The sequence below is a fragment of the Ochrobactrum sp. Q0168 genome, from assembly GCF_016427605.1.
In the GTDB taxonomy this organism is placed as follows: domain Bacteria; phylum Pseudomonadota; class Alphaproteobacteria; order Rhizobiales; family Rhizobiaceae; genus Brucella.
On sequence record NZ_JAELXQ010000016.1, the window covers coordinates 1 to 87,796 of the forward strand.

The window sequence follows — 87,796 nt, forward strand, 5'->3', positions numbered from 1 at the left end:
GCGCGGATGCTGGCGGTACGATGGCTCTGTCAGGTTCGATCGTTACAAACGAACCATCTGCCCGCATCACGGGCGGGGCGGGCGGCGATGGCGGGGATACCGACACTAATTTCCCTGAGTTAGCAGATCCAGGTCGTGGCGGTAATGACATGTGGGGGGCAAATGGCGGTGCCGGTGGCGCGGGCGTCTATGGAGTCACTATGGTCCTCAATGGCGCTGGCGCGGCCATTATGGGGGGCGCCGGCGGCAACGCCGGAGTGGGCGACCAATGGTCCGCTTTCGACCTTGAGATACACAATGAGGCCAAAGGTGGAGCTGGTGGCGCAGGCGTGGTCGTGCTTAAGGATACTAATGGCGCGCTGCCGACTGTCAATAATGAGGGTTCTATCACGGGAGGCGCCGGGGGGCATGGAGGGGATGCGCTCACAACAGGTCCTGATACTACGTTTCAGAGCGTTGGCGGAGCTGGGGGCAACGGCATTGAAAGTAACGGAGCTACCATTGTCAGCGACAATGGGGGTACGATCAGCGGCGGTGCCGGCGGCGCGGGCGGTATTGCGCACGCGACAGACGCCACAAATGGAAATGGCGGCGATGGCGGCGATGGTATTAACGGCTCAAACCTAACGGTCGTTAATAGTGCCATCATTGAAGGGGGCGGTGGCGGTGTAAAGGGAGAGAATGGCTCTGGCACTGCGGTCGATGGAAAAAATGGTTATGGCGTACACTTTACGGGCGGCACCAACACGCTGGAAATCCGTAAAGGTTCGAAAATCTATGGAGGTGTGTTCGCAGACGCCGGAACGGACAATACGTTCATACTTGGGGGATCCGATGGAGATATCTTCGATGGGATTTTGTCGACCCAAACAGATGGCACAGGTGACTATCAGGGTTTCCAGACCTTCGAAAAGAAGGGAAGCAGCAACTGGACGTTGACAAAGGTCAGCGATGTGAGTTGGACGATCAATGAAGGAACTTTGACAATTGGCGATGGCGGCGGATTGGGCACCGCCGGCACCTCCGTCGATACTGGGCCAAGCACTTCAGAAAAAGGCATTTTAGCTTTTAAACAGAGCGCAGGTTCGACAGAGGTTGACACGACGATTACCGGCAAGGGAAAGGTAGTCCAGGACGGACAAAGTACGGTGACGCTGGTTGCGGCGAACACTTATGAGGGCGGGACCGATCTGAACGCCGGTGTGATTTCGGTAGGTCAGGACGACGCACTCGGCGCTGCAACAAGCGATCTGAACTTCAACGGCGGGACGCTGCGGATAACCGACACGGGGATGCAATCGACGGCGCGGACAATCCAATGGGGCGGTAACGGTGGTGGCTTTGACATCGACGACGCTGGTAACACCTTTACCATTGCACAAGATCTCGCCAGTGCCGGGACGCTGCTCAAAAAAGGTGCGGGAACACTTGTTTTGACAGATCTCAGCGCATTTGCCGGCGCGGTCGCGATTGACAACGGCAAATTGCAGATCGGTGACGGGGGCACAACAGGAAAACTCGGCACGGGCTCAAGTGTTACCATTGCAGATGGTGCATCGCTGGTTCTCGATAGAACGGGCAATGATCTTTTCATTGGCCAAACGATCAGCGGTCGGGGCCAGCTCGTGCAGCAGGGAGAGGGAAAGACCATCCTGGCCGCTGACAATCAATACACCGGTAATACCATCATTTCGGCAGGAGCGCTTCAGCTCGGCAATGGGGGGGCAGCGGGCAGTGTGGATCCTGATAGCGTTATCGATATTTCAACCAGCGCTGAACTGGTTATCGATCGCGGAACAGTTTATAGCTTCAACAACAAGACCACCGGTGACGGCAAGGTGGTTGTAGATGGTCCCGGCACTGTAAGCTTTACGAATACGGCGAGCGATTATTCGGGTGGTACGGAGCTTGTGAGAGGAAAGCTGATCATCGCTTCTGATAACCTTCTCGGAACCGGCGATCTGATATTAAATGGCGGCACGCTGTCGACAGAATCTCCTTTTGCAATGACGCGCGATATTAGCGTTTTGGGTGTGGACAGCGATTTCGAGATCGGCACGCCCAATGATTTAACGCTCACGGGAACGTTCACGGGGGATAATAATTCTGCTTTCACTAAAACTGGTGACGGTCGCCTGATCTTCGACTCCAGCGCCGATGCGTCGGGTTTTGCAGGCACTGCCAACGTGAACGAAGGCGTTCTGCTGGTCAACAGCAACAGATTCGGTGGCAAGGTTATCGTCAATAACGGTGGAACGCTGGCTGGCTCTGGCACGGTCGGCGATACGCATGTTGAGGCTGGCGGAACGCTGGCAGGAAAATTTAGCACAACGCTGACGATAAGCGGTGACCTGATTGTCGACACGGGCAGTACAATTGGCGTCGATATTGGCGGAACGACTTTCGATACGGGGATGTTCAACGTTACTGGTAACCTCACCCTTAACGGAAAACTCGACGTTACGACCAGTGGGAATGCCGCACCCGGAATCTATCGCATTTTTGATTACAACCCTATCAAAACCATGGACGATACCGGATTTCAACTGGGTACCATCGACGGTACCTTGGCCAATCCGGACGACTGGAAGCTTGAGGACACGAATCCCGGTCAGATCAACCTCGTCAATATGCAGGGCATGACGTTTGTTGTCTGGGATGGTTCACGTGTAATTGATGGTGACGGAGTCCATGGCGGTAACGGAACCTGGGACGTCGCGGAAACAAATTGGAAAGATTATCAAAGTCAAACCATCAATGGCAGTTGGGCTGATGGATCAGTCGCGGTCTTCAAGGCAGCCTCCGGAACTGTAATTATTGACGACCAAGCGGGTGACGTAAACGCGGCAGGGCTGGTGTTTGAGACCGACGGTTATCGCATCACCGGTGATCCTCTCAATTTGGTTCAAGGAACTAGTGGAACCACGCCGTTTATACAGGTCGGAGTCAATAACAGGGCTTATGAGCCTCCGACAGCCATGATCGCCACGGTTTTGCACGGACACGACGGTTTGAACAAGACGGGAGATGGCACTCTAGTTCTAACAAATAACAGTGATTATACCGGAAAAACAACTGTATCTGCCGGAATACTCCAACTTGGCGATAACACGCTAGACGGTATGGTCCAAACCGACATTGATCTCAAACGCGATAGTTATGGCAATGGCGCTCTCGTATTCAAACGCTCGAATGATGTCGATTTTGAGCATTCCATCAGCGGTGGAGGCGAGGTGTTCCAAAGTGGCAGTGGAACAACCACGTTCTTTAAAAGCAATAGTTTCTCTGGTGGTCTGACTGTCGAGGCAGGTAGGGCGAAGGCCGGTATTGCGGAAACAGCATTCGGCTCGGGCCGTGTGGCCGTTGAAAAAGGCGCCACACTCGATCTTGATTCATTCAACGAAACGGTTGGTGGTCTCGTCGGCAACAAAGATGGCAAGGGTGACGGCGAGATTCAGCTGGGTAGCGGAACCCTGACACTCAATCAGGACTTCTATACCGATTTTTCCGGTAAGATTTCTGGCACAGGCGGTCTCATAAAAAACGAGAACGGCACATTGACGCTCTCGGGTACAAACGATTATTCCGGAGTTACTGTCGTTTATGGCGGCACGCTGTTGCAAGGCGCGAAAGGTGCTTTCAGCAGGATGTCGGCTTATTCGGTAGCGAATGATGCGGCACTTGAGTTGGGTAGCTTCGCGACCGACATGGCTTCGTTGAGCAACGGTGGCACAGTTGATTTTGGTGGCAGTGGCGGGACCGCGCTGCATATTGCAGGAAACTATATCGGTAACGGCGGCACGCTTGTCATGAATACCGTGCTTGGTGATGATAATTCCAACACAGATACAATGAAAGTCGATGGTAGCACCTCGGGCACTACAACGGTCGTGGTCAAAAACAGAGGTGGCCTCGGTGCTCAAACTTTGAATGGTATCGAGCTGATTGATGTTGGGGGCAAATCCGATGGCGCATTCGATCTTAAGGGCGATTACACGACTAAAGATGGACAGGCAGCAATTCTGACTTCGTCGGCTTATGCCTATACCTTGCAAAAAGGCGACGCGCACAGTTCGAACACCAACGATTGGTATCTGGTCAGCCAATATACCGGAACCAATCCAGATGGACCGTCGCCGAATTGTAGTGATCCGAATGGGTGTTCCAATAATCCAAGTGGACCGTCGCGGTTCAGCCCAGCAGCTCCGGTTTATACATCCTATGCCGCGAGCATGCAGGCCTTGAACCAGTTGCCAACTTTACAGCAGCGTCGTGGCGATCAGTACATAGCCAAGAAGACGTCGGCTATTCATTCAGACGCTGGTGAGACCGATGGTCAGGCCATCTGGGCACGTATCGAAGGCGCCCATAACCGTCTGGAGCCGAATACGACCGCCGGGCGCGTGCAACAGGATGTCAACACTGTCATCATGCAGGCGGGTGTCGATGGGCAGTTCTATGAGGATGAGAATGGCCGCTTGATCGCTGGTATTACCGGCCAATATGGAAATGGCCGTGCCAAGACGTCCAGCGAATTCGATGATTCCCTCGGTGGCGGTCAACTGAACACGCAGGGCTGGGGCCTAGGTGGAACCATTACCTGGTACGGTAATGATGGTTTCTATGTCGATGGGCAGGCTCAGGCCAATTGGTACAAGACTGATCTCAGCTTTGGTGGCGGCAACAAAGGATTATCCAATGACAATAACGGCTTCGGCTATGCGCTCAGCGTGGAAAGCGGAAAGCGTTTCGATCTCGATGAGCATTGGTCGCTGACGCCGCAGGCACAACTGATGTTCTCGTCAGTCGACTTCGATACTTTCTCGGATAGCTATGGCGCTACTGTCAGCAACCGTGATGGCAACAGCCTTAATGGCCGTGTTGGGCTTGCTGCTAACTATGCCAACAGCTGGCAAGGAACGGATAGTCGCCTGGTCAATGCCAATGTCTACGGCATCGCCAACGTCTATCAGGAATTTCTTGATGGAACGAGTATCAACTATGGCGGAACCCGGATGAAGGCTGATCAGGATCGCACCTGGGCGGGTGTCGGTTTCGGCGGCACCTATGCATGGGCGGACAATAAATATTCCATCTATGGCGAGGGCACGCTGAACACGTCGCTCAATCACTTTGCGGACAGTTATGCCGTCAAAGGAAACGTTGGCTTCAGGGTGAACTGGTAAGTGGTGTAGATCAGGAAGGGCCTGTTACAGGGCTCTTCCTACTGCATTCCGATACCGATGTGCCAAGCATGATTTGGGCTTTCGGACATCGTGCGAATGCAAGCTGGCATTGCGGATGCTGTCTAGCGTCAGCTTATCTGTCCGGGTTTGAAGCAAATCTGCATCAGAGCATTCGCGGTGCAAACAGAAATGTCTTCACTGGCAGCAGTTGACTACGTTGGTTTTTGAATCAGGCATAATTGTGTAAAACTTTTACTTTGGAACAAAAAAGCGCTGACCTGACTGGTTCAGGTCAGCGCTTTTGTTTTGATGTCATCACTGCCAAAAAATCAGTCGCCATTACCGAGACGAGGCGCGACCTTCTCAATTTCGCTGATCAGTTCTAGCAGGTTGCGGCTGATATGGCCGTGCAAGGAGGCTGCCACTTCGGGGTATTCTTCCAGAATACGCCGGAAGATTGAGCGGCTGATGCGGATCACTTCTGTCTCCGCTTCGGCGACCGCGCCGGTGAGGCGCGATGTCTGGGCGATGAGAGCCATCTCACCAAGCATCGCACCGGGGCCAACGGGGCGGATTGATATCCGCCCCTCGTCCGTATCGTGAAACAGGGTGATATTGCCGGAAACGACGATATAGGCGCAGTCGGCGCTCTGGCCTTCACGAAAAAGTTCGCGGCCCGCCCGTAGCACAAGCCGCTCGGCACCGAAGGCAAGCAGGCGCAACTGTTCGGGCGTGAAAGACTCGAACAGGCCCACGGTACCGAGAATGCGAATATCGTCGTCTAGCGCCATGGATTGTCAATACACCTGCATCGGGCGCTGTCCATCACGGGACAAGCTTGTATCCCCCGCTTTCTGTGACGAGAAGCGTCGCATTGGACGGGTCTTTCTCGATTTTCTGGCGCAGGCGATAGACGTGGGTCTCGAGCGTATGGGTCGTCACGCCCGAATTATAGCCCCAGACCTCTTCCAGCAGCACATCGCGACCAATGACCTTGTCGCCGGCGCGATAGAGATATTTGATGATCGCCGCTTCCTTTTCGGTCAGGCGAATCTTGGCGCCCTTCTCGTCGATGAGCAGCTTCTGGCCCGGCTTGAACGTATAGGCGCCGACTGTGAAGGTCGCGTCTTCGCTTTGTTCATGCTGGCGCAGTTGCGCGCGGATGCGGGCAAGCAGGACGGCAAATTTGAACGGCTTGGTGACATAGTCATTCGCGCCGGATTCGAGACCGAGAATCGTGTCCGATTCTGTGTCGTGGCCGGTCAGCATGATGATCGGGGACTTGAAGCCGCCTTTGCGCAGAAGCTTGACAGCCTCGCGGCCGTCCATGTCCGGCAGACCCACATCCATGATCAGAAGATCGACGATGCCGTTGCGGGCAGTCTGAATGCCCTTGGTGGCATTGTCTTCCTGCAGGATCTGGAATTCTTCACACAGCTCAAGCTGCTCGACGAGGATGGAGCGGAGATCTTCGTCGTCATCCACGATCAGAATTGTACGGCCTGTCATGCCTGTCCTCGTTACTCTTTGATTTCAATATGGCTCTTCGTGTTTTATGACACTTAATGGCCAGAAGTTGAAGCGGCGAAACGCGAATCATGTTTTCACCGGCTTCGGGGGCGGATTGTAAACATGTTTGCCCGAAAAACTGAAAATGGAGACGGGGGCGTGACCAGATACCAAGGAAACCGTGGGGTCGGCATCATTAATGTGCGGGCCAAGCCGGGCCATAAGACTCGCGGGCTGCTTACTGCTGGCAATCTGGTGCTGGAATGCGCGCTTGGCAAGGGGGGCATCAGCGCTTTCAAGCGCGAGGGCGACGGCGCAACGCCTCTGACCGCCATGCGTCTGCTTTACGGGTATCGCCGTGGCGATAAGGGAAATCTGCCGCCAACCCAGCTGCCGCTGCGCAGAATCCGCCGTCTGGACGGCTGGTGCGACGCGCCGGGCGACCGCAATTATAACCGACCGGTGCCGCTGCCTTACAAGGCCAGTCACGAAGACATGTGGCGCAAGGATGATCTTTACGATGTCTGCATCGTGATGGACTGGAACATCCTGCCGCGCCGCCGCGGCTGCGGCAGCGCCATTTTCTTCCATCTTGCGAGGCTGGGCTATACGCCGACCGAAGGCTGTATTGCATTGAAGCGCGCCGACATGGCGCGCCTCTTGCCGCATCTATCGGACAGGACGGTGGTTCGCGTCCTGCGATAGTGTCGATCTTTCAGTGTGCGGCTGCGGGGACGACTTTCACTTCGTTGCCCTGCACATCGTAGAGTTTCCCGCCGAGGAAATAGTCGCCATCGTGCAGTTCGGCGATGTGGTGATGACGGATGATGCGCTCGGTCCCTTCCGAGAACACGGACATTTGATCGGAATTGCCTGCCTTGAATTCATTGAACATCAGATTCAGTACGATGGCCATCAGCGCAGCCGAGCTTATGCCAGAATGGAAGATGGTTTCAAACCAGGCCGGAAACTGATGATAGAACTGCGGCGCGGCAATCGGGATCATGCCGAAACCGATAGAGGTGGCGACGATGATCAGATTCACGTTGTTCTGATAATCGACCTTCGACAGTGTGCGGATACCGCTGGCTGCGACTGTGCCGAAAAGCACGATGCCCGCACCGCCCAGAACGGCTGGCGGAACACAGGCAATCACGCGTCCCATCACCGGCAACAGGCCAAGCGTGACGAGGATCAAACCGCCGGTTGCGACGACAAAACGGCTTTTCACGCCTGTTACCGCTACAAGTCCGACATTCTGCGCAAAAGCGCTCTGCGTGAACGAGCCGACCACAGGCGCGAGAATGCTTGATGCCATGTCGGCGCGTAACCCGTTGCCGAGCCTGCGGGAATCAACCTTGGTGCCGATAATCTCGCCCACGGCCAGAATATCCGCCGAGGTTTCCACCAAAGTCACCAGAATGACGATGAACATGGAAATAGTCGCGGCGATGCTGAAGACCGGCATGCCGAAATGGAAGATTTCCGGCAAAGCCATGATTGGGCCTTCGCTGACGCGCGAAAAATCCGTCATGCCAAGCGCCCAGGCGATCAGCGTGCCGCACACCATGGCAAGCAGGATGGACAGGCGCGAAATGGTGGCGCTGCCGATTTTGCTCAGGATAAGCACGAGCGCCAGCGTCAGCCCGGCCAGACCGATATTGGACATGCTGCCGAAATCGCGCGCATTGCTGTTGCCGCCCATCGCCCAGCGGGCCGCAACGGGCATCAGCGTCAGGCCGATGGTCGTGATGACGATGCCGGTCACGAGCGGCGGAAAGAAGCGCGTTATGCGTGAGAAAACCGGCGTTATCAGAAAGCCGATAAAGGCCGCCGCCATGACGGAACCCAGCACGACTTGCAGCCCCGCTTCGCCGCTGCCGCTGGACGTGACAATGGCCACCATTGTGGCAACACCGGCAAAGGAAACGCCCTGCACGAGCGGCAGCTGGCATCCGAAAAAGGGAATGCCGATGGTTTGCAGCACGGTGGCGACACCGCCGGCAAACAGCGAGGCGGTGATGAGCAGACCCACTTCGCTGGGGCTCAATCCCGCGGCCTGACCAATAATCAGGGGAACCGCGACAATGCCGCCATACATGGTCAGCACATGCTGAAAACCATAGGCAATGTTGGCGGCAACCGACAGTTTTTCATCTTCAGGGCGCGAAACTGCATCCGCCCCGGACAGGTGCGTATTCAATGCTAATCCCTCCCGGCAGACGGGTTTAGACCGGTCTGCCCTCTCCGTTCTCCCTGCGCAATCGTGTTGCGGCTGTCCGAGTTATGCCGCACACGAAAATACGCAATGTCTCCTCCAAGACAGTCGTCAGAGTATAACGGCAGCCGCCCATATGACTGTGCGTGTTTTGCTTGAAATTGTTTTCGTCGCGGGAAGGCTAATGTCGTGGTTGGATTTAGCAACCTGTCATTTTCATCGCTTCTTGCAGAACCGTGAAAACAGCGGGATCTGTCGATTGCGCCACGTTGAAGCGCAGATAGGCGCTTGCCGTGCGTGACGGGCTGAAGACATCGCCGGGCGCCAGAACGACACCCTTGTCCAGCGCGTGCCGTGCAATGATGCCGGAATCCATTCCATCCGGCAAGCGCGCCCATAAAAACATGCCGCCTTGCGGTTCGGCCCAGAGTTCCAGACCTGCGCTTTTCAGGCGTTTGGCAGTCAGCGTCATGGCATCTGCAAGCTTGGCGCGCAGACCTTCGATATGACGGCGATAGGTGCCATCGGTCAAAAGCGCGTGGACGATCTGCGCTGAAATCGAATTGCCGCCGAAGGTCGTGGCGAGCTTCAGATCGGTCAGGCCATCGATCCAGTCGCTGCGTCCGGCAATATAGCCGACACGCGCCGCAGCCGAGAGCGTCTTGGAGAAGCTGCCTATATGCAGCACACGCTCGAACCCGTCGAGTTCCGCCAGTAGCGGCGCGGGCGAGGGATGGAAGTCGCCGAAAATATTGTCCTCGACGAGAATGACGCCATGGGCTTCCGCGAGTTTCAGAAGACGATGCGCGGTTGCGGGCGACATGACGCCGCCGGTCGGGTTTTGCAGCCCTGCATTGGAAATATAGAGTTTTGGCGCGTGTTCGGCGGCTGCCTTGGCGAAGGCTTCAAGCTCCGGGCCGCTATGCGTATAGGGCACGCCGATCAGCTTGACGCGGTGGGTCAAAAGCACGGCCTGAAAGTTGAAATAGCACGGGTCGTCCACCAGCACGGTATCCCCCGGCTGGAGCAGAAAGCGGCAGATGAGATCGATGGCCTGCGTGCCGGAATCGGTCAGCACGATCTCGCCGCCGGAAATATCCATGCCCTGTTCCGCCAGCCGGTGCGCGAGGTGACTGCGCAACGGGCGGAAACCGAGCGGTTCGCCATAGGTGGCGAGATCGCTGCGCTCGTCGCGGGCAATGGCGCGAAGTGCGCGCCGGATGCCTTCAAGCGGCAGCCATTCATCCGGCAGCCAGCCGCATCCGGGCTTCAATGTCTTGCTTTCGGTTTCCAGCGATTGGCGCATGACCCAGAACGGATCGATCTGCCGGTCCTTATGCGGTGTGGTCGTGGCCAGCGAAAAGGGCTGGCGCGCCCGTTCCGAGACGTAGAAGCCAGCGCCACGCCTTGACTGGATAATGCCTTCCGCGACCAGCCGGTCATAGGCTTCGACGACGGTGGATTTGGAGACGTCCATGGTTTCGGCAAGACGGCGGATCGACGGCAGGCGGGCACCGGGCGCAAGGCTCATGGCCGCAATGCGACCACGGATAATTGACATGACTTTTTCGACGAGCGAGGTCTTTTCTGCAGCAGCGTTCTCTTCGCCGCGCGCGCTTTCGACGCCCGCATAGGCGGCTTCCACGGCTTCCAGGCTGCGCAAAAGGCCCGTCGATATCATCTGTACCCTCTTTCATATCAGTACAGTTTGCCAGAATTGTCCGGTAACTGTCTCTGATTATTTCGTCAAGTTCGCGGCATTGTCCGCAAAATTCATAGACGATTTTGCTGAAAGCTGAAAAGACACATGCGTGAGAATGTTGGGAACAAGGCCTATGTCAGCCAAACCGGGGGAAACAAAACCGCTGGTTGGATGAATGGATTTCTGGGCGTGCTGATTTTCTCGGGCTCGCTGCCTGCGACGCGTCTTGCGGTCATCGATATCGACCCGACCTTCCTGACCATGGCGCGCGCTTCTATTGCCGGGCTGTTGGGCATGGCCTTGCTGCTGGCATTTCGCGAACCGCTTCCGCGCAAGAGCGATGTTATTTCGCTGATCGTGGTGGCGCTGGGCGTCGTGGTCGGCTTTCCGCTGCTGACGGGCATTGCGCTGCAACATATGACCTCGGCGCACGCCATTGTCTTCATCGGCCTGCTGCCGCTTTCGACAGCGGTATTCGCGGTGCTGCGCGGCGGTGAGCGCCCGCGTCCGCTGTTCTGGCTGTTTTCGATTGTCGGCGGCGCTATAGTCGCGTCCTATGCTTATGGGCAGGGCAGCCAGTCCACGCTGCTCGGCGATGTGCTGATGCTGGGCGCGATCATCGTCTGCGGGCTTGGCTATGCGGAAGGTGCCAGCCTGTCGCGCAGACTTGGCGGGTGGCAGGTCATTTGCTGGGCGCTGGTGTTCTCGCTGCCGATCATGCTGCCGCTGACCATCCTCATGCGGCCTGAAACATGGGCAGGCATTGGTGCCATGGCTTGGGGCGGGCTGGTCTATGTGTCGATGTTTTCGATGCTGATCGGCTTTTTCTTCTGGTATCGCGGGCTGGCGCAAGGCGGCGCCGCGACGGTCGGCCAGCTTCAGCTTCTGCAACCGTTTTTCGGTCTGATGCTGGCGGCGGGCATTGCGGGCGAGCCTGTCAGCATGGGCATGGTCGCGACAGCGGGTATCGTCGTGCTGTGTGTCGCGGGCGCGAAACGCTTTGCTTAACCGGGCCTAGACAAAAGCCCAGACGGTCGTGCGCTTGATTTCGGAATCTTCCAGCGCACGCGTCACGGGCACGGTATAGACGGCGAGCTGCCGCAGCCGATCCTTCGGCAGATAGGCGCGGCCCGGATCGCCGACGATGATTTGAGCGCCGCGTTCCGCCAGTTTTGCGAACCACGGAATGAGCCGGTCCGCCAGCGGTTTCTCATAGAAGACATCGCCTGCCAGAACCACATCCCAGCCGTGATCGGCACCGATGAGATCTTCAAGGCTTGCCGTCACGGCAACGCCGTTGGCGGTGGCGTTGATATCGATTGCGGGAAGCGCGAAGGGGTCGATATCCGAAGCGATGACGCTTTTTGCGCCAGCCTTCATAGCGGCGATGGCGACGAGGCCAGAGCCGGACGCAAAATCCAGCGCAGTCTTGTCGCGCACGGCTTCGGGATGGTCGAGAATATAGCGCGCCACGCCCTGACCGCCCGCCCAGGCAAAGGCCCAGAAGGGCGGCGGCAGGCCGATTGTGGCCAGTTCTTCCTCTGTCTTGTGCCAGAGGTCGTGCGCTTCGTCGGCCAGATGCAGGCGGATTTCCGGCACATGCGGCGGTGCTTGCAGGCCGGTATTGGCCAGAATGAAGCTGCGCGTGCTGGTTTCCGCCGGATCGAGCATCGGTTGCTGGTCTCAGATGTCTTTGGCGTCGAGGCCGCCCATGCGGCAGACTTCGATCCATTCGTCTTCCGTCACCGGCTGCACGGACAGGCGCATGGAGGTGACAAGCGCCATGTTCTGGAGCTTGGGGTTGGCCTTGACATCTTTCAGCGTAACGGGCTTCGGCATATCGCGCACGGCCTTGATATCCACGCAGTCCCAGCGCGGGTCGTCGGTGGTGCTGTCGGGATGCGACAGGGCGCAGACCTCGACAATGCCGACCACTTCCAGCCCTTCATTGGAATGGTAGAAGAAGCCTTTGTCGCCGATTTTCATGGCGCGCATATTGTTGCGCGCCAGATAATTGCGCACGCCATCCCATTGCTCGCCCTTTTCGCCACGGGCCTTTTGCATCTCCCAGGACCATTTGAACGGTTCGGATTTGAACAGCCAGTAAGCCATTATGCGTTCCTCGGTAAGCGACTCAGGCGTTGGCCGGGTTCTTGATTGCCCAGTTCCACGGGCGCACGGTCACATCCTGAAACAGACCGGCCTTCGCATAGGGATCGTTGGCGGCGATTTTTTCAGCGGCTGCCTTGTCTTCGGCTTCGACAACCACGAGACTGCCATTCGGCTTGCCGTCTTCGCCGAGGAAGGGACCGGCAAACTTCAGCACATCACCAAGGCTCGTCAAATAGTCGAGATGCGTCGGGCGCGTGTCGAGGCGCACCTGCAGATGGTCGGGCTTGTCGTTGCAGAGAAGTGCAAAAAGCATCGTCTGGTCCTCTAGTCTTCGGTCTTGAGTGGTCGGTTGATGAGGTTGGTCACAGCCTCGTCGATGGTGATCTTTCCGCTGAGCAAAGCGCCGACCGCATCGATGATGGGCGCGGAAATGCCGTGCTTGTCGCAAAGCTCCGCAGCAATCGGCGCGGTGGCGACACCTTCGGCCAGGGGCCGGTTGGTCAGATCTTCGCCGCGTCCAAGCGCGAGGCCGTAGGAATAGTTGCGCGACTGCGCGGATGAGCATGTCAGCATCAGATCGCCAAGGCCGGAAAGCCCCATGATGGTTTCCGGCTTTGCGCCCATGGCTTGTCCGATGCGGCGCAGTTCGGCAAAACCGCGTGTCACAAGCGCTGCCTGCGCGCTCGCACCATAGCCGCGCCCGACAGCTGCACCCGCCGCAATCGCCAGAACGTTTTTCAGCGCGCCGCCAATCTCGACACCTTTGAGATCGGTGGTCGAATAACAGCGGAAAGCAGGACCAGAAAGAAGCGCTGCCAGCTGGTCGGCGGTATCGGCATCCTCGCAGGCAACCGTCACCGCCGTGGGCAGGCCGCGTGCAACATCCGTGGCAAAACTCGGGCCGGAAAGGGCGGCGATGCGGTGGTTCGGCAAAACTTCCGCCACCACTTCCGACATCAGCCGTCCGGTGCCGCGCTCGATACCCTTGGCGCAGAGAACGACGGGCGCGGACTGCGGGATGAGACTGCTCAGTTCGGAGAGGCCCGTGCGCATGGCCTGCGCCGGGATCACAGCCAGAACCGCATCAGCACCGGTAACAACATCGGAAGCGCTGGTGCTGGCGTGAATGCCGGCGGGCAGGTCGATGTCGCCCAGATAGCGCGGATTGCGCCGATCATTGTTGATCGCGGCGACAGTTTCCGCATCGCGGGCAAAAAGCCATGCTTCGTGGCCGCTGGTCGCAGCCATGGCGGCAAGCGCCGTGCCCCATGCGCCGCCACCAAGAACGGCAATCTTCGTGCGCGCGCTCATGCCTTGGCTCCACGCCGTCCCGTGCCGATCAGCGGCGCGGATTTTTCATCGAGCGGCCAGCGCGAGCGCGGCGCGATGGCAAGCGAATCCGGGGCCTGGGTCGCGGCATGTTCTGCCCCTGCCCAGGCGATCATCGCGGCATTGTCCGTGCACAGATTGAGCGGCGGCGCGATGAAGCTGAAGCCGTGTTTTGCGCAAAGTTGTTCGAGCGACGCCCGCAAGGTCTTGTTGGCGGCGACACCGCCCGCAACGACGAGCGAAGGCGTTGCACAGTCAGGAAATTCCGCCTTGAAGCGTTCGAGCGAGCGCCCGACCCGGTCGGCAAGCGTATCCGCCACGGCTGCCTGAAACGAGGCGCAGATATCCGCCACATCCTGATCGCTCAGCGGCACCAGTTCGCTTGCCGTCTGGCGAACCGCGGTCTTGAGGCCGGAGAAGGAAAAATCGAGCCGCGCTTCGCCTTTCAGCGGGCGGGGCAAGGGAAAGCGCTTTGGATCGCCCTGAAGCGCCATGCGCTCAACCGCCGGACCGCCGGGATAGGGCAGGCCGAGAAGCTTCGCCGTCTTGTCGAAGGCTTCGCCCAACGCATCGTCGATCGTGGTGCCGAGGCGCTCATAATCATTGAGCCCGCGCACCAGCACCATCTGCGTGTGACCGCCGGAAACCAGCAGCAGCAGATAGGGAAATTCGAGCTTGTCGGTCAGCCGCGCCGTCAGCGCGTGGCCTTCCAGATGGTTCACGGCGTAGAACGGTTTTTGCGCGGCCATGGCGAGCGCCTTGGCCGTCATCAGGCCGACGATCAGCCCGCCGATGAGGCCGGGACCAGCGGTGGCCGCCACGGCATCCACCTCATCGAGCTGCATATCCGCGTCCAGCAAGGCGCGTGCGACCAGCCGATCCAGCGCCTCGACATGGGCGCGCGCGGCAATTTCCGGCACAACGCCGCCATAAGGCTCGTGTTCGGCGATCTGGCTCAGAACCACATTGGACAGAATACGGCCTTCGCCCTTATCGTTGCGTTCAACGATAGCGGCGGCTGTTTCGTCGCAACTGGTTTCTATTCCAAGAATGCGCATTTGCGGTTAGACCCTGCCAGTCTCATAATTCTGATACGTCAAGCAACCCGGTACCATGGACGACGCGATATGCAAACACCATCCTTGAAGATTGGCACACGCGGTAGCAAGCTGGCTCTGGCTCAGGCTTACGAAACGCGTCGCCGCCTGATGGAGGCGCATGGATTGCCGGAAGAGGCGATTGAAATTCTGCCCATGTCCACGGCGGGCGACCGCATTCAGGACCGTCCGCTGTCGGAAGTCGGCGGCAAGGGGCTTTTTACCGAGGAAATCGAACAGGCGCTGAAGGATGGACGCATCGATCTCGCCGTTCATTCGACCAAGGATATGCCGACTGTCTTGCCTGAGGGCTTGCATCTTTCCGTCTTTCTTGAACGCGAGGATCCGCGCGATGCTTTCATTGGCCGCAAGGCCAAGCGTTTCATGGATTTGCCGCAGGGCGCTGTGGTCGGTTCGTCATCGCTGCGTCGTCAGGCGCTGATCCGGCGTCTGCGCCCGGACATTCAGGTGGTGATGTATCGCGGCAATGTCGATACCCGCCTGCGAAAACTTGAAGCGGGCGAAGTGGATGGAACCTTTCTGGCCTGCGCTGGCCTGAAGCGGCTCGGCCTTGACGCGGCGATTACCGAGCTGGCCGATCCGCTGACCTTCCCGCCCGCGCCGGGACAGGGCGCCATCGGCATTGAAAGTCGTATCGGCGATGCCCGCATCGATGCGCTGCTGGCGCCGCTGGCGCATCGCGACACGCAGGTAGCCCTTGCCTGCGAACGCGCTTTTCTAGGCGCGCTTGATGGCTCCTGTCGCACGCCGATTGCCGGTCTTGCCACGGTGGACGGCGACAAGGTGCATTTCCACGGCATGATCCTGACGCCCGATGGCACAAAGGCGCATGAAGTGACGCTTGACGGCACGGCGTCGGAAGCGGCGGCGCTTGGAACCGAGGCTGCAAGGCAGGTTCGCGCGGCGGCTGGCCCGCATTTCTTCACCGACTGGGATTGACCTTGAGCGGGCCGGGCGCAGCGACCGCGATCAAGCGGGTTCTGGTGACGAGGCCGGAACCGGCGGCCCTGCTGACCGCCGCGAAACTCACTGAGGCGGGGTTCGAGCCGGTGCTTCTGCCGCCCAGCCGCACTGTGCCGCTCGGCTTTTCGATTCCTGATATCCGGTTCGATGCCTTGACGGTGACAAGCGCCAATGCGTTCCGCCATGCGGGGCACGCTTTGCCGCAACGCGATATGCCGCTCTTCGCCGTTGGCGAGGGTACGGCACACGCCGCACGCGAGGCGGGCTTCACCGAGGTTATAGATGGCGGCGGCGATGCGGTGCGTCTTGCGGAAACCATGCGCAAGACCTTGCCGCAAGGCGCGCGCGTTCTTTATCTGGCGGGGCGTGTGCGCCAGCCGATCTTCGAAGAGCGCGTATCCGCAGCCGGTCTCGATATGATCGTGTGCGATGTCTATGATATCGAAACCGTCGACTATTCGCGTGAGGAACTTCAGCGCATATTGGGTACGCAACCGCTTGCGGCGGTGATGCTTTATTCCGGCGTGGCAGCGGAAGCGTTCGTTGCGGCGATGGACAGGATCGTCCCGCCTTTTAACGAAAAGACCCGCTTTTTGTGCATATCGGCGCGTGTGGCCGCAAAACTGCCATCGGACTGGCAGACACATGCGCTGGTGGCGGAACAGCCGGATGAGACAGGACTTTTCCGACTGTTTTCCAAACTTTGACTCTTTTAGGCGCAACCTTCCTGCGACAGAGGATTTTATCTGTTAGAGTCAGGCAGAACTACCAGCAGGCAATCGACGATTACGAGAGGACCCATGGCGAAATCCGGCACCCCGCGACATTCCAAACCGGCCCGCAATCCCGTGACGATCAATCTCGATCCGTCTGATGTAAAGCGTGTCGATGAACAAGCGGAAGCCAAGGCGATGCCGCCCGCCGAGCCGGTCGGGAATTTTGCTCAAGCGACAGCAGCCAAACCAGCTGAGGCGAAAGCCGCTGAAACAAAATCCGAGCCAAAGCCAGAAGCGAAGCCGGGTGCGAGTTCCGCAGGTGCATCCAAGCCGCCCTTTACCGCCGGTGTGAAACCGGAAACAGAAAAGCCGCGTGCAACCACCGGCGCATCGTCCACCGTGCCGCCCGTCGGCAATTCCAGTCAGAGTTCCAGCCCAAAATCCAGCGCCGGTGCGTCGCATCTTCTGGCAGGCATTGCCGGTGGCGTTATCGCGCTTGGCGGCATGTTCGCCCTGCAATGGGGCAATGTCATTCCGTCGCCGGGCGCGCGGGTGACCGCCGAGCAACTGGCACGGATGGAGCAGCAGATCGCCGAACTGCGCACCAATCCGACGCCTGCGCCGCTCGATGCTGCGAGCCGCACGCAATTTGCCGATTTGCAGAAGAATGTTCAGGCCGCAGAAATCAAGGCGGAAGCGGTCGCAGGCACGCTGACGCAATTACAGCAGCAGGTCGAAACACTGCCGCAGGCGAGCGCAGGCGCTGCTTCCGGTGATATCGAAGCGCTGACCGGGCGTCTCGACGCGCTGGAATCGAAATTATCGGCTGCCCAGAATCAGGCCGATCAAGCCGCCGCTGGTGTTTCCGGCAATAGCGGTACGATCTCTTCGCTGGAATCGAAGCTGACTTCCTTGCAGGCAAAGGTCGGCGAAGCCGCCCGTCAGCCGGATGCAACAGCGCTGATTGCTGCCAATGCGCTAAAAACGGCCATTGATCGGGGTGGTTCATTCAAGTCCGAGCTTGATACTTATGCGTCGCTCGCGCCGCAGGATAGCTCGGTCGATGGCCTCAAGGCCTTTGCCAATACAGGCGTGCCGACCGTGGCCGACCTTAATGCCTGGTTTGGCCCGGTTGCCAATCGCATTGTCGCGACCGAAAACAAGCTGCCCGCCGATGCGGGTGTTTGGGATCAGCTGGTCGCCAGCGCCAAGGGGCTGGTGAGCGTTCGCCCCGTCGCAGGCAATGTGGAAGGCGAGGGCGTCGGTCCGACGACGGCCCGCATGGAAGCAGCGCTTCACGCAGGCGATCTGGAACGCGCCATCGGCGAATGGGAAAAGCTCCCCGCCGATGCGAAAGACGTTTCGGGAGAATTTGCGGACCAGATGAAGGTGCGGCGCGATGCCGATGCGCTGATCCAGCGTCTGGTTGCCGACAGCCTCAAGCCAAAGGCGCCGACTGACGCGGGTGCTGCCGCACCGGCGGCTAACTAAGGGGGGCGGGCCGATGCTGCGTGTATTATTTTATCTGCTGATCGTTGTTGCCCTTGGTTTCGGCTTTGCCTGGCTGGCCGACCGTCCGGGCGAGCTGGATATCGTTTTCGCGGGCAACCATTATAATGTGCCGCTGATTACGGCGGTCGCCGGAATCGTGGCTATCGTGGCGGCGATCCTGCTTTTGTGGTGGCTGGTGAAGAGCATCATCCAGTCGCCCTACACGCTGCGCCGCCATTTCCGTGCACGCAAGCGCGACCGTGGATATCAGTCGCTTTCGACCGGCCTGATCGCTGCCGGAGCGGGCGATGCGGAAGCCGCGCGCCGCATGACCAAGCAGGCTGGCAAATTGCTGAATTCCGATCAGGAGCCGCTCATCAAGCTTCTGGAAGCGCAGACGGCGATGCTCGAAGGCCGCACCGACGATGCCCGCAAAGGCTTCGAGGCCATGCTGGAAGATCCGGAAACCAAGCTTCTGGGCCTGCGTGGGCTTTATATCGAAGCGCAGCGCGTCGGCGCGATTGAAGCCGCACGCCATTATGCTTCGGAAGCGGCCAAACAGGCTCCGCAACTGGAATGGGCTTCATCCGCGGTTATGGGCCAGTTCTGCGCTGATGGCGATTGGGACGGGGCGCTGAAGCTGGTCGAGGCGCGCAAGCAGGCGCTGGCGCACAGCAAGGATACGGTGAAGAAGGAACGCGCCGCGCTGCTGACGGCCAAGGCCATGGCGACGCTGAATGTGGACCATGCCCATGCCAAGACTATCGCGCTGGAGGCAAACAAGCTCGCGCCCGATCTGGTGCCTGCTGCGGTGGTCGCCGCGCAGGCGCTGTTTACCGATGGCGAAGTGCGCAAGGGTTCCAAGATTCTGGAGGCGGCGTGGAAGCGGTCCCCGCATCCAGATATCGCTTCCGCTTATGTCTATGCCCGCGCTGGCGACACCGCGCAGGACCGTTTGAAGCGCGCGCGGCATTTGGTGTCGCTGCGCTCCAACACCGCCGAAGGCAGTCTTGTCCTGGCGCGTGCGGCCTATGAGGCCGGAGATTTCAAGACAGCGCGCGATAATGCCGATCAGGTGCTGCGGGCGCGTCCGACGGAAAGCGTCTATCTGCTGCTGGCCGATATCGAGGAAGCGGAGACGGGCGATCAGGGCAAGGTGCGTCAGTGGCTCGCGAGGGCGCTCAAAGCGCCGCGTGATCCAGCCTGGACGGCCGACGGTTATGTTTCCGAGCGCTGGTCGCCAGTTTCACCAGTTACCGGCAGGCTGAACAGCTTTGAATGGAAAGTCCCGGTTGTTGAACTCGCGCCGGTTGTCGAGGCGGAAGAGCCGGAGATCAAGGGACCAGTGCCGGATATTAAACCGGCAGTGCCCGTGGTGGCGACGCCGCCCGTTCGCGAGGCACCCATGAAAGCCGCACCACAGCTCGATGTGGTGGAGGCCGAAGTGGTTGTGCCCGCCGCAGAGCCGGTGAAAGCCGCTGCGCCCCCACCCGTTCTGAAACGCGATGAAATTCCGCAACCGCCTCTTGATGCCTTGTCTGGTGATGATGCCAACGACGAGGACAAGCGCGGTCACTTTGTGGTCGACGACCCGGGGGTGGATCAAAACAATACACCGCGGAAGGCGCAAAGCGGCTTACGGTTATTTTAAGCGAGGTTCGGCTTGGTAAAGCGTTGCTGAAAAACAACGCATGCCGCTTCATCTGCTGCGAACCGTCTTTCATGACGGTTTGTCGCGTTGTCTGGCGTGTTTCCCCCGTTAGGTTCGCAGATAGGAAGGCAGCGTTTGCCTGAAGCGCTTCTGCATTGATACGTCTCGCGAGGGTGAATGTTCGATCGTCTGTTGGAATTTTTGAAAGATCTGCCCGGCAACGCTTCTCGCGATCGCAAGGGAGATATTTCCAACGACGATCCCAAGCTTGCCGCAGCTGCCCTTTTGTTCCACATCATGGATGTCGATGGCGAAACGCGGGAGAGCGAACGCAAAAAACTCGCTTCCATGCTGTCGCTGAAATACAATCTCAAGGGCGATGCGCTTAAGAAGCTGATCAAGGCCGCCGAAGTAGCCGATAGTGAGGCTATCGATTTCTCAAGCTTTACATCCGTACTCAAGCGGCAGCTCGACTATAATGCCCGGCTCGATTTCGTGGGGCTGATGTGGGAAATGGTCTATGCCGACGGGGATGTCAGCGAAGTGGAAGCGGACGTCACCTGGCGTATCGCCGAGCTTATCGGCATCCGCGAGGACGACCGCAACGCGCTTCAGGCGCGGGTTCAGATAGAAAAGGCGAGCCGCAGCTCGCCCTTCTGATCATCAAGTCCGCCCTTGCAGGTGGCGGGCCTTGCGTAATTGCGGGAACATCGCTGCCCAGATCATCGCTACGGCGATGGAGCCGATGCCGCCGATCACCACAGCCGGAACAGCGCCGAGCGCCGCAGCCATCAGGCCTGCGCGGAATTCGCCCAGTTCGTTCGATGCGCCGACGAAAACCATATTCACGGCATTGACGCGTCCGCGAACATGGTCCGGCGTCCATAGCTGCATGAGCGTTTCGCGGATATAGACGCTGATCATATCGGCAGCGCCGGCCAGCGCCAGTGCGACGACAGAAAGCCAGGTCAGCGTTGAAACACCGAAAATGACGTTGAACAGGCCGAACAACGCAACGAAGACGAACATCACCCGGCCTGCATGGTCGCGGATCGGATGACCGGCCAGCCAGATTGCAGTGAGAACCGCGCCGATGCCGGGCGCAGAACGCAGCAGGCCAAGCCCCCACGGACCGAGATCGAGAATATCGCGCGCATAGATCGGCAATAGTGCGACCGTGCCACCGAGCAGCACCGCGAAAAGATCGAGCGAGATTGCGCCCAGCACGATCTTTTCCTTCCAGATATAGCGAAAGCCTGCGAGCATGGTCGACAGCGACCGCTCTTCGGTCAGCGTATGCTGTCTGGGTTTCGGAATAGAGAAGATCAGAAGCGCTGCGGCGATCAGGAAGGCAGTCGCGACACAATAGGCTGCGACCGGCGAGATGCCGTAGAGCAAACCGCCCGCCACCGGCCCGACGATGGTTGCGACCTGCCAGGCGGACGAATTCCATGACACTGCATTGGCGAAATCTTCGGTCGGAACGAGGTTCACGACGAGCGATGCGGAGGACGGCCCAAGGAAAGCGCGCGCGATACCAAGCAGCAGCAGGCAGGCAAATACTGTTATCGGCTCGAAGAGGCCCGCCACCGTCAAAAGGAGCAGCAAGGCTGTAACGACCGCTTCCAGAACCAGCGACAGTCCCATGATCAGGCGTCTGCCGAAACGGTCGGCTGTCGCGCCCGTCACAAGGACAAGGAGCAATGCGGGCAGAAACTGCACAAGTCCAACCATGCCCAGATTGAAGGCGTCGCGGGTCTGGTCATAAATCTGCCAGCCGACCGAAACGCTGACGATCTGCACCGCAAAGGCGCTCAGAAAGCGTGCGACCCAATATTTCTTGAACGATGAGTGGCGGAATGCTGCGTAACGATCCGCAGAAGAAGCATCGGTTGAGGGGGACATTGCTTAAGACATCGAGAGGAAAGATGCTTGTTACTTACAACATCCCGCCCATGATCGGAATCACTTTTTGGTGGCAAATATTTCGCCGCTATTTGTACAGGCGAAAAGTCTTCAAATAAAAAAAGGCCGACGTGACGCCGGCCTAATCGATCCGGGAGGGCGGATCAATCTCTGCCGAGCAGGCCTTTCCAGATGATCGCGCCGAGTGCGGCACCGATCAGCGGAGCAACCCAGAACAGCCAGAGCTGGCTGAGCGCGGCCGTTTCGGCGAAGAGCGCAACGCCGGTGGAGCGAGCCGGGTTGACCGACGTATTGGTCACCGGGATCGAGATCAGGTGGATAAGAGTCAGGCCAAGGCCGATGGCGATCGGGGCGAAACCTGCCGGAGCGATCGACGATGTCGAACCCAGAATGATGATGATGAAGAACGCCGTCAGGACGATTTCGATCAGCAGGGCCGATGTCAGGCTATAGCCGCCCGGCGACAGTTCGCCATAACCATTGGAGGCAAAGCCGCCAGCCGTGAAACCGCTTTTCCCCGAAGCGATCAGATAGAGCACTGCCGCCGCAACAATCGCGCCCAGAACCTGTGCGATCCAGTAAGGGATCAGATCCTTTGCCGGAAGTCTTCCGCCGATCACGAGGCCGAGGGAAACAGCCGGATTGAAATGACCGCCGGAAATGCCGCCCACAGCAAAAGCCATAGTCAGGACCGTGAGGCCGAAAGCAAAGGCGACGCCAAGGAAGCCAATGCCAAGTTCAGGAAAAGCCGCAGCGAGCACCGCGCTACCGCAGCCGCCGAAAACCAGCCAGAAAGTACCGAAAAACTCAGCCGATAGTTTATTCAACATGGAAACCCCCAAGGTTGCTGTAGTGAAACTGGCCGAATGCGAATCAGATATCCAAAACTATATCCTTGTCATATTCTTCCGGCAATATTGTTGAAAGCAAAGAATGTTTGCTATGCTTTGCTTCCTGGAACTGTTTTAACAGTAATGGCGCAAATTTATCCCAATTCTATTCTGATATTTATTAAAATATGCCACAAGATATTGAATTTATTCAAATAATTCAGCTGGCTATCTGCTCAAGATCGAAGGGAGCTTTTTATCGGGATTGCTTGCTTCCCATTGAAGGGATTGTCATGACCGGACTGTCCCGCGTCATATTTGCAATGGAGTCTTGGCCTTGGCATGGTCTTCTGTCTTCGGGACATTGCGAAAGGCGCTGCATGCGCGTTATAAGCGAAGGCAGGCACGGGGCGGTCCCGCAACCGGAAACAGCCATTTCATAGGCTGTCGCAGAGCATGACAGGGAGTTGGCGGTTTGAAGAGGTATCCGAAGACCAGAGGATCGAAAGACCTATGGGGTAGCGCCGCAACCATGGCGCTGATTTCCGTTCTTTCCGGATGCACGGCGACCGCATGGACGGAAAAGGTCAAGATCGACTCCACGCCGATGCCGACCGAGTGCGCCGGATGGCAGAAGATCGAACTCAAGCAGCGCACGACCATGGTTCTGCTGCGTCAGGACCCGAAGCTTGTCGTCGATATCGATTCTCACAATCTCAAGGGACGCAATCTCGGCTGCTGGCAGTAGACGGCAGCTTCCGTGCTGGGCCTCAGGCCGGGCGCGCCAACCTTATATCGACTTTCTCGATTGTGCCGCGGAGGGCGGGCAACATCGTCTCGAAACGGATATTTCGACCGGGCTCGATGCTTTTACGTGCCGGCTCCAGCAGGCGTTCGCGTTTTTGTCCGTCGCTATAAGTGATGCTGACGATCAGCGTCGGGGGCAGCCGGGTCTCACGACTTTCGTTCCTGATACTGGCGCCCACATTCAACACATTGCCTTCGGCACGCTCGGCAATCTTGGTGGTGATGTCCGTCACCTTCAACGCGGAAACGAGCGGCAGAGACGGCGAGGGGGTGGCTGCAACATCCGATGACCTGCTGGTCATGATCGTATAGCCGCCCGCCATCCAGAAAGCGGTCGTGGCGCAAAAGGCCACCAGCACCCAATAGGCGACGCCCTGGCCGCGTGCGGTTTCAACAGAAATTGCCGACTGGTCCGGTTTGCGGAAAAGGCTGAAGCCCGACCGCCCGCGCGGTGTGCCGGGCATTTGCCGTTCCGGCAGCACGGTTTCGAATTCTGCATCCTCGACATCGACGGCAAGCGATAGACGCCATCCAGCAGACGTCGAAGCGCGCTCATGCGTGCGCGCATTGTCTGCGGCTGATGATTGCTTCGCCATCATGAAGTCATCTTCCTCTGCGTTTCCTCGGTCATTCCGGCCGCATAGCACTACAGTTGCAAATTCGTCAGGCCGTGGCGAAACGAGTAATTTTCGAGCCCCGGAGCGGAGCGTACTTTTGGGTACGTGAGCACCGGAGCACAGGAAATTGCTCGTTGCAGACCGGCATCACGAAGAATGCAACCGTAGTGTTAGGCTGCCGCAAAATGGTTAATGCTTCGCTCGCGAATTTTTTAACGGCTGAAACGGGTCGGATTTAACGCAAGATTAACCATAGAGGGTAAAGGTCGATCCGATATTGATGCGACGCGCGAACGCTCGCGCGCGCGAAGAACCGAAGAGAAGCTGACCGGTGATACGTTTCGAGAATGTCGGCCTGAGATATGGAATGGGACCTGAAATCCTGAAGGATGTCAGTTTCCACATACCGCCGCGTTCATTCCAGTTTCTGACCGGCCCTTCGGGCGCTGGCAAGACGTCGCTGATGCGCCTGCTCTTCATGGCGCTGAAGCCGACACGTGGCCTGATCAACGTGTTCGGCAAGGATGTGGCGCGGCTCGACCATAGGGAGGTGCCGCTGCTGCGCCGCCGTATCGGCATTGTGTTTCAGGATTTCCGCCTGCTCGACCACATGACCACTTACGAGAATGTGGCGCTTCCGCTGCGGGTGCGCGGCAAGGAAGAAGCCACCTACCGGCACGAGGTGGAAGAACTGTTGCATTGGGTCGGCCTTGGCGACCGCATGGGCGTTCTGCCGCCGGTTTTGTCCGGTGGTGAGAAGCAGCGCGCCGCGATTGCGCGTGCGCTGATCGACCAGCCCGAACTGCTGCTGGCCGACGAACCGACCGGCAATGTCGATCCGCCGCTGGCCAAGCGCCTGTTGCGCCTTTTCACGGAGCTTAACCGCTCGGGCACGGCTGTCATCATCGCCACGCATGATCTTTCCCTGATGGATCAGGTCAATGCGCGGCGCATGATTCTGGAACATGGGCGGCTCGACATCTATGAATAAGCCCGGCAATGGCCGTCCAGGCGGCTGGCAAAAAACTTTGGATGATCTGAAGGTTCGTTTCGAAGACCTGAAGGATATGGTTCTGGTGCGGGTCGGCAAGCGCCGGCAGCGCAAGGGGCCGAGCCCGATTGTGCCCGATGGAAGCGTTACCGGCACCGCTTTGGTGACGGTTATCGCGATCATGACCTTTCTCGCCTGCCTGACCATGGGGGGCGTGTCGCTGGTTCGCGCATCGGCTGCCGCCTGGCAGAGCCAGATTGCGCGGGAGGCGACCATTCAAATCCGCCCGGTCGAAGGGCAGGATATCGAAAAGGCCTTGCAGCAGGCGAGCGACATCGCGCGCGGCTTTGCGGGCGTGAAGGCGACCAATATCATCGACAAGGATGCCACTGCGCGTCTGCTGGAGCCGTGGCTTGGCACCGGACTCAACATTGACGAACTGCCCGTGCCGCGTCTTGTCGTTGTGACCATTGATGAAAGCGCGCCGCCCGATTTCGGCACCATGCGAACCGAACTGACCCGCGCCATTCCCGCAGCCAGTTTCGACGATCACCGCACCTGGGTGGATCGGCTGGTGTCGATGGCGCATACCACGGTTCTGGTTGGCACGGCGGTTTTGTCGCTGGTGATTGCGGCGACTGTTCTCACCGTCATTTTCGCCACGCGCGGCGCGATGTCCGGCAACGGCCATATCATCGAGGTCCTGCATTTCATCGGCGCGGAATCGAAATTCGTGGCGCGTGAATTCGAATGGCATTTCTTCCGCACGGCGCTGAAGGGCGCCCTGTTCGGAGGCGCCGCCGCCATGCTGGTTTTCCTGATCTTTTCCTGGTGGGCTTCACGCCATATGGCGACGCCGGAAGGCGATCAGGCGGCCGCCATGTTCGGCAGCTTCGCCATTGGTCGCAGCGGCTATCTGGGTGCCGCCGCCATCATCATTCTGGTCAGCGTCCTGACCATGCTGACCAGCCGCCTGACGGTGATCCGCCAGCTCGCAACCATGGATGGTCCGGGAGTGCGCTCCGAATGACGATCTTTTGGCCCAATACGCACCGCCGCACGCGAATTCCTGGTAGCTTTCCGAGTTATCGCCGCAATGCTGCGTATGATAGCCAAAGGAACGACGGACGAATCGCGCGCGCATGGAGCGGCGGATACCGGGCGAGTAACGATGCGGTGGCAGAGAAACGAACAGCGGAAGAGTTGCAAGCTGGCGCCGTGGTCTGGCGGCGCAGTCCCCCTATCGTTGCCCCTTCATCCTTGCTGCTTGCGCCAACCCGATTCCTGTGGTCTGTCATGATGCGCATGCTCAGACGTTTTCAACCCATTTCCTTCGTGCTTTTTGCGTTGCTTCTGGCCTTTCTCGTCGGCTTTGTCGCCTTCGGGGAGAAAGTGACGAGCATGACACCGCCTGTGATTGACGAACCCGCCGATGCGATCGTGGTCCTGACCGGCGGTCAATCCCGCATTCAGGCTGCGGTCGATCTGTTGCAGGAAAAGCGCGGCAAGCGTCTGCTGATCAGCGGCGTGCACCCCTCGACCAATGAAAAATCCATACAGCGCGCCACCCATGCCGATCCGAGCCTGTTCGACTGCTGTGTCGATCTTGACCGTTCCGCCCGCAATACCGTCGGCAATGCCGAAGAAAGCGAGCATTGGATTCGCACCAATGATTACCATCGGGTGATCGTCGTCACGAACAATTATCATATGCCGCGCAGCATTCTGGAAATGTCCTACCGGATGAAGGACGTAGAGTTCGTGCCCTATCCGGTGGTGAACGCCGAGGGTCGTGGACAAAGCTGGGTCGCCGAGGGTGATACGCTGCGCGTGCTGTTCGTGGAATATGTCAAATATCTGGGCGCGCTCGTGCGCGTCGGCGCGTCGGAAATTTTCGGCTTCGACATTTTGAACGGCGTGGCCGGTCAGAAAATCAATCGGTAACAAACAGTAAAATCCCGGCGGGCAGTCACGGTTTTCTGTATGGAAAACGGGACAGTTCCTGATATACGAGTGCCCGAGATTTCGGAAAGCTAGGGTCTGACAGTTTTTCGAGATTGTGTCTCTCTCACGGGACGTGCTCTAGCCGGGACATTCGCCGACACGATGCTTCTCTATCTGCGTTCAATTCTCTTCAATGCGGCGTTTTACATCTGCACGCTGGTGCAGATGATCGTCTATACGCCGTTCTATTTCCTGCTGCCGCGCAAGAAGGCATGGATCGTGCCCAAGCTCTGGGCGCGGGTCAATCTCAAGCTCCAGAAGATCATTGCCGGGACGGATTACATCATTGAAGGGCTCGAGAATATCCCTGAGGGCGCCTATATCTGCGCGCCCAAGCACCAGTCGGCCTGGGATACCTATGCCTTCCTGCCTTATCTGGACGATCCGGTTCTGATCCTGAAGCGCGAATTGATGCGCATTCCGCTGTTCGGCTGGTATGTCGCCAAGATGGAGATGATCCCGGTGGATCGCGGATCGCGCGTCAAGGCGCTGCATTCGATCACCAAGGGCGCGGAAAAGGCCATTGCCGAAGGGCGTCAGATCCTGATCTATCCCGAAGGCACCCGCCGCGCGCCTGGCGCGCCGCCGCAATATAAATATGGCATCGTGCATCTTTACGATGCGCTTAATCTGCCGGTTTTGCCGATTGCCCATAATGCCGGGCTCTACTGGCCGCGCCGCAAATTTCTGCGCTTTCCGGGCACCATTCGTTGCCGCGTTCTGCCGCCCATTCCGGCGGGGCTTGAAAAGGAAGAATTTCTGCGCCGCCTGATCGAAACCACCGAAACGGCCTGCGACGAGCTTCTGGTTGCGGCAAGCCGCGATCCCAACCCACCCCCGATGCCACCGACAGCTGTTGAACGATTGAAGGAACTGGGCGTTTTACCGCGCCCTTAGAGCGCGTTTCGATCTGATTGGATCAGATCGGCGCTCTAACTGTTTGTTGTAACGCGCATCTTGTCCGAAAACCGTTTCACACTTTTCGGGATGCGCTCTAAATCTTCGACATCCTTCCCTTTGAACATCAGCTAAATGACAATTGGTCGCGTTTTATTGAACTTTCGTTTTTCTTGCACGGAAACATGAAACCCGTTATCAGAGCGCGACACGAAAGGACCCATCATGAATATTGATGCCATTTCCATCGGAACCAATCCTCCCGAAGACGTCAACGTCATCATCGAAGTTCCGGTCGGCGGCCAGCCGATCAAGTACGAGATGGACAAGAAGTCCGGGGCTCTGATCGTTGACCGTTTTCTCTACACGCCGATGACCTATCCGGGCAATTACGGTTTCGTACCGCATACGCTCTCGGAAGACGGCGATCCGATTGACGTTCTCGTCTGCAACACCCGTCCGCTGGTGCCGGGTTCTGTGATCAATGTCCGCCCGATCGGCGTTCTGGTCATGGAAGACAATTCCGGCAAGGACGAAAAGATCATCGCCGTTCCGTCGCCGCACCTGACGCGCCGTTACGAGAAGATCCATGATTACACGGATATGCCGGAAATCACGCTGAAGCAGATCGCGCATTTCTTCGAGCATTACAAGGATCTGGAACCCGGCAAGTGGGTCAAGATCGGCGATTGGGGCGATGAAGACTACGCCCGCAAGTTCATCGTCGAAGCGATTGAACGCGCCAAGGGCAAGTAATCGCCCATTTCATGAATTGAGTTCAAAACAAAAGCGCCCGATGGATCATCGGGCGCTTTTGTATTTGATGTCTGCTTTGCCGATCAGAGGAAGAGCGGCAGCAGTGTCGTCCACATGAACTGGCGAATGAAGAAGATGATCAGGAGCAGGATGATCGGCGAAATGTCGATCCCCCCGAGATTGGGCAGGAGATTGCGGATCGGGCGCAGAACCGGCTCGGTTACCTTGTAGAGGAACTCTCCGACAGAGGCCACGAAGCGATTGCTGGAATTGACGACATTGAACGCATAGAGCCACGAATAAATGGCGCTGGCGATGATGATCCACGTATAGATGTCGAGCGCCAGATCAATGGTGCGGAACAATGCTATCATGAGTGTCTGTCTCCTTGACGATTGGCCGAGATGTAGCGATTGCTGCGTTTAAGGACAAGTGCCCGATGGAATGTCGGCTCAACTTTCGTGACTGAAATGCCGTTCTGCGGCGTTATTCAAGCCCATTTGGATGCGCTTTATTCTCTGATCGCCGCATTTATCGTTAGTGTTTGCTAATATTATGTGCGGTGTTGCTATGCTCCGTAATAAATGCCAAGTGAATTCGGCAATGCTGGCTGGATTTGGCTGAACGGATAAAACGGCAATGAATATTTCAGAAAATGGTCGCGATCCCTATAAGGACCGCAAAAGCATCGAGTTTTCTTTCCGCGCCAAACGGTTTGCTCATATCCAGAAGCTGATCGAAGCCGCACTTGCCGAAAAGCCTGAAGGCGAAAAGGTAGAGATTCTCGATCTTGGCGGATCGGAAAAATATTGGCTGATCGGCGAAGCCTTCATTGAAGCCAACCGCGACCGCCTGCATTTCACACTGATCAATCCTGAAAAGCAGGAAGAGAAGGACACGGAAACTTTCACCTTTCTGGTCGGTGACGCAACCGACCCGGCGCTTTTTGCCGGGCGGACTTTCGACGTCGTTCATTCCAATTCGGTGATCGAACATGTCGGCGACTGGGCTGCTATCACGCGATTTGCGGAAAATACGCGCAGGCTGTGCAGGCGCTACTATATGCAGACGCCGAATTACTGGTTTCCCTACGAACCGCATTTCCGCTTTATCGGTTTTCAGTGGCTGCCGGTGGCGGTGCGCATCTGGCTGATGACCAAGATGCGGCTGGGCTTTTTCGAGCGTCAGAAAAGTGCCGAGGAAGCCCGTTTTCACGTGGAATCGATCCGGCTTCTAACCACCGGGCAGGTGCGCGAGCTCTTCCCGGATGGGCGGATCGAGTTTGAAAAGATTGCCGGTTTGGCGAAATCCATTCTCGCGATCAGGGACTGATCGCTTCTCATCACCCTGCTCGGTCAATCGAAATCACGCGGCAGGTGTGATTTGGCGGCAATCAAATTGCCGACATGTTCCAGCGCATGATCGCGCACGCGCATGTCGCGCAGATGTTTCAGCGTATTGGCCACATAGTCGATATTTGCGCCCGATTCGCCACGCGCGGATGCAACAATCGCTGCCGCGTCCTCGGCCTTGAGCGCGCCCGCATATTGCACATGGCGGCGGTCGGCCACATAGACCAGTCCCTGAACATCGCGTCCGTCGTGGAGGCGCAGCCGCAGCCTCTTTTCGTGGTAGACATTGTTCGACATTTCGCGTTCGCGCAAATAGACCATCACCTCCTCGGTCATCTCGCCCGGCACGCGAAAGGCCATGCCAAGGCAGGAGCCGCCCGCGTCCAGGCCAAGCACCAGTCCGGGATGGTCGGGCGAGCCGCGATGAAAATGCGAATAGATGCAAAGGCTGCGGCGATAGCCGTGCAGACGGGCGCGAACGGTTTCCACATGCGCGAAGCCGGGACGCCACATCAGCGAGCCATAGCCGAAAACCCAGAAATCACTCGACCGCTTTTCATCGATACTGTGTGTCATGATGGTATAGTATTTGCCGTCTCGTGGTGGATTTCCATGGGTAATTAATGGATATCCCTCGTTTTTTCTGAACCGCCCCTTCACAAGACTCATTCCTGCCATAATATGGCCAAGAGTGAGGGAGAGCTAAACATTGTATCGAAAGATGCGTCGCTGGCGGCTTTGCCGCTTCTCAGACTCTAATCTCTGACCGACATAAGGTTTTTCGATGATGCATCCCGGAACGGAAGCTGGAACGAAACAACGGAAATCCAGAAAGCGGCAGATTGCGCTCGGCATTTTCCTGATCGTTTTGGCCGCTGCCTATACAGCCGGGTGGTTCTATGTGTCCGACCGTCTGCAAACGCGCGCGACGGCGGATATGGCCAAGCTTTCCGCCCAGGGCATTGGCGTGCGCTGCGAGGATTTGCGCACCAGCGGCTATCCTTTGCGGGTCAATGTGGTCTGCGACAGCATTTCCTGGCAGAAGCCGAGCGCCGGGATGGCTTTTCGCGCCGGGCGTTTCACCTCGGGTTCACCGGTCTATGCGCCGCGCTCGCTCAGCAACGATCTGACCGGACCTGCCTTTATTGAATTCCCCGGATTGCAACCGCTTGAAGTCAACTGGAGCAAGTTCAGTTCCAACACCCGCCTTGCCCGCCCGTTCCCGACCGAGATCGCGCTCGAAGCGCGCGACATCGTGGTCGGTCGCCGCACCGAAGCCACCACGACAGAGCCCCTGAGCAGTCTGGAGCAAATGGATTTCAGCATGAGCGCTGCCGAGGGCGCGCTGAAGCTGACGGGCCGCTTTGCGGGGCTGAAGCTTGCAGCACCGGTGATCGGTAACGCCAAGAGCCCTGAGATCGACGGTGTTGCCGATATCGAGATCGCCGATGCCGCCACACTTCTGGCGTCCAGCTCTTCCGATTTCAGTCAGCGCCTTCGCGGCCATAGCGGCACCATCAATCAGGCATTTCTCTCCATGCCCAATGGGGCAATGGTCTCGCTGACCGGCCCGTTTTCAATTGATGACGAAGGGCTGATCAATGCCGACGTGAAGCTCACGCTGGTCAATGCCCAGTCGCTGGCGCAGGCAGGTCAGACGGTTTTCCCCGAGCAGGGCAGCAATATCGCCACCATCCTCTTCGCGCTTTCAGCCATGCCGAAAGACGAAAACGGCAATCCCATGCTGGAGATTGCCGTTCGCAAGGGCAAGGCTAACGCCGGGTTCATTCCGCTTGGGCGTTTACCGGCGTTGTAGGGGAGTAGGGGGAATAAGGGAGTAGGGCAGTATGTTGGAGCGCATCCCGAAAAGTGTGAAACGGTTTTCGGATAAGATGCGCGTTAAAAATGGCTGCCCTATCCGTTGCCTTACTTCTTTTCGGCGGTGCGCGTCGCAGCTTGACGGCCAAAGTCGGGCGCATCCACTTCCTGACCCGCATCGATAATGCCACGGCGCACCGCACGCGTGCGCGTGAAGAGGTCGAACAAGGCCTCTCCGTCGCCCCAGCGGATCGAGCGTTGCAAGGACGCTAGATCTTCTGAGAACCGCCCCAGCATTTCAAGGATCGCGTCCTTGTTATGCAGGCAGACATCGCGCCACATGGTTGGGTCCGATGCAGCCAGACGCGTGAAATCGCGGAAACCGGATGCGGAATATTTGATGACTTCCGATTTCGTCACCTGCTCCAGATCGCTGGCCGTGCCGACGATGTTGTAGGCGATGATATGCGGCAGATGCGAGACGATGGCCAGCACCAGGTCATGGTGCTGAGGGTCCATGTGGTCAAGCCGCGAACCGCAGGCCGTCCAGAAGGCGGTGAGCTTTTCCAGCGCCACTTCATCGGTGTCGGGAAGCGGCGTGAGGATGCACCAGCGATTGTTGAACAGCTCGGCAAAGCCGGCGTCCGGGCCTGAATATTCCGTTCCGGCCAGCGGGTGGCCCGGAATGAAATGCACGTTGGCGGGCAGTTCCGGCTGCATCTGCGCAATCACGGAAGCTTTCGTGGAGCCGACATCGGTGACGATGGCGCCAGGCTTCAGGCTTCCCGCGATCTGCTTTGCGACGGTGCCGGACGAACCGACCGGCACCGAGACGATAACCAGATCGGCATCCCTGACCGCTTCGGCGCTGTCGGTCGTGTAGCTGTCGCCGAGGTTCAGTTCCTCGGCGCGCTTCAGGGTCTCGGCGCTGCGGGTTGCGATTGCGATGTGCTTGGCAAGGCCTTCGCGACGGATGACGCGCGCCAGCGACGAACCGATGAGGCCGATACCGATCAGCGCGATTTTATCAAAATGGATCGTAGACATTGATCTTACTTTAAAAACTCGGTGAGTGCGGCAACGACGCCGCGATTGGCTTCTTCCGGTCCGACAGTCATGCGCAGCGCGTTGGGGAAACCGTATCCGCCAACGCGGCGCAGAATATAACCGCGCTTGGAAAGCCACTCATCCGCCTTGTCCGCCGAATGGGCGGCGTCTTCAGGGAAATGGATCAGAAGGAAATTCGTCACCGAAGGTGTCACCCGCAGGCCGAGCTTTGTGAACTCATCCGTCAGCCAGGACAGCCACTTGTCGTTATAGGCGACCGACTTTTCGACATGGTTGCGGTCGCGAATAGCTGCCGCACCGGCGGCAATCGCTGCCGAGTTCATGTTGAACGGGCCGCGAATGCGGTTGACCGCGTCGATCACATGGGCTGGCGCATACATCCAGCCGATCCGCAGGCCCGGAAGGCCATGGATCTTCGAGAAGGTGCGGGTCATCACGACATTCTCGTTCGACGACACCAGTTCGAGACCAGCCTCATAATCGTTGCGGCGCACATATTCGGCATAGGCAGCGTCGAGGATAAGCAGGACGTGCTTCGGCAGGCCCGCATGCAGGCGGCGCACTTCTTCAAACGGCAGATAGGTGCCGGTCGGGTTGGCCGGATTGGCGATGAAGACAACCTTGGTGCGCGGTGTGATGCCCGCAAGAATGGCGTCCACATCGATGCGCGCATTGCTTTCCTTCACCGTTACCGGTGTTGCACCGGCGGCCAGCGTCTGGATCTTGTAAACGGCAAAGCCATGTTCGGTGATGATGGCTTCGTCACCCGGCGCAAGATAGGTCTGGCAGAGCAGGCCAAGCAACTCGTCCGAACCGTTGCCGCACATGATGTTGCCAATGTTCAAGCCTTGCGTTTCGGCAATCGCCTCACGCAGCGCCAGCGCTTGTCCGTCGGGGTAAAGTTCCAGCTTTTCGCCCGCGTATCGATAGGCCTCCACCGCATGGGGGCTTGGGCCGATGGGGGTCTCGTTGGAGGAGAGCTTATAGACCTTGGCAACGCCTTCCACATGTTCCTTGCCGGGCACATAGGCTGCGATGTTGAGCAGGCCGGCCTTGGGCTGGGGACGGGAAAGGTTTTGCTGATCGGTCATGATTTTGGCTCCGCCAAAAGAACAGTGTTGATGAACGGGACACTCAAGGGATTTGAGCCCCGATGCGACATAAACCGCCATGGGCGCGAAGTCGAGAAAAACCTTGTTTTCAAGGGAAAAGCGTCAGGTTTCCGCTTCTTTCTGCTTTGCTTTGCGCAGTCCTCCGACGGGGGTTCCGAGTACCGGTACGAAAACACGCCGCGACGAGCGCTGCGCAACCGGCAGGCCCTGATAGAGACGCTTCTGGGCTTCCACCACCAGAACGCCGGAGAAAAGCGGCCAAAGCCGCCGCCCAAGACCTTCCAGTGCCAGACAGGGGCGCATCATCCAACGACGCGTGGCGGGTGGAAAATGCAGCGCGTCGCTGACGGTGTTGACCGTGAAATTGGCTTCGCGCAACAAGGTGGAAAGCTGGTCGCGGCTATAAGGCCGGCCGCTGCCGAAAGGTGTGTGTTCGAAGCGGGCCCAGACGCCGCGTCGGTTCGGCACCACGATCACCAGCCGACCATTGGGGGCGAGCACGCGCCACATTTCCTTCAGCGTTTCCGGCGCGCTTTCGGCATATTCCAGTGCATGAACCATCAAAATGCGGTCGATGGAGGAGTCCGGCAGAGGCAATTCTTCGTCAAACACCAATGCCGTGGTGGATTTTTCCGCCGACGGCCAGGCGATAGCGCCCTGTCCGGCTGGCATGAACGCAAAAGTGCGTTCGGTATCGGCGCTGAACCGATCGAGATAGGGCAGGCTGTAGCCCATTCCGATGAGACGTTCGCCCGGAACACGTTCCCAAAGACCGGCAATCGCCATGCGTATGGCGCGCTCGGCCAGATGACCGAGTGTCGTGTCGTAAAAGGAGCGCAGTTCGATAATGTCCGGGTGCATGCGGGCACGCTATATCAAATCCTGTCGTCAGGAAATGGATATAAGCCTGCGCCTATTGACAGGCGGGGTGCATTTTCGTGAAAGCGTGCTATAGAGCGTGCCTTCCGTATCGAAGCAAAAGAAGATCAGGAGAGAACCGGCAATGCCAGAAGTCGGCGGCAAGACGATAGAAATTCTGTTCAGTCCGGAAGATATTGCCGGTCGCAATCTTGAACTGGCGAAGGCTATTGCCGAACGCAAGTTTCACAATCTGCTGACGATTTCTATTCTCAAGGGCTCGTTCATTTTCGCAGCCGACCTCATCCGCGCCATGCATGATGCAGGCGTTGAACCGGATGTCGAGTTCATCACCGTTTCCAGCTATGGCAAGGGCACGACCAGCACCGAAGTTCGCCTGCTGCGCGATATCGACAGCGAAGTTCGTGATCGCGACGTGCTGTTGATCGACGATATTCTGGAATCAGGCAAGACGCTCAAATTCGTCCGCGAACTGATGCTGGAACGCGGTGCGCGCAGCGTCAGCATCGCCGTCCTGCTCGACAAGAGCGTGCGGCGCAAGGTCGATCTGGAGGCGGATTTCGTCGCCTTCGAATGCCCCGACTATTTTGTCGTCGGCTACGGCATGGACGTGGCCCATTCGTTCCGGCAGCTGCCGTATGTCGGACACGTTAAAGATTAATTTGCTAAACAGCTTTTAGTCGAACTGTAACAGGCGCTGCAGATATTCTTTTTCCATCTGCGGCGTCAGGGCATTGCCGAGCCTGCGGCGGATCTCATCCAGAATTTCGCGCGCGCGCTGAATATCGATTTCACCGGGAATTTTGGTTCCGCTGCCGTCATCGGCTCCCATGCCCTGCTGGCGTCCGAGCGGATCTCGGCCACGCGCACCATTGGCGCCGTTCTGGCCTTGCCCGTCCTGACCCATCGCCTGCTGCATCTTTTGCATCATGTCGCGTCCGGCGCGGCGCAAGGCGTCAAGAGCGCTGCCCTGATTGTCGTTGGCTTCTGCGCCTTCATTGCGCCCCAGCGCTTCGGCGGCATTGCCCATGGATTTTCCGGCATCGCCGAAATCCTTGCCGGGTTCGATGCCCATGCCTTTCAGGTCTTCCGTGAGCTTCTGCAATTCCTGTTGCAGTTGCTGCTGCTGCTGTTGCAGCTTGCGCATGGCCTCTGCCGTCTTTTCATCCGTCGGGCCGCCCTGCTGCGAGCCGCCACCCTTGGAGCCGTCATCGCCGGGGAAAAGGCCTTCCATGTCTTCGGCTTCGCCTTGAATACCCGCACCCGGATTGCTGTCGAACTGGCGCTGCTGCTGCTGGTCGAGATTGAAGGTCTCATTCATCATCTGCTGCTGGCGGCGCATCAGGTCGCCAAGCTTGTTCATCTGCTGCTGCATCTGCCCTTGCTGGCCCTGCTGTCCCTGACCTTGCTGGCCGGGTTGCGCCTGTCCCATCTGCAAATTGTTCATCAGGTCCTGCAATTGCGAGAGAAGCTGTTCGGCCTGATCGCGGGAACCCTGACGGGCCAGATTTTCGATCTGGTCCATCATGCGCTGCAGGTCTTTTTCCGTCAGCATCCGCGCATTGGGGTCAGGCGCTGACTGGCGGGCATTCGGGTTTTGCTGCTGGCGCTGGGCGAATTCGCGCAGGAAGTCCTGCATCGCCTTGCGCAGATCGGCGGTGAGTTTCTCGATCTCTTCCTGCGAAGCACCGTTTTGCAGGGCATTTTTCAGGGCTTCCTGCGCCTGACGCAGACGCCTTTCGGCTGCCGATAGATTGCCGTCCTCGATACCGAGCGCTACCTGCCACATATAATCGGCGGCATCGCGAAGCGAATCATCGCTGCGCGCCAGACGAAGCTTTGTGCGGATGGTCACGAGGCCCAAATAATGCGCGGCGTTCTTGATGGTTTCTTCCGGGCGCAGCATCAGGGCCGACAGCATGTCCAGCACATGGTCGCGCTGGTTGGCATCAAGCGCCAGAATACGCCGCTGTTCGGCAATAGCGCGCGCCAGCGGATTGCTGAAAGGCCGCTCGGGAAGCGTTATCGTCTTGGTTTCGCTGCGGCCAACCTGACCTGCCGCGTCGGTGACGACGAGGGTCAGCGCTATCTTCTGGCCCGCCCATGGATGTTCGGTCAGGTCTTTTGACGTGGTGGCTTCCTTCACGCCGCGGCGTGGCAGCGCGAGCGGTAGTTCCGGCGCTTCGTAAAGCGGGGAAGCTTCTTCATCTTCATCGATTTCCAGCGGTACGATTTCGGCAAAAGCCTTGGCTGGCATATAGTCGTCATCGATCGCGTAGGTCAGTTGCAACGTGCCGTTCAGCGCGCGACCGGGCTCCTTGGTAAAGCGGATTGTCGGCGGCGTGTCCGGCGTCACCGCAAATTTCCAGCGCGCATCCGTGCCGGAAAGGGTCACAGTTTCGTCTTCGCGTAAATCGTAACGGAAATTGCGGCTGCCATCGACAGCGCTTTCTTCCGGCGTCTGTACCGGCCTCAGCCCTTGGGCTTGCGTTTGCTCTTCCTTGGGGGCAACGGGCTGAACTTCCCGCTGCTCGCCTTCTGCATTGGTTGCGGTGAGGCGCTCCGAGCTGCCGCCGATGACACGTACCGAAAGCACACTGCCCTCAGGGACATTGATCGCTTCGGCATTGCGGCTGTTGTCGGCGCTGGCCGTCAGGAAGACCGGCGCGCGGCCCGTATAGCGTGGCGGCGTCACCCAGGCATCGACGCGGGCAAGAGCAGTGCCATCGCCGGGGCGAATGTGAAAAGCGTCGGCAATGCGCCCGCTGCCAGCACTGGACGTATAGGCGAGCGCCGTGATGAACAGCAGCACCACACCGGCGCGCAGACCGTAAGGATCGCGTTCCGGCAGGCGCGGTCGCGGCAGGCCGGATTGCAGGTTCCTGAGCCGTTCGGCCATACGCTTCTGATGTTCGCGCCAGAGAGCCTGCGAAAAAGGATCGTGTGTGCCGGTGGCCATGTGGCCGGACTGCACGGCCAGCGGCTCATGCACAAGGCCATTCACCGCTTCGATCCGCGCCGTCACATCGTCTTGGGTTGGCTGGCAGAAGCGAGACGGAAGATAGAGCGCAACCAGCCCTGCCAGTGCGAAGATCGTCAGCACGGCGATATGCAGCCAGCGCGGCATCATGCTGAACAGGCCAAACCAGCTGATGCTTGCGAAAAGGGCTGCCAGCAGAATCAGCGGCAGGACCAGCGGCCACAAACGTTCGAAAGCAACGGACAGGAAGGTGCGCAGACGGAGACGCCGCAACACAGCGCCGTCGCCTGAAAACAGGCGCAAAAAGGCATCCCGCATCAATTGCGGCTTGTCCTTCTTGTCATGGCCTTGATCCGTCATCCGGGCTTTCTGCTCTGTCTGCCAGCGTGCAATAGAATGACAGGATAACATGCATCATGGCAAAGGCGAGGCTTTGCCATGATTAATATGGGCCCTGATTAATTGGGCCCGATGGCCTACAGCCAGTCCGGTATGGAATCGAGCGCAAGCAGCTCTTCGTAAGTGTGGCGTGGGCGAACGACATGGAAGCGGTCACCATCCACCAGAACTTCTGGCACGAGCAGGCGACTATTATAAGTGCTCGACAGAACCGCGCCGTAAGCGCCAGCGGTGCTGACTGCGATCAGATCACCGGGCGCTGGCTTTGTCGTTTCCCGGTCGAGGCCGAGATAGTCGCCCGTTTCGCAAACAGGCCCGACGAAATCGGCGCGGATGCGCGGTGCGTCATCCTTTGCCAGCCTGACCGGACGGATATCGTGGAATGCTTCATAAAGCGTCGGGCGGATGAGATCGTTCATCGCGGCATCGACGATGATGAAGTTCTTCGCATCGCCTTCCTTGACGAAAATCACTTCCGTCACCAGCAGACCGGCATTGCCGACGATCAGACGGCCCGGCTCGAAAACGGTCTTGAGGCCGAGCGGCTTGATGTGCTTGGCAACAATTTCCGCATAGGCCACGGGCAGCGGCGGCGGGTTGTTGTCGGTGCGGTAGGGAATGCCGAGACCGCCGCCAACATCGACATGGCGGATATTGTGGCCATCGGCGCGCAATTCCGTCACCAGCTGCGCCATCAGCGCAAAGGCATTGTCGAAGGGTTCAAGATCGATGATCTGGCTGCCGATATGCATATCGATGCCGACCACGTCGATGCCCGGAAGGCTGGCCGCACGGGCATAGGCCTCACGCGCCTTGACGCGCGGAATGCCGAACTTGTTTTCAGACTTGCCAGTCGAGATCTTGGCGTGGGTCTTGGCGTCAACATCCGGATTGATGCGCAGCGATACCGAGGCAACCTTGCCAGCGGCAACGGCGCGGGCCGAGAGAATTTCCAGCTCCGGTTCGGATTCGACGTTGAAGCAGTAGATACCGGCCTGTAGCGCGAAATCCATTTCGCGCGGCGTCTTGCCGACGCCGGAAAAAACGATCTTGCTGGCAGGAATGCCAGCGGCGAGCGCACGGCGGATTTCGCCTTCCGACACTGTATCGGCGCCAGCGCCGAGTTTGGCCAGCGTCTTCAACACGGCCTGATTGGAATTCGCCTTCAGCGCATAGGCGATCAGCGGTTCCATATCGGCGAAAGCTTCGCTGAACACGCGGAAATGGCGCTCGATCGTGGCGCGGGAATAGACGTAGAACGGCGTGCCTACCGCCTTGGCGATTTCAGGCAGGCTGACATTTTCGGCGTGCAGCATACCGTCGCGATATTCAAAATGATTCACGGAAGATAGTCCTTAAGAACTAGAGCAGCTTATCAAGAATGAAAGGCTTGTCTTCCTTGGGTTTCGGCTTGGTATGCCCTTGATCGTCGGTGATCAGCGACGACGGAGGCGGCTCAAGCGGGCCTTTGCGTCCACAGGCGGCAAGTGTGGCCGCGAGTGCGGCGATCATAAGCACGGTCGAAATAGCGGAGCGGCCTGTCATCAGCTTTGGTTCCTGAATCAAAATCTCTTTGCGCTAGCTGTAACGCAAAATTCTCAAGAGTGAAATCATCCGTTGACCGGATGATTTCACATGACTTTATCTTGAACGGCGATCAGTGTTTGAATCAAAAAGCGGCAGGCCGTGGCGAAAATGGTGATTTCGAGAACCGGAGCTTGAGCCGTACTTTTGGGTACGTGAGCCTAGGTAAGCGCAGAAATTGCCATTTGCAGACCGGCATGGCGACTTTTAGATCAGACACTCACGCCTTCACGATACGCTTTTTCCAGTACCGGATCTGGCGGCGCACTTCCTGCGGGGCCGTGCCTCCGAAGGACTGACGGCTCTTGACCGATTTCTCAACGGTGAGATAGCCGAAGATCGCATCGGTGATGCCGGGATGGATCGATTGCAGCTCTTCCAGCGAGAGCTTGGCAAGGTCGACCTTGCGGCTTTCGGCCAGTGCCACAGCGCGGCCCGTGACGTGATGCGCTTCGCGGAAGGGCAGGCCCAGTTCCCGCACCAGCCAGTCGGCCAGATCGGTTGCTGTGGAATAGCCTGAACCGGCAGCTTTCTTCATGGATGCGACATTGATGGTCAGGTCGCGCACCATGCCAGCCATGGCGGCGATGGCAAGTTCCAGATTTTCGGCAGCGTCGAAGACCTGTTCCTTGTCTTCCTGCATGTCCTTGGAATAGGCGAGCGGCAGGCCCTTCATGATGGTCAGAAGAGCAACCAACGAACCGTTGATCCGGCCGGTCTTGGCGCGCACCAGTTCGGCGGCATCCGGGTTTTTCTTCTGCGGCATGATGGACGAGCCGGTGGAGAAGGCGTCGGACAGGCGCACAAAGTTGAACTGTGGCGTCGACCAGATGACGATTTCTTCGGCAAGGCGCGACAGATGACCGGCGCAGATGGCGCTGAGCGACAGGAATTCCAGCGCATAGTCGCGGTCGGAAACGCTGTCGAGCGAATTGCGGGTCGGTTCGCGGAAGCCGAGCGTCTTCGCCGTCATGTGGCGGTCGATCGGGAAGCCGGTGCCTGCAAGGGCGGCAGCGCCCAGCGGCGATTCATCCATGCGCTCGATGGCGTCACGCACGCGGGACAGATCGCGCCCGAACATTTCCACATAGGCCATGCAATGATGACCAAAAGTGACAGGCTGTGCGGTCTGGAGATGGGTGAAGCCCGGCATGACGGTTGCCGCATGTTCTTCGGCGCGTTCCAGAAACGCTTCGATCAGGTTTTTCAGGGCGGCGGCGGTCTTTTGCAGTTCCTGCTTCACCCAGAGGCGGAAATCGACAGCCACCTGATCGTTGCGCGAGCGGGCGGTGTGCAGGCGTCCGGCGGAAGGGCCGATCAGATCGGCCAGCCGCGCCTCGATATTCATGTGAATGTCTTCGAGCTTGCGCGAGAAGGTGAACTTGCCGTCCTCAATCTCCTTGAGGATGGTTTTCAGGCCCAGCTCGATCTGTTTGTGATCGTCTGCCGTAATGATGCCCGTCTTTGCGAGCATGGCTGCATGGGCGAGCGAGCCTTGGATGTCTTGCGCGTAGAGCTTGCGGTCGAAGCCGATCGATGCATTGATCTCTTCCATGATCGCATCGGGTCCTGAGGCAAAACGGCCGCCCCACATCTGATTGCTTGATTTTTGTTCGCTCATGCTCATATGCCCCGAGTGACGATTTGGCCGGATATTAGAAAGAAGTGACGCGACATGGCAGAAGACAACGAAAAGGCGAAATCGGGAAATCGCAAGATCGTCCTTCTTGCAGCCCTTGCCGGTGTCATTGCCGGTATCGGGGCGGTATACGTGATGGAGCGCCCCTCTGGCAATGTGGTAGCCGCTAATGTTTCTGCCGAAAATGACGAAGCGTCCGCCCAATGCGCCTTAAAAGCGGATTCCGTGAAGGCGCTCGACGCGGCTGCAACCGGCGGCGTGGCCGCCATGCGCCCGGCGGAAAAGCCGATTTCCGTCGCGCATCTTGCCTTCACCGGCCCTGACGGCAAGCAGATGACGCTTGGCGATTACAAGGGCAAGTCGCTTCTCGTCAATCTCTGGGCGACATGGTGCGCGCCATGCCGCGAGGAAATGCCAGCGCTGGACAAATTGCAGGCCGAAAAGGGCGGTAAGGATTTCGATGTGGTGGCAATCAATATCGACACAGGCTCCGACGACAAGCCGAAGGGCTTTCTGAGCGAGATCGGCATCAAGAACCTCACGCTGCATCGCGATGCGACCATGGCGAGTTTCAATGAGCTGAAGCGGAAGAACCTTGCTTTCGGTCTGCCGGTCACGCTTCTGGTCGATAAGGATGGCTGCCAGATCGCCTCCATGAACGGCCCCGCCCCATGGGAAGGGCCTGACGCCATGAAACTGATCGAAGCAGCGCAAAAACTTTAACGCTCGACAAAGGGGCGAATTGGTGGCTTGCTCCTTTTTCAAAGGAGAGATCCCCATGAGCCTCGACGTCTGGCTTGCATTTACCGCCGCATCCATTGTGCTGCTGATCATTCCGGGGCCGACGGTTCTGCTCGTCGTATCCTATGCGCTGGGGCAGGGTTGGAAGACGGCTTTTCCGATGGCGGTGGGCGTGGCGCTTGGCGATTTCACGGCGATGACGCTCTCGATGCTGGGTGTCGGCGCTTTGCTTGCCGCTTCCGCAGCCGTGTTCACGGCGGTCAAATGGATCGGTGCTGCCTATCTCGTCTGGCTCGGCATCAAGCTGTTCCGGGCAGGCGGTACGATGAATGCGAAGGCGCGGCATGACAAGGTGCATCCGGCAAAGATGCTGGTTCATGCTTGGCTGGTGACGGCGCTCAACCCGAAAAGCATTACTTTCTTCGTGGCGTTTCTGCCGCAGTTCCTCAGCCCGCATCGGGATTTTCTGACCCAGATGCTGGTTTTTGAGAGCACTTTTCTGGTGCTCGCTTTCCTCAATGCTTTCGCTTATGCGCTGACGGCGGCACGGGCGCGGCGCTTCTTTGCCAGCGAGCGGGCCTTGCGGATTTTCAATCGCGCAGGCGGTACTCTGCTGATTGGGGCTGGTGTGGCGACCGCCACGATCCGCTCAAGCTGAAGTAAACCCACCCCGTTTCAGCCTCACAATGGCAAGATCGAGCGCTGACAGAAAGGCCGAACGGTCCTTGGGCGAGAACGGTGCCGGGCCGCCGGTGATCTCGCCTGCGGAGCGCAGCGAATCCATCAGATTGCGGGTCGCGAGCGTATTGCCGATGGTGCTTTGGGTGTGAACGCGTCCATTGGGCGCGATGACCGATGCGCCCTTCTCAAGCGAACGGCTGGCCAGCGGAATATCGGCGGTGATGACGATAGCGCCCGGTTGTGCATTCTCGGCGATCCAGTCGTCGGCGGCGTCGAGCCTGTCCGATACCACAACCCGCTCCACCCGTTCGGCATCGCGCGGGATTGCCACGAAACTATTGGCGACCAGCACGACAGGCAGGCCGTGCCGTTCGGCCACACGGTAGATTTCAGCCTTCACCGGACATGCATCGGCGTCGACAAGAACACGGATCGTATTGGTTTCAGTGGTCATCTGTTCTCCATAAAAGGAGTGCTGGCTTTTGGCAAATTGAACGCTGCAATCAGATTTATGCGATAGGCGTTTCGGGCGAAGCGGTATATGGCGGGCCAAAATAAGAGAGTTTGCCATGGCCGCCCGCTTCTTCCCCCTTATGTTCGTCCTGCTCTGGGCCACCGGCTTCATCGGGGCCGGGCTGTCCATGCCTTATGCAGAACCCTTTACCTTCATGGCGGTGCGGTTCTCCATCGCAGCGGTCATCATGACGCTTTGGGCGCTGGCGAGCAGGGCCACATGGCCGAAAGGGGCGACGCTGGTTCATGCGGCTATCGCCGGTTGTCTGATCCACGGCGCTTATCTCTCGGCACTGTTCTGGGCCGTGCATCACGGTCTGCCCGCTGGCATGTCGGGTCTGGTCGCGGGTCTGCAACCCATGCTCACCACGCTGATCGCCGCCATGCTTCTTGGCGAAAGGGCAAGCGGACGCCAATGGGCGGGACTGCTGATCGGTTTTCTTGGCGTTGCCATGGTCGTCTGGCCGAAATTTTCGGCAGGCAGCGGCGTCGATCCGAAAAGCCTTGCGGCGGCATTTTTTGCCGTGCTTGCCATCAGCACCGGCACGGTCTGGCAGAAGCGTTTCGGCACGACCGGCGATCTGAAAACCGGCACGGCTGTTCAGTATATTGCTGCTGCCGCGCTGACGGCGCTTTGTGCGTTCAGTTTCGAAACCCGGGTGATGATCTGGTCCCCACAGCTCATTTTCGCGCTGGTCTGGCTGACGCTGGCGATTTCCATCGGCGCTATTCTGGCGCTTCTGGTGATGATCCGCGAAGGCGCGATGTCGAAAGTCGCGTCGCTGTTCTATCTCGTGCCCGGGACGGCAGCGATCATGGCCTATCTGATTTTCGGCGAGACGCTCGGCCCGATTCAGATTGCTGGCATGGTCGTGACGACTTTGGGCGTTGCCCTGACGACGATGAAGCGCTGATTATTCGACGATCAAATCCGGCTGCTGTTCGCGTTTGCGGAAATTCATGATTGCCGCATTGATTTCAGCGCCGATGATGAAGATTGCCGACAGCATATAGAGAAAGACGATTGCCACCATGATCGAGGCTAGGCCCGCATAGGTGGAGACATAATTGGCAAAAGTCTCAAGATATTTTGCAAAGGCGGTCGCAGCGGCGAGCCAGGCGACAAGCGTGACGAGGATGCCGGGCAGGATATCCCCAAGACTGCGGCGTCCGGCTGGCAGCCAGATATGCACCATGAACAGCGCCAGAACCAGAACGGCTACGGCGATGCTGTAGCGCCAGAAGGCGATGGTGCCGGTGAAGGGCGCAATGTCGGGAAACCATTGCTCTGCAATGCGCACGGCGAGTGGGGCCAGAACCAGCAGGAAGCTGATCGCCATCAGGCTCAACGTGCCGACCAGAACGAAGCCGAGGCTTTGCAGGCGGCAAAAGATGATCGAGCGCTGGTCGGTGACGCGATAGGCGCGGTTGAGCGCGATGCGCAACGCCTCCACGCCGTTGGAGGCGAAATAGGCAGCGGCGATCACACTCAACGTCAGCAGTCCGCTGCGCTGCACGGTCAGAACATTGGTCACTTCATTGGCAATGGGGGCCGCGATATTCGATGGCCACATGTCGAAAATGACGTGCACGGCTGTTTCGGCAAATTCCTTGGTGCCGAGAAAGCTCGCCAGCGAGGTTGCGAAGATCAGGAAAGGAAACAGCGCCATCAGGCCCGACAGGGCGATGTGACTGGCAAATGCCCAGCCGTCGTCCGAACTGAAATGACCAAGCACATCATAGGTAATCTGACGGAGAAAACGCCTGACTTTTCGCATCCGCAGATTTTACCCTCTTCACCGCCCGCATTGCGTTTCAATGCCTTAAATCTAGCATCACCTGACAGATTGCAAGGGTAGCGCCGTTTTAAAGCCGTTGCGAATCAAGCACTGTGGAGGAAACGCGGCGGCAGGGACAGGACGAAATGGCTGAGGAACGCGCAAATCGCAGCATCATCATAACCGGCTGTTCTTCCGGCATCGGCGCTTATTGTGCGGAAGCCTTGCATCGTCGTGGATGGCGGGTTTTTGCCACCGCGCGCAAGGAACAGGATATCGCCGCCCTGCAGGCCAAAGGGATAACGGCCTATTATCTTGATTATGCCGAGCCGGATTCCATTGCCGCCCTTGCCGATGAAGTGCTGCGCAAAACAGACGGCAGGCTGGATGCGCTGTTCAACAATGGCGCCTATGCCCAGCCGGGCGCGGTCGAGGACTTGCCGGTGGAAGCGCTTCGGGCCCAGTTCGAGGCCAATTTCTTCGGCTGGCACGATCTGACACGGCGCGTGTTGCCCGTCATGCGCAAACAGGGGCACGGGCGGATCGTTCATTGCTCGTCGATCCTGGGGCTGGTGCCGATGAAATGGCGCGGCGCTTATGTCGCGTCCAAATTCGCCATTGAAGGGCTGATGCTGGCGCAGCGCATGGAACTTGAAGGTTCAGGCGTCGAAGTTTCGCTGATCGAGCCGGGGCCGATTGCATCGCAATTCACCTATAATGCCGCCCGGCATGCGCAGGCCAATATCGACATGGAAACCTCGGTGCATCGCGAGCTTTATCAGCGCCAGATGGCCAAGCTGACAAGCGGCGGCACCAAATCGAAGAACAAGCTTGGACCGGAAGCCGTCTATGATGTACTGCTTCACGCATTGGAGGCGCCGCGTCCACGTCCGCATTATGCGGTAACGAGGCCGGCGAAACTGGGAATTCTGGCGCGCCGCTTGATGCCGTCGCGCTGGCTTTACCGGATGCTGTCCGATCAGTCTTGAAGCATTTCCAGCAAAAGTGCGAAGCGGTTTTGCGTCGGATAATGCGTTAATGTTAAAGCCTCAAAGACTGCGGATGATGGGAAGGGAACAAGATGGACGTTGTGTTCAAAGGCGCGGCCATGGTGGCCATGCTCGCCGTTGCGATTGTGTTGATCATTGGCCTGCGCAATATGATGCGCGGCGGCGATGCCAATTTTTCCAACAAGATGATGCAGTTACGCGTATTCCTGCAATTTATTGCAATCGTTCTGATCGTGGGCGCAATCTATTTCGCGCGGTATTCAGGCGGACAGTAAGGCATGGTCAAGCTCAACAAGATTTACACGCGCACCGGCGATGACGGCACCACCGGCCTTGCCAGCGGGCCGCGTCGGCTGAAGTCCGATCTGCGCGTGGAAGCCTATGGCACGGTGGACGAAGCCAATGCCTGCATCGGCATGGCGCGGATTCATACCGGCGAATATGCGGAGATCGACGCGATGCTGTCGCGCATCCAGAACGATCTCTTCGATCTTGGCGCTGATCTTTCGACGCCCGATGACGGCAAGCCGCTGGCTTATGAACCGCTGCGCATCGTTGCGTCGCAGGTCGCCCGTGTCGAAGCGGATATTGATGCTCTCAATGCCCATCTTGAGCCATTGCGCTCGTTCATTTTGCCGGGCGGTTCGGCGGCATCGGCGGCGCTTCATCTGGCGCGCACGGTTTCGCGCCGCGCCGAGCGCCTGATGGTGGCGCTGGCAAAGATCGAGGGCGAGGTGGTGTCGCCTGAAGCGCTGCAATATATCAACCGCCTCTCGGATTTTCTCTTCGTCGCCTCCCGCGCCGTCAATGATAACGGCGCGAAAGACGTGCTCTGGGTGCCGGGCCAAAACAGGTAGTTTTTAATTTCGCACATCTTTTCCGAAAACCGCTTCACGCTTTTCGGGATGTGCTTAAACCCCGCGTTTGTTACCCCAGATCAGCACATGCAACTGGGGCAGCACATGCGCCTCGAAGCAGCGGTCTGCGATCACCTTATCCACCAGCCATTCCATGCGGCGCATGATGCCGTCGATGTCGATTAATGCGTCGTCTGCTTCAGGCGGTGGCGGGGTGCGATTGCCGGGCTGGAGATAGACCGGCAGTTGCGGATGAAGCGCCGAGACATGTTTCGCGAAGGCATAATCGGCATCGTCGAAGATCACGAATTTCAGCACCACGCGGGGCTTCGGTCCCGCAGTTTCCACACAGGCCGCAAGCGCATCGGGGTCGAATTCCATTCGGCTTGATGGCGGCTTCGGGCTGAGCACCAGCGTATCCAGAGCGGAAAACCAGTCCTTTGCGATGGAGCCTTGGGTTTCCAGTGCAAAACGATAGCCTGCCGCTTGGCCATGGGCGATGAGAGGTCCAAGCGGCTGTATGGCCGGATTGCCGCCGGAAAGTGACACTGTTAAGGGGTGATTTCCCGAAAGTGCCGTCACTTCCTGCCAGATGGCCTCGACACCCATCGGCTTCCATTCATGGCGAAAGCGGCTTTCGACCGCGTGCAGGCTGTCGCACCATGCGCAACGATAGTCGCAGCCGCCGGTGCGCACGAAGACAGTCGGCTCGCCGATCAGCACGCCTTCGCCTTGAATGGTCGGGCCGAAAATCTCGCTGATGCGGATTTCGGAGGCCTGTTTCATGGCTTCGCACTTGGGCGATATTCCGCCCATGTTTTTGGCGTTTCGCTCACCCGCACGGCGGATATTTCCGGCCAGCGCGCATGGCACCAGTCGAAGAAGTGCTTTGCCAGCGTTTCGGCTGTGGTGTGTCCATGTCCCAGCACATCATTGAGATGCCGATGATCGAATGTGTCGTCAATGTAATGTTTGAAGGGCGCCAGTTCGTGATAGTCGCGCACAAAGCCATGCTGATCGAGATCGGGGGCGGAAAGCTCCACTTCAACAATGTAGTTATGGCCGTGCAGCCGTGCGCATTGGTGATCGGCAGGGAGTCCGGTCAGCTGATGCGAGGCGGAAAAGTGAAACTCCTTGGTGATGCGAAACATCAGGCGTTCCTCCGCTCTACGGCTTCACGCCAGAAATCGGTGTCTTCATAGACGGTCGGGTCTTCGACGCCTGCGAGGTGAAACGCCTCACGGCGCTCCACGCAGGTGCCGCAGCGACCGCAATGGTGCTCGCCGCCCTTGTAGCAGGACCATGTCGCCTCGAAAGGCGTGGCGTGTTTTGCGCCATCGGTGACGATATCGGCCTTGGACGCATTCACATAAGGCGCGAGCAGCTTGATATCGGCATAGCCGTCCAGCGCATGGTACTGCATGGTCTGAAAGGCGTCGATGAAGCCGGGGCGGCAATCGGGATAGATGAAATGATCGCCGCCATGGACAGCCAGCGCGACCGCATCGGCCTTTTGCGCGGCGGCCACGCCAAAGGCAATCGCCAGCATGATGGCGTTGCGATTGGGCACGACAGTGATCTTCATCGTCTCTTCGGCATAGTGACCGTCCGGGACGTCGACATCGTCGGTCAGCGCCGAACCGGTCAGGCTGGCGCCGATGGTGCGGATATCGATGATCTGGTGCGGCACACCGAGTCGTTCGGCACAGGCTCTGGCCGAATCCAGCTCCTTTTTATGCCGCTGGCCATAATCGAAGGAGAGAAGGGCAGTGAGTTCATGTTCCGCTGCGATTCTATGCGCCAGCGAAACGGAGTCGAGTCCGCCGGAGCAGACGACAAGCGTTTTCATAGTCAGGGTTCCTTGTTTTGACCGGGTAGGCTGCGACCGGTTAGTGCGGGCGTGTCGTAAAGCAGGATGCCGCCTTTGTAAACGCCACGGATGAGGGATGCGGCGGCGGGGCGAGACATGCAACAATCTGCGAATGAAGTTCTGTCAGAATAAATGGATATTAATCGATATAGATTGCCGAGGCTGATTGACGTGCACGTCAAGCGTCTTTACGTTTCCCGCCGATTTCTAATGGGAGGTGCCGTGCCTGACGGCTTTGTCACGGCGCTTTCTTCGGAGCCGCTTCTGTGTCGGGTTCTCGTCGGAATTTGGCATGCGGGCGGTGTTTCATGGCGGCATAGTCGTGCCGTAGGATTCATTGAAGAGGTGGTCGCGGATGAAAGTCCTTGTCGCAGTAAAACGTGTCGTCGATTACAACGTAAAGATCCGTGTGAAGGGCGACGGATCTGGCGTTGAGCTTTCGAATGTGAAGATGTCGATGAACCCGTTCGACGAGATTGCGGTTGAAGAGGCGATCCGTTTGAAGGAAGCTGGCAAGGTAACGGAGATTGTAGCTGTTTCGGTCGGCCCGGCACAGGCGCAGGAAACACTGCGCACGGCGCTCGCCATGGGTGCGGACCGCGCCATTCTGGTCAAGACGGACGAGACAGTCGAGCCGCTCGGCGTCGCCAAGGTCTTGAAGGGCGTGGTCGATGCGGAAAAGCCGGACCTCGTCTTCCTTGGCAAGCAGGCGATTGACGACGATGCCAACCAAACCGGCCAGATGCTGTCGGCGCTTCTCAACTGGAGCCAGGCAACCTTTGCCTCGAAGGTGGAGCTTGCTGACGGTTCGGCCAAGGTGACACGCGAAGTGGATGGCGGTCTGCAGACCATCGATGTGAAGCTTCCGGCGATTGTCACGGTCGATCTTCGTTTGAACCAGCCGCGTTATGCATCGCTGCCGAATATCATGAAGGCCAAGAAGAAGCCGCTGGACGAGAAGTCGCCTGCCGATTTCGGCGCCGATATTGCGCCGCGCCTCAAGGTTCTGAAGACCGAAGAGCCGGGTGGCCGCAAGGCTGGCGTCAAGGTTGGTTCAGTCTCTGAACTGGTCGAGAAGCTCAAGGCTGACGGTATTCTCTAAGAAATCGGAAGGGACACGATAAATGGCTATTCTTCTTTTTGCCGAACATGACAATGCAACCCTTTCGGACCAGACGGCAAAGGCGTTGACGGCAGCTGCCCAGATCGGCGGCGATGTCGATATTCTGGTTGCAGGCAAGGGCGCAAAACCTGCAGCCGATGCTGCCGCCAAGCTGAAAGGCGTGCGCAAGGTTCTGCTTGCTGAAAGCGATGCGCTGGAAAACCGTCTGGCTGAGCCGACGGCAGCGCTCATCGTGGCACTCGCCGCCAATTACGACACGATCATCGCTCCGGCGACGACTTCGGCCAAGAACATCCTGCCGCGCGTTGCAGCCCTTCTCGATGTGATGCAGCTCTCTGAAATCATGGAAGTCGTCTCGGCAGACACGTTCAAGCGTCCGATCTATGCGGGCAATGCGATCCAGACGGTGCAGTCCACCGACGCCAAGAAGGTGATCACGGTGCGCACCGCCTCCTTCTCCGCAACGGGCGAGGGTGGTGCGGCTGCGGTTGAAAGCGCAACCGTGCCTGCCGATCCGGCGCTATCGAGCTTTGTCGGCAATGCGCTGTCGGCTTCGGATCGTCCGGAACTGACCTCGGCCAAGATCATCATCTCGGGCGGTCGCGCGCTTGGTTCGGCTGAGAAGTTCCAGGAAGTGATCCTGCCGGTTGCCGACAAGCTTGGTGCGGCGGTTGGCGCCAGCCGTGCGGCGGTCGATGCGGGCTATGCGCCGAACGACTGGCAGGTTGGTCAGACGGGCAAGGTGGTTGCACCGGAGCTTTACATCGCGGTTGGCATTTCTGGCGCAATCCAGCATCTGGCCGGCATGAAAGACAGCCGCGTCATCGTCGCCATCAACAAGGACGAAGAAGCGCCAATCTTCCAGGTTGCCGATTACGGGCTCGTCGGTGATCTCTTCACCGTGCTGCCGGAGCTGCAGAAGGCTCTCTGATTTTTTGCGAAGCAGCGGGCTGGTCTCGCCGCTTCGTCATTTTGCGACCCGTCCCCATCGGAGGCTTAGTCTCGCGTTCGGGGCGGGTTCTTTGTAATGAGCAAGAATTTTGGATTGCATTTTACGCGGACAGCCTATCATTTGCGTAAAGAGCCTTTTGCAATTCGAAGCGCGGTTTTCCGCTTGCTGCAGAAAAGATATGCTCGACAGGCCCCATTGGGGAGGATGAAGGAGTTACACGGTGGCGATCAAGACAGTTGGTATAGTCGGCGCGGGTCAGATGGGTGGCGGTATCGCGCATGTCTGCGCTCTGGCAGGTTTTAGTGTGCTTTTACACGACGCTGCGCCGGACCGGCTGGAAAAGGGCATTGCCACCATTAACGGCAATATGGCGCGTCAGGTTTCTTCCGGCAAATTGCAGGAAGAAGAGCGCGCCGCCGCCATGAAGCTGATCCGCGCTGCGAATTCCATGGAAGACCTCGCAGGTGTCGATCTAGCCATTGAAGCGGCGACCGAAGACGAAACCGTCAAGCGCAAGATTTTCGCGCAGCTCTGCCCGATCCTGAACCCGCAGGCCATTGTGGCGACCAACACCTCCTCAATCTCCATCACGCGGCTCGCTTCGACGACGGACCGTCCGGAGCGTTTCATCGGCATTCACTTCATGAACCCAGTGCCGGTGATGAAGCTGGTGGAGCTGGTGCGCGGCATCGCCACCGATGAAGACACGTTCCGCAAGTCGAAGGATTTTGTGCAGGCGCTGGGCAAGACGGTTACGGTCGCCGAGGATTTCCCGGCATTCATCGTCAACCGTATTCTGCTGCCGATGATCAACGAGGCGATCTACACGCTTTATGAAGGCGTGGGCAGCGTCGAAGCCATCGATACGGCCATGAAGCTCGGTGCGAACCATCCGATGGGGCCGTTGCAGCTTGCAGACTTCATCGGTCTCGACACCTGCCTTTCCATCATGCAGGTGCTGCACGATGGGCTAGCGGATTCCAAATATCGTCCGTGCCCGCTGCTGGTCAAATATGTCGAAGCAGGCTGGCTCGGACGCAAGACGGGCCGCGGCTTTTACGATTATCGCGGCGAGCATCCGGTGCCGACGCGCTGAGCGTCAAACAATCTCAAAGAAAGCCGGTTTCGACCGGCTTTTTCGTGTCCGCATGGCAACTGTGACAAGTTTCATGCAGCTGTGGAAAACCGGAATATCGTTACCATTAACTTACCGTTAACGATGCCCATTTAGCACTTATTCATCTTTGATCGTTAAAGTTTTCATTAAGATGTTCGGAAGTGAAGATTACTTCACACGCTCACCTTGAGCGCGGCGAACATCCTTTCGAACATGATTGATGAAGGTGAAAGCGATGAGCATTCTTGTTCAGCTGCGTGACAGCGTTAATGTCATTCGCGAGTTCGTCGCACCGAGCTATCGGCCCGAGCGCCATTACATGCGCGGGCCGGGCCCGGCTTGCGAAGCTCGCACCCGCCACTAAAGTGCAATTCGATCTGATTATATCAGGTCGGACTGCGCTATAAGCCTCTCCCAAGGCAGAGTGGAAAGAAGTAAAGCCAGAACGGTCGCCCGCTCTGGCTTTTTGCTTTTCTGGGTTGAGGCCTGGAAACAGCCGATTATTCCAGACCTTCAAAGAGCGCCGTCGAAAGATAGCGTTCTGCAAAGGAAGGGATGATGATGACAATGTTCTTGCCAGCATTTTCCGGGCGCTTGCCGACTTCGATCGCTGCAGTCAGCGCGGCACCCGACGAAATGCCGACCGGAATGCCTTCGATGCGAGCAATCAGCCGCGCATTGGCAAAGGAATCCTCGTTGGAGACCTGCACGATTTCATCGTAAACGCCGGTGTCGAGCGTCTTCGGAGCGAAGCCCGCGCCGATACCCTGGATCTTGTGCGGGCCGGGCGTGCCGCCGGACAGGACAGGCGAATCCTTCGGTTCGACGGCGATCACCTTGAAGGAAGGCTTGCGCGCCTTGATCACCTGACCGACGCCGGTAATCGTGCCGCCGGTGCCGATGCCGGAGATCAGAATATCGGCTTCGCCATTGGTGTCGTTCCAGATTTCTTCCGCCGTCGTTCGACGGTGAATTTCTGGATTGGCCGGATTTTCAAACTGCTGCGGAATAATGGCGTTCGGGTTGCCTTCGGCGATTTCCTCAGCCTTGGCGATCGCGCCCTTCATGCCCTTGGCGCCTTCGGTTAGCACCAGTTCGGCGCCAAGCAGCTTCAGAAGCTTGCGGCGTTCCACCGACATGGTTTCCGGCATGGTGAGCACAAGGCGATAGCCTTTGGCGGCGGCAGCAAAGGCCAGCGCGATGCCAGTATTGCCAGAGGTCGGCTCCACAAAAACCGTCTTGCCGGGCACAGCCTTGCCCTGTTCTTCAAGCGCCTCGATCAAAGCGAGACCGATGCGGTCCTTAACGCTCGCCAGCGGATTGAAGAATTCCAGCTTTACCAGAAGGTTCGCGACAACGCCGTTTTCCTTGGCAAATTTATCAATGCGCACAAGCGGCGTGTTGCCGATCGTTTCCAGAATGGAGCCGTAAATACGACCGCGTCCCGCAGTTTCGTTGCTCTTCGAGCCAAGGGGTTTGTTCATAGCGTAATCTCCCTTCATATTGCGCAAAGTTTAAGAGGAAACAGCGCAAAAGCATAGCTGGGCATATGCGCGCGATGGATCAAGAGTAGAATTTTATTCTATATAATCGAATTTTTTAAAAGTGAATTCCATCAAAATTGGGAGTGCGCGTATTAGCTTATCTGGAAGGAGATTGATCCGCATCAATGCATCGGCTTGGGTAAGGCGCGCATAATTTAGCTATCAGGCAACCAGGAGATCGAGAGATGTACAAGAATATTCTGATCGCGACCGATGGGTCGGAACTCGCTGAAAAGGGCGTGGATCAGGGCGTGGAACTGGCCAAGGAAACGGGTGCGAAAGTGACTTTCGTATCGGTGACCGAGCTTCTGCCGTCCTATGGCATCGTCGTTGCGGCGGAGTGGGCATCGAGCCCGGTTGCATTTCAGGAGTATCGCGAAGCAATTACCAAGGCTGCACAAGAGATACTGACGAAGGCCAAGGCCAAGGCGGAAGCCGCCGGCGTGACCGCTGAGGCGGTGCATGTCGAAAACCAGTCGCCCGCGCAAGGCATTGTGGAGGCTGCGAAATCTCATAGCAGCGATCTGATCGTCATTTCGTCCCATGGCCGTCGCGGCGTCAATAAGCTCCTGCTTGGCAGCCAGGCGGCGGAAGTCCTGTCGCTCAGCACTGTTCCGGTGCTGGTGATAAAGTAATTGGCGGCTATTTGTTGTCTCGGGGGTGTTTTTCACGGGTTCAGCGATTACCCGTGAGAGGCAAACAACGAAAGAAGATTGCCGATCACCTCTGTTAAGCTCCTTTTGTCCGCCTATCTGGTTGGGCAAGAGGAGTTTGGCTTTTCTGGAGGTCGTCATGACTGCGCCGCGTCCTTACAAAACCCACTTGGGCAACCACCTGCTTCATCCCGAAACGCAAATGCTGAATTATGGCTATGACCCGGAGCTTTCCGAAGGCGCGGTCAAGCCGCCAGTTTTTCTGACGTCAACCTTTGTTTTCAAGACTGCCGAGGACGGGCGCGATTTCTTCGATTTTGTGTCCGGTCGCAAGGAGCCGCCTGCCGGTGTTGGCGCGGGACTGGTTTATTCGCGCTTCAATCATCCCAACAGCGAGATCGTCGAAGACCGTCTCGCGGTCTATGAGGGTGCCGAGAGTTCAGCGCTGTTTTCGTCTGGCATGTCCGCCATTGCGACCACGCTTTTTGCCTTTGCGCGCCCCGGCGATGTCATCTTGCATTCGCAGCCGCTTTATGGCGGTACTGAAACGCTGCTGGCGAAGACGTTTTTGAATTTCGGCGTGGAAGCGGTGGCTTTTGCCGATGGCGTGCACGAGGCGGCAATCGAAAAGGCGGCGAAGGAAGCGCTCGCCAAGGGGCGCGTTTCGGTCATCCTGATCGAAACACCGGCCAACCCGACCAACAGTATCGTCGATATCGCCGCCGTCCGGCGCGTGGCTGAAAAAATTGAGCAGCAGCAAGGGCATCGTCCGATCATCGCCTGCGACAACACCTTGCTGGGGCCGGTCTTCCAGAAGCCGCTCGATCATGGTGCGGATTTGTCGGTTTATTCGCTGACTAAATATGTCGGCGGCCATTCCGATTTGATTGCGGGCGCGGTGCTTGGTTCCAAATCCATCGTCCGGCAGGTGAAGGCCTTGCGCGGCGCCATCGGCACGCAGCTCGATCCGCATTCCTGTTGGATGCTTGGCCGATCACTGGAAACGCTCGGTCTGCGTATGGAACGCGCCGATAGCAATGCGCGGGCGATTGCGGAATTTCTGCGCGATCATCCGAAGGTCGAAAAGCTGCATTATCTGCCCTTCGCGGATGAGAATTCCGATGTCGGCGCATTGTTCAAGCGGCAATGCACGGGCGCTGGCTCCACATTCTCATTCGATATCAAGGGCGGTCAGGCGGCGGCGTTCCGCTTCCTCAACGCGCTTCAGATTTTGAAGCTCGCGGTCAGTCTGGGCGGCACGGAATCGCTTGCGAGCCACCCGGCGGCAATGACCCATTCCGGCGTTCCACTTGAGATTCGCGAGCGTATCGGCGTGCTGGAATCGACCATTCGCCTGTCCATCGGCATCGAACATCCAGACGATCTGATTGCCGATCTCGCGCAGGCACTGGACGCGGCATAGGGCAATGCCTGCCGCTGAGGCTGGATCAGCCCGGCCTCAGCGGCGATTGTCGATCACGGACAGAAATAAGCGAGACCAGCGGTCACCTTATCGAGTCTCCGTCTCGTCCTTTTCCATTCTGGACAATGCAGACATCTTCTTTGCAGAAGCGGGGGCCACCATCGGATAATCAGCGGGCAGGTTCCATTTGCGTCTGTATTCATCGGGTGTCAGCCCGAAGCGGCTCATCAAGGCGCGCTTCAGCGTCTTGTAGGGACGACCATCTTCCAGGCAGATAATGTAGTCTTCGAAGATCGATTCTTTGGGGTCGACAGAAGGTGACGCTGGAACCTCTTCAGAGGAAAGACACGGTTTACCGTGTAATCCGTTGATGCACTCACAAATCTCTGTAATCATATTTGGAAGATCATCGGAATTAATTTCATTTTTATTTAAGAATGATTTAATAATATTATTAGCTAATTTTAAATGAAGAATCTTGTTTTCAATGATATTTATTTTAACTGATTTCTGCATAATATATCGCCAGATTGGAGGGAATTATGTTTTATGTGGAATTCTACGGAGAGGCTTGATTGGGATTGCTTCGTGCTTGATGAGTATCAGCTCATTTGACTTTACTGTAAAGTAAAAATTACCTAAACGTAATTTAGCAGTTAACGATTGAAATCCAGGCGAGCTTTCGACGGCGGATAAATGTCAGGCGCGCTCAGGTCTGCGAAGGGCTCGTTCGCTTACGAAAACTGGACGTGAGGCAATATCTGCCGATTAGACTGACGAACGAGCGCGAACAGCTCGATGATGTCGAGCGCCAGCAATACAAATTCGAGATTGTTATGAAGTGGTGCGGGTGGTCGGAATCGAACCGACACTCCTTTCGGAACCGGATTTTGAGTCCGGCGCGTCTACCAGTTCCACCACACCCGCACAGGTCTGCCGAAGCAGTTTGATATGGCCAAGAATGGACAGCGGGTTGGGATATACCGACTAAACGAAACAACGTCAATTGCCCACAAGCGCAGGTTCTGGCGTGAAATGACGATTGTTATGAATGGCCTATCCGAAGCAGCCAGAAACCCTCGGCCAGTGCACGGACAGCATGGCGCAGCCAGCTTTGAAAGAGGCGCTGTAAGTCAGACGTCGAAAAGCCGACAACTCCCCTGACGCTCGTGCCGGAAAGCACGGCGTTCCGAGCAGGCGATCACCACCCGCCATTCTGCTGCAAAACGCCGGGGCGTTTGCACGGGCAATCTGGCCGCAAGTTTCGACGCCAAAAACCTTGCCGGTTTGGTGGCCTATCTTTGGCGCAGTCCGTGTTCAACCACGTTCCACACCACGACGACCGCGATGAAGCCGAGCAGGATGTAATCCAGCGTGCTGATATAGTGGAAATATTCCATAGCGCATCTCCTTCCCATGGGAGGGCGCGCTGGCGGTTGTGAACCAGACGAAAGCCGGTCCTGATTGTTATGACCCGGAACGCTTCGCACCTCTTGCGAGGTGGGAAATGCACCGGTGCGGACCTCCTCTTCCGCCTGTCATGCGCTCTCCCGGGGATAATGATAACACGCCCGAAAAGCTTTCACAAACTGTTGATCTTGCCCGCTATTTCTATAGCGGGCAAAGCATCGTTTCAGCTGCGATCCGTGAAGCTGCGAATGCGATTGCGCACGATGCGTGCGAGATTGCGGGTCCGCTGATAAAGATGGATCTGCGATGCGGCCTGACGGGTGAGCTTGTCTGCCCCGGGGGTCAGTCCGACCACCAAGGTTTCGATGGTTTCGCGCTCGCGGAAAAGGCGCGTCATCACCGGATGGTCGGGTACGGCACAGGAATCCGTTCTGAGGATATTCGGATCGTTCAGGTGGCTTTTCGCGACTTCGATCATGAGCAGAACGCCGGGTGAAAAAGCCTGAAGGCTTTCGTCATAGGCGGTTTTCCAGGTCCATGCTTCGCCCGCGACGGTAAAGACGGTCAGGATGGCGATAACACGCCCGTCCAGCTCCAGCGTGTGGACACGCACACAATCGCGTTCGGCAAGATTATTGACCGCCTCGCGGGCGAAGGCGGCACGGAAGCGGTCGACCGCCATGGCTGTACCGCGCTTTCCTTTCCAGCCATTGGCTTCCAGCGACAGGAAATGCTCGAATGACTGCCGCACTTCGTCCGGCGTGCGATAGATACGGTGGGCGAGTTCGCCCTTTTCGGCAAGACGTCGCCACAGCCGCTGGTAGTCGCGGCGGTGTTGGCCACCGATGGCCTGCTGGATGTAGCTGTCGCCGTCGAGATCGCTCTTGAGGAAGGGACGTTCCTTTTGTTCGATGGCGACGACTGGCAGTTGGCGTCCCACCGCAACCGAGCGGATGAGCTTTGCCGCAGCCCCATTGGAGCGCATTTCGGGCAGAACCAGCACATCGGGCAGTTTGAGGTGGTCGCGCGCCAGAATATCGAACAGGTCTTCCACAACGCCGACCGGATCGTCATGGTCGATGAGCGGTGTGCCCTGCGGGCCGAATGGCGTTGACCATGCGCGGATGACCGGCGTGGATAGCGGAAGGCCGGGGCGCTCGATGGTGTAGGGCATCACAAAGCGCAGACGGCTGCGGATTTCGTTTTCGTCGCGCATGACCATGAAGCGCACTTCGCGGTCTTCCAGCCGCGGCATGGCGGGGGCCAGAAAACGGGCATTGAAGAAGACGTTCGGTTCGATGGTCCGGTTGCTTAAGTGATCCAGCTCGTCGCGCAGCTCGAAGCCAGCCGCAGCACCGTAGATCGCCAGCTTGCGCGGGATATCGCGGCTGTGCAGGCTTTCCTCCAGTTTCTTGGCGGCATCCATTACGGCGACCGTATCGGACAATTCCGAGACGATGCGGGCTGCGTTTCCGCCCGCGGATTCTTCAAGCAAAGGTTTTGCGGCCATTACAAAATACCCTCCGGGCTATTGTCTCGATCTCGGGGGATGAGAATGAACATAGCAATATGCATGGTGCGAAAGACGGCTGTGGAAAGCAGTGTTGCTTCCATCAGCATGGCGATGGCTGTCGAAATGGCCGCGCCGATCAGGCCGAAGCGTGGGATCAGCACCAGATTGAGAATGACATTGACGCCAAGCGTTACGGCATAGAGCAGGGCGCAGATATTCTGCTTGCCCGACATGTTGAGAAGGCTTTCCGCCGGTCCCACGCTGGCACGGGCGATGACGCCGATGATCAGAATGAACAGGAGCGGATAGCCTTCCGTGAAGGCCGGACCAAACAGCCGCAACAGCGGATAGCCGGTTATCAGGATGATGATGCCGAGAACGAGCGTGGGCCAGAAGGTCCAGCGGACGGAGGCCTGCGCAAAGCTTGCAAATTCCTCGCGGCTGCCGCTGTGCAACAGATCGGAATAACGCTGCGCGACGCTCGCCTTCACAGCGAAATAGACGAAATGGGCAAGCGCCATGATTTTCGTCGCGGCGAAATAGATTGCCACGTGCTCAGGATCCATCTCGCGACCGACCATCAGAACATCGACATTGATCAGCAGGAAGAAGAAGCCCTCGACGAGGAAGATCGGCAGGGCGACGGTCATCCATTCGCGTAGGCGCTGGTCGCGCCGGGCCGCCGGGATGTCTTTTTGCAGCGAGCGGTCGACCTTAAAAAACTGCCCGAGAGTGGTGATCCAGGTTGCGGCAATGGATACGCCAAGCGCTGTTGCAGCCGTCGATGGCAAGCCCGACACATGCGCCACGATCATGAACAAAAGCACGAGAAGCGGGCGCACGATATAGCTCGGCGTCAGCGCCATGGTGACCCAGGTGCGCGACCGGGCAATGCCGTCCAGCATATTGCCGAGCGTGATCATGGGCAGGCAGACGAAACCCAGTATGAATGGCACGAGGTAATAGCTGGCGATCTGATCCTTCAGCAGCCAGAGCGTGAGCGAGCCGATGAGTGCGATCATGGTTGCCGAGGTAAAGGCCAATGCGCGTCCGGCAAACAGAATGCCGCGCACCAGACCGAACATCTGGCGCTGAACATATTCCGGCACAAAGCGAATGATCGTCGTGTGCAGGCCGAAGCAGGCGAGATCGCCGATGATCACCATCGTCAGCCAGACAAGAACGAAAATGCCATATTCGAATTCGCCCATCCAGCGGGCGAGGATGACTTGCGACAGCAGCGCGATTGCCGCGCTGGCGACACGAACCGAAAAGGCGACGAGCGATGCGCGCTGCGCAGCCGCGTGCGAACCGCTATCGGTCAGCACGGAATCCAGCCGCTCCGTCACAGGACGAAGTCTGGCCGCGATGGTGCCGGGTAAAAACCGGCCCGCTGCTTCAGCTGCCGAAAACCACACGTCTTTGCCAACCCTGTTATGCGCCGCCCTTATGAATGAGCGTTTCGCCTGTTTGCGCCGGGATTTTCCCGGTCTTGTTGTCTGTTTCTTACACACCCTATCCGAAAAACGTTTCACGTTTTCGGGATGTGTCGGAATTCCGGTTATCGGTCTGATGAGAACCGATGGCAGGACCTTAGATGGGAGTTCTTTAAAAAGGGAAAAAAGAAAAATCTAGCGAAAGATTTCACGCGGAAATTGCAGGAATGGTGAGTATTTCCTGAATCCCGCGTGCTGATGCTTACTACATGATTAAAGCATCGACCGATAAGGTTGCAAAGAAAAACCCCGGCGTTTGGCGCGCCGGGGTTTTGTCCTTATTCGAAAGCACCGTGGCAGTGCTTGTATTTCTTGCCCGATCCGCACGGGCAGGCCTCGTTGCGGCTGACCTTGCCCCATGTGCGGGGATCAGCAGGGTCGCGGTCAGCTGCCGGTACGATGCGCTCATCGTGCTGGTGATCGGTCCATGCGGCATCGTCAAAATCGTTCTGCCCTGTCGTCTCGTCAATGTGACGGCCCTGCATGACAGGCAATTCCGGTTCTGGCGGGGCCTCGCGGACGATCTCAACGCGCATGAGCTGCGAGATGACCACTTCGCGCAGGTTCGCCAGCATGGCCTGGAACAGTTCGAAGGCTTCGGTCTTGTATTCGTTCAGCGGGTCGCGCTGGGCATAGCCGCGGAAACCGACAACCGAGCGCAGGTGGTCAAGATTGACCAGATGTTCGCGCCACAGATTGTCGAGCGACTGCATGATGACCGATTTTTCGACATAGGTCATGATCTGCGGTCCGAAGCGTTCGGCGCGGTCGGCTGCGGCCTTGTCGGCGGCTTCCTTGATGCGGTTCTCGAACTCTTCTTCGGCGATGCCTTCTTCCTTCGCCCATTCCTCGACCGGCAGGTCGAGATTGAGCTTGGTGACGACATCTTCCTTCAGACCGGCAATATCCCACTTTTCCGCATAGGCATCCTTGGGGATACGCAGCGCGACGATGTCCTCAATGACCTCATGGCGCATTTCTGCAACCGTTTCGGTCAGGTCCGGCTCGTCCATCATTTCCAGACGCTGTTCGAAGATCACCTTGCGTTGATCGTTCATCACGTCGTCGTATTTGAGCAGGTTCTTACGAATTTCGAAGTTGCGTGCCTCGACCTTCTTCTGAGCCTTTTCCAGCGCCTTGTTGATCCAGGGATGGACGATGGCTTCGTCTTCCTTGAGACCGAGCTTCTGCAGCATGCCGTCCATACGGTCGGAGCCGAAGATGCGCATCAGGTCGTCCTGCAGCGACAGGAAGAATTTTGAACGGCCCGGATCGCCCTGGCGGCCCGAACGGCCACGCAGCTGGTTGTCGATGCGGCGGCTTTCGTGGCGTTCGGTCGCCAGAACATAAAGCCCGCCTGCGGCAAGCGCCTTTTCTTTCAGCTGGGCGATATCGGCCTTGATCTCGGCGATCTTGGCTTCGCGCTCGGGACCTTCCGGAACGTCCGCCAGTTCCTGGCGAACGCGCATTTCCAGATTGCCGCCGAGCTGGATGTCGGTACCGCGACCCGCCATGTTGGTGGCGATGGTGACAGTGCCCGGCACGCCGGCCTGCGCGATAATGTAAGCTTCCTGCTCGTGATAGCGGGCGTTCAGGACCTGGAAGTCCTTGATGCCTTCCTTGCGCAGACGCTCGGCCAGAAGCTCCGACTTTTCGATCGAGGTCGTGCCAACGAGGATCGGCTGGCCCTTTTCGTGCGAGGCACGAATATCGCGCACGATGGCTTTGTATTTTTCCTCGACGGTGCGGTAAACTTCGTCGTCCTCGTCGATACGCTGCACAGGCAGGTTGGTCGGGATTTCGAGAACTTCGAGACCGTAAATATTGCCGAACTCTTCCGCTTCGGTCGCAGCCGTACCGGTCATGCCGGCGAGCTTGTTATACATGCGGAAATAGTTCTGGAAGGTGATCGAGGCCAGTGTCTGGTTTTCCGGCTGGATCGTCACATGTTCCTTGGCTTCCAGCGCCTGGTGCAGGCCTTCCGAATAGCGGCGGCCCGGCATCATGCGGCCGGTGAATTCGTCGATAATGACGATTTCGTCGTTGCGGACGATATAGTCCTTGTCGCGCTGGAACAGCTTGTGAGCGCGCAGCGCGTTGTTCAGATGATGAACCACGGCGACATTCTCGATGTCGTAGAGGCTTTCACCCTTCAGATGACCTGCGGCTTCCAGAAGCTTCTCGACCTTTTCGGTGCCGACTTCGGTGAAGATGGCGGTCTTCTGCTTCTCGTCGACTTCGTAATCTTCATCGGCCAGCGGCGGAATGAAAGTGTCGATGAGGTTATAAAACTCCGAGCGATCTTCCAGCGGGCCGGAAATGATCAGCGGCGTGCGCGCTTCGTCGATGAGGATCGAATCCACTTCGTCGACGATGGCGTAATTATGCGGGCGCTGCACCATCTGGGCGCGCTCATACTTCATGTTGTCGCGCAGATAATCGAAGCCGAGTTCGTTATTGGTGCCGTAGGTGATGTCGCAGGCATAGGCTTCGCGACGTTCATCGTCGTCCAGACCGTGCTTGATGACGCCGACCGTCAGACCAAGGAAATTGTAAAGACGACCCATCGTCTCCGCATCGCGGGTGGCGAGGTAGTCGTTGACCGTCACGACATGGACGCCCTTGCCCTCAAGCGCGTTGAGGTAGACGGGCAGCGTCGCCATCAGCGTCTTGCCTTCACCGGTGCGCATTTCTGCGATGCCGCGCTCATGCAGCACCATGCCGCCGATCAGCTGCACATCGAAGGGGCGCATGCCGAGCACGCGCTTGGCGGCTTCACGCGCGGTCGCAAAAGCGTCGGGCAGAATGGCGTCGAGCGTCTTTCCTTCAGCCAGTGCGGCGCGGAATTCGGCGGTCTTGGCCTGAAGCTGCTCGTTGGTGAGCGTTTCGTAATTCTTCTCAAGCGCGGTAATCTGTTGCGCACGCTGACGCAGGGTCTTTACCTGGCGGTCGTTGGATGAACCGAATATCTTGCGGGCGAGGCCGCCAAAGCTGACCATCACTGGTCCTTTCCTGTCCGTTCAGCCGGAAGCGCTTCCGGCAATGTCGAATGCTTTATTCACGCGTATTGAAACAAATGCAAGAAAAGTACACCGCTAAAGCAGCCCTTCAAGGCGCAATTTTGGCACATTTTCCCCCCGCTGCTCGCCGAGCGTCCAAACCCCGGCATATTTGCAGGGTATCGCTGGAAACACTCTGGACGCAAAGCCGAAGGACAGATAAGTGGGGCTTAGGGCGATGTCAACGTTGCTCAACAGGCCGGAAATCCCGCTCATCAGTGTCAGGGCGGCGGTGTCCGGGCCAAATTCCGCCGCATTCATCGGGCCGGTAAGCGGTCTCGAAGGAGAGAATCTCATATGAAAGCCATTCTCAAAGCCCCTTATCGCAAGGCTCTCGCTGTTCTTGCGGCATCCGTTGCCCTCGCAAGCCTCTCCGGCGCAGTTTCGTTTGCGCAGGACGCGGCGCCCAAGCCTGCGGATGCGGCACAGACTGCAGCCGCTCCGGCTGAAAAGGAAGATCCGGCAAAGGTTCTGGCAACCGTCAACGGCAAGGACATCACTGTCGGCGACGTCGATCAGGCCGCTGGCGATCTCGATCCCCAGTTTGCCCGTCTTCCGGCTGAACAGCGCCGTCTGGCAGCCCTGGCCGCGCTGATCGACATCAAGGCGATGTCGGCGGAAGCGGAAAAGCAAAAGCTCGACCAGACCGACGAATTCAAAGCCCGTCTGGCTTTCCTGCGTGAACGCGCGCTGCACAATGAATATTTCAAGGACGCCATCGTCGACAAGATCGGCGATGCCGATATCCGCGCACGCTACGACAAGGAAATTGCCGCCATGCCGCCTCAGGTCGAGGTGCGCGCGCGTCACATTCTCGTGAAGACGAAGGAAGAAGCCGAAGCCATCATCAAGAAGCTCGCCGGTGGTGCGAAGTTTGAAGATCTGGCCAAGGAAAGCTCCACCGACGGTTCCGCTGCCAATGGCGGCGACCTTGGCTACTTCACCGAAGGCCAGATGGTTCCGGAATTCGAAAAGGCGGCCTTTGCGCTCAAGCCTGGCGAATACACCAAGGAGCCGGTGCAGACCCAGTTCGGCTTCCACGTCATTCAGCTCGAAGACCGCCGCACCAAGCAGCCGCCTGCATTCGATCAGGTCAAGGAACAGATCCGTTCGATCATTCTGCGTGAGCGTTATGTTGAAACGGTCAAGAAGCTCCGCGACGCGATGAAGATCGAGTACAAAGATCCGGCCGTCGAAAAGGCGATGAAGGATGCTGCCGCCGCGCAGGATGCCGGTGATGCGGGCGACGCACCTGAAGGTGACCAGCCGCAGCAGTAAGTTTCCATCAATTGTTAAACGCCCCGGTCTTCCGGGGCGTTTTTCGTTATATCAGCTGTTTGTGCTTGATTTTGTCCCGCAAACATTTCCAATGCGCCAGAATCAAGACTATCGATGATCCATCGAACCGAACATCCTGAACCGACCCCTTTTGAGGCAACCATGTCTGCGTCCGTTTCTCCGCTCGCTCCAAAACATTATCCGTCCATGCCTGCCATTGACGGTGTGCGCATTGCTACTGCCGCTGCCGGTATCAAATATAAGGGGCGGACCGATGTGATGCTAATGGTGTTCGACCGTCCGGCGGAAGCTGCGGGCGTGTTCACCCGTTCGCTCTGCCCGTCTGCGCCGGTCGATTTCTGTCGCAAGAACCTCGTTCACGGCAAGGCGCGCGCCGTGGTGGTCAATTCGGGCAATGCCAATGCCTTTACCGGCGTCAAGGGCAAGGCTGCGACCGAGGCGACGGCAGAAGCCGCCGCAAAAGCCGTCGGCTGCGCCACGACCGATGTGTTCCTGGCTTCGACCGGTGTGATCGGCGAGCCGCTTGATGCGAGCAAATTCTCCCATCTGCTCGGCGATATGAACAAGGACGCGGTCGAGGATTTCTGGACGGAAGCCGCCAAGGCCATCATGACCACGGATACCTATCCGAAGGTCGCCACAGAAACGGTGCTGCTCGGCAAGGTTCCTGTCACGATCAACGGTATCGCCAAAGGCGCGGGCATGATCGCACCGGACATGGCGACGATGCTGTCCTTCATCGTCACCGATGCGCCGATCAAGGCCGGTGTGCTGCAAAGCCTGCTCTCGAAAGGCGCAAACAAGAGCTTCAACGCGGTGACTGTCGATAGCGACACCTCGACTTCCGACACGCTGATGCTGTTTGCAACCGGCGCTGCGGCCGGTCGTGGCGCGCCGAAGATCACTGATGTCTCCGACAAGCGCTTGAAGGAGTTCAAGAAGGCGTTGAAACGCGTTTTGAAGTCGCTGGCCTTGCAGGTCGTGCGCGACGGTGAAGGCGCACGCAAGATGATCGAAATCGAAGTGACGGGCGCCAAATCGTCCGTTTCGGCGAAGAAGATCGCGCTTTCGATTGCCAATTCGCCGCTGGTCAAGACAGCTGTGGCAGGCGAAGACGCCAATTGGGGCCGTGTCGTCATGGCTGTTGGCAAGGCTGGCGAACCAGCCGATCGCGACCGGCTCGCCATTTCTTTCGGCGATATCCGCGTTGCCTATCAAGGCGAGCGTGATCCGGCCTATTCGGAAGAAGCGACCTCCGCCTATATGAAGGGCGAGGATATCCGCATCCATGTCGATCTCGGCATCGGTCGCGGCGAAGCCACCGTCTGGACCTGCGATCTCACCAAGGAGTATGTGGCGATCAACGGCGACTATCGAAGCTAAGGCCCGAGATATTCGGGTTCCAGCGGCCTGCAAATAGCACTCTTTTGCGCTTCCGGTGCTCATGTACCTTAAAGTACACTCCGCTCCGGTTCCCAAAGAGCACTATTTTCGGCACGCTGCCCCGCCGAATCTCAACGGGCCTTTGCCGGACGACAGATGTTGAAACGCTTTCAGGAATTCCAATGACCAAACCAAGTCTTGCCATTGTCCGCCAGCTCGAAGCCGTAGGCTTCCGCGCCTGGCCTGCCACGTCGGTTCATTACGACGGAACTTGGGCAATCCGCATGACGGCAGCGCATTCCTCCAAGCGTTTGAACTCGATCAATCCGCTCGATCCGGGCGACACGCGGGATATTCCAACCCGCGTCGAGCTGGCGGCGCAGCGTTTTCGGGCCTATGGCCGCGTGCCTTGTTTCCGCCTTTCGCCGCTGGCGCCCGTCGAGCTTGAGGATTATCTCGAAGGGCTCGGCTGGAAACGCCGGGACGAAACCATCGTCATGACCTGCAATCTGACCGAGACCGACCTGTCCGGCGAGATCGACCAGATTCCGCTGAAGGATATCGGCCGTTTCGTCGATGCGTCGCTGTCCATCCACGAGCGCCCGGAAGAAATGCGCCCCGGCATGTCCGAAATTCTGGACGGCATCCGTCCGAACAAGGGCATGTTCGTGCTGGAGGCAGAAGGCCGTGCGGTGTCCGATGTGCTGTGCGTGCAGGATGGCGTCATGGCCGGCTTGTTCGATGTCGGCACCTTGCCCGAGGCGCGCCGCAAGGGCTACGGCCACAGTGTCGTCGGCTCGGCGCTCAAATGGGCTGCGAAGCTTGGCGCGAGAACGGCATGGTTGCAGATCGAAGCGGAAAATGCCCCCGGTCTTGCACTTTATGAGCGCTTCGGCTTTCAGGAAGCCTATCGTTACGCCTATCGGGAGAGCAACGAGAAATGAGCGAAGTGAAGAGCCGTCGCATTCTTTTCGTTGCGGCCTGCGCGCTGGTGGATGCCGATGGGCGGGTGCTGCTGGCGCAACGCCCGGAAGGCAAGCAGCTTGCTGGCCTGTGGGAGTTTCCCGGGGGCAAGGTCGAGCCGGGCGAAACGCCCGAAGAGACGCTGATCCGCGAATTGCAGGAAGAAATCGGCATCACGACAAAGGTGGCCTGCCTCGCGCCTTTGACTTTCGCCAGCCATACCTACGATGATTTTCATCTGCTGATGCCGCTCTATGTCTGCCGCCGTTTTGAAGGCATCGCGCGGGGCTTGGAAGGACAGGCGCTGAAATGGGTGCGCCCGAAGGATATGCGCGATTATCCGATGCCTCCCGCGGATGAACCCTTGATCCCGTTCCTGATCGATCTTCTATAGAGTTGGAGAATCGGCGCCGCTTATCCACAGCTGTGAAAAAGCTGACAATTTCTTACGATAAGGCTGGTCGGTTAATCTCTGATTCACTCCGTTGCGGCATTCTCGAATGGGAGCCGCTCCGGAGTCTGGTATCATGAGTTTCGACAACAATTATTTCAGTGCCGATCACAACGAATATGCACCCACCACTTTAACAAAAGCGGGGCGTGGTTTCCTGCGTCTGGTGCTGTTGTTTGGTTCTGCCGCTGTGGCGATGGCGCTGATTATTGTCCCGATCCTCAACGAACAGGCGGCCAAGGTTGCGGCCCAGTCCGTTCTGCCCGCTGGCGTCGACCGGACGATGACCGGCTCTATCAAGCGCGATGCAGGCAGCCAGCCCCACGGTGCTGTTCAGACCTATACTGTGCGCAAGAGCGTGCTGCAGCCCAACCCGAATTCTGTCTGCGTTATCGATGTGGACGGTAGCCATCGCGGCGATTGTTAATTACTCTTCTTCCGCTTTCTTCAAAGCGTCGGCCAGCGAGGCCTTGGCGGAGCCGGGTTTGAGCGGCTTTTGCTGCGATTCATGCGGGGCCCAGCCGGAGAGCCAGATGATCGAGAATGTGGCGCGGATGCGCCCGTCGGGATCGCTGAAGCGTTCCGCATAGATTTCCGCCGCCCGCAAGAACAGCCGTTTCGATACCGGACGGCGCGAACGGTCACGCACGATGTTCTGCATACCCATGGCGCGCAGATCGGCCATCAGGTTGAACAGCGAATCATAGCGTACCGTCACGTTTTCCACGTCTGTCACCGGCAGTGCAAAGCCCGCGCGCTGCAACAGGCCGCCGACATCGCGCACATCTGCAAACGGAAAAACGCGCGGCGATGCGCCGCCGGTCAATTCGATTTCCGCCTGCAGCAGGCTTTCACGCAATTCGCCGAGGGTTCCGCTGCCACTGAGCGCCGCCAGAAAAAGCCCGTCAGGCTTCAATGCGCGGGCAATCTGCACCATGGCGCCGGGCGTGTCATTGGTGGCGTGCAGCGCCATCAGCGAAACGATCAGGTCGGCGCTGCCCGGTTTGATCGGCAGCAGCTCTTCGTCACCGACGACGGCGGGGAAGGGACCTTTCAGGAAATCCGCATCGCGCTCAACGCGCAAAATGGTGTCTGCCTTGCCGGAGAAGGCGATGGCCTCCGCTGCGAGACCGTTATGGCCTGCAAGATCAATGGCTACCGGAAAGCGGCGCTCGACGGCATCCAGACGGTCGGCAAGGTCTTCGGCCACGCGACGCAATAGAAAATCGGCACCCGGTTCGGCGCGCCGGAAAGCGCGGCGGCGAAAGGCGAGCTGTAGGTCGCGGTCGAAGACCGCGCTTTCGGGGGCAGGCATGGAATCCGTCTTTTCTTTTGCTACGCGGCGTATAGTGTAAAGCATGTCGCGGAAAAGTGGGAACCGGTTTTCCGGCAACGACATGCGTAGAAACAAATAGATAAAGCGCGACGCGCTTTAGTCGCGGGAATAGATGCATTCGAACGGGGGCGAATGCAATGGCGGATGACGATACACCGCATCAAACCTTTTTGCGTAGGCTTTACAGCGGCGCGCAGGTAAGTGCGCGACATATGCTGCACGCGACCGCCAATCTGCTGTTTCCGGCAAGCTGTGCGGGCTGCAAGGCGCATGTCTCGCAGCCCGGCACATTATGCCCGGCCTGCTGGTCGGAGCTGCGCTTTATCGAGCGGCCTTACTGCCCGGTGCTGGGTGTGCCGTTTGGTCATGATTTTGGCGACGGCTTCCTGAGTGCGGAGGCCATTGCCGATCCGCCGCCGTTTCGTCGCGCGCGGTCGGCGGTGGTGCATCGCGGGGCAGCGCAACGCATGGCGGTGGCTTTGAAATTCCATGACCGGACCGATCTCGCGCCGTGGATGGCGCGCTGGATGCAGCGCGCGGGCCGCGAATTGCTGGAGGAATGCGAGGTTATCCTGCCGGTTCCGCTGCATCGCTGGCGCTTCTGGAGCCGTCGTTTCAACCAGTCCGCGGAGCTTGCGCGGGCGCTGGCAAAGCAGAGTGCCTTGCCCTTTGCGCCGCAAGCGCTCAATCGTATCCGGCGCACCGAGCAGCAGATCGGGCTTGGGTCGAAGGAGCGCAAGCGCAATGTGGACGGTGCTTTCCGTGTCCCGAAAGAGCAGGAAATTCACGTTCGCGGACGCCGTGTCCTGTTGATCGATGATGTCTATACGACAGGTGCGACGGTGAAGGCTGCAACACGCGCCTTGTTGCGCGGCGGGGCTAAAAGCGTCGATGTTCTGACATTCAGCCGTGTTCTGCCAGATTGAAACTTGCGGGCAAGAACAAGCCCGCACACAGCGTCGTGAAACCGGGAGGGTCTTCCAGAGCGAAGCGTTGCCGACTATATAGTGTGGCAACGAATGGAGTTTTTCATGGTTGACGTTACCATCTATACCCGCCCGGGCTGCCCCTATTGCGCTCGTGCTCTCGATCTTCTGACCCGCAAGGGCGTGGAATTCAACGAGATCAACGCAGGCGCTACGCCGGAACTGCGCGCCGAAATGCAGGAGCGGTCGGGCCGCAACACCTTCCCGCAGATTTTCGTCGGTTCGGTCCATGTCGGCGGCTGCGATGATCTCTTTGCGCTCGACGGTCAGGGCAAGCTCGATGGTCTGCTCAAGACCGGCGAACTTCACTAATTTAATCTTATAAACGGGGGAGAAACCGATGAGCACGTTCCGCGCTGCCGCACTGCAAATGCGTTCTGGCACCGATGTTGTCCGCAATATCGAGGCTTTGGAGAAACTTGTCGCGGAAGCGGCAGCGAAGGGCGCGACTTACGTGCAATCCCCCGAAATGACCGGCGCGATGATGCGTGATCGCGTGGCGTTCAAGGCAAGCCTGCGCGACGAAGCCAATGACCTTGTTTTCAAGGCCGCTTCGGCTCTGGCCGCAAAACACGGCATCTTCCTCCATATCGGTTCGACGGCCATTGATGCGGGCGACGGCCGGATTGCCAATCGCGCCGGGTTGTTTACGCCGTCGGGCGAGAAACTCGTGACCTATGACAAGATTCATATGTTCGATGTCGATCTCGACAATGGCGAAAGCTGGCGCGAATCGGCCACCTATGAACCGGGCAAGGAAACCGTCATTGCCGAGCTGCCTTTCGCCAATATTGGCATGGCGATCTGCTACGACATTCGTTTCCCGCAGCTTTTCCGTGCGCAGGCGCTGGCTGGCGCCAATGTGATCACCGGCCCCGCCGCCTTCACCAGGCAGACCGGCGAGGCGCACTGGCACATTTTGCAGCGTGCGCGGGCCATCGAAAATGGCGCATTCCTTATCTCGGCGGCGCAGGGCGGATTGCACGAGGACGGTCGTGAAACCTATGGGCATTCGATCATCGTGTCGCCCTGGGGCAAGGTGCTGGCGGAAGCTGCCCATGACGAACCGGCTGTGATCGTTGCCGATATCGACGTTGCCGAGAGCGCTGCGGCGCGCGGCAAGGTGCCGAATTTGAAGAACGCGCGCGAGTTTACCGTCAAAACGGTGACCGCTAAACAGAAAGAGGATGCATAACTCCATGATCCGCTTTTCGCTTCATTGCGATAACGGCCATGAATTCGAGGGCTGGTTCCGCGACAATGCCGATTTCGATCGGCAGTCGGAGATGAAATTCGTCTCCTGTCCGGTCTGTAATTCGCATCAGGTGCAGAAAGCCCTGATGGCGCCTGCAGTCTCCACGGGCAGGGCCAAGGAAAAGATCGCCATGGCGCTGGGCGAGGCCCAGAAGAAAGCTCTTGAGGAAATGCGCGATTTGAGCCGCAAGGTCCGCGAGAATGCGGATTATGTCGGCGACAAATTTGCTGAAGAGGCGCGCAAGATTCATTTCGGTGAAACGGAACAGCGCGGCATCTATGGCGAAGCATCGCGTGAGGATGTGCATTCACTGCTTGAAGATGGTGTCGATGTGATGCCGTTGCCGGTCTTTCCAGAAGATCAGAATTAGGTCACCTGTTCGTCATGACAGCACGGCAGGGGAGGCCGGGTGCATGAAATTGATGGAGTCCGCCTCCTTTCTGCTTCTGGCCACCGGCACCCTGCTGGGGCTTATTCTGCCTCTGGGAAAGATCGCTGCGCAGGCGGGCGTTCCACCGGCCATGTGGACCTTTCTGTTTTCCGCCAGTGCCGGCGTGATCCTGCTCGCCGTTCTGCTTTTGCGCGGAAAGAGCCTTGGTTTTTCCGGCGGGCGCGCACGCTATTATGTCTGCACCGCAATCATCTCCTATGCCTTGCCCAATCTTTTGATTCTGTCGGCGATCCCGCGTCTCGGCGCTGGTTTCACGGGAATCATGTACACGCTGTCGCCGGTCATCACCTTGGTGATTTCAATGGGTTTCGGCTTGCGCCGTCCGAATGCGCTGGGCATTGGCGGTATCGCTGTCGGCTTTATCGGCGCAATCCTTGTGGCGCTGACACGCGGTGAGGTCGGCAAGCCCGCCGATCCGCTCTGGATTGCGGCCGCCTTGCTCATTCCGGTGTTTCTCGCCTGCGGCAACGTCTATCGCACGCTCGACTGGCCGAAAAATTCCGATCCGACGGAGCTTGCGGCAGGCAGTCATCTGGCTTCCGCCATTATGCTCTTTGCGGGGATTTTACTGTTCACTGGCGGATTTCCGGTTGAGACATTTGCGCTTGCCCCATGGGCTGCGACTGCGCAGGCCATTGCATCGGCGGGAATGTTCGCGCTGTTCTTCCGGCTGCAGGCGGTCGGCGGGCCGGTTTATCTCAGCCAGATCGGCTATGTGGCCGCAGCGCTCGGTCTCATTTCCGGCACGCTGTTTCTGGGCGAGCATTATCCGTTGCTCACCTGGATCGGTGCTGTCGTCATCGCGATTGGTGTGGCGATGACAACCAGAGCACAAAAAGGATAGTTACTCTGGCCGCTCGGCCAGCACCATGTAGTTCACATCCGTATCGCGGGAGCGGCTCCAGCTGTCGGCAAGCGGATTATAGGTCACGCCCAGCTTGTCGATGAGGCGCAGTCCGCCTTTGGCAAGGGCGGATTCGAGTTCTTCTGGGCGCACCAGCTTTTCATATTGATGCGTGCCGCGCGGCAGCCAGCGCAGCACATATTCCGCACCGATGATCGCCAGACCATAGGCTTTCAGGGTGCGGTTGATGGTGGCGACGAACATCAGCCCACCCGGCTTCACCATTTCGCTGGTCGCGGATATGAACAGATCGACGTCTGAAACATGCTCGACCACTTCCATGTTCAAAACCACGTCGAACTTCTCGCCAGCCTCGGCCAGAGCTTCCGCCGTCGTGGCGCGATAATCCACGTCGACGCCGCTTTGTGCAGCGTGGATTTTCGCAACCTCGATATTGGTTGTCGAGGCATCCGCGCCGATCACGGTTGCACCGAGACGCGCCATCGGCTCGCAAAGAAGACCGCCGCCGCAACCGATATCGAGCAGGCGCAATCCTTCAAAAGGGCGCGGCGTATTCGGATCGCGATTGAATTTGGCGCAGATTTTTTCCTTGATATAGGCAAGGCGTGTAGGGTTGAACTTGTGCAGCGGGCGGAACTTGCCCTGCGGGTTCCACCATTCCGCGGCAATGCGCGAGAAATGCTCGATCTCGGAAGCGTCGATGGTGGTGCGGGCCGTCTCGGTCATTTCATTCTCCAGCTGCGGAAGCGTGCCGTTCTGCTCTCAAGGTAGCGCTTCAAAGTCAAGCTGCAAATCAAATTCCGGCATTCCAGCGCTGAACAGAATGTTCTTGCGAATCGCAGCCTTGCAGAACCGTGACATATTAGTTATGTGACCACGGGTTTGCCTGCCGCAACATTATGAGTTTTGGGCAGGTGAGAGTGTAATTTTCAAAATAGCGGGACGTATCCTTAAATGGCGCGCATCGTGATGAAATTCGGCGGCACTTCGGTGGCCGATCTGGAACGCATCTATAATGTGGCGCGCCACGTCAAACGCGAGGTCGAGGCGGGCAATCAGGTTGCTGTTGTCGTCTCGGCCATGTCCGGCAAGACCAATGAGCTGGTCAACTGGGTGCAGAACATGCCGAAGGTATGTGGCGCCAGTTCGCCTTTCTACGATGCGCGCGAATATGACACCATCGTCGCTTCCGGCGAGCAGGTGACGAGCGGCCTTCTGGCCATTGCGCTTCAGTCGATCGGTGTCGATGCGCGTTCGTGGCAGGGCTGGCAGATTCAGATTAAGACCGACAATGCGCACGGCGCGGCCCGTATTCAGGAGATTGACGGTTCGGAAATCATCCGTCGCATGGAAATGGGGCAGGTCGCTGTCGTGGCCGGCTTCCAGGGTATCGGCCCGGACAACCGCATTGCGACGCTCGGACGCGGCGGTTCGGATACCTCGGCTGTGGCTGTCGCCGCCGCGGTGAAGGCTGATCGCTGCGATATCTATACCGATGTAGACGGTGTCTACACGACCGATCCGCGCATCGAGCCGAAGGCGCGCCGCCTGCCAAAGATCTCCTTTGAAGAAATGCTGGAAATGGCTTCGCTCGGAGCGAAGGTTTTGCAGGTGCGCTCGGTCGAACTCGCCATGGTGCACAAGGTACGCACTTTTGTGCGCTCGAGCTTTACGGACCCCGATGCGCCGGGCATGGGTGATCCGATCAACCCGCCCGGAACGCTTATTTGCGACGAGGATGAAATCGTGGAACAGCAGACCGTCACAGGCATCGCCTTTGCGAAAGATGAGGCTCAGATTTCGTTGCGCCGCGTGGCCGACCGACCGGGCGTGTCGGCAGCCATTTTCGGCCCGCTTGCCGAGGAACATATCAATGTCGATATGATCGTCCAGAACGTGTCGGAAGACGGTTCCAAGACCGACATGACCTTCACGATCCCGACCGGCGATATCGACAAGGCGCTGCGCGTTCTGGATAACGTCAAGGGTGAAATCGGCTTCGACAACATCCAGTCGGAAACGGGTCTGGCTAAGATTTCCGTGATCGGCATCGGCATGCGCAGCCATGCGGGCGTTGCCGCCATCGCCTTCAAGGCGCTGGCCGAAAAGGGCATCAACATTCGCGCCATCACGACGTCGGAAATCAAGATCTCGATCCTGATCGATGGTCCTTACGCGGAACTGGCCGTGCGCACGCTGCACGCCGTCTACGGTCTCGATAAATCGTAATCAGCTGAACACTGATATTAAGCCGGCATAAAACCCGGCTTTTATTAAACCGTTTTGAAACAAGGCCGCGTCCGTAAACGGTTCGCGGCATTTTTTCGTTCCGGAACCTGGCATAATTTCTGCTTAAAGCACTAGACGGCAGTGTCAAAAATGCTCACAAAGGGGTTGGCGTAACGCGTCGCGGGCGGGTAATGGGAATCGGTCGGCGAAAGCGGGCCACCAGTCCGAACGGCTTTCGGTAGTACGGAGCAAGCAAAGCCGTTTTCTCTTTATTCGCCGCAGTTCGCACGGAAAGCCGCTTCACCTCGGTGCCGAAACTGCACAAGAGGAGTGTCCGACGATCATGCGCGATCAGACAACCGGTCCCCGCGTTCTGCTGAAGCGGCTGCGCGAATTGATGGCTGAGCCGCTTGAGCCGCAGCCGCGCCTTGACCGGATCGTCCGTGAAATCGCGCAAAATATGGTCGCGGAAGTCTGCTCCTTTTATGTGCTTCGCGCTGACGGCGTTCTCGAACTCTATGCCACTGAAGGCCTCAACCCGCAGGCGGTTCACCTCGCGCAATTGCGTCTGGGGCAGGGTCTTGTCGGCACTATTGCCGCGAGCGCGCGTCCGTTGAACCTCACCGATGCGCAAAGCCACCCGGCCTTCGCCTATCTGCCGGAAACGGGCGAAGAAGTGTATAATTCCTTCCTCGGCGTTCCGGTGCTGCGCGCTGGTCGCACCATGGGCGTTCTCGTCGTGCAGAACCGCACCAAACGCGCCTATCGTGAAGACGAAGTCGAAGCGCTGGAAACGACAGCCATGGTGCTTGCCGAAATCATTGCATCCGGCGACGGGTTGAAGCTCGTGCGTCCCGGTATCGATCTCGATATGGGCCGTCCGATGAGCGTGACCGGCGCTGCCTTCAATGACGGCATCGGTCTTGGTCATGTCGTGCTGCACGAGCCGCGCATCGTCGTGACCAATCTCTTCAATGAGGATAGCCAGGCCGAGCTTGCCCGTCTCGATCAGGCGTTGGGCTCCTTACGCATTTCCATCGATGACATGCTTTCGCGGCGCGATGTGGCCATTGAGGGCGAGCATCGCGAAGTGCTGGAAGCCTATCGGATGTTTGCGCATGATCGCGGCTGGGTGCGGCGTCTGGAAGAAGCGATCCATAATGGTCTGACCGCAGAAGCCGCGGTCGAGAAGGTGCAGAGCGACACGCGCGCGCGGATGATGCATCTGACCGATCCCTATATGCGCGAGCGCCTGTCGGATTTCGACGATCTCGCCAACCGTCTGCTGCGCCAGCTGATGGGCCGCGACATCAAGACGATGGCCGAATCGCTGGTCAAGGATGCGATCATCGTGGCGCGTTCCATGGGCGCAGCCGAATTGCTGGACTATCCGCGTGAGCGTTTGCGCGGCGTGGTGCTGGAAGACGGCGCCGCTACCAGCCATGTGGTGATCGTGGCGCGCGCCATGGGCATTCCCGTCGTGGGACAGGCCAAGGGCGCTGTTTCCATGGCTGAAAACAACGATGCCGCCATCGTCGATGGTGACGAAGGCATCGTGCATCTGCGCCCTCAGTCAGATGTCGAATCGGCCTATGCGGAAAAGGTTCGGTTCCGCGCCCGGCGTCAGGCGCATTATCGCGAATTGCGCGACAAGCCTGCCTTGACCAAGGACGGTGTGGATGTTTCGCTTCTAATGAATGCCGGCCTTCTGGTCGACCTACCGCAGCTTGCGGCATCAGGCGCGTCGGGCATCGGCCTGTTCCGCACCGAGCTGCAGTTCATGGTCGCTTCCACTTTCCCACGGGCCGAGCAGCAGGAGCGGCTTTATCGTTCAGTCATGGAAGCATCCGGCGACAAGCCGGTCACTTTCCGCACGCTCGACATTGGCGGTGACAAGGTGCTGCCTTACTTCAGCGCATCGGCGCAGGAAGAAAATCCGGCGCTTGGCTGGCGCGCCATCCGCCTCACGCTTGACCGCCCGGGCCTGCTGCGCACGCAGTTGCGCGCGCTTTTGAAAGCGGCGGGCGGGCGCGAATTGAAGCTCATGCTGCCGATGGTGACGGAAGTTGCCGAGGTGAAGGCCGCGCGCGAGATCATCGAACGCGAGGTTCGCCATCTGTCGCGGTTTGCACATGCGTTGCCGACACGGATGAAGCTTGGCGCGATGGTGGAAGTTCCAGCCCTGTTGTGGCAGCTGGACGAGCTGATGACGGCGGTTGATTTCGTCTCCGTCGGCTCCAACGATCTGTTCCAGTTCCTGATGGCGGTGGATCGCGGTAACTCGCTGATTTCCGGTCGTTTCGACCAGCTTTCTCCGGCCTTCCTGCGGACGCTGCGTCATATTGTCGATACCGGCAACCGGCACAACACGCCGGTCACGCTCTGCGGTGAAATGGCGGGACGTCCGCTGACGGCCATGACGCTGATCGGCCTTGGTTTCCGCTCCATCTCTATGTCGGCTGCGGCCATCGGCCCGGTTAAGGCGATGCTCGGCGCGCTGGATACAACGAAGCTGAATGCGCTTCTCAATGAAGAGCTGGACAAGCCGAATGTCGCGCATTCGCTGCGCGAACTGATGCTTCGATTTGCAGAAGACAACGATATTCCGTTATAGCAAGGCAAATTGCATAGAATGACCGGGTGTGGCGCGGGACGCGGCGCGCCCGGTTTCGCACATTTGCATTCGGACGATGACTTTTTAGGACATGATATGATCGCATTGCCGCAGGACCGGATGGACCAGCTCTTGAAGCGGTTCTCGATGATCGAAAGCCAGATGGCCGACAATCCGGATTCGGAAACCTATGTGAAGCTTGCTTCCGAATATTCTGAATTGCAGGAAGTCGTCGGCAAGATTCGCGAATTGAGCGATGCGCGCACTGAGGCGAAAGATCTGGCTGCGATGCGCGACGATGCATCGACGGATGCGGATATGCGCGCATTGGCTGTCGAGGAATTGCCGGAAGTCGAAAAGCGAGTCGAGACGCTGGAGCAGGAAGTACAGATTCTGCTTCTGCCCAAGGACGCGGCGGACGAGAAGAACGCCATTCTCGAAATTCGCGCCGGTACGGGTGGACTGGAAGCCGCGCTTTTCGCGGGCGATCTCTTCCGCATGTATGAGCGCTATGCCAGCGAAAAGGGCTGGCGTGTCGAACTGGTCTCGGCCAGCGAAGGCGATGCGGGCGGCTATAAGGAAATCATCGCGACGGTTTCCGGCAAGGGCGTGTTCTCGAAGATGAAGTTCGAATCGGGTGTGCATCGTGTGCAGCGCGTACCGGAAACCGAAGCTGGCGGGCGTATTCATACATCGGCTGCGACGGTTGCGGTGCTGCCAGAAGCCGAAGACATCGATATCGAGATCCGCAACGAGGATATCCGCATCGATACGATGCGTGCATCGGGCGCTGGCGGACAGCACGTCAACACGACCGACTCGGCGGTGCGCATCACCCATATCCCCACCGGCATCATGGTGGTTCAGGCGGAAAAATCCCAGCACCAGAACCGCGCCCGCGCCATGCAGATCCTGCGTGCCCGCCTTTATGACATGGAGCGTCAGAAGGCTGAAAGCGAACGCTCCGAGGCGCGCCGCAGCCAGGTCGGCTCCGGCGACCGTTCGGAACGCATCCGTACCTATAATTTCCCGCAGGGCCGCGTCACCGATCACCGGATCAACCTGACGCTCTACAAGCTCGACCGCGTGATGGAAGGCGATCTCGACGAACTGGTCGATGCGCTGATTTCTGATCACCAGACAGCGCTTCTGACCGAACTGGGCGCCTGAGCGTGAGCGGCGAGCGTCTTGACATTCTGGCAGCACAGGCGCGACGGCAGTTGCGCGATGCCGGGCTGGAAACGCCCGATCTCGATGCGCGCCTGCTCCTCGAATGGGCGACGGGCGCGACACGGCTGGATCTGATTTCCGCGCCGGACCGGCTGATCGACGCGGAGCGTGTCGAGACCTTGCGCGCGGCACTGGAACGCCGCGCGAAAGGCGAACCGGTGCATCGCATTATCGGTGTTCGAGAATTTTACGGCCTGCCATTCCGGCTTTCTCCAGAAACACTCGAACCGCGACCGGATACGGAAGCGCTGGTGGAGCTGGTCATTCCGCCGTTGGAAGCGCTGATCAAAAAGCATGGTATAGCCGAACTTCTCGATATGGGCACGGGCACCGGCGCGATTGTGATCTCGCTCCTGCACCGCTTCGAGGCATTGCATGGCATTGGTCTCGATGTATCGGAAGGCGCGCTGGCGACGGCGCGAATCAATGCTGCACTCAACGATGTGAGCCAGCGTTTCGCCGCCCTGCGGAGCGACTGGTTCGCCGCTATCAGCGGACGGTTTCATATGATCGTCTCAAACCCGCCCTATATTCCGCATGAAGATATTGCCGGTCTGTCGCGTGAAGTGCGCGAGCATGATCCTCTTGCGGCACTGGATGGCGGCCAGGATGGACTGGATTTTTACCGGGCCCTTGCAGAACAGGCAGTAGAGTACCTATATGATGGTGGTATGGTTGCCGTAGAAATCGGCGCCGGACAATTCCAGGATGTAAAAGCGCTGTTCGAGCAAGCGGGTTTTGAACTCGCAAACGATGCGCGTGATCTGGGCGGCTATAGAAGGGCCATGCTTTTTGCGCAAAAATCATAAACGAAATTTTGATACCCAACGGCGCGAAAAAACACTTGGAATTTGCCGCGAAGCCGTTTAGTTTCCGGCCACCGTATACAGCCAGAATGGTTTTGCCCGCTTTTTGAGGGCCGTGGCGGAAATGCTCCATGACGATTTGAGGTCATGCTCTCCTGGGGTTTCAGCCTTTGGAGATGGCTCGTACGGAAGTACACGACTTTCAGGCATGGTCCCGAAGAGCGATGCTTTTCGGAATGGGCCTTGCACGATGCAACCGTCAGGTTCCGGTCGTCCAATGGATATGCGGAGCCGAGAAGCATGTCGCGGAAAAGTGGGGACCGGTTTTCCGGGAACGACATGCATAAAAGCAACCCTTAATGTGCGTCACGCGAACAGTAAGAAATGCGATGCGCTTTAAGATTAGTCGATGTGTAGGAAGTTTTAGGGCGTGCTTCCTCCATGGCTCAATAGCAAGAAACAGGCGGCTTTTTTCGTCGCAACGTTTCTGCGCCCTTTAATCTGAAAAGAGATGAATATGAGGCCAGCACAGCAGAACAGGCGTATGCGCGGACGGGGGAATAACAACAATAATAATAACAATAACCGCAAGGGCCCCAATCCTCTGTCGCGTAATTATGAAAGCAACGGACCTGACGTAAAGATCCGTGGCAATGCGCAACATATTGCAGAAAAATATTCGACCCTCGCACGGGACGCGCAAGCTTCTGGCGACCGGGTTATGGCAGAAAACTATCTTCAGCACGCTGAACATTACAATCGCATCATCATGGCTGCCATGGCACAGAACCCGGTGCCATTCCAACGCGAAGAAACCTTCGACGATGACGGCGCTGATGACGACGATACCGGCTTTACGCCAGCAGTCGCCGTCGAACCGCGTCCGGTAAGCGGTTCCGGTCCGCAGCCGGTCATCGAAGGCACGCCTGCCGAAGTCATTTACGGCGAGGAAAGCGGCGAAAGCCGTCAGCCGCGTGAACGCGACAATCGTGATCGTCGCCTTGGCCGGGGACGACGCCCGCAGCGCGAACGCTTCAATGCCGAAGAGCGCCCTGAAGCACAGGCCGGTGAAGCAGGTGAACAGCCGGTCGTAGAAGCTCCAGTGGAAAAACAGGAACCAGCTCCGGTCGCCCGGGCTCCAAAGGCTGCACCAGTGGCCGCGGAAGCCGCACCCGTTGAGGCTCCAGTGGAAGCACCTGTCGAAGCGAAGGCCGATGAGGAAGCTACACCGCGTCGCGCTACCCGCCGTCCGGGTCGTCCGCGCCGTGTCGCGAAGGATGCGGGCAGCGATACGCCAGCAACGGAACCGGTCGATTCCGACGCATAAGCGTTTCCACATATGATTTAAAAATGGCGCGGTTTTCCGCGCCATTTTTATTTGGTCGCGCCTGCATTGCCCACCCTTGCCGAAAGGCGGTCATAGTCCCATATCCTGTCTTGGAAAGACATGAAGCCCGCCCTTGCGGGGGCTTCGTCACCCAACATCTTCCGGTGCCTCTAGAGGGCTGGAAGGGCAAAGGAGACATTATGAATATTGAAAAATACACGGAACGCGTTCGCGGTTTCATTCAGTCGGCGCAGACTTTCGCGCTTTCTTCCGGTAATCAGCAGTTCACCCCTGAGCACATCCTGAAAATCCTTGTCGATGACGACGAGGGGCTTGCTGCATCGTTGATCGAGCGGGCCGGTGGACGCATTGCCGATGTGCGCCTTGGTTTGCAGAGCGCATTGGAAAAACTGCCGAAAGTTTCGGGCGGTAACGACCAGCTCTATCTCTCGCAGCCGCTGGCCAAGGTTTTCACATTGGCTGAAGAGCTCGCCAGCAAGGCGGGCGACAGCTTTGTCACGGTCGAGCGGCTGCTGACGGCGCTGGCAATCGAGAAATCCGCCAAGACATCTGAAATTCTTGCCGCAGCCGGTGTCACACCGACAGCGTTGAACAAGGTGATCAACGATATGCGTAAGGGCCGCACTGCCGATTCCGCTTCTGCCGAAAGCAATTACGACGCGCTGAAGAAATATGCGCGCGATCTGACCGAGGATGCCCGCAACGGCAAGCTTGATCCGGTGATCGGTCGTGACGAGGAAATCCGCCGCACGATTCAGGTTCTGTCGCGCCGCACCAAGAACAATCCGGTGCTGATCGGTGAGCCGGGCGTGGGCAAGACGGCGATTGCCGAAGGTCTGGCGCTGCGTATCGTCAATGGCGACGTGCCCGAATCGCTGAAGGACAAGCAGCTGATGGCGCTCGACATGGGCGCGCTGATTGCCGGCGCGAAATATCGCGGCGAGTTCGAAGAACGCCTGAAGGCTATCCTGTCGGAAGTTCAGACGGCTGCCGGTCAGGTCATTCTCTTCATCGACGAGATGCATACGCTTGTCGGTGCAGGCAAGACCGATGGCGCGATGGATGCGTCCAACCTGCTCAAGCCTGCGCTGGCTCGCGGTGAGTTGCACTGCGTCGGCGCAACCACGCTGGAAGAATATCGCAAATATGTCGAGAAGGATGCGGCACTTGCACGTCGTTTCCAGCCGGTCTTCGTGGACGAGCCGACCGTCGAGGATACGATCTCAATCCTGCGCGGCTTGAAGGAAAAATACGAGCAGCATCACAAGGTGCGCGTATCGGACTCCGCGCTGGTCGCCGCCGCAACGCTGTCCAACCGCTATATCACCGACCGCTTTCTTCCAGACAAAGCCATCGACCTTGTGGATGAGGCTGCGTCGCGCCTGCGCATGCAGGTCGATTCGAAGCCGGAAGAACTGGATGAGATCGACCGCCGCGTCATGCAGCTGAAGATCGAGCGCGAAGCCTTGAAGGTGGAAACCGATGCTGCTTCCAAGGATCGTCTGGTGCGTCTTGAAAAAGAGCTGACCGATCTGGAAGAAGAATCAGCTGAACTGACCGCCAAGTGGCAGTCGGAAAAGCAGAAGCTTGGTCTGGCTGCCGATCTCAAGCGCCAGTTGGAGGAAGCGCGCAACGCTCTGGCCACGGCACAGCGCAACGGTGAATTCCAGAAGGCTGGTGAGCTTGCTTACGGCAAGATCCCACAGCTTGAAAAGGAACTCGCCCAGTCCGAAAGCCAGGAGAACAGGGGTTCTCTGCTGGAAGAAACTGTGACGCCGGAACATGTCGGGCAGGTTGTTTCCCGTTGGACAGGGATTCCGGTTGACCGGATGCTCGAAGGCGAGCGCGAAAAGCTGTTGCGGATGGAAGACGAGCTTGCAAAGCGCGTCATCGGTCAGGGCGAAGCCGTTCAGGCGGTTTCCAAGGCGGTGCGCCGTGCGCGTGCTGGTCTTCAGGACCCGAACCGGCCTATCGGTTCGTTCATCTTCCTGGGCCCAACGGGCGTCGGCAAGACCGAACTGACCAAGGCGCTGGCCTCGTTCCTGTTCCAGGACGACACCGCGATGGTGCGCATCGATATGTCGGAATTCATGGAGAAGCATTCTGTGAGCCGCCTGATCGGTGCACCTCCCGGCTATGTCGGTTACGAGGAAGGTGGGGCGCTGACGGAAGCCGTTCGCCGGAGGCCCTATCAGGTGATCCTGTTCGATGAGATCGAAAAGGCGCATCCCGATGTGTTCAACGTGCTGTTGCAGGTTCTGGACGATGGGCGTCTGACCGATGGTCAGGGTCGCACGGTCGATTTCCGCAACACGGTCATCATCATGACGTCCAATCTCGGCGCCGAATATCTCGTCAATCTGGGCGAGAAAGACGATGTCGAAAGCGTTCGTGACGAGGTCATGGGTGTGGTCCGTGCGGCATTCCGGCCGGAATTCCTGAACCGTGTCGATGAAATCATCTTGTTCCACCGGCTGCGCCGCGAGGATATGGGTGCGATTGTCGATATCCAGTTGCAGCGTCTTCAGGCCTTGCTCACTGATCGCAAGATCGCCTTGGAGCTGGAAGAAGATGCCCGCGAATGGCTTGCCAATAAGGGATATGATCCAGCTTACGGCGCACGTCCTTTGAAGCGCGTGATCCAGAAGGAAGTTCAGGACCCGCTCGCCGAGCGTATTCTGCTGGGCGATATTCTGGACGGCTCCCTCGTCAAGATCACCGCCGGTTCGGACAGGCTCAATTTCCGTCCGGTTCGCGGTGCTCTCGAACCCGATCCGAAGAACGAAAGCGTGGACGCCTGACGTCCCGCTTGCTTGAACAAAGCACCGCAGTCGCAAGATTGCGGCGCTTTTTCTTTGCCTTGTTCAATTCGGGTGGGCGATCTCACAGAGCTTAGAGAAATATTACAGCTACAAATTTCAAAAAACTTGCCGTCACTTGGCCATTTTCATGTCCAGTTCATCTGGCATCTGCTGATAAATAGATAATCACTTATTAACCATATTCGCGGCATCCATGACCTGACGATCCGATTGAACGGTCTGATATTACGGGCACCTGGGACTTTCCTTCATGACGCATTCCATACGCATGCTCCGTTTCGCATTGTTTGCTTCTGCGGCTCTTCCCGCCACGAGTGCCGGGGCATTTGCGGAAGAAAACCGCGACGCCGCGCTCACGGAAGCTCCCGTGCAGCTGGCGCAGCTCTACGATCCGGGCGAAGAAGTCTATCACGACCGGCGCGTGCGCGTTTACATTGACCAATATGGTCGGCGGGTGACGATGGATCGTCGTGGCCGCATCATCAGCGTCGAGGATGCCAATAGCTACGACCGCAACAGCTATGACGGTCACAATAGCCGTCGGGATCCGCAGCAAGACGACAACTGGACGCTGAATGGTCCGGTCGATGGCGGTTCGCCTTACGACGGTTTCAGTAATGTGCCGGAAGACCCGAATTACTATCCCGCCGCACCGTCCGATCCGAGCTATCGCGGCAATCAGGATGGTCAGGTGCAGCGTTCGGAACTGCCGCCGTCCGGCGAAAACTATCCCGACAATACTGGCACCAACTCCGCCAGCATCGACCAGAATTATGGTGGTCAGGACAATTACGGTCAGCCTGGCTATGAGCAGCCGCAGAACGTGCCGCATTCGAGCGACATGGCGCCCGCCATCGAGATGCCGAAAGGCGAGGGTGCCAAGGCCAAGATCGCAGCCTTTCAGGTACTGCTGGATCGCGCTGGCGCATCGCCCGGCGTTATCGATGGCCGTTCCGGCAGCAATGTCGACAAGGCCGCTGCCGCATATGGTGAACTGACCGGAAAATCCATCAGCCCGAAGGATGATGCGGCAGTGAATGCCGAGCTTGAAGCCACGGGCGGTGCGGCGTTCTTCGAATATACGATCACCAATGAGGATGTCGGTCGCCAATATGTGGCGTCGATCCCGGAAGATTACGCCCATAAGGCGCAGCTTCCATCGATGGCTTATACGTCGGTGACGGAAATGCTCGGCGAGAAATTCCACATCGACGAAAACTACCTGAAGGAAATCAATCCGGGAGTGAATTTCAATCAGCCGGGTAGCGTGGTGAAAGTGCCGAATCTCGGCAAGCCGGTGCGCGCCAAGGTGGCGAGAATCATCGCCGACAAGGGACGCAAGCAGGTCCGTGGTTATGACGAAAGCGGCAAGCTCGTCGTGGCCTATCCGTCGACCATCGGCTCATCGGATAATCCGTCGCCGTCCGGCATCGTGCAGGTGGAGCGTATCGCGATCAACCCGAACTACACCTATAATCCGAAGATCAACTTCAAGCAGGGCAACAACGACAAGGTTCTAACGATCCCCCCGGGTCCGAATGGGCCGGTCGGAACGGTCTGGATTGCGCTTTCTAAGCCGACTTACGGCATCCATGGAACACCGGAGCCTTCCAAGATCGGGAAGACTTCCAGCCATGGTTGCGTGCGATTGACGAATTGGGACGCGGAAGAACTCGCCAAGCTCGTCAAGCCCGGCGTCACCGTCGAGTTTTCCGAATAGTTCAACCTTCACGGTTCAAACAGAAAAAGCCGGGCTATCATTTTGCGTGCCCGGCTTTTCATTACCCCTTGGTCGATGCGTTGGCAGCAAGTTTGGTGCTGTTGTCGTCGCTGTTCAAAAGCGTGTCGATGCGATCACGCTCCTGCTTGAAAGCTTCAAGCTCTTTGCCCTTCAAGGCCTTGTTGTCCGGCAGACGGATCCGCAGCGGGTCAACCTTGGTGCCGTTGACGATCATTTCATAATGAAGATGCGGGCCAGTCGAGAGGCCGGTCGAACCGACATAGCCGATCACCTGACCCTGGCGCACTCTTGCGCCGGCAGATACGCCGCGCGCGATTGCATTCTGGTGGCTGTAACTGCTGACATAGCCATTGGCATGGCGAATCAGGGTCTGATTGCCGTAGCCATTGGTCCAGCCCGCTTTTTCGACAACCCCGTTACCGGTTGCGATGATTGGCGTACCGCGCGGCGCGGCCCAATCGACGCCCGTGTGCATGCGGCTATAGCCGAGAATCGGGTGGCGGCGCATGCCGAACGGAGAACGGAACACGCCATTGGGCACCGGATTGCGCAGCAGGAACTGCTTCGCACTCTTGCCGCCTTCATCGAAATAATCGACGCTGCCATCCGGCGCCTGATAGCGGTAGAATTTTCGGGTCGTTCCGCTAAAAGTAGCGGCCACATAAAGGAGCTGCGAATCGCTGTCCGCCTTGTCCGCCTCGTCAGCGCCGTCCGGTAGCGAGAAGAAGGCGTCGATATTATCGGTCGGCGTCAACTGCGCCTGAAGATCCACGTCGGTGGCCAGCATTTTGACCAGCTGTTCGCGCATCGTTTCCGTCATGCCATAGGCAAGGGCCGCGCGGCTGATGCCGTCATAGACATTGGGCAGGTTGCCGCGGATGGCACTGGGGACGGCATTGCCTTCGAAAGCCGTCTGCAAAAGTGGTGTATCTTCGGGCTCATCCGACGGAACATATTGCTGGCGATCGTTGAGTGTGACCGTCACGAGATGCGTGGTGCGATTATAAATGCTCGCACGCACGATGCGGTCTTCGCCGTTGCGGGTTTCAGTCCCGATGCGCAGCACGCTGCCTTGTTTCAGGCGCGGAGAATTCATCATCTTGGAGAGAGCATCGACCATGGTCGACGTCTCATTGCCACTATAGCCTGCGTCTTCCAGCGCCTGCGCAATATCGGCGGTTTGCCGGAAGGGGATCAGTTCTTCCGAGAAGCCATCTTCCGTCTGCTCGTCATTGGCCTTCGGCGCGACACTGACATTCTCCTGCGTAATCTTTACGCCAAGCGCCGGGCCGAGCGCATAGGGGGAATCATTGCCGCCGAAGCGGACCGGATCGACATAATGCAGCGAGGCGACCTGAACATCACCGTCGGTCAACAGACCGCCAGTATCGCGAACGACCTTCTCAACTTCATCGACCGACAGATCGCTCGATGCATCGAAAGTTGCGCTGTTGAGCGGAAAATCGACGACGTGGAGGCTGACTTCGCTCTCAACTTTGGCACCATAAATCTGGCCGGTGTCTGCCGGTTGCGGGGCCGTTGGACCTTCGGAGAACACAGTCAGCGCATCGAATGCCGGATATTTTCGGCTGGTCGGGTGATCGACCGCCAGCGCCATGCTCACCAATTCGAACGGACGGGTGCGGATAACCTCGCGCTCCCCGACTTTCTGCATGGTGGAAAGGTCGAACCGCCGACGGTCGCGCGGCTGCTGCGCCGAAATCGTGCTGACGAGACGGCCACCCTTGGTGACAGCGCTTTCCTCGGTTGCACTTGGCATATCGTTGCGCGCCAGAATTTCAGGTGGGGTCGCCAATTGCTCGCGCCCGTCAAGGGCAGCGAAAAGAGCAACGCCGATCAGCATGCAAGAGGTGACGCCAGTCAGGAAGGTGCCGGCAAGCCAGCGTGCCGAAACTTCGCGCCGATCTGGAGGCCGTCGCCGTCCGCCTACGCTCAGCGGGGGCTCGTCACCCGGATCGAGATTATTCGGCCCCATATCCTTCATACTGCTATAGTAGGCCCTTCTTCTAAACCTGATGGCACGAAAACGTGCTTGAACATCGCTTGTCAGAAAAGCGACTTACGCGCTGATCCGATGCTAAGGTGTCTTCCTTTGTCGAGGGAAGGCTCCCAAACGGGCATCAGAGTTTTGCCTGCCGTTGACGCGTAAGTCAATGACAAGGCTGCCAGACGCCGATATCCACAACACCGCCGGATTGACGGACCGCTGGATGCGGCACAGCTAAATTTCGAATTTCGCGGAAGCTAGTTTTTTATTGAGGCTGGTTTGTGGCCCGGCCTTCCGCAACGGCATATTTCGCACCCTATATATAGCGTGCCAAAATCTTGGGATTTCGTGTCCTGTGGAAAGCTGTCAAAAAAATATCAAAAAACGTCAGAACCCTTGTTGACAGTTTTGTGGTGTGGGGCCTATATAGCGCCACAACGAGGGCGGCGACGCTGCTAGCGGCAGGTTGGTTCGTCCTTGAGTTCTGGTGAAAGTGGTTGACGAGAAGTTGGCTGATGAGTAGTTGGGGCGGCTGGAGCTGGATGGAAATCTGGTTTTGGATTTGAGGAAGTTACGGTTGATAAGATTGTGATTTTCTTGAAAAAAACGGGTTGA

81 protein-coding genes and 1 tRNA gene are annotated in these 87,796 nt (G+C 58.2%); 46 read left to right on the top strand and 36 right to left on the bottom strand.

Annotated elements, in window-relative coordinates; genetic code table 11:
* The first annotated feature begins 20 nt into the window (after positions 1-20).
* Positions 21-5,186 (top strand): autotransporter outer membrane beta-barrel domain-containing protein, encoded by a 5,166-nt coding sequence (locus tag JAU75_RS19770; RefSeq protein ID WP_199058161.1) that lies wholly within the window; start codon positions 21-23, stop codon positions 5,184-5,186.
* Between the two features lie 329 nt (positions 5,187-5,515).
* Here the strand turns inward: JAU75_RS19770 and JAU75_RS19775 are convergent, their stop codons facing one another.
* Positions 5,516-5,977 (bottom strand): cyclic nucleotide-binding domain-containing protein, encoded by a 462-nt coding sequence (locus JAU75_RS19775; protein ID WP_199058162.1) that lies wholly within the window; start codon positions 5,975-5,977, stop codon positions 5,516-5,518.
* A 34-nt stretch (positions 5,978-6,011) separates the two neighbouring features.
* Positions 6,012-6,695, bottom strand: coding sequence for a response regulator transcription factor (locus JAU75_RS19780; RefSeq protein WP_078337540.1), 684 nt, complete (start codon positions 6,693-6,695; stop codon positions 6,012-6,014).
* A gap of 123 nt (positions 6,696-6,818) precedes the next feature.
* Here JAU75_RS19780 and JAU75_RS19785 point away from each other — a divergent pair, with 123 nt between their 5' ends.
* Positions 6,819-7,400, top strand: a complete 582-nt coding sequence (locus JAU75_RS19785; RefSeq protein WP_210339355.1) for a L,D-transpeptidase — start codon at positions 6,819-6,821, stop codon at positions 7,398-7,400.
* A gap of 10 nt (positions 7,401-7,410) precedes the next feature.
* Here JAU75_RS19785 and JAU75_RS19790 read toward each other — a convergent pair whose 3' ends face one another.
* Positions 7,411-8,898, bottom strand: coding sequence for a nucleobase:cation symporter-2 family protein (locus tag JAU75_RS19790; protein ID WP_199058164.1), 1,488 nt, complete (start codon positions 8,896-8,898; stop codon positions 7,411-7,413).
* Positions 8,899-9,112: 214 nt separating this feature from the next.
* Positions 9,113-10,594, bottom strand: a complete 1,482-nt coding sequence (locus JAU75_RS19795; RefSeq protein WP_199058165.1) for a PLP-dependent aminotransferase family protein — start codon at positions 10,592-10,594, stop codon at positions 9,113-9,115.
* Positions 10,595-10,720: 126 nt separating this feature from the next.
* Here JAU75_RS19795 and JAU75_RS19800 point away from each other — a divergent pair, with 126 nt between their 5' ends.
* On the top strand, positions 10,721-11,623 hold the full coding sequence (locus tag JAU75_RS19800; protein WP_199058166.1) for a DMT family transporter: 903 nt from the start codon (positions 10,721-10,723) through the stop codon (positions 11,621-11,623).
* 6 nt (positions 11,624-11,629) lie between these two features.
* Here JAU75_RS19800 and JAU75_RS19805 read toward each other — a convergent pair whose 3' ends face one another.
* From JAU75_RS19805 to tsaD, 5 genes are read right to left on the bottom strand one after another with little or no spacing between them, the layout of a single operon-like run.
* A complete protein-coding gene (locus JAU75_RS19805; RefSeq protein ID WP_199058167.1) occupies positions 11,630-12,286 on the bottom strand; it encodes a methyltransferase in 657 nt (218 codons plus the stop codon).
* 12 nt (positions 12,287-12,298) lie between these two features.
* Positions 12,299-12,727, bottom strand: a complete 429-nt coding sequence (locus JAU75_RS19810) for an EVE domain-containing protein (RefSeq protein ID WP_199058168.1) — start codon at positions 12,725-12,727, stop codon at positions 12,299-12,301.
* A gap of 22 nt (positions 12,728-12,749) precedes the next feature.
* Positions 12,750-13,040: a YciI-like protein gene (locus tag JAU75_RS19815; protein WP_199058169.1), complete on the bottom strand. Its 291-nt coding sequence runs from the start codon at positions 13,038-13,040 to the stop codon at positions 12,750-12,752.
* A gap of 11 nt (positions 13,041-13,051) precedes the next feature.
* Positions 13,052-14,038: an NAD(P)H-dependent glycerol-3-phosphate dehydrogenase gene (locus JAU75_RS19820; protein WP_199058170.1), complete on the bottom strand. Its 987-nt coding sequence runs from the start codon at positions 14,036-14,038 to the stop codon at positions 13,052-13,054.
* Positions 14,035-15,114, bottom strand: a complete 1,080-nt coding sequence (gene tsaD / locus JAU75_RS19825) for a tRNA (adenosine(37)-N6)-threonylcarbamoyltransferase complex transferase subunit TsaD (protein ID WP_199058171.1) — start codon at positions 15,112-15,114, stop codon at positions 14,035-14,037. Before tsaD ends, JAU75_RS19820 begins: the two co-directional genes overlap by 4 nt.
* Before the next feature lie 69 nt (positions 15,115-15,183).
* Between tsaD and hemC the strand changes: the two genes are divergently transcribed.
* From hemC to JAU75_RS19850, 5 genes are all read left to right on the top strand, one after another.
* Entirely contained in the window at positions 15,184-16,113 is a 930-nt protein-coding gene (gene hemC, locus JAU75_RS19830) for a hydroxymethylbilane synthase (RefSeq protein ID WP_199058172.1), read from the top strand.
* Between the two features lie 29 nt (positions 16,114-16,142).
* Positions 16,143-16,844: a uroporphyrinogen-III synthase gene (locus JAU75_RS19835; RefSeq protein ID WP_199058250.1), complete on the top strand. Its 702-nt coding sequence runs from the start codon at positions 16,143-16,145 to the stop codon at positions 16,842-16,844.
* 93 nt (positions 16,845-16,937) lie between these two features.
* Complete coding sequence (locus tag JAU75_RS19840) at positions 16,938-18,344, top strand: mitofilin family membrane protein (RefSeq protein WP_199058173.1); 1,407 nt, start codon at positions 16,938-16,940, stop codon at positions 18,342-18,344.
* Between the two features lie 13 nt (positions 18,345-18,357).
* Complete coding sequence (locus tag JAU75_RS19845; protein ID WP_199058174.1) at positions 18,358-19,995, top strand: heme biosynthesis protein HemY; 1,638 nt, start codon at positions 18,358-18,360, stop codon at positions 19,993-19,995.
* A gap of 177 nt (positions 19,996-20,172) precedes the next feature.
* Positions 20,173-20,655, top strand: coding sequence for a TerB family tellurite resistance protein (locus JAU75_RS19850; RefSeq protein ID WP_199058175.1), 483 nt, complete (start codon positions 20,173-20,175; stop codon positions 20,653-20,655).
* A gap of 3 nt (positions 20,656-20,658) precedes the next feature.
* On the opposite strand, the gene JAU75_RS19855 is transcribed toward JAU75_RS19850, so the two are convergent.
* On the bottom strand, positions 20,659-21,900 hold the full coding sequence (locus JAU75_RS19855; RefSeq protein WP_199058176.1) for an MFS transporter: 1,242 nt from the start codon (positions 21,898-21,900) through the stop codon (positions 20,659-20,661).
* A 164-nt stretch (positions 21,901-22,064) separates the two neighbouring features.
* Complete coding sequence (aqpZ, locus tag JAU75_RS19860; RefSeq protein WP_199058177.1) at positions 22,065-22,751, bottom strand: aquaporin Z; 687 nt, start codon at positions 22,749-22,751, stop codon at positions 22,065-22,067.
* 532 nt (positions 22,752-23,283) lie between these two features.
* Between aqpZ and JAU75_RS19865 the strand changes: the two genes are divergently transcribed.
* Positions 23,284-23,499: a hypothetical protein gene (locus JAU75_RS19865; protein WP_199058252.1), complete on the top strand. Its 216-nt coding sequence runs from the start codon at positions 23,284-23,286 to the stop codon at positions 23,497-23,499.
* Positions 23,500-23,521: 22 nt separating this feature from the next.
* Here JAU75_RS19865 and JAU75_RS19870 read toward each other — a convergent pair whose 3' ends face one another.
* Positions 23,522-24,157 (bottom strand): hypothetical protein, encoded by a 636-nt coding sequence (locus JAU75_RS19870; RefSeq protein WP_199058178.1) that lies wholly within the window; start codon positions 24,155-24,157, stop codon positions 23,522-23,524.
* A 385-nt stretch (positions 24,158-24,542) separates the two neighbouring features.
* Between JAU75_RS19870 and ftsE the strand changes: the two genes are divergently transcribed.
* The 5 genes from ftsE to ppa all read left to right on the top strand — a co-directional run bounded on the left by ftsE (position 24,543) and on the right by ppa (position 28,823).
* Positions 24,543-25,166 carry a cell division ATP-binding protein FtsE gene (gene ftsE, locus JAU75_RS19875; protein ID WP_210277118.1) on the top strand — a complete coding sequence of 208 codons (624 nt, stop codon included), beginning with the start codon at positions 24,543-24,545 and terminating at the stop codon, positions 25,164-25,166.
* A complete protein-coding gene (locus tag JAU75_RS19880) occupies positions 25,159-26,196 on the top strand; it encodes an ABC transporter permease (protein ID WP_199058179.1) in 1,038 nt (345 codons plus the stop codon). Before ftsE ends, JAU75_RS19880 begins: the two co-directional genes overlap by 8 nt.
* Entirely contained in the window at positions 26,193-27,110 is a 918-nt protein-coding gene (locus tag JAU75_RS19885) for a YdcF family protein (RefSeq protein WP_199058180.1), read from the top strand. Before JAU75_RS19880 ends, JAU75_RS19885 begins: the two co-directional genes overlap by 4 nt.
* Positions 27,111-27,272: 162 nt before the next feature.
* Positions 27,273-28,067 (top strand): 1-acyl-sn-glycerol-3-phosphate acyltransferase, encoded by a 795-nt coding sequence (locus JAU75_RS19890; RefSeq protein ID WP_199058181.1) that lies wholly within the window; start codon positions 27,273-27,275, stop codon positions 28,065-28,067.
* A gap of 225 nt (positions 28,068-28,292) precedes the next feature.
* Positions 28,293-28,823 carry an inorganic diphosphatase gene (ppa, locus tag JAU75_RS19895; RefSeq protein WP_078337519.1) on the top strand — a complete coding sequence of 177 codons (531 nt, stop codon included), beginning with the start codon at positions 28,293-28,295 and terminating at the stop codon, positions 28,821-28,823.
* An 83-nt stretch (positions 28,824-28,906) separates the two neighbouring features.
* Here ppa and JAU75_RS19900 read toward each other — a convergent pair whose 3' ends face one another.
* Entirely contained in the window at positions 28,907-29,197 is a 291-nt protein-coding gene (locus JAU75_RS19900) for a YggT family protein (protein ID WP_078337518.1), read from the bottom strand.
* A 265-nt stretch (positions 29,198-29,462) separates the two neighbouring features.
* On the opposite strand from JAU75_RS19900, the gene JAU75_RS19905 reads away from it, so the two are divergent.
* Positions 29,463-30,155 carry a class I SAM-dependent methyltransferase gene (locus JAU75_RS19905; protein ID WP_199058182.1) on the top strand — a complete coding sequence of 231 codons (693 nt, stop codon included), beginning with the start codon at positions 29,463-29,465 and terminating at the stop codon, positions 30,153-30,155.
* 23 nt (positions 30,156-30,178) lie between these two features.
* Here the strand turns inward: JAU75_RS19905 and JAU75_RS19910 are convergent, their stop codons facing one another.
* Positions 30,179-30,751 (bottom strand): gamma-glutamylcyclotransferase, encoded by a 573-nt coding sequence (locus JAU75_RS19910; RefSeq protein WP_199058183.1) that lies wholly within the window; start codon positions 30,749-30,751, stop codon positions 30,179-30,181.
* Positions 30,752-30,962: 211 nt separating this feature from the next.
* Between JAU75_RS19910 and JAU75_RS19915 the strand changes: the two genes are divergently transcribed.
* Positions 30,963-31,991, top strand: coding sequence for a DUF2125 domain-containing protein (locus JAU75_RS19915; RefSeq protein WP_199058253.1), 1,029 nt, complete (start codon positions 30,963-30,965; stop codon positions 31,989-31,991).
* 110 nt (positions 31,992-32,101) lie between these two features.
* Here JAU75_RS19915 and JAU75_RS19920 read toward each other — a convergent pair whose 3' ends face one another.
* The 3 genes from JAU75_RS19920 to JAU75_RS19930 all read right to left on the bottom strand — a co-directional run bounded on the left by JAU75_RS19920 (position 32,102) and on the right by JAU75_RS19930 (position 35,034).
* Entirely contained in the window at positions 32,102-33,040 is a 939-nt protein-coding gene (locus JAU75_RS19920) for a prephenate/arogenate dehydrogenase family protein (protein WP_199058184.1), read from the bottom strand.
* 5 nt (positions 33,041-33,045) lie between these two features.
* Positions 33,046-34,152 (bottom strand): histidinol-phosphate transaminase, encoded by a 1,107-nt coding sequence (gene hisC / locus JAU75_RS19925; protein ID WP_199058185.1) that lies wholly within the window; start codon positions 34,150-34,152, stop codon positions 33,046-33,048.
* Positions 34,153-34,275: 123 nt separating this feature from the next.
* Complete coding sequence (locus JAU75_RS19930; RefSeq protein ID WP_199058186.1) at positions 34,276-35,034, bottom strand: class I SAM-dependent methyltransferase; 759 nt, start codon at positions 35,032-35,034, stop codon at positions 34,276-34,278.
* A 142-nt stretch (positions 35,035-35,176) separates the two neighbouring features.
* On the opposite strand from JAU75_RS19930, the gene hpt reads away from it, so the two are divergent.
* A complete protein-coding gene (hpt, locus tag JAU75_RS19935; RefSeq protein ID WP_124915119.1) occupies positions 35,177-35,713 on the top strand; it encodes a hypoxanthine phosphoribosyltransferase in 537 nt (178 codons plus the stop codon).
* 15 nt (positions 35,714-35,728) lie between these two features.
* Here hpt and JAU75_RS19940 read toward each other — a convergent pair whose 3' ends face one another.
* From JAU75_RS19940 to argH, 4 genes are all read right to left on the bottom strand, one after another.
* Positions 35,729-38,392: a TIGR02302 family protein gene (locus JAU75_RS19940; RefSeq protein WP_199058187.1), complete on the bottom strand. Its 2,664-nt coding sequence runs from the start codon at positions 38,390-38,392 to the stop codon at positions 35,729-35,731.
* 116 nt (positions 38,393-38,508) lie between these two features.
* On the bottom strand, positions 38,509-39,774 hold the full coding sequence (gene lysA, locus JAU75_RS19945) for a diaminopimelate decarboxylase (RefSeq protein WP_199058188.1): 1,266 nt from the start codon (positions 39,772-39,774) through the stop codon (positions 38,509-38,511).
* Between the two features lie 19 nt (positions 39,775-39,793).
* Positions 39,794-39,976, bottom strand: coding sequence for a lipoprotein (locus tag JAU75_RS19950; protein ID WP_078337809.1), 183 nt, complete (start codon positions 39,974-39,976; stop codon positions 39,794-39,796).
* A 259-nt stretch (positions 39,977-40,235) separates the two neighbouring features.
* Positions 40,236-41,636 (bottom strand): argininosuccinate lyase, encoded by a 1,401-nt coding sequence (argH, locus tag JAU75_RS19955; RefSeq protein WP_199058189.1) that lies wholly within the window; start codon positions 41,634-41,636, stop codon positions 40,236-40,238.
* 54 nt (positions 41,637-41,690) lie between these two features.
* On the opposite strand from argH, the gene JAU75_RS19960 reads away from it, so the two are divergent.
* Both JAU75_RS19960 and JAU75_RS19965 read left to right on the top strand, forming a co-directional pair.
* A complete protein-coding gene (locus tag JAU75_RS19960) occupies positions 41,691-42,377 on the top strand; it encodes a TlpA disulfide reductase family protein (RefSeq protein ID WP_199058190.1) in 687 nt (228 codons plus the stop codon).
* Positions 42,378-42,432: 55 nt separating this feature from the next.
* Positions 42,433-43,053 carry a LysE family translocator gene (locus JAU75_RS19965; RefSeq protein WP_199058191.1) on the top strand — a complete coding sequence of 207 codons (621 nt, stop codon included), beginning with the start codon at positions 42,433-42,435 and terminating at the stop codon, positions 43,051-43,053.
* Here the strand turns inward: JAU75_RS19965 and JAU75_RS19970 are convergent.
* The gene (locus JAU75_RS19970; protein ID WP_199058192.1) at positions 43,045-43,530 is read right to left on the bottom strand and encodes a YaiI/YqxD family protein; all 486 of its coding nucleotides are present in this window, start codon (positions 43,528-43,530) and stop codon (positions 43,045-43,047) included. The two genes, JAU75_RS19965 and JAU75_RS19970, sit on opposite strands and share 9 nt — an antisense overlap.
* Before the next feature lie 115 nt (positions 43,531-43,645).
* On the opposite strand from JAU75_RS19970, the gene JAU75_RS19975 reads away from it, so the two are divergent.
* A complete protein-coding gene (locus JAU75_RS19975) occupies positions 43,646-44,503 on the top strand; it encodes a DMT family transporter (protein ID WP_199058193.1) in 858 nt (285 codons plus the stop codon).
* On the opposite strand, the gene JAU75_RS19980 is transcribed toward JAU75_RS19975, so the two are convergent.
* Complete coding sequence (locus tag JAU75_RS19980) at positions 44,504-45,367, bottom strand: YihY/virulence factor BrkB family protein (RefSeq protein WP_199058194.1); 864 nt, start codon at positions 45,365-45,367, stop codon at positions 44,504-44,506.
* Between the two features lie 146 nt (positions 45,368-45,513).
* On the opposite strand from JAU75_RS19980, the gene JAU75_RS19985 reads away from it, so the two are divergent.
* The 3 genes from JAU75_RS19985 to JAU75_RS19995 all read left to right on the top strand — a co-directional run bounded on the left by JAU75_RS19985 (position 45,514) and on the right by JAU75_RS19995 (position 47,234).
* Entirely contained in the window at positions 45,514-46,356 is an 843-nt protein-coding gene (locus JAU75_RS19985) for an SDR family oxidoreductase (RefSeq protein ID WP_199058195.1), read from the top strand.
* A gap of 92 nt (positions 46,357-46,448) precedes the next feature.
* Entirely contained in the window at positions 46,449-46,652 is a 204-nt protein-coding gene (locus JAU75_RS19990; protein WP_199058196.1) for a twin transmembrane helix small protein, read from the top strand.
* A 3-nt stretch (positions 46,653-46,655) separates the two neighbouring features.
* The gene (locus JAU75_RS19995; protein WP_199058197.1) at positions 46,656-47,234 is read left to right on the top strand and encodes a cob(I)yrinic acid a,c-diamide adenosyltransferase; all 579 of its coding nucleotides are present in this window, start codon (positions 46,656-46,658) and stop codon (positions 47,232-47,234) included.
* Positions 47,235-47,288: 54 nt separating this feature from the next.
* Here the strand turns inward: JAU75_RS19995 and queE are convergent, their stop codons facing one another.
* The 3 genes from queE to queC are packed head-to-tail and all read right to left on the bottom strand — an operon-like array spanning position 47,289 to position 49,083.
* The gene (gene queE, locus JAU75_RS20000; protein ID WP_199058198.1) at positions 47,289-48,020 is read right to left on the bottom strand and encodes a 7-carboxy-7-deazaguanine synthase QueE; all 732 of its coding nucleotides are present in this window, start codon (positions 48,018-48,020) and stop codon (positions 47,289-47,291) included.
* Complete coding sequence (gene queD / locus JAU75_RS20005) at positions 48,017-48,385, bottom strand: 6-carboxytetrahydropterin synthase QueD (protein ID WP_199058199.1); 369 nt, start codon at positions 48,383-48,385, stop codon at positions 48,017-48,019. The genes queE and queD overlap by 4 nt, the downstream gene beginning before the upstream one ends.
* Complete coding sequence (queC, locus tag JAU75_RS20010) at positions 48,385-49,083, bottom strand: 7-cyano-7-deazaguanine synthase QueC (RefSeq protein ID WP_199058200.1); 699 nt, start codon at positions 49,081-49,083, stop codon at positions 48,385-48,387. The genes queD and queC overlap by 1 nt, the downstream gene beginning before the upstream one ends.
* A gap of 376 nt (positions 49,084-49,459) precedes the next feature.
* Here queC and JAU75_RS20015 point away from each other — a divergent pair, with 376 nt between their 5' ends.
* The 4 genes from JAU75_RS20015 to JAU75_RS24300 all read left to right on the top strand — a co-directional run bounded on the left by JAU75_RS20015 (position 49,460) and on the right by JAU75_RS24300 (position 52,660).
* On the top strand, positions 49,460-50,206 hold the full coding sequence (locus tag JAU75_RS20015) for an electron transfer flavoprotein subunit beta/FixA family protein (RefSeq protein ID WP_199058201.1): 747 nt from the start codon (positions 49,460-49,462) through the stop codon (positions 50,204-50,206).
* 22 nt (positions 50,207-50,228) lie between these two features.
* Positions 50,229-51,158 carry an electron transfer flavoprotein subunit alpha/FixB family protein gene (locus JAU75_RS20020; RefSeq protein ID WP_199058202.1) on the top strand — a complete coding sequence of 310 codons (930 nt, stop codon included), beginning with the start codon at positions 50,229-50,231 and terminating at the stop codon, positions 51,156-51,158.
* A gap of 241 nt (positions 51,159-51,399) precedes the next feature.
* The gene (locus JAU75_RS20025) at positions 51,400-52,275 is read left to right on the top strand and encodes a 3-hydroxybutyryl-CoA dehydrogenase (protein WP_199058203.1); all 876 of its coding nucleotides are present in this window, start codon (positions 51,400-51,402) and stop codon (positions 52,273-52,275) included.
* Between the two features lie 256 nt (positions 52,276-52,531).
* On the top strand, positions 52,532-52,660 hold the full coding sequence (locus tag JAU75_RS24300; RefSeq protein WP_268898867.1) for a hypothetical protein: 129 nt from the start codon (positions 52,532-52,534) through the stop codon (positions 52,658-52,660).
* Between the two features lie 136 nt (positions 52,661-52,796).
* Here JAU75_RS24300 and cysK read toward each other — a convergent pair whose 3' ends face one another.
* Positions 52,797-53,780: a cysteine synthase A gene (gene cysK / locus JAU75_RS20030; protein ID WP_199058204.1), complete on the bottom strand. Its 984-nt coding sequence runs from the start codon at positions 53,778-53,780 to the stop codon at positions 52,797-52,799.
* Between the two features lie 245 nt (positions 53,781-54,025).
* Between cysK and JAU75_RS20035 the strand changes: the two genes are divergently transcribed.
* Positions 54,026-54,475, top strand: a complete 450-nt coding sequence (locus JAU75_RS20035; protein WP_199058205.1) for a universal stress protein — start codon at positions 54,026-54,028, stop codon at positions 54,473-54,475.
* Between the two features lie 157 nt (positions 54,476-54,632).
* Positions 54,633-55,916 carry a cystathionine gamma-synthase family protein gene (locus JAU75_RS20040; RefSeq protein ID WP_199058207.1) on the top strand — a complete coding sequence of 428 codons (1,284 nt, stop codon included), beginning with the start codon at positions 54,633-54,635 and terminating at the stop codon, positions 55,914-55,916.
* Between the two features lie 87 nt (positions 55,917-56,003).
* On the opposite strand, the gene JAU75_RS20045 is transcribed toward JAU75_RS20040, so the two are convergent.
* The 5 genes from JAU75_RS20045 to secA form a co-directional block, all read right to left on the bottom strand.
* A complete protein-coding gene (locus JAU75_RS20045) occupies positions 56,004-56,432 on the bottom strand; it encodes a MucR family transcriptional regulator (protein WP_199058209.1) in 429 nt (142 codons plus the stop codon).
* A gap of 326 nt (positions 56,433-56,758) precedes the next feature.
* Positions 56,759-56,843 (bottom strand) — tRNA-Leu (locus JAU75_RS20050).
* 706 nt (positions 56,844-57,549) lie between these two features.
* Positions 57,550-58,836: a type IV secretion system effector crotonyl transferase BspF gene (gene bspF / locus JAU75_RS20055; RefSeq protein ID WP_199058211.1), complete on the bottom strand. Its 1,287-nt coding sequence runs from the start codon at positions 58,834-58,836 to the stop codon at positions 57,550-57,552.
* Complete coding sequence (locus tag JAU75_RS20060; RefSeq protein ID WP_199058213.1) at positions 58,836-60,257, bottom strand: lipopolysaccharide biosynthesis protein; 1,422 nt, start codon at positions 60,255-60,257, stop codon at positions 58,836-58,838. The genes bspF and JAU75_RS20060 overlap by 1 nt, the downstream gene beginning before the upstream one ends.
* 356 nt (positions 60,258-60,613) lie before the next feature.
* A complete protein-coding gene (secA, locus tag JAU75_RS20065; protein ID WP_199058257.1) occupies positions 60,614-63,334 on the bottom strand; it encodes a preprotein translocase subunit SecA in 2,721 nt (906 codons plus the stop codon).
* Positions 63,335-63,691: 357 nt separating this feature from the next.
* Here secA and JAU75_RS20070 point away from each other — a divergent pair, with 357 nt between their 5' ends.
* The 5 genes from JAU75_RS20070 (at position 63,692) to JAU75_RS20090 (ending at position 67,917) form a co-directional block, all read left to right on the top strand.
* Positions 63,692-64,672: a peptidylprolyl isomerase gene (locus JAU75_RS20070; RefSeq protein WP_199058215.1), complete on the top strand. Its 981-nt coding sequence runs from the start codon at positions 63,692-63,694 to the stop codon at positions 64,670-64,672.
* Between the two features lie 162 nt (positions 64,673-64,834).
* A complete protein-coding gene (gene argJ / locus JAU75_RS20075) occupies positions 64,835-66,076 on the top strand; it encodes a bifunctional glutamate N-acetyltransferase/amino-acid acetyltransferase ArgJ (RefSeq protein ID WP_199058217.1) in 1,242 nt (413 codons plus the stop codon).
* A 182-nt stretch (positions 66,077-66,258) separates the two neighbouring features.
* Positions 66,259-67,020 (top strand): GNAT family N-acetyltransferase, encoded by a 762-nt coding sequence (locus JAU75_RS20080; RefSeq protein WP_199058219.1) that lies wholly within the window; start codon positions 66,259-66,261, stop codon positions 67,018-67,020.
* A complete protein-coding gene (gene mutT / locus JAU75_RS20085; protein WP_199058221.1) occupies positions 67,017-67,433 on the top strand; it encodes an 8-oxo-dGTP diphosphatase MutT in 417 nt (138 codons plus the stop codon). The genes JAU75_RS20080 and mutT overlap by 4 nt, the downstream gene beginning before the upstream one ends.
* 133 nt (positions 67,434-67,566) lie before the next feature.
* Entirely contained in the window at positions 67,567-67,917 is a 351-nt protein-coding gene (locus tag JAU75_RS20090; RefSeq protein ID WP_199058222.1) for a hypothetical protein, read from the top strand.
* Here JAU75_RS20090 and JAU75_RS20095 read toward each other — a convergent pair whose 3' ends face one another.
* Positions 67,918-68,805: a methyltransferase domain-containing protein gene (locus tag JAU75_RS20095; RefSeq protein ID WP_199058223.1), complete on the bottom strand. Its 888-nt coding sequence runs from the start codon at positions 68,803-68,805 to the stop codon at positions 67,918-67,920.
* Between the two features lie 158 nt (positions 68,806-68,963).
* Here JAU75_RS20095 and JAU75_RS20100 point away from each other — a divergent pair, with 158 nt between their 5' ends.
* The 5 genes from JAU75_RS20100 (at position 68,964) to JAU75_RS20120 (ending at position 72,362) form a co-directional block, all read left to right on the top strand.
* A complete protein-coding gene (locus tag JAU75_RS20100) occupies positions 68,964-69,752 on the top strand; it encodes a ComF family protein (RefSeq protein ID WP_199058225.1) in 789 nt (262 codons plus the stop codon).
* A 105-nt stretch (positions 69,753-69,857) separates the two neighbouring features.
* Positions 69,858-70,124 carry a glutaredoxin 3 gene (grxC, locus tag JAU75_RS20105; RefSeq protein ID WP_199058227.1) on the top strand — a complete coding sequence of 89 codons (267 nt, stop codon included), beginning with the start codon at positions 69,858-69,860 and terminating at the stop codon, positions 70,122-70,124.
* Positions 70,125-70,152: 28 nt separating this feature from the next.
* Positions 70,153-71,007: a carbon-nitrogen hydrolase family protein gene (locus tag JAU75_RS20110; RefSeq protein ID WP_199058229.1), complete on the top strand. Its 855-nt coding sequence runs from the start codon at positions 70,153-70,155 to the stop codon at positions 71,005-71,007.
* Between the two features lie 4 nt (positions 71,008-71,011).
* Positions 71,012-71,437, top strand: a complete 426-nt coding sequence (locus tag JAU75_RS20115) for a DUF1178 family protein (RefSeq protein ID WP_199058230.1) — start codon at positions 71,012-71,014, stop codon at positions 71,435-71,437.
* Positions 71,438-71,480: 43 nt separating this feature from the next.
* Positions 71,481-72,362: a DMT family transporter gene (locus JAU75_RS20120; RefSeq protein ID WP_199058232.1), complete on the top strand. Its 882-nt coding sequence runs from the start codon at positions 71,481-71,483 to the stop codon at positions 72,360-72,362.
* On the opposite strand, the gene ubiG is transcribed toward JAU75_RS20120, so the two are convergent.
* On the bottom strand, positions 72,363-73,109 hold the full coding sequence (gene ubiG / locus JAU75_RS20125) for a bifunctional 2-polyprenyl-6-hydroxyphenol methylase/3-demethylubiquinol 3-O-methyltransferase UbiG (protein WP_199058234.1): 747 nt from the start codon (positions 73,107-73,109) through the stop codon (positions 72,363-72,365).
* 228 nt (positions 73,110-73,337) lie between these two features.
* Here ubiG and JAU75_RS20130 point away from each other — a divergent pair, with 228 nt between their 5' ends.
* From JAU75_RS20130 to JAU75_RS20160, 7 genes are all read left to right on the top strand, one after another.
* Complete coding sequence (locus JAU75_RS20130) at positions 73,338-74,612, top strand: aspartate kinase (RefSeq protein ID WP_199058236.1); 1,275 nt, start codon at positions 73,338-73,340, stop codon at positions 74,610-74,612.
* 343 nt (positions 74,613-74,955) lie between these two features.
* Positions 74,956-77,226 carry a phosphoenolpyruvate--protein phosphotransferase gene (ptsP, locus tag JAU75_RS20135; RefSeq protein ID WP_199058238.1) on the top strand — a complete coding sequence of 757 codons (2,271 nt, stop codon included), beginning with the start codon at positions 74,956-74,958 and terminating at the stop codon, positions 77,224-77,226.
* A gap of 96 nt (positions 77,227-77,322) precedes the next feature.
* A complete protein-coding gene (gene prfA, locus JAU75_RS20140; protein ID WP_199058239.1) occupies positions 77,323-78,396 on the top strand; it encodes a peptide chain release factor 1 in 1,074 nt (357 codons plus the stop codon).
* A gap of 2 nt (positions 78,397-78,398) precedes the next feature.
* The gene (gene prmC / locus JAU75_RS20145) at positions 78,399-79,265 is read left to right on the top strand and encodes a peptide chain release factor N(5)-glutamine methyltransferase (protein ID WP_199058240.1); all 867 of its coding nucleotides are present in this window, start codon (positions 78,399-78,401) and stop codon (positions 79,263-79,265) included.
* 514 nt (positions 79,266-79,779) lie between these two features.
* Positions 79,780-80,589 carry a DUF4167 domain-containing protein gene (locus tag JAU75_RS20150; RefSeq protein ID WP_199058242.1) on the top strand — a complete coding sequence of 270 codons (810 nt, stop codon included), beginning with the start codon at positions 79,780-79,782 and terminating at the stop codon, positions 80,587-80,589.
* Positions 80,590-80,789: 200 nt separating this feature from the next.
* A complete protein-coding gene (gene clpB / locus JAU75_RS20155; protein ID WP_199058244.1) occupies positions 80,790-83,411 on the top strand; it encodes an ATP-dependent chaperone ClpB in 2,622 nt (873 codons plus the stop codon).
* Between the two features lie 271 nt (positions 83,412-83,682).
* Positions 83,683-85,152 (top strand): L,D-transpeptidase, encoded by a 1,470-nt coding sequence (locus JAU75_RS20160; RefSeq protein ID WP_199058246.1) that lies wholly within the window; start codon positions 83,683-83,685, stop codon positions 85,150-85,152.
* A 61-nt stretch (positions 85,153-85,213) separates the two neighbouring features.
* Here the strand turns inward: JAU75_RS20160 and JAU75_RS20165 are convergent, their stop codons facing one another.
* Together JAU75_RS20165 and JAU75_RS23950 are read right to left on the bottom strand one after the other, a co-directional pair.
* Complete coding sequence (locus tag JAU75_RS20165; protein ID WP_199058248.1) at positions 85,214-87,178, bottom strand: M23 family metallopeptidase; 1,965 nt, start codon at positions 87,176-87,178, stop codon at positions 85,214-85,216.
* 390 nt (positions 87,179-87,568) lie between these two features.
* Positions 87,569-87,796 (bottom strand): hypothetical protein (locus JAU75_RS23950; protein WP_210339357.1); only part of this gene is annotated, 228 nt, incomplete at its 5' end.

Excerpts from the sequence above, each read along its gene's own strand:
- JAU75_RS19770 (WP_199058161.1), top strand. The coding sequence starts at position 21 with ATGGCTCTGTCAGGTTCGATCGTTACAAACGAACCATCTGCCCGCATC.
- JAU75_RS19775 (WP_199058162.1), bottom strand. The coding sequence starts at position 5,977 with ATGGCGCTAGACGACGATATTCGCATTCTCGGTACCGTGGGCCTGTTC.
- JAU75_RS19780 (WP_078337540.1), bottom strand. The coding sequence starts at position 6,695 with ATGACAGGCCGTACAATTCTGATCGTGGATGACGACGAAGATCTCCGC.
- JAU75_RS19785 (WP_210339355.1), top strand. The coding sequence starts at position 6,819 with ATGTTTGCCCGAAAAACTGAAAATGGAGACGGGGGCGTGACCAGATAC.
- JAU75_RS19795 (WP_199058165.1), bottom strand. The coding sequence starts at position 10,594 with ATGATATCGACGGGCCTTTTGCGCAGCCTGGAAGCCGTGGAAGCCGCC.
- JAU75_RS19800 (WP_199058166.1), top strand. The coding sequence starts at position 10,721 with ATGCGTGAGAATGTTGGGAACAAGGCCTATGTCAGCCAAACCGGGGGA.
- JAU75_RS19805 (WP_199058167.1), bottom strand. The coding sequence starts at position 12,286 with ATGCTCGATCCGGCGGAAACCAGCACGCGCAGCTTCATTCTGGCCAAT.
- JAU75_RS19810 (WP_199058168.1), bottom strand. The coding sequence starts at position 12,727 with ATGGCTTACTGGCTGTTCAAATCCGAACCGTTCAAATGGTCCTGGGAG.
- JAU75_RS19815 (WP_199058169.1), bottom strand. The coding sequence starts at position 13,040 with ATGCTTTTTGCACTTCTCTGCAACGACAAGCCCGACCATCTGCAGGTG.
- JAU75_RS19820 (WP_199058170.1), bottom strand. The coding sequence starts at position 14,038 with ATGAGCGCGCGCACGAAGATTGCCGTTCTTGGTGGCGGCGCATGGGGC.
- tsaD (WP_199058171.1), bottom strand. The coding sequence starts at position 15,114 with ATGCGCATTCTTGGAATAGAAACCAGTTGCGACGAAACAGCCGCCGCT.
- hemC (WP_199058172.1), top strand. The coding sequence starts at position 15,184 with ATGCAAACACCATCCTTGAAGATTGGCACACGCGGTAGCAAGCTGGCT.
- JAU75_RS19840 (WP_199058173.1), top strand. The coding sequence starts at position 16,938 with ATGGCGAAATCCGGCACCCCGCGACATTCCAAACCGGCCCGCAATCCC.
- JAU75_RS19845 (WP_199058174.1), top strand. The coding sequence starts at position 18,358 with ATGCTGCGTGTATTATTTTATCTGCTGATCGTTGTTGCCCTTGGTTTC.
- JAU75_RS19850 (WP_199058175.1), top strand. The coding sequence starts at position 20,173 with ATGTTCGATCGTCTGTTGGAATTTTTGAAAGATCTGCCCGGCAACGCT.
- JAU75_RS19855 (WP_199058176.1), bottom strand. The coding sequence starts at position 21,900 with ATGTCCCCCTCAACCGATGCTTCTTCTGCGGATCGTTACGCAGCATTC.
- aqpZ (WP_199058177.1), bottom strand. The coding sequence starts at position 22,751 with ATGTTGAATAAACTATCGGCTGAGTTTTTCGGTACTTTCTGGCTGGTT.
- JAU75_RS19865 (WP_199058252.1), top strand. The coding sequence starts at position 23,284 with ATGGCGCTGATTTCCGTTCTTTCCGGATGCACGGCGACCGCATGGACG.
- JAU75_RS19870 (WP_199058178.1), bottom strand. The coding sequence starts at position 24,157 with ATGATGGCGAAGCAATCATCAGCCGCAGACAATGCGCGCACGCATGAG.
- ftsE (WP_210277118.1), top strand. The coding sequence starts at position 24,543 with ATGGGACCTGAAATCCTGAAGGATGTCAGTTTCCACATACCGCCGCGT.
- JAU75_RS19880 (WP_199058179.1), top strand. The coding sequence starts at position 25,159 with ATGAATAAGCCCGGCAATGGCCGTCCAGGCGGCTGGCAAAAAACTTTG.
- JAU75_RS19885 (WP_199058180.1), top strand. The coding sequence starts at position 26,193 with ATGACGATCTTTTGGCCCAATACGCACCGCCGCACGCGAATTCCTGGT.
- JAU75_RS19890 (WP_199058181.1), top strand. The coding sequence starts at position 27,273 with ATGCTTCTCTATCTGCGTTCAATTCTCTTCAATGCGGCGTTTTACATC.
- ppa (WP_078337519.1), top strand. The coding sequence starts at position 28,293 with ATGAATATTGATGCCATTTCCATCGGAACCAATCCTCCCGAAGACGTC.
- JAU75_RS19900 (WP_078337518.1), bottom strand. The coding sequence starts at position 29,197 with ATGATAGCATTGTTCCGCACCATTGATCTGGCGCTCGACATCTATACG.
- JAU75_RS19905 (WP_199058182.1), top strand. The coding sequence starts at position 29,463 with ATGAATATTTCAGAAAATGGTCGCGATCCCTATAAGGACCGCAAAAGC.
- JAU75_RS19910 (WP_199058183.1), bottom strand. The coding sequence starts at position 30,751 with ATGACACACAGTATCGATGAAAAGCGGTCGAGTGATTTCTGGGTTTTC.
- JAU75_RS19915 (WP_199058253.1), top strand. The coding sequence starts at position 30,963 with ATGCATCCCGGAACGGAAGCTGGAACGAAACAACGGAAATCCAGAAAG.
- JAU75_RS19920 (WP_199058184.1), bottom strand. The coding sequence starts at position 33,040 with ATGTCTACGATCCATTTTGATAAAATCGCGCTGATCGGTATCGGCCTC.
- hisC (WP_199058185.1), bottom strand. The coding sequence starts at position 34,152 with ATGACCGATCAGCAAAACCTTTCCCGTCCCCAGCCCAAGGCCGGCCTG.
- JAU75_RS19930 (WP_199058186.1), bottom strand. The coding sequence starts at position 35,034 with ATGCACCCGGACATTATCGAACTGCGCTCCTTTTACGACACGACACTC.
- hpt (WP_124915119.1), top strand. The coding sequence starts at position 35,177 with ATGCCAGAAGTCGGCGGCAAGACGATAGAAATTCTGTTCAGTCCGGAA.
- JAU75_RS19940 (WP_199058187.1), bottom strand. The coding sequence starts at position 38,392 with ATGACGGATCAAGGCCATGACAAGAAGGACAAGCCGCAATTGATGCGG.
- JAU75_RS19950 (WP_078337809.1), bottom strand. The coding sequence starts at position 39,976 with ATGACAGGCCGCTCCGCTATTTCGACCGTGCTTATGATCGCCGCACTC.
- argH (WP_199058189.1), bottom strand. The coding sequence starts at position 41,636 with ATGAGCGAACAAAAATCAAGCAATCAGATGTGGGGCGGCCGTTTTGCC.
- JAU75_RS19960 (WP_199058190.1), top strand. The coding sequence starts at position 41,691 with ATGGCAGAAGACAACGAAAAGGCGAAATCGGGAAATCGCAAGATCGTC.
- JAU75_RS19965 (WP_199058191.1), top strand. The coding sequence starts at position 42,433 with ATGAGCCTCGACGTCTGGCTTGCATTTACCGCCGCATCCATTGTGCTG.
- JAU75_RS19970 (WP_199058192.1), bottom strand. The coding sequence starts at position 43,530 with ATGACCACTGAAACCAATACGATCCGTGTTCTTGTCGACGCCGATGCA.
- JAU75_RS19975 (WP_199058193.1), top strand. The coding sequence starts at position 43,646 with ATGGCCGCCCGCTTCTTCCCCCTTATGTTCGTCCTGCTCTGGGCCACC.
- JAU75_RS19980 (WP_199058194.1), bottom strand. The coding sequence starts at position 45,367 with ATGCGAAAAGTCAGGCGTTTTCTCCGTCAGATTACCTATGATGTGCTT.
- JAU75_RS19985 (WP_199058195.1), top strand. The coding sequence starts at position 45,514 with ATGGCTGAGGAACGCGCAAATCGCAGCATCATCATAACCGGCTGTTCT.
- JAU75_RS19990 (WP_199058196.1), top strand. The coding sequence starts at position 46,449 with ATGGACGTTGTGTTCAAAGGCGCGGCCATGGTGGCCATGCTCGCCGTT.
- JAU75_RS19995 (WP_199058197.1), top strand. The coding sequence starts at position 46,656 with ATGGTCAAGCTCAACAAGATTTACACGCGCACCGGCGATGACGGCACC.
- queE (WP_199058198.1), bottom strand. The coding sequence starts at position 48,020 with ATGAAACAGGCCTCCGAAATCCGCATCAGCGAGATTTTCGGCCCGACC.
- queD (WP_199058199.1), bottom strand. The coding sequence starts at position 48,385 with ATGTTTCGCATCACCAAGGAGTTTCACTTTTCCGCCTCGCATCAGCTG.
- queC (WP_199058200.1), bottom strand. The coding sequence starts at position 49,083 with ATGAAAACGCTTGTCGTCTGCTCCGGCGGACTCGACTCCGTTTCGCTG.
- JAU75_RS20015 (WP_199058201.1), top strand. The coding sequence starts at position 49,460 with ATGAAAGTCCTTGTCGCAGTAAAACGTGTCGTCGATTACAACGTAAAG.
- JAU75_RS20020 (WP_199058202.1), top strand. The coding sequence starts at position 50,229 with ATGGCTATTCTTCTTTTTGCCGAACATGACAATGCAACCCTTTCGGAC.
- JAU75_RS24300 (WP_268898867.1), top strand. The coding sequence starts at position 52,532 with ATGAGCATTCTTGTTCAGCTGCGTGACAGCGTTAATGTCATTCGCGAG.
- cysK (WP_199058204.1), bottom strand. The coding sequence starts at position 53,780 with ATGAACAAACCCCTTGGCTCGAAGAGCAACGAAACTGCGGGACGCGGT.
- JAU75_RS20035 (WP_199058205.1), top strand. The coding sequence starts at position 54,026 with ATGTACAAGAATATTCTGATCGCGACCGATGGGTCGGAACTCGCTGAA.
- JAU75_RS20040 (WP_199058207.1), top strand. The coding sequence starts at position 54,633 with ATGACTGCGCCGCGTCCTTACAAAACCCACTTGGGCAACCACCTGCTT.
- JAU75_RS20045 (WP_199058209.1), bottom strand. The coding sequence starts at position 56,432 with ATGCAGAAATCAGTTAAAATAAATATCATTGAAAACAAGATTCTTCAT.
- bspF (WP_199058211.1), bottom strand. The coding sequence starts at position 58,836 with ATGGCCGCAAAACCTTTGCTTGAAGAATCCGCGGGCGGAAACGCAGCC.
- secA (WP_199058257.1), bottom strand. The coding sequence starts at position 63,334 with ATGGTCAGCTTTGGCGGCCTCGCCCGCAAGATATTCGGTTCATCCAAC.
- JAU75_RS20070 (WP_199058215.1), top strand. The coding sequence starts at position 63,692 with ATGAAAGCCATTCTCAAAGCCCCTTATCGCAAGGCTCTCGCTGTTCTT.
- argJ (WP_199058217.1), top strand. The coding sequence starts at position 64,835 with ATGTCTGCGTCCGTTTCTCCGCTCGCTCCAAAACATTATCCGTCCATG.
- JAU75_RS20080 (WP_199058219.1), top strand. The coding sequence starts at position 66,259 with ATGACCAAACCAAGTCTTGCCATTGTCCGCCAGCTCGAAGCCGTAGGC.
- mutT (WP_199058221.1), top strand. The coding sequence starts at position 67,017 with ATGAGCGAAGTGAAGAGCCGTCGCATTCTTTTCGTTGCGGCCTGCGCG.
- JAU75_RS20090 (WP_199058222.1), top strand. The coding sequence starts at position 67,567 with ATGAGTTTCGACAACAATTATTTCAGTGCCGATCACAACGAATATGCA.
- JAU75_RS20095 (WP_199058223.1), bottom strand. The coding sequence starts at position 68,805 with ATGCCTGCCCCCGAAAGCGCGGTCTTCGACCGCGACCTACAGCTCGCC.
- JAU75_RS20100 (WP_199058225.1), top strand. The coding sequence starts at position 68,964 with ATGGCGGATGACGATACACCGCATCAAACCTTTTTGCGTAGGCTTTAC.
- grxC (WP_199058227.1), top strand. The coding sequence starts at position 69,858 with ATGGTTGACGTTACCATCTATACCCGCCCGGGCTGCCCCTATTGCGCT.
- JAU75_RS20110 (WP_199058229.1), top strand. The coding sequence starts at position 70,153 with ATGAGCACGTTCCGCGCTGCCGCACTGCAAATGCGTTCTGGCACCGAT.
- JAU75_RS20115 (WP_199058230.1), top strand. The coding sequence starts at position 71,012 with ATGATCCGCTTTTCGCTTCATTGCGATAACGGCCATGAATTCGAGGGC.
- JAU75_RS20120 (WP_199058232.1), top strand. The coding sequence starts at position 71,481 with ATGAAATTGATGGAGTCCGCCTCCTTTCTGCTTCTGGCCACCGGCACC.
- ubiG (WP_199058234.1), bottom strand. The coding sequence starts at position 73,109 with ATGACCGAGACGGCCCGCACCACCATCGACGCTTCCGAGATCGAGCAT.
- JAU75_RS20130 (WP_199058236.1), top strand. The coding sequence starts at position 73,338 with ATGGCGCGCATCGTGATGAAATTCGGCGGCACTTCGGTGGCCGATCTG.
- ptsP (WP_199058238.1), top strand. The coding sequence starts at position 74,956 with ATGCGCGATCAGACAACCGGTCCCCGCGTTCTGCTGAAGCGGCTGCGC.
- prfA (WP_199058239.1), top strand. The coding sequence starts at position 77,323 with ATGATCGCATTGCCGCAGGACCGGATGGACCAGCTCTTGAAGCGGTTC.
- JAU75_RS20150 (WP_199058242.1), top strand. The coding sequence starts at position 79,780 with ATGAGGCCAGCACAGCAGAACAGGCGTATGCGCGGACGGGGGAATAAC.
- clpB (WP_199058244.1), top strand. The coding sequence starts at position 80,790 with ATGAATATTGAAAAATACACGGAACGCGTTCGCGGTTTCATTCAGTCG.
- JAU75_RS20160 (WP_199058246.1), top strand. The coding sequence starts at position 83,683 with ATGACGCATTCCATACGCATGCTCCGTTTCGCATTGTTTGCTTCTGCG.
- JAU75_RS20165 (WP_199058248.1), bottom strand. The coding sequence starts at position 87,178 with ATGAAGGATATGGGGCCGAATAATCTCGATCCGGGTGACGAGCCCCCG.